General features: G+C 38.8%; 87 protein-coding genes, 1 tRNA gene, 2 other RNA genes and 7 pseudogenes (1 of these 97 running past the window's edge). 49 read left to right on the forward strand and 48 right to left on the reverse strand.

Annotated elements, in window-relative coordinates:
• Positions 1–386: 386 nt before the first annotated feature.
• Positions 387–872 carry a tRNA (cytidine(34)-2'-O)-methyltransferase gene (locus BN67_RS01245; protein WP_019222345.1) on the reverse strand — a complete coding sequence of 162 codons (486 nt, stop codon included), beginning with the start codon at positions 870–872 and terminating at the stop codon, positions 387–389.
• A 1,206-nt stretch (positions 873–2,078) separates the two neighbouring features.
• The gene (locus BN67_RS01260) at positions 2,079–2,822 is read right to left on the reverse strand and encodes a L,D-transpeptidase (protein ID WP_026088104.1); all 744 of its coding nucleotides are present in this window, start codon (positions 2,820–2,822) and stop codon (positions 2,079–2,081) included.
• Positions 2,823–3,087: 265 nt separating this feature from the next.
• Between BN67_RS01260 and ychF the strand changes: the two genes are divergently transcribed.
• On the forward strand, positions 3,088–4,191 hold the full coding sequence (gene ychF, locus BN67_RS01265; RefSeq protein ID WP_019222349.1) for a redox-regulated ATPase YchF: 1,104 nt from the start codon (positions 3,088–3,090) through the stop codon (positions 4,189–4,191).
• Between the two features lie 1,264 nt (positions 4,192–5,455).
• On the opposite strand, the gene BN67_RS01275 is transcribed toward ychF, so the two are convergent.
• The 4 genes from BN67_RS01275 to petA form a co-directional block, all read right to left on the reverse strand.
• Positions 5,456–5,896, reverse strand: coding sequence for a PRC-barrel domain-containing protein (locus BN67_RS01275; protein ID WP_019222351.1), 441 nt, complete (start codon positions 5,894–5,896; stop codon positions 5,456–5,458).
• Positions 5,897–6,006: 110 nt separating this feature from the next.
• Entirely contained in the window at positions 6,007–6,885 is an 879-nt protein-coding gene (locus tag BN67_RS01280; protein ID WP_019222352.1) for a cytochrome c1, read from the reverse strand.
• Positions 6,879–8,135, reverse strand: coding sequence for a cytochrome b (locus tag BN67_RS01285; RefSeq protein WP_019222353.1), 1,257 nt, complete (start codon positions 8,133–8,135; stop codon positions 6,879–6,881). The genes BN67_RS01280 and BN67_RS01285 overlap by 7 nt, the downstream gene beginning before the upstream one ends.
• Before the next feature lie 4 nt (positions 8,136–8,139).
• Complete coding sequence (petA, locus tag BN67_RS01290) at positions 8,140–8,688, reverse strand: ubiquinol-cytochrome c reductase iron-sulfur subunit (protein ID WP_019222354.1); 549 nt, start codon at positions 8,686–8,688, stop codon at positions 8,140–8,142.
• Positions 8,689–9,299: 611 nt separating this feature from the next.
• Here petA and BN67_RS15390 point away from each other — a divergent pair.
• On the forward strand, positions 9,300–9,440 hold the full coding sequence (locus BN67_RS15390) for a hypothetical protein (protein ID WP_019222355.1): 141 nt from the start codon (positions 9,300–9,302) through the stop codon (positions 9,438–9,440).
• A gap of 186 nt (positions 9,441–9,626) precedes the next feature.
• Here the strand turns inward: BN67_RS15390 and pth are convergent, their stop codons facing one another.
• Both pth and BN67_RS01305 read right to left on the reverse strand, forming a co-directional pair.
• A complete protein-coding gene (pth, locus tag BN67_RS01300; RefSeq protein WP_019222356.1) occupies positions 9,627–10,208 on the reverse strand; it encodes an aminoacyl-tRNA hydrolase in 582 nt (193 codons plus the stop codon).
• A gap of 122 nt (positions 10,209–10,330) precedes the next feature.
• Positions 10,331–10,948, reverse strand: coding sequence for a 50S ribosomal protein L25/general stress protein Ctc (locus tag BN67_RS01305; protein ID WP_019222357.1), 618 nt, complete (start codon positions 10,946–10,948; stop codon positions 10,331–10,333).
• Between the two features lie 277 nt (positions 10,949–11,225).
• Here BN67_RS01305 and BN67_RS01310 point away from each other — a divergent pair, with 277 nt between their 5' ends.
• On the forward strand, positions 11,226–12,737 hold the full coding sequence (locus BN67_RS01310) for a helicase HerA domain-containing protein (protein WP_019222358.1): 1,512 nt from the start codon (positions 11,226–11,228) through the stop codon (positions 12,735–12,737).
• Here BN67_RS01310 and BN67_RS01315 read toward each other — a convergent pair.
• From BN67_RS01315 to lgt, 4 genes are all read right to left on the reverse strand, one after another.
• On the reverse strand, positions 12,734–13,666 hold the full coding sequence (locus tag BN67_RS01315; RefSeq protein ID WP_019222359.1) for a ribose-phosphate pyrophosphokinase: 933 nt from the start codon (positions 13,664–13,666) through the stop codon (positions 12,734–12,736). The genes BN67_RS01310 and BN67_RS01315 overlap by 4 nt on opposite strands.
• Positions 13,667–14,357: 691 nt before the next feature.
• Positions 14,358–15,137, reverse strand: a complete 780-nt coding sequence (gene pgeF / locus BN67_RS01320; RefSeq protein WP_019222360.1) for a peptidoglycan editing factor PgeF — start codon at positions 15,135–15,137, stop codon at positions 14,358–14,360.
• 106 nt (positions 15,138–15,243) lie between these two features.
• Entirely contained in the window at positions 15,244–16,332 is a 1,089-nt protein-coding gene (locus BN67_RS01325) for a class I SAM-dependent methyltransferase (protein ID WP_019222361.1), read from the reverse strand.
• The gene (lgt, locus tag BN67_RS01330) at positions 16,307–17,185 is read right to left on the reverse strand and encodes a prolipoprotein diacylglyceryl transferase (protein WP_019222362.1); all 879 of its coding nucleotides are present in this window, start codon (positions 17,183–17,185) and stop codon (positions 16,307–16,309) included. The genes BN67_RS01325 and lgt overlap by 26 nt, the downstream gene beginning before the upstream one ends.
• Before the next feature lie 277 nt (positions 17,186–17,462).
• Here lgt and BN67_RS01335 point away from each other — a divergent pair, with 277 nt between their 5' ends.
• Together BN67_RS01335 and BN67_RS01340 are read left to right on the forward strand one after the other, a co-directional pair.
• Positions 17,463–17,726, forward strand: a complete 264-nt coding sequence (locus BN67_RS01335; RefSeq protein ID WP_019222363.1) for an accessory factor UbiK family protein — start codon at positions 17,463–17,465, stop codon at positions 17,724–17,726.
• 363 nt (positions 17,727–18,089) lie between these two features.
• Entirely contained in the window at positions 18,090–18,590 is a 501-nt protein-coding gene (locus tag BN67_RS01340) for a type III secretion system chaperone family protein (protein ID WP_019222364.1), read from the forward strand.
• A 49-nt stretch (positions 18,591–18,639) separates the two neighbouring features.
• Here the strand turns inward: BN67_RS01340 and BN67_RS12470 are convergent.
• Together BN67_RS12470 and BN67_RS01350 are read right to left on the reverse strand one after the other, a co-directional pair.
• Positions 18,640–19,983: pseudogene (locus BN67_RS12470) on the reverse strand (ATP-binding protein).
• 2 nt (positions 19,984–19,985) lie between these two features.
• A complete protein-coding gene (locus tag BN67_RS01350) occupies positions 19,986–20,696 on the reverse strand; it encodes a response regulator (RefSeq protein WP_019222365.1) in 711 nt (236 codons plus the stop codon).
• Between the two features lie 144 nt (positions 20,697–20,840).
• Between BN67_RS01350 and BN67_RS01355 the strand changes: the two genes are divergently transcribed.
• Positions 20,841–21,491, forward strand: coding sequence for an MBL fold metallo-hydrolase (locus BN67_RS01355; protein ID WP_019222366.1), 651 nt, complete (start codon positions 20,841–20,843; stop codon positions 21,489–21,491).
• A 69-nt stretch (positions 21,492–21,560) separates the two neighbouring features.
• Here the strand turns inward: BN67_RS01355 and BN67_RS01360 are convergent, their stop codons facing one another.
• From BN67_RS01360 to BN67_RS01385, 4 genes and pseudogenes are all read right to left on the reverse strand, one after another.
• Positions 21,561–22,274, reverse strand: coding sequence for a BA14K family protein (locus tag BN67_RS01360; protein WP_019222367.1), 714 nt, complete (start codon positions 22,272–22,274; stop codon positions 21,561–21,563).
• Between the two features lie 755 nt (positions 22,275–23,029).
• Positions 23,030–23,443, reverse strand: a pseudogene (locus BN67_RS15310) (integrase); the annotation flags it as partial.
• A gap of 1,132 nt (positions 23,444–24,575) precedes the next feature.
• Positions 24,576–26,903, reverse strand: coding sequence for an excinuclease ABC subunit UvrB (gene uvrB / locus BN67_RS01380; RefSeq protein WP_019222371.1), 2,328 nt, complete (start codon positions 26,901–26,903; stop codon positions 24,576–24,578).
• A gap of 258 nt (positions 26,904–27,161) precedes the next feature.
• Positions 27,162–27,491 (reverse strand): SH3 domain-containing protein, encoded by a 330-nt coding sequence (locus BN67_RS01385; RefSeq protein WP_019222372.1) that lies wholly within the window; start codon positions 27,489–27,491, stop codon positions 27,162–27,164.
• Positions 27,492–27,816: 325 nt separating this feature from the next.
• Between BN67_RS01385 and greA the strand changes: the two genes are divergently transcribed.
• Both greA and BN67_RS01400 read left to right on the forward strand, forming a co-directional pair.
• Positions 27,817–28,290, forward strand: coding sequence for a transcription elongation factor GreA (gene greA, locus BN67_RS01395; RefSeq protein ID WP_019222374.1), 474 nt, complete (start codon positions 27,817–27,819; stop codon positions 28,288–28,290).
• A 19-nt stretch (positions 28,291–28,309) separates the two neighbouring features.
• Positions 28,310–29,392: a glycosyltransferase family 4 protein gene (locus tag BN67_RS01400; RefSeq protein WP_019222375.1), complete on the forward strand. Its 1,083-nt coding sequence runs from the start codon at positions 28,310–28,312 to the stop codon at positions 29,390–29,392.
• Positions 29,393–29,682: 290 nt separating this feature from the next.
• Here the strand turns inward: BN67_RS01400 and BN67_RS01405 are convergent.
• Both BN67_RS01405 and BN67_RS01410 read right to left on the reverse strand, forming a co-directional pair.
• Positions 29,683–29,959: pseudogene (locus BN67_RS01405) on the reverse strand (Arm DNA-binding domain-containing protein); the annotation flags it as partial.
• Between the two features lie 493 nt (positions 29,960–30,452).
• Positions 30,453–31,841 carry a TrkH family potassium uptake protein gene (locus tag BN67_RS01410; RefSeq protein ID WP_019222377.1) on the reverse strand — a complete coding sequence of 463 codons (1,389 nt, stop codon included), beginning with the start codon at positions 31,839–31,841 and terminating at the stop codon, positions 30,453–30,455.
• Positions 31,842–32,141: 300 nt separating this feature from the next.
• Between BN67_RS01410 and trxB the strand changes: the two genes are divergently transcribed.
• Both trxB and BN67_RS01420 read left to right on the forward strand, forming a co-directional pair.
• Positions 32,142–33,095, forward strand: coding sequence for a thioredoxin-disulfide reductase (gene trxB, locus BN67_RS01415; protein WP_019222378.1), 954 nt, complete (start codon positions 32,142–32,144; stop codon positions 33,093–33,095).
• Between the two features lie 54 nt (positions 33,096–33,149).
• A complete protein-coding gene (locus tag BN67_RS01420; RefSeq protein ID WP_026088106.1) occupies positions 33,150–34,055 on the forward strand; it encodes a LysR family transcriptional regulator in 906 nt (301 codons plus the stop codon).
• A 788-nt stretch (positions 34,056–34,843) separates the two neighbouring features.
• Here BN67_RS01420 and BN67_RS01425 read toward each other — a convergent pair.
• Entirely contained in the window at positions 34,844–36,046 is a 1,203-nt protein-coding gene (locus BN67_RS01425; protein WP_019222380.1) for a pyridoxal phosphate-dependent aminotransferase, read from the reverse strand.
• Between the two features lie 495 nt (positions 36,047–36,541).
• Entirely contained in the window at positions 36,542–36,703 is a 162-nt protein-coding gene (locus BN67_RS01430) for an Arm DNA-binding domain-containing protein (protein ID WP_019222381.1), read from the reverse strand.
• On the opposite strand from BN67_RS01430, the gene BN67_RS14705 reads away from it, so the two are divergent.
• Positions 36,632–36,775, forward strand: a complete 144-nt coding sequence (locus tag BN67_RS14705) for a hypothetical protein (protein WP_244427014.1) — start codon at positions 36,632–36,634, stop codon at positions 36,773–36,775. The two genes, BN67_RS01430 and BN67_RS14705, sit on opposite strands and share 72 nt — an antisense overlap.
• A gap of 574 nt (positions 36,776–37,349) precedes the next feature.
• Here the strand turns inward: BN67_RS14705 and BN67_RS01435 are convergent.
• The 3 genes from BN67_RS01435 to carA all read right to left on the reverse strand — a co-directional run bounded on the left by BN67_RS01435 (position 37,350) and on the right by carA (position 43,102).
• Entirely contained in the window at positions 37,350–37,559 is a 210-nt protein-coding gene (locus tag BN67_RS01435; RefSeq protein ID WP_019222382.1) for a cold-shock protein, read from the reverse strand.
• A 255-nt stretch (positions 37,560–37,814) separates the two neighbouring features.
• Positions 37,815–41,300: a carbamoyl-phosphate synthase large subunit gene (gene carB, locus BN67_RS01440; protein WP_019222383.1), complete on the reverse strand. Its 3,486-nt coding sequence runs from the start codon at positions 41,298–41,300 to the stop codon at positions 37,815–37,817.
• Between the two features lie 611 nt (positions 41,301–41,911).
• Complete coding sequence (carA, locus tag BN67_RS01445; protein WP_019222384.1) at positions 41,912–43,102, reverse strand: glutamine-hydrolyzing carbamoyl-phosphate synthase small subunit; 1,191 nt, start codon at positions 43,100–43,102, stop codon at positions 41,912–41,914.
• 279 nt (positions 43,103–43,381) lie between these two features.
• Here carA and BN67_RS01450 point away from each other — a divergent pair, with 279 nt between their 5' ends.
• Complete coding sequence (locus BN67_RS01450) at positions 43,382–43,834, forward strand: GatB/YqeY domain-containing protein (protein ID WP_019222385.1); 453 nt, start codon at positions 43,382–43,384, stop codon at positions 43,832–43,834.
• Between the two features lie 1,348 nt (positions 43,835–45,182).
• Here BN67_RS01450 and ubiC read toward each other — a convergent pair.
• The 5 genes from ubiC to BN67_RS01490 form a co-directional block, all read right to left on the reverse strand.
• Positions 45,183–45,707: a chorismate lyase gene (ubiC, locus tag BN67_RS01465; RefSeq protein WP_019222387.1), complete on the reverse strand. Its 525-nt coding sequence runs from the start codon at positions 45,705–45,707 to the stop codon at positions 45,183–45,185.
• Positions 45,708–46,324: 617 nt separating this feature from the next.
• On the reverse strand, positions 46,325–46,477 hold the full coding sequence (locus tag BN67_RS14710; RefSeq protein ID WP_019222389.1) for a hypothetical protein: 153 nt from the start codon (positions 46,475–46,477) through the stop codon (positions 46,325–46,327).
• 1,341 nt (positions 46,478–47,818) lie between these two features.
• A complete protein-coding gene (locus BN67_RS01480) occupies positions 47,819–48,070 on the reverse strand; it encodes a GlsB/YeaQ/YmgE family stress response membrane protein (protein ID WP_019222390.1) in 252 nt (83 codons plus the stop codon).
• Positions 48,071–48,701: 631 nt separating this feature from the next.
• Positions 48,702–50,393 (reverse strand): Na/Pi cotransporter family protein, encoded by a 1,692-nt coding sequence (locus BN67_RS01485; protein ID WP_019222391.1) that lies wholly within the window; start codon positions 50,391–50,393, stop codon positions 48,702–48,704.
• Positions 50,394–50,467: 74 nt separating this feature from the next.
• Entirely contained in the window at positions 50,468–51,679 is a 1,212-nt protein-coding gene (locus BN67_RS01490) for a mechanosensitive ion channel family protein (protein WP_019222392.1), read from the reverse strand.
• Between the two features lie 136 nt (positions 51,680–51,815).
• Between BN67_RS01490 and dnaG the strand changes: the two genes are divergently transcribed.
• From dnaG to BN67_RS01505, 3 genes are all read left to right on the forward strand, one after another.
• Positions 51,816–53,717 carry a DNA primase gene (dnaG, locus tag BN67_RS01495; RefSeq protein ID WP_019222393.1) on the forward strand — a complete coding sequence of 634 codons (1,902 nt, stop codon included), beginning with the start codon at positions 51,816–51,818 and terminating at the stop codon, positions 53,715–53,717.
• 394 nt (positions 53,718–54,111) lie between these two features.
• Positions 54,112–56,124: an RNA polymerase sigma factor RpoD gene (gene rpoD, locus BN67_RS01500; RefSeq protein WP_019222394.1), complete on the forward strand. Its 2,013-nt coding sequence runs from the start codon at positions 54,112–54,114 to the stop codon at positions 56,122–56,124.
• 618 nt (positions 56,125–56,742) lie between these two features.
• On the forward strand, positions 56,743–57,216 hold the full coding sequence (locus tag BN67_RS01505; RefSeq protein WP_019222395.1) for a YcgN family cysteine cluster protein: 474 nt from the start codon (positions 56,743–56,745) through the stop codon (positions 57,214–57,216).
• Between the two features lie 39 nt (positions 57,217–57,255).
• Here the strand turns inward: BN67_RS01505 and BN67_RS01510 are convergent, their stop codons facing one another.
• Positions 57,256–57,993 carry an SIMPL domain-containing protein gene (locus tag BN67_RS01510; protein ID WP_019222396.1) on the reverse strand — a complete coding sequence of 246 codons (738 nt, stop codon included), beginning with the start codon at positions 57,991–57,993 and terminating at the stop codon, positions 57,256–57,258.
• A gap of 160 nt (positions 57,994–58,153) precedes the next feature.
• Here BN67_RS01510 and BN67_RS01515 point away from each other — a divergent pair.
• A tRNA-Ile gene (locus tag BN67_RS01515) sits at positions 58,154–58,230 on the forward strand.
• Between the two features lie 1,575 nt (positions 58,231–59,805).
• Positions 59,806–59,988, forward strand: coding sequence for a hypothetical protein (locus BN67_RS14715; RefSeq protein WP_083871956.1), 183 nt, complete (start codon positions 59,806–59,808; stop codon positions 59,986–59,988).
• Here the strand turns inward: BN67_RS14715 and BN67_RS01525 are convergent.
• Entirely contained in the window at positions 59,912–60,226 is a 315-nt protein-coding gene (locus BN67_RS01525; RefSeq protein ID WP_019222398.1) for a helix-turn-helix domain-containing protein, read from the reverse strand. The genes BN67_RS14715 and BN67_RS01525 overlap by 77 nt on opposite strands.
• Before the next feature lie 850 nt (positions 60,227–61,076).
• On the opposite strand from BN67_RS01525, the gene BN67_RS14005 reads away from it, so the two are divergent.
• Together BN67_RS14005 and BN67_RS01530 are read left to right on the forward strand one after the other, a co-directional pair.
• Complete coding sequence (locus tag BN67_RS14005) at positions 61,077–61,256, forward strand: hypothetical protein (protein ID WP_156791612.1); 180 nt, start codon at positions 61,077–61,079, stop codon at positions 61,254–61,256.
• Between the two features lie 320 nt (positions 61,257–61,576).
• Positions 61,577–61,891, forward strand: a complete 315-nt coding sequence (locus BN67_RS01530) for a hypothetical protein (protein ID WP_019222400.1) — start codon at positions 61,577–61,579, stop codon at positions 61,889–61,891.
• A gap of 907 nt (positions 61,892–62,798) precedes the next feature.
• On the opposite strand, the gene BN67_RS13400 is transcribed toward BN67_RS01530, so the two are convergent.
• Together BN67_RS13400 and BN67_RS01540 are read right to left on the reverse strand one after the other, a co-directional pair.
• On the reverse strand, positions 62,799–62,972 hold the full coding sequence (locus BN67_RS13400; protein WP_019222401.1) for a YegP family protein: 174 nt from the start codon (positions 62,970–62,972) through the stop codon (positions 62,799–62,801).
• 392 nt (positions 62,973–63,364) lie between these two features.
• Complete coding sequence (locus BN67_RS01540; RefSeq protein WP_019222402.1) at positions 63,365–63,904, reverse strand: helix-turn-helix domain-containing protein; 540 nt, start codon at positions 63,902–63,904, stop codon at positions 63,365–63,367.
• 335 nt (positions 63,905–64,239) lie between these two features.
• Here BN67_RS01540 and BN67_RS01545 point away from each other — a divergent pair, with 335 nt between their 5' ends.
• Positions 64,240–65,292: a DUF475 domain-containing protein gene (locus tag BN67_RS01545; RefSeq protein WP_026088109.1), complete on the forward strand. Its 1,053-nt coding sequence runs from the start codon at positions 64,240–64,242 to the stop codon at positions 65,290–65,292.
• Between the two features lie 47 nt (positions 65,293–65,339).
• Here BN67_RS01545 and pncA read toward each other — a convergent pair whose 3' ends face one another.
• Both pncA and BN67_RS01555 read right to left on the reverse strand, forming a co-directional pair.
• A complete protein-coding gene (gene pncA / locus BN67_RS01550; protein ID WP_019222404.1) occupies positions 65,340–65,948 on the reverse strand; it encodes a bifunctional nicotinamidase/pyrazinamidase in 609 nt (202 codons plus the stop codon).
• A gap of 48 nt (positions 65,949–65,996) precedes the next feature.
• The gene (locus BN67_RS01555; RefSeq protein ID WP_019222405.1) at positions 65,997–66,530 is read right to left on the reverse strand and encodes a hypothetical protein; all 534 of its coding nucleotides are present in this window, start codon (positions 66,528–66,530) and stop codon (positions 65,997–65,999) included.
• 147 nt (positions 66,531–66,677) lie between these two features.
• On the opposite strand from BN67_RS01555, the gene ettA reads away from it, so the two are divergent.
• The 24 genes from ettA to ligA all read left to right on the forward strand — a co-directional run bounded on the left by ettA (position 66,678) and on the right by ligA (position 98,598).
• Positions 66,678–68,327, forward strand: coding sequence for an energy-dependent translational throttle protein EttA (ettA, locus tag BN67_RS01560; RefSeq protein ID WP_019222406.1), 1,650 nt, complete (start codon positions 66,678–66,680; stop codon positions 68,325–68,327).
• A 698-nt stretch (positions 68,328–69,025) separates the two neighbouring features.
• A complete protein-coding gene (locus BN67_RS01565) occupies positions 69,026–69,964 on the forward strand; it encodes an ArsR/SmtB family transcription factor (protein WP_019222407.1) in 939 nt (312 codons plus the stop codon).
• 1,691 nt (positions 69,965–71,655) lie between these two features.
• Complete coding sequence (locus BN67_RS15315; protein WP_019222410.1) at positions 71,656–71,802, forward strand: hypothetical protein; 147 nt, start codon at positions 71,656–71,658, stop codon at positions 71,800–71,802.
• A gap of 921 nt (positions 71,803–72,723) precedes the next feature.
• A complete protein-coding gene (locus BN67_RS01580; protein ID WP_019222411.1) occupies positions 72,724–73,242 on the forward strand; it encodes a lytic transglycosylase domain-containing protein in 519 nt (172 codons plus the stop codon).
• Between the two features lie 97 nt (positions 73,243–73,339).
• Positions 73,340–73,731: RNase P RNA component class A (gene rnpB / locus BN67_RS13155), an RNA gene on the forward strand.
• A gap of 270 nt (positions 73,732–74,001) precedes the next feature.
• Positions 74,002–75,000, forward strand: coding sequence for a 16S rRNA (cytosine(1402)-N(4))-methyltransferase RsmH (rsmH, locus tag BN67_RS01585; protein WP_019222412.1), 999 nt, complete (start codon positions 74,002–74,004; stop codon positions 74,998–75,000).
• Positions 74,997–75,401, forward strand: coding sequence for a cell division protein FtsL (gene ftsL / locus BN67_RS01590; RefSeq protein ID WP_019222413.1), 405 nt, complete (start codon positions 74,997–74,999; stop codon positions 75,399–75,401). The genes rsmH and ftsL overlap by 4 nt, the downstream gene beginning before the upstream one ends.
• A complete protein-coding gene (locus BN67_RS01595) occupies positions 75,401–77,128 on the forward strand; it encodes a peptidoglycan D,D-transpeptidase FtsI family protein (RefSeq protein WP_026088110.1) in 1,728 nt (575 codons plus the stop codon). The genes ftsL and BN67_RS01595 overlap by 1 nt, the downstream gene beginning before the upstream one ends.
• Before the next feature lie 38 nt (positions 77,129–77,166).
• Positions 77,167–78,618 (forward strand): UDP-N-acetylmuramoyl-L-alanyl-D-glutamate--2,6-diaminopimelate ligase, encoded by a 1,452-nt coding sequence (locus tag BN67_RS01600; protein ID WP_019222415.1) that lies wholly within the window; start codon positions 77,167–77,169, stop codon positions 78,616–78,618.
• A complete protein-coding gene (locus tag BN67_RS01605) occupies positions 78,615–80,036 on the forward strand; it encodes a UDP-N-acetylmuramoylalanyl-D-glutamyl-2,6-diaminopimelate--D-alanyl-D-alanine ligase (RefSeq protein WP_019222416.1) in 1,422 nt (473 codons plus the stop codon). Before BN67_RS01600 ends, BN67_RS01605 begins: the two co-directional genes overlap by 4 nt.
• 20 nt (positions 80,037–80,056) lie before the next feature.
• Positions 80,057–81,127, forward strand: coding sequence for a phospho-N-acetylmuramoyl-pentapeptide-transferase (gene mraY / locus BN67_RS01610; RefSeq protein ID WP_019222417.1), 1,071 nt, complete (start codon positions 80,057–80,059; stop codon positions 81,125–81,127).
• 4 nt (positions 81,128–81,131) lie between these two features.
• Complete coding sequence (gene murD / locus BN67_RS01615; RefSeq protein ID WP_019222418.1) at positions 81,132–82,532, forward strand: UDP-N-acetylmuramoyl-L-alanine--D-glutamate ligase; 1,401 nt, start codon at positions 81,132–81,134, stop codon at positions 82,530–82,532.
• A 131-nt stretch (positions 82,533–82,663) separates the two neighbouring features.
• Entirely contained in the window at positions 82,664–83,815 is a 1,152-nt protein-coding gene (locus BN67_RS01620; RefSeq protein ID WP_026088111.1) for an FtsW/RodA/SpoVE family cell cycle protein, read from the forward strand.
• Entirely contained in the window at positions 83,808–84,944 is a 1,137-nt protein-coding gene (gene murG, locus BN67_RS01625) for an undecaprenyldiphospho-muramoylpentapeptide beta-N-acetylglucosaminyltransferase (RefSeq protein ID WP_019222420.1), read from the forward strand. Before BN67_RS01620 ends, murG begins: the two co-directional genes overlap by 8 nt.
• Positions 84,928–86,355: a UDP-N-acetylmuramate--L-alanine ligase gene (gene murC, locus BN67_RS01630; RefSeq protein WP_019222421.1), complete on the forward strand. Its 1,428-nt coding sequence runs from the start codon at positions 84,928–84,930 to the stop codon at positions 86,353–86,355. Before murG ends, murC begins: the two co-directional genes overlap by 17 nt.
• Complete coding sequence (gene murB, locus BN67_RS01635) at positions 86,333–87,349, forward strand: UDP-N-acetylmuramate dehydrogenase (protein ID WP_019222422.1); 1,017 nt, start codon at positions 86,333–86,335, stop codon at positions 87,347–87,349. Before murC ends, murB begins: the two co-directional genes overlap by 23 nt.
• 201 nt (positions 87,350–87,550) lie before the next feature.
• Positions 87,551–88,471 carry a D-alanine--D-alanine ligase gene (locus BN67_RS01640; protein ID WP_019222423.1) on the forward strand — a complete coding sequence of 307 codons (921 nt, stop codon included), beginning with the start codon at positions 87,551–87,553 and terminating at the stop codon, positions 88,469–88,471.
• A complete protein-coding gene (locus BN67_RS01645) occupies positions 88,459–89,370 on the forward strand; it encodes a cell division protein FtsQ/DivIB (RefSeq protein ID WP_019222424.1) in 912 nt (303 codons plus the stop codon). The genes BN67_RS01640 and BN67_RS01645 overlap by 13 nt, the downstream gene beginning before the upstream one ends.
• Positions 89,367–90,665, forward strand: coding sequence for a cell division protein FtsA (gene ftsA / locus BN67_RS01650; protein ID WP_026088112.1), 1,299 nt, complete (start codon positions 89,367–89,369; stop codon positions 90,663–90,665). Before BN67_RS01645 ends, ftsA begins: the two co-directional genes overlap by 4 nt.
• 69 nt (positions 90,666–90,734) lie before the next feature.
• On the forward strand, positions 90,735–92,504 hold the full coding sequence (ftsZ, locus tag BN67_RS01655) for a cell division protein FtsZ (RefSeq protein WP_019222426.1): 1,770 nt from the start codon (positions 90,735–90,737) through the stop codon (positions 92,502–92,504).
• A gap of 218 nt (positions 92,505–92,722) precedes the next feature.
• A complete protein-coding gene (lpxC, locus tag BN67_RS01660) occupies positions 92,723–93,595 on the forward strand; it encodes a UDP-3-O-acyl-N-acetylglucosamine deacetylase (protein ID WP_019222427.1) in 873 nt (290 codons plus the stop codon).
• A 170-nt stretch (positions 93,596–93,765) separates the two neighbouring features.
• The gene (locus BN67_RS01665) at positions 93,766–94,665 is read left to right on the forward strand and encodes an outer membrane protein assembly factor BamD (protein ID WP_019222428.1); all 900 of its coding nucleotides are present in this window, start codon (positions 93,766–93,768) and stop codon (positions 94,663–94,665) included.
• A gap of 6 nt (positions 94,666–94,671) precedes the next feature.
• The gene (gene recN / locus BN67_RS01670) at positions 94,672–96,333 is read left to right on the forward strand and encodes a DNA repair protein RecN (protein WP_019222429.1); all 1,662 of its coding nucleotides are present in this window, start codon (positions 94,672–94,674) and stop codon (positions 96,331–96,333) included.
• A 111-nt stretch (positions 96,334–96,444) separates the two neighbouring features.
• Complete coding sequence (ligA, locus tag BN67_RS01675; protein ID WP_019222430.1) at positions 96,445–98,598, forward strand: NAD-dependent DNA ligase LigA; 2,154 nt, start codon at positions 96,445–96,447, stop codon at positions 98,596–98,598.
• A gap of 383 nt (positions 98,599–98,981) precedes the next feature.
• On the opposite strand, the pseudogene BN67_RS01680 reads toward ligA, so the two are convergent.
• The 5 genes and pseudogenes from BN67_RS01680 to BN67_RS01700 form a co-directional block, all read right to left on the reverse strand.
• Positions 98,982–100,020, reverse strand: a pseudogene (locus BN67_RS01680) (tyrosine-type recombinase/integrase).
• An 8-nt stretch (positions 100,021–100,028) separates the two neighbouring features.
• Positions 100,029–100,241 (reverse strand): annotated as a pseudogene (locus BN67_RS12485) (hypothetical protein).
• 577 nt (positions 100,242–100,818) lie between these two features.
• The gene (locus BN67_RS01690; protein WP_019222432.1) at positions 100,819–102,645 is read right to left on the reverse strand and encodes an aminopeptidase P family protein; all 1,827 of its coding nucleotides are present in this window, start codon (positions 102,643–102,645) and stop codon (positions 100,819–100,821) included.
• Between the two features lie 17 nt (positions 102,646–102,662).
• Positions 102,663–103,532 carry a 50S ribosomal protein L11 methyltransferase gene (locus tag BN67_RS01695; protein WP_019222433.1) on the reverse strand — a complete coding sequence of 290 codons (870 nt, stop codon included), beginning with the start codon at positions 103,530–103,532 and terminating at the stop codon, positions 102,663–102,665.
• A gap of 25 nt (positions 103,533–103,557) precedes the next feature.
• Positions 103,558–104,133 carry an SCO family protein gene (locus BN67_RS01700; protein WP_019222434.1) on the reverse strand — a complete coding sequence of 192 codons (576 nt, stop codon included), beginning with the start codon at positions 104,131–104,133 and terminating at the stop codon, positions 103,558–103,560.
• A 132-nt stretch (positions 104,134–104,265) separates the two neighbouring features.
• Here BN67_RS01700 and BN67_RS01705 point away from each other — a divergent pair.
• A pseudogene (locus tag BN67_RS01705) lies at positions 104,266–104,895 on the forward strand (LbetaH domain-containing protein).
• Between the two features lie 61 nt (positions 104,896–104,956).
• Here the strand turns inward: BN67_RS01705 and BN67_RS01710 are convergent.
• The 5 genes from BN67_RS01710 to ssrA form a co-directional block, all read right to left on the reverse strand.
• Positions 104,957–107,296, reverse strand: a complete 2,340-nt coding sequence (locus BN67_RS01710) for an ATP-dependent helicase (protein WP_019222436.1) — start codon at positions 107,294–107,296, stop codon at positions 104,957–104,959.
• Between the two features lie 117 nt (positions 107,297–107,413).
• Entirely contained in the window at positions 107,414–107,683 is a 270-nt protein-coding gene (locus tag BN67_RS01715) for a ribbon-helix-helix domain-containing protein (RefSeq protein ID WP_019222437.1), read from the reverse strand.
• Between the two features lie 5 nt (positions 107,684–107,688).
• Positions 107,689–107,877 carry a DUF4169 family protein gene (locus tag BN67_RS01720; RefSeq protein ID WP_019222438.1) on the reverse strand — a complete coding sequence of 63 codons (189 nt, stop codon included), beginning with the start codon at positions 107,875–107,877 and terminating at the stop codon, positions 107,689–107,691.
• A 12-nt stretch (positions 107,878–107,889) separates the two neighbouring features.
• Positions 107,890–108,411 (reverse strand): SspB family protein, encoded by a 522-nt coding sequence (locus tag BN67_RS01725; protein ID WP_019222439.1) that lies wholly within the window; start codon positions 108,409–108,411, stop codon positions 107,890–107,892.
• 172 nt (positions 108,412–108,583) lie between these two features.
• Positions 108,584–108,940: a transfer-messenger RNA gene (ssrA, locus tag BN67_RS13405) on the reverse strand.
• A gap of 94 nt (positions 108,941–109,034) precedes the next feature.
• Between ssrA and BN67_RS01730 the strand changes: the two genes are divergently transcribed.
• A complete protein-coding gene (locus tag BN67_RS01730) occupies positions 109,035–109,340 on the forward strand; it encodes a DUF2853 family protein (RefSeq protein ID WP_019222440.1) in 306 nt (101 codons plus the stop codon).
• Between the two features lie 63 nt (positions 109,341–109,403).
• Here the strand turns inward: BN67_RS01730 and BN67_RS12490 are convergent.
• Together BN67_RS12490 and BN67_RS01745 are read right to left on the reverse strand one after the other, a co-directional pair.
• Positions 109,404–110,704 (reverse strand): annotated as a pseudogene (locus BN67_RS12490) (MFS transporter).
• 878 nt (positions 110,705–111,582) lie between these two features.
• A complete protein-coding gene (locus BN67_RS01745) occupies positions 111,583–112,890 on the reverse strand; it encodes an MFS family transporter (protein ID WP_019222442.1) in 1,308 nt (435 codons plus the stop codon).
• Between the two features lie 194 nt (positions 112,891–113,084).
• Here BN67_RS01745 and BN67_RS01750 point away from each other — a divergent pair, with 194 nt between their 5' ends.
• From BN67_RS01750 to hflK, 3 genes are all read left to right on the forward strand, one after another.
• The gene (locus tag BN67_RS01750; RefSeq protein WP_019222443.1) at positions 113,085–113,879 is read left to right on the forward strand and encodes a thymidylate synthase; all 795 of its coding nucleotides are present in this window, start codon (positions 113,085–113,087) and stop codon (positions 113,877–113,879) included.
• On the forward strand, positions 113,876–114,385 hold the full coding sequence (locus BN67_RS01755; protein ID WP_019222444.1) for a dihydrofolate reductase: 510 nt from the start codon (positions 113,876–113,878) through the stop codon (positions 114,383–114,385). The genes BN67_RS01750 and BN67_RS01755 overlap by 4 nt, the downstream gene beginning before the upstream one ends.
• A 117-nt stretch (positions 114,386–114,502) precedes the next feature.
• Positions 114,503–115,343: the 5' portion of an FtsH protease activity modulator HflK gene (hflK, locus tag BN67_RS01760; protein WP_019222445.1), read on the forward strand. It continues 305 nt past the right edge of the window; only the first 841 of its 1,146 coding nucleotides appear in the window; its start codon is at positions 114,503–114,505; the stop codon falls past the right edge of the window.

Genomic DNA, 115,343 nt, shown 5'->3' on the forward strand with positions numbered 1-115,343 from the left:
GCGGGTTTTCGATGGATCGTCATGCATTATTAGAAAAAATCGATTTATAAGATTAATTTTTAAAAGATCATTTTGTTATTCTTTTGAGAAAAACCATTCTCGCATCACTTGCTTGTTAGGAGTGGAATGAGGCGGGGGTGTGGTTATATATCTAATTCTCAACGAATTTCTTTAGATTCTGATGTTTTCTTTTTAGTTTGTAGGTGTTGTCTCTTGAGTTTGTCAAAGGAGGGGAAGTGAAGTTTGGGGCAGTGGTATAGTTGCCAGAACTATAGTTGAATGCTGTTATGATCTGTAAAAAGAGGAGAGCACTTTTTGTAAACTATAACTTATGTGTAAAGAACGGATATTTTTATCAATAGATTGAATCTTTTAATGGAAGTTTTTTATCTTTTAATGGAAGTTTCTGTGCTTTTATTATAGCCAATTTGGCGAAGCGCTTCTCCTGTTGTTATAGCCACACTCATGGCAAGATTTAAAGAGCGTGCGTGCGGTTGCATGGGAATTTTTAATGCAGAATCAATAGATTCGTGAACATAATCGGGAACTCCTGCTGATTCACGACCAAAAAGTAAGACGTCATTTTTTTGATAACATATCTGCGTATAGCATGTTTCTGCTTTTGTGCTTAAAAGTAAAAGACGACGATTGAAGCGTTTCATGGTGGATAGAAAATGTTGCCAATCAATATGTCGTTCTAGTGAGGCATATTCAAGATAATCCATCCCTGCTCGTTTAAGACTGCGATCTGAGAGATTAAAGCCGGCTGGTTCAATGATGTGTACATGTAAACCAAAACAAGCGCTAAGACGCAAAATTGTCCCCGTATTACCAGCAATATCGGGTTGGAAAAGAGCAATGTGAAGTGTCATATTCCATATAGTATGATTTCTTCCTCTTCTTTGTAAAGAAGTTCTGTCGCGTATTTTAAAAAATATCATTACAAAGCATATGATTTTCGCACGGGGTGGCTAATTATTTTTTGATGTTATGGAAAACGTTATGCACAAGGTTTATGATGAGATGAGTGGTGAAGGATGACCATGGATCATTTGTTCCATATAAAGATTGGGTGTTACACATATGACAATACTAAGAATGGATTGTTATTATTTACCTTGATCATAACTCCGAATGTCGTAAAATTCTTTTATTTAAAAACTCTTTATGTTGAATCAATTCCTATTACTTGCTTGTGCGCTATAAGCGGGGTTGGAGTATGGGTAAAAACTATAGAAGAAAGAAGTAACAATACTTCTGATGAACTGCTTTCATGCAAGGGCTATTGCAACATCCATGAGTTTGTAAATATACTGGGAGCTGGTAAAGAGAATAATGGTGCCTGCTTGTTATCGTTTTAGATGATTATGAGAATTGATCTTTGTCAAAGGATGTCCAGAATGGCTTTGTTCGCAAAACTTCATGACATGCGTTAGATGTTGCGACGCATGAGAAGTTGATTTGTCGGTACAGCTGCTCGTAAATTTATCTAGATATAAAATTGATTTTACTGAATTTTTTCTCATGCTCTATCATTTAGTTTTACGGTTTTCATCAGCAGCTGAAGCGGGTTTGATGTAGAATTTTGATCTTGGAAAGAGAGGTAATATCTGGGGCAATTATTTCCTATGGATGAAGATTTTCTCATATTGCGTGAATTGACTGAAACTATGTTTTTTGTTTTGAAGGGATTTTTGCTCTTTTGCAATGGGCAGTTTAGAAAGAGTATATGAAGAAATTTGATGGTATTCTATGAAGGTACAAGTTATGAAGATATAAGTCGGCACCATTATTCTCTTTACCAGCTCCCAGTATATTTACAAACTCATGGATGTTGCAATAGCCCTTACATGAAGGCAGGTCATGAGAGGCATTTTCCCTCTCCTTTTATAATATTACCCTCATGCCAATCCCACTTATGGCTGACAGCCAAGTGAACAAAATTGATTCAACATGAAAAAGGTTTGAAAGGAGAGAACTTACAATACTCGTGGATATGATTCAAATTGCATAACAACAAATTATCCTTACAAATCAATGTATTGTATGAATCGCACCAAGCTTATTCTTTTTGGGGATTAATAAGATCCATCGGAACGAATAGTCGACTCTAGTGGATCGAAACTATCTGACTTTTGATTGTAAAATCCAAATGTCTGCGCACTGTTTTGCAACACCACCACGCGTGCTCCAACGGGAACACGGTTATAAAGATCAATGATATCTTGGTTCAAAAGACGAATACAACCACTTGAAATAGCACGACCAATTGACCACGACTCATGCGAACCATGAATACGGAAAAGCGTATCCTGACCATTTTTGAAAAGATACAGTGCCCGCGCTCCTAATGGGTTATCGGGCCCAGGAGGCATTCCTTTTGCCAAATGACCATAACGTTCTGGTTCCCGCACCATCATTGCCACAGTAGGAGCCCAACTTGGCCATCGGCGCTTGCGCTGTACAACGGCCTCACCTGCAAATGCTAAGCCTTCCTTACCAACCCCAATACCATAACGCAAAGCCATGCCATTTTCCCCAATAAGGTAAAGAAAACATTCCTGCGTATCGATAACCAATGTTCCTGGTGGATAAGAGGTATAATAAATCACCTTTTGACGCCAAAATTTTGGATCAATTGTCGAAAGATCAATAGCTGGCAATAAATAAGGCTCATTCGTTACAGGTCCATACAAAGCCTGCATTTCTGCTGGAACGTGTTGCACTTGTTGAGAAGGAACAAATGACAAATCTGACCGATATGTAGAACACCCAACCAAAGCCAAAGGTGCTGCAATTAAAAAGGCACGACGAGATAACACTCTTACATTTTCTCCAATGAATTTTTCATATAAACGCAAATTAATTCTTCATGTGAACTCAGATACTATAAAAAACTTAGCATATTGTTAAAGTTAATTTGAAAGTCTCTGCAATGAAGAAGATCATGAAAAAAAGCAATCATTTCTCACAAGATAGATTTTTTCTACTCACAGCAACAGGAAACTATTACTCTTCTTAAAATATGCTATAAAAACGCCAAAGAAGTGTTACCTTGATCAAAAACAATAGAAAAGAAGGCAATTCATGGGTTTTAAATGCGGTATTGTGGGATTACCTAATGTTGGTAAATCAACACTTTTTAATGCACTCACAAAAACAGCCATAGCACAAGCTGCCAATTATCCTTTTTGTACCATCGAACCCAATACTGGTGAAGTCGCTGTTCCGGATTTGCGGATGGCTAAAATTGCCTCTATCGCTGGTTCAAAAGAAATCATTCCCACACGTATTAGTTTTGTTGATATTGCTGGGCTTGTACGTGGCGCTTCAAAAGGTGAAGGTTTAGGCAATAAATTTTTAGCCAATATCCGTGAGGTCGATGCTATCATTCACGTTTTACGCTGTTTCCAAGATGAAGATATTACCCATGTAGAGGGGCGCATTGATCCTGTTTCTGATGCGACAACGGTTGAAACGGAACTTATGCTTGCAGATCTTGAAAGTCTTGAGAGACGAATCGTACAAGTCCGTAAACGTGCAAGTGGAAAGGATAAAGAAGCTCTCACAATTCTCCCCATAATAGAAGCAGCACTCAATTTACTTCAGAAGGGAAGTTCTATCCGATTATTACTCAAAGATATCTCTTCCGATGAACGCTGCCTCCTTGATAGTTTGAATCTTTTAACGTCCAAACCTGTCCTTTATGTATGCAATGTCAGCGAAAATGACGCCGCTCATGGAAATAGCTTGACCCGACTAGTCGAAAAAATGGCAGTGGAGCAAAATGCGCAAAGCATTATCATTTCTGCCTCCATTGAAGCTGAAATTGCCCAACTTAATGAAGAAGAAGTCTCCGAGTATCTTCATACTCTAGATCTCCTTGAACCAAGTCTAAACCGCCTTATTCGCGCTGGTTATTCTTTGCTTGATCTCATTACTTATTTCACCTGTGGTCCTAAAGAAACACGAGCATGGACAATCACCCGTGGCACGAAAGCCCCCCAAGCCGCCAGTGTTATCCATTCAGACTTTGAACGGGGCTTTATTCGTGCTCAAACCATTAGCTATGATGATTACATTGCTCTTGGTGGAGAAAACGGCGCAAAAGAAGCAGGAAAAGCCCGAGATGAAGGAAAAGAATATATCGTGCAAGATGGTGATATCATCTTATTTAAACATAATACTTAAGGATCCACTTCATCTCGCTATTTCATGTCTTAGCTATTTCATATCTGACATAAGAAGAAAATCGTATGATGAAATTATTCTAAAGCCTGCAAAAGCGCCCCTTCACAAAACAACATCCTCAACAACAATACCCTCTTGGGCACGTTCATCGCATTTATTTTAAAATAGGGTCAACACATTGATCTATAAATATTGTTATCATTTTTACCTTGAATCATAACCACGAATATCCGTAAGTTTCTCTCTTTTCAAACAACTTTATGTTGAATCATTTTTTTCACGTGGCTTTACGCTATCAACGGAATTGGCATGTGGATAGAAATGAGTGAAGAAAGGAGGAAAAACGCCTCTCATGAACCGCTTTCATGCAAGAGCTGTCACAACATTATAGGCTTGTAAATATACTATGAACTGGTAAAGAAAATGAGGGTGCCAACTTTTCACCTTTACAAATGTGAAGATAGTGGTGTTCGGTGAATTTATCGTTATACAATTCACACAGACGCAGCGAAATGTACTTAAGAATACTAAGAAACGTCTCTTTAAAACACCCGTGAATGTGCGACACGCTGGCATTCTGTTTTACGTGAAGAATATGATCTCATTAATGCGCAATCGGTGGAAGATAGAGAAGGTAAAGAGCACATTTCTTATAAAGAGAATTCATGGTTTATTGTGAAATAATAATACCTCTTTTCGCATATGAAACGAGAATAGCAAACACTGTGAAATTCCCTCACCTAGAGCCATTTTTGTGTTCAATCTCCTTGTCACATCACCAGTAGAGTTGTCATCATCATAAGTGAAATGAATAGGGAGATAAAAATCATTTCAGAACAATGGCTCTTCCCCTCTCAAGAAAAAATCCATCACACCATTGGCTATTGAAAAAAACAATGGCACCAACTGAATATTTTATAAATACCAAGAGAATGCTACATCATAAATTTTGTATTATATTCTCATACTATTCCTCAAGATATCTCTCACAAGCGGTGTCATCATGAAATACACTGGGAAGCAACAAGAAATATCTCTTTAAGCAAAAACCATCTGAGACAAAAAGACACTGTGTAAAACAGCAAGATCACCTTGTTAAACATGAGTCTCTCATATGCACACAGTTTAAAATATTTTATACCTCTCAAAACAAATATAACAATGTTTGAGAGTAAATAATAAAAATCTTTCAAGAATGCTTTCACCCAGAAACAACTGTTATCACGCATTATGACAACAGCTGTTTTATCAATAGAGGGAAAAACTAGCGAGACCAACGCCCTTCATATTTAAATGTAGGAGCTTGTTTTAAGGAATCTTTTGTCGCATTCGTAATAAGCTTCCACTTACCATAATCATTTGTCATCTGAATTGTTTCTGGAGAAACAACCACATAGTTCTCCCCTATCCCAAGGAAACCGCCAACAGCAATAACAAACCCTGCAATGTTATTTTCACGCAGAATAATATCTTTTACTTCACCAATATTTTCATTTTCTATATTGTATACATCTGCACCGATAAGACTTGAAGCAACAAAATCCGTTGCTAAGGGTGTAACGTAACGCACAGACATCTCTGACCCTACATGCACGCTCCCAGTCGCAGAAATCGTTTCAGGTTTAACAGGAACTTCAAAAGACTGGGCGTAAGCACTAGAAACCATCAAAACTGATATAAGAGCAGTAGATCCAATTTTCTTCATTTTAACATCTCCATTTTACTTTGCTTTTTCTTGACAAAGTCTCAATGCCTCATAACCAGATTTGTTCCCTTCACTCTTTCAAGACAACTGTCTCTTATCTTTTTTCTTTTTCAGTCTTTTGTTTCCCTTTCAAACGTCTTCTCTAAACCATACCAGATACGGGTCTTTAAAAGATAAACAAGTCCGCCAAAAATGATTAAAAACAAGATGACACGAAAACCTGTTTTTTTACGAATCTCCATATGAGGATCAGCAACCCACATTAAAAAAGCAGAAACATCACGCGCATAATGCTCAACTGTTTCAGGAGTTTTATCCTCATAGGAAACAATACCATCCCTCAAAGGAGGCGCCATAGCAAAGCTATTACTGGCAATAAAATAAGGATTGTACCAATAACCATCAGAAATCTTTGTGTTTTCTGGCACCTTCTGATATCCTGTTAAAAGCGCTGTAATATAATCTGGACCAGCAGTATTATAATGAGTCAATATATCAAAAATAACAGCAGGAAACGGCGAAGATACGGCGCGTGCACGTGCCATCAATGACAAATCTGGAGGATAAGCACCATTGAGAATAAATCTTGCTTCTTCTTCATTGGCAAAAGGAGAAGGAAAATAATCTGTTATAATGCCAGCACGTTTAAAAGATTTTCCTTCTCGATCAGGACCATCGCTCACTTCATATTGCCTTGCAAACGCCTTAATCTGTTCCTGATCATAACCAAGAGCCTTTAAATCACGAAAAGCCACATATTTTAACCCATGACAATTGGAACAAACCTGTCTATAAACCTTTAATCCACGCCGTAACTGCGCCTTATCATAAACTCCAAATGGACCTGAAAAACTCCATTCTTGTTTTTTAGGAGCACGTGAGGGAAAAGAAACAATCGTTTCCTCTTTATCAGAGATATTCCCAGCAACACTCTGAAAAGGAAAGCTTATCGCTGCTATAATAATCAATCCAATAAAAGCATTTACCATAGTTTATTTTTTTTCTTTTTCATATCTTCAGTTATTGAAGCAGGAAGCAAATGACTCTTTTCAAAAATAGATAAGACCGGCAAAACAATGAGAAAAAATATAAAATAATAAGCCGTCGCCATTTGCGTCCATAAAAGAATATTCTCACTGATTTCCCGTGTTCCCAGCCAACCAAGAAAAACAACATCAACAATAAACACCCAAAAGAAAATTTTATAAAAAGGTCGATATCTTGCAGAACATATTTTAGAGCGATCTAACCATGGAACAAAAAACCAAATACAAACCGAACTTGTTAAGATAACAACACCCCAAAAATTTGATGAAAGAACACCAATATGGAAAGTTATGGCACGCAGCATTGCATAAAAAGGTAAAAAATACCACTCGGGAATCACACGAAGAGGTGCCTTTAAAGGATCAGCAACACTATAATTTTCAACCTGCCCCATATAATCTGGCATATAAAACAAAAACCACGAAAAAAAGAGCAAAAAAACAGTAATGGCAAAGATATCTTTAACAAACGCATAGGGTACAAAAGGAACAGTTTCCTCATCCGATTGTATTGCAAGACCGGTAGGATTACTCTGTCCAACATGGTGGATTGCCCAAATATGAAGCCCCACAAAAAAAAGCAAAACAAATGATAAAAAATAATGGAAAACATAAAAACGATTCAGTGTAGGCTGCCCTACGCTATAACCACCAAGAAGTGTCTCGTATAACCACGTCCCCACCAACGGAATAGCTTTGAAAAGACCTGCAATCACTGAAGCCGCAGAAATAGACATCATCCCCCAAACCAACACATAACCAAAAAACGCTACAGCCATCATAATGATATAAATAAAAATACCCGTAACCCAAACCATTTCACGCATATTTTTATAAGAACCATAATAAAGTCCGCGCGCTAAATGAATATACGCAGCGATAAAAAAGAAGGAAGATCCCACACTGTGCCATGGACGAAAGAGCCAACCAAACTGTCCCTCACGCCTAAACCGTTCGCCTGTTTCGAAAGCCAAGTGAACATCTGGCACATAATGGAGTGATAATACGAAACCCGTTAAAAGCTGTGACAAAAGCATAACGATCAAAATGCCACCAAATGTATAAAAGTAATTCAGGTTACGTGGAACAGGAAAAATAACAAAGACATTGTGAAAAAAACGCGGAAAAGGCAAACGCTTATCCAGCCAACGGGTAAAAGCATTTTTAGGCAAATAGGGAGAAAATTTCGTCATCACCTTATCCTATTTTCAGCAAAGTATCAGAAAGGAATTGATAAGGTGGAATAGCCAAATTATAATGAGCAGGTCCTGAGCGCACTCTTCCAGCCGTATCATAAACAGATCCGTGACAGGGACACAACCACCCTCCGAATTTACCTGATTGTTCAAGTGTTACACAGCCAAGATGCGTACAAAGATTAATGAGAATAAGCCAATTCTCTCGCCCTTTTCCTGCCGAACGTGCAAAGTTCGTCGCTTCTTTTTCATCTTCAAGATTAGGATTGCGTGCCTGACGATCTTTAAGAACAGACAATTTTGTAGCGCGTGCTTCAGAAATTTCACGTGCAGTGCGATTGCGAATAACAACAGGCTGTCCACGCCACTTAACGGTTACCGACATTCCTTCTTCAATATCTGCAAGATCAACCTCAATAGAAGAAGATGCCAAAACAGACTCGTCAGGACGCAGCTGCTGGATAAAAGGCCAAGCAACCACACCAGCCCCGACCGCGCCTGCAACACCAGTTACCAAAAACAAAAAGTCCCGTCTTGTTTGCTCACCCATTACCTTAACTTAAAGAGCCTATAAGACACCTTTTTTACCATACCCTCTCTCATTGTACAATCTGTGATCACTCAATCCTCCTAAAAAACAGAAAATACTCCAGAAAAAGATGCCATACCGTCTCATACAATTTATTCTCTTCTCTCTAAATGAAACTTCAATAAACAACAATGCACCCCATGAGTTTTTCCTTAAGTATTCTCAAATCTTATAAGAACAAGACATTGATTTAGAAAAATAATTTGTCGTTATTGACCTTAAGGCATAACCCCGAATATTGTAAGATTCTCCCATTTCAAGCTTCTTTATGTTGGAACAATTTTGTTCACTTAACCTATACGCCATAAGCGGAATTGGCATGAGAGGAAAACGAGAAAAGAACGAAGGAAAAATATCTCTCATGAACACCTTCATACAAGAACTCTCATAAAACTATAAGAGCTCGTAAATAAATTGGGAACTGGTAAAGAGAATGAGGGTGCTGGCTTTTCCCTTTTAATAAGTGTGAAGATGTGGTGTTCAATGGATTTATCGCTATACAATTCATCCACGACGATGCGACATGGGTTTAGGAGTACTAAGAGATGTCTCTTTAAAAGAAGTCCGTTAATGTGCAACACGATAGTGTTGTGTTTTGGGAAGGTCATGATCTCATTAAAGAACGTGAGAAACAAAAGCGTGAGGCAATGCGGTATATTCATGATCTCAAAGACATTGCTTTAGAGATTTTTGAAAGTTGTAAAGCTGAATGAAAGGATTAAGTCCGAAGATTGGTTTTCACCTTTACAACGTCATCTACTCCCAAAATGAGGCTATCTTCACATTTTATGTCATGACGTTGATTTGCTGGTTTAATTGCTTCTTCTTTTCAAAAGAGTATTGCGCATGAGAATTGCACAAAACAGCGTTGGTTTATTTTGGCTAGAGATATGCGCTTATTATTGTATGTTTTTATTTTTCATTGCGTGTGAGATTTCATTCATAAAGAGGGATTTGTCTTCTTTTATGAGGAGTGGTACGTTTTGTGCAAGTGCCTCTAAGAGAAGGGATAACCATTCTTTATCGGATTTTGTAAAATTTCCTAGGACATGCTGGTGAACAAGATCTTTGGAATTGGGGCGTCCTATTCCTAAGCGTAGACGATAGTAGTTGGTGCCGCAATGAGCATCAATGGATTTTAGACCATTATGTCCATTATTTCCTCCACCAATTTTTACACGTATTTTCCCCGCTGGTAAGTCGAGTTCATCATGAATGATAATCAAATTTTTTAAATCTGATTTATAAAACCGCAAGGCTTCACCAATGGCTTGCCCAGAGAGATTCATAAAAGTTTGAGGTTTGATAAGAAAAATTTTTTCATCCTTTATGAGGCCGTTAGCGATTTCAGCTTGAAATTTTTTCGACCATGGTGAAAAAGAAAAAGACTGGTAAATGGCATCAACAGCCATGAATCCGATGTTATGACGGTTATTTTGGTATTGTGAACCAGGGTTACCAAGGCCAGCAATAAGCCACATGTGCGCTTTCCGTCAAAAAGTGAGAGGTTTGTTAAATACCTAAGACGTTACTTAAAAAATGTGAGAAATGTGTAAATGTCTTATAAGTTAAGGCGGGAATTTTCCCCGCCTGCTGAAGTTGGTTAATTTGTTTTGCTATCTTCTTGTTTGGTACTTTCATCACTGACATCCATGCCTGCAGGTGCTGCAATGGTTGCAATGGTAAAGTCTCGATCTTGGATGACTGGAGTAACACCCGTTGGCAGTTGCACTGCTGAAATGTGGATCGAATCACCAATGGAGTAGCTGGAGAGGTCAATCTCAATCGCTTCAGGGATAGCATTGGCTGGAGCCGTACACTCAATTTCGTGGCGAACAATATTAAGAACGCCCCCTTTTTTAATACCAGGCGCTGTATCTTCATTGAGGAAGTGTACAGGAATATTCACTTCCACGACGGATTTTTCTGAAATACGGAGGAAGTCTACATGTAAAGGAAAATCACGCACGGGATCCAATTGATAATCTTTTGGCAAAACCATAATTTTTTGTTTGCCAATTGTAATGGTTGCAACGGTGGTACGAAAGCCACCAGCATGAATTTTGTAGAAAATTTCTTTATAGGGAATTGTGATTGCCAGAGGTGGTTTTTTGTCACCATAAATGACAGCTGGAATAAGACCGTTACGGCGAAGTTCGCGGGAGGACCCCTTACCAACCCGTTCGCGTGTTTCGGCCTTAAGAGTATAGTTTTTGCTCATAATTTAAGTCCTTTTACATGATTGGAGATCCACCAAAAACCAACAGCAGTTTTTGCATGGATATGAAGATATACGCTACCCAAGCAGCGACTGCTTCACTCTGCGTTGCCTCCAAGGGTGTCTACGCAGAAGTCTGTTCTATAATTCAAACTCTTCTCAGATGCAAGAGTTGTGGGAAAAATCGATGATTTCTACCGTTAAGGAAGAGGAAATGTTACAAGGGCAGTTTATTTTATAAAAATGCGCTAATTATTCACAAGCAAATACTGGAGATATTATGAAGGTAGAGATCGCCTTGGGGGAGATGGCAGAACGTAATGCTTTGCGTCAATCGCAGCCAGCATTTATTGATCTTGAAGAGTTATTGGCGACACGTCTTCTTGTGCAAGGAAATTCTGGTTCAGGAAAATCACATCTTCTTCGAAGGATTCTTGAACAAAGTGCGTCGTGGGTGCAACATTGTGTGATTGATCCAGAGGGCGATTTTGTTACTTTGGCAGATAAATTTGGTCATGTCGTTGTTGAGGCTCAACGCAGCGAACTAGAACTGACACGTATTGCCCATAGGATTCGTCAACATCGGGTTTCGGTCGTGTTTAATCTTGAAGGTCTAGAGACTGAACAGCAGATGCGTGCTGTGGGTGCCTTTCTTGGTGCATTGTTTGATGTGGAACGTGACTACTGGTATCCCATGCTTGTTGTGGTTGATGAAGCACAATTGTTTGCCCCAACTGCAGCGGGAGAAGTGTCTGATGAGGCACGTAAGATTTCGTTGAGTGCTATGACAAATCTTATGTGCCGGGGGCGTAAACGTGGTCTTGCAGGTGTTATTGCAACCCAGCGTTTGGCAAAGCTTGCCAAAAACGTGGCTGCTGAAGCGTCCAATTTTTTAATAGGACGAACTTTCTTAGATATTGATATGGTGCGTGCGGCTGATCTTTTGGGAATGGAGCGTCGTCAAGCAGAAATGTTTAGAGATCTTGAGCGAGGGCATTTTATTGCTTTAGGTCCCGCTTTATCACGACGCCCTTTGCCGATCATTATTGGTCCTGTTGAAACATTGGCGCGTTCTTCTAGCCCCAAGCTCATGCCACTTCCTACGGAACGGGTGGATGCAAAAGAGCTCGTTTTTACGGCTTCGCCAGAAGAGGTTTTAACGCCCTTTAAACAATTACGAGAGCCGGTAAAAGAATTGGTGAGAGAAAAATCAGTTCATGAGATGTTAGAAGAGGCTGTGCATAAAAAACAAGAATTGTTAGAAGAGAAACCAAGCTTATTTCCTGAACTCTCTGTAGGGAAGCGCGATAGCCAAGCAGAACGTGTTATTCGAGAAATTCTTGATGATCCTGAGGCCTTTTATCGCTCGACAGCGGTGCTTTATCAAGATTTTTTGGTTCGTTGTCGTATTCATGGTCTCTCAGGTGATCTTTTAAATCTTTTACAATTTCGGCGTAAATTGGCTATTGCTCAGGCTTTTGTTGATGAAGAAACTGCTGAAAGTGAAAATTGGAAACGCATTTTGCTTCTTTCAGAAAATTTGGAAGATGATGTTCAAGGTGTTTTTTTAAATGTTGCAGAGGCCGCTTTGAATGGGAAACCATGCCCATCAGACACGTTTTTGGCACGTCTTTATGGAACCCATTCTTTAAGCCGTGCACGCCGGCTTTTAACCTACTTTGAAGAACGTGGACTCGTTGTTATTCATACGCATTTTAATGGTCTGCGCATTGTTGCTTTCCCTGATCTTGGGGTAGAAACTGCACCAGGAGATCCAAAGGGGGAAGTTTAACCAAATAAACTTGAAACAGATTGTTCTGCTGCTGTTCTTGCAATTGCTTCCCCAATGAGGTCGGCAATTGGTAAAACACGGATATTATGTGCTTTTTCAATGGCTTGTGTTGGCATAATTGAATCTGTAATCACCAATTCTTTCATTTCTGAATGGGTAATACGTTCGATAGCATCGCCGGAAAGAACACCATGTGTAATATAAGCTGTGACACTATTGGCACCATGTTTGAGGAGTGCACTTGCTGCATTGCACAGCGTTCCACCTGAATCAACAATATCATCAAGTAAAAGACAATCCTTTCCAGACACATCTCCAATAACATTCATAACTTCTGATTCACCAGGACGTTCACGACGTTTATCCACAATAGCCAGCAAACTGTTCAGGCGTTTGGCAAGGGAACGTGCGCGCACAACACCACCAACATCAGGGGAAACAACAATAACATTTTCAAGAGAGTGATGCATTTTGACATCTCGAGAAATCACCGGAACAGCATAGAGATTATCCGCTGGAATATCAAAAAAGCCCTGAATTTGTCCTGCATGAAGATCCAATGTCAAAATACGATGTGCGCCTGCTTCAGTAATCAGGTTAGCAACAAGTTTTGCAGAAATGGGGGTCCGCGGTCCAGGTTTACGATCCTGGCGGGCATAACCAAAATAGGGTATAACAGCTGTGATACGGCGCGCTGAAGAACGGCGAAGTGCATCAATCATGATGAGTAATTCCATTAAGTGATCATTTGCAGGATAAGATGTTGACTGCAAAACAAACACATCTTGTCCGCGTACATTTTCATGTAATTCTACGAAAATTTCTTGATCAGCAAAACGCTTTACGGTCGCTTTACCTAAAGGAATGCTTAAATAATTGGCAACATCCTCAGCTAGGCGTGGATTAGAATTGCCGCAGAAAAGCTTCATAGTAGAACCTCTGAGTAGTTTAGGGTAAAGTATAATATAGTACGACTTTTAACTTCTTATTACCAGATTGCAAGGCAACAATTGCGAAAGCCTACAATTTTATTCCTCATTGTTAAAGGGGAAGGCATTTTGTTTTTGCTTTTTGCAAAATTTTTGTTGTTTTAAAGCAGAGTTTTTTAACGATGAGGTCGAGATCTAGACATTAGATAAGGTTTTTTTATTTTTTAATTTTATAAAAAACAACTTCAATAATCATTTGATGTTCCATGTATGAAATATGGAAAAAAAACCATGTTGCAAGCCGGCACCATCATGATATTTACCAGCTCATGGTATATTTGCCAACTCATGAGATTGTGATAGCCCTTGCATGAGGGCGAGTTCATGAGAGGCATTTTTCCTCCTTTCTTTTTTCATTTATCCTCATGCCAATTCCGTTTACGGCGTAAAACCAAGTGAATAAAATTAATTCAACATGAAAAAGGTTTGAGATGAGAAAATCTTACAATATTCAGAGGTACATTATAAATCAATGTGTGCGACAAGAGTTCATTTTGTTTACTATCACAAGGAAATATTGAAAAAACAACAGAAAAAATATTTATATTTCTTGAGCCCATAAATGCGCTTTTGGTGAAAAGGAACTATCAAAGAAAGCTTCCTTTATTTAATGGGTGAAAAAAGACTGTTTTTAATCTTTCAGCATAATAGCGGAAATTTGCCGTCCATCGTCAGGCGCATTACGGTGTATCGCACGGCGATGGGAAAAAAAGCGTTGTTCATCTTGATAGGTGCAAAGTTTGACACAAGAAGCACGGACTCCTGCTTCTTGCAATTGATCGACAATGAATGTCCATAGATTAAAGCGAAAATGATTGATTTTATCTGTTTTTAAAAAATATTTTTGAAACTTTTTATGGGAATTCATAAATTGATTGTAAAATTCGCTTGTTACTTCATAATGGCAAGGACCAATACAGGGGCCAAGAACGGCTGTTATAGCGTTGCGTTTTGCTCCTTGTTTTTCCATAACAGAAATTGTTTTTTCTATAATTCCATTGAGGCTTCCTCGCCAGCCTGCATGTGCTGCAGCGATGACACCTGCTTGTGCATCAGCAAATAGAACTGGTCCACAATCTGCTGTAAGAATGCCAATGACCAATTCTTTTTTTGTGGTAACAAGGGCATCAGCTTGAGGCGGTTCTCTGGTAAAAGCTTGATGAACTGTGATTACTTCACAAGAGTGTGTTTGATTGACCGTGACCAAGTTTTGCACCCCAACACCAAAATAATTGGCAATCAAAATGCGGTTTTGTGCAATATGTTCTGGTTGATTGTTTAAACTGTTGTCTCCATTAAGGGCTTTGTCAAGGCTTTTTGAAACACCATGTTGGCGTGTAAAAAAACCATGTGTTATTCCACGTTTGTGTAAAGAAAAGAGATCTTTTGCAAGGATAGGATCAGAGTTCATAAAAGCTCCTTACATGGATGATTATTGTCATAATGAGACGGTGGGTGGGGAGGTTCCATATTTGTCAATGTGTATTTATTGGGAGTGTCTATTATAGGAGTATTCTCTATGGGGACTCAAATTGAGGGGGGAGAGGGATATTTTTATCACTCACAGATAAGACTTTAAACAATTTACCCATTTGATCTGGTCCCGCTAGTCGTTTGACATCTTGGCAGATTCTTGCTTGGAGTATAGCATTTTTGTTGGCTCCAAGTTGCCCTGCACGTTCTAAAATTCCCATTTTAACAAGAAAATCCCCTTGCTCGATAACTTCAGCAAAACAGCCTTGTTCAAGGGCTATTTTTTTTAAAAAGAAAAAACCAACATGTGATGTTAAATCATGTTCACCTGGGGACTCAAAAATATCACGAAACTCGTGTTTTGAGAGTGCCTGCAGTGTGTCACCAAATGCAAGATCAGAAGAACCATAATCAATAAGCAACGCAGAACCTGTGGCTTGCATTAAATGGTTGCTGACTTGTTGTATGAATTGATAGCGTGAGGGTGCATGTTCAAAAATTGTGCCATCAAGAACTTCAGAACAGTAGGATTGTAAGCAAGAAGAGGGAAGTTTATGGGAGGAAGCAATGAAGACAAAATCTCCATTTTGATCCATTGTAATGCAGCGTTCTTTCCATTCACCATTGATTTTAATATATTGGTTTATGGGGAGGGTATCAAGAAACTCATTGGCTATTAAGAAGAGCGGTCTTGAGGGGATTTGTTCAAAGTTTTCAAGGATATGGATCTGTTTTTGATAGGAGGAAAGCTGTTTTTTTTGTTCTTCTGCAAGCTTTTTACTTATTTCAATGAGAAACACTTCAGCAGCGTTAAATGCTGTCGGGGATAATTTTTGAATGGTACGTAAAATATCATCCATCAGGGTTCCACGTCCTGGACCTATTTCAGCGAGAATAAAAGGACGAGGACAGCTATGTGCTTTCCAGTTTGCGAGGGTCCAAATACCAATCATTTCTCCAAATAATTGGCTCACTTCAGGTGCTGTGATGAAATCACCAGTGCGTCCAAAAGGTATTTGTGTTTGATAATAGCCAAATTGGGGGTCCGTGAGTGCCAACATCATATATTGGCTGACAGTTATTGCTCCATTAAGCGCAATAATTTCTTTAATTTTTTCTTTGAGAAGAGTCATTTGGGATCGATTTATGTTTGAAAGCTGGAAGAAGAAGATAAATACCCAGAAGAAACATAGGAAGAGATAAAGCCATGCCATAGGTGAATCCAGTTGTATGAAAAAGATTAAAAAACCATTCTGGATCTTCTTGAGGTGCACGGTAAATTTCGGAAATACTGCGTGCTATCGCATAGCCTATAATAAATGTTCCCGCTACTGTGCCTTGGCGTTTTAATGCTTTTAATGCAAAAATAAGTATAAATAAAATGATAAAGAGAAGGAAGCCTTCCATGAGTGCTTCATAAAGTTGGCTTGGGTGGCGCGGTAGATAATAAGGATCGAGGGGGAAGCAAATAGCCCAAGGCTGTGTGGTAACATGTCCCCATAGCTCTTGGTTCACGAAATTGCAGATGCGTACAATGCCGATACCGATGGGAGCACCTGCAGCGATGATATCAAACATTGCACGTATGGGGATATTATTTTTACGGGCAAACAAGATCATTGCAACGATGATGCCAATGAGACCACCATGAAAGGACATGCCTCCATCCCATACTGCTATGATGGCGCTTGGGTAGCTAAAATAATAGGCGGGGTTCCATACAAGCACTTGTCCTAAACGACCACCAACAACGACACTAACCGTAGACCAAACAACAAAATCTCCTATCTTTTTCTTCTCTATAGGAGGGTGGTTGGCACACCATAGAGATTTTTTTGTTAACAATCTTTGTGCATACCACCAAGCAAAAAGAATACCCACGACGTAACCAAGCCCATACCAATGGAGGGCTATGGGGCCTAAATGAAAAATGACAGGATCGAGAAAAGGTGGAAAAGCAATGGCTGGGCAAGGAAAATTATTCATTAACTAAGCATTTTACATTAAGATGACATGTTATATCAAGAGGACATGGCGCTTAGAAATGACAGATGAATGCACAATGGTCAAGCTGGGAAAGTAGCAGGTTTCCACTGAATTTGAATACGAAAATCTTTATGGTAAAAAAATGTAAAAAGATTGAAAACAAAATCTGTATAATTCGGTAAAATTTATAGGATAAAAGGAACAAATGCAGTATCCAAATATTTTGAAAATACGTTATAATGCGTGGGTTAATAATTAAAATTTGAGGAAAAATGTGATGCGTAATGGGGCAAACCGTATTCTTGATGAATTTGCAAAATTGGCAACAGATGCTGCCGATGTTGCACAAGGTATACGACGTGAAGCTGGAACCGCTTTTCGTTTACAGGCTGAAAATATAGCAAATAAACTTGATCTTGTTTCACGCGAAGAATTTGAGACTTTTAGAGAGATGCTTCTGAAAGTTTATGCTGATCATGCTGATTTAAAAAAACGTCTTGATGATTTGGAAAAAACACAGACGCAAAAAGAAGAAAAATAGTTTTTATAAAAAAATATCCCCAATTTTTCAGTATGATATATAAAACTGAAAAATGCTTAGTCTTAAGTCTGTTAGAGCAGATTTTCTATTTTTGAGGATTCGTTTTTTGTAAAAAAACGCTTTTTTTGAATCAGGGGGGCTAGTACTACGAAATTGTATCAATACACTGAAAAGGCTTGGTGATTCGTTTTTTGTTATCAAGTTTTTGCAGGAAGCGTTATTGGCTTCTTGGTGTTGTGTGTTGTCCATGTTTTTAATGTGTATTTGTTTGGTGTAAAAGCTTTAATTGTAGCAAAATTTTGTTACGGTTGGGGGCGTTTTATATTCTGTTGATAACTTTATTCATAAGATTGAGGGTTAATGATGAGGCTTGCATTTTGCGCCATGACGAGAGAAGAGCATCCGGTTGATTTTATCGAACAGATTGCCTGTAAATATGATTGGTCATTTGAACGGGATGTGCAAGATGAGATTCGTGTTTGTGTAGAAGGAAAACGGACAACCTACCGTCTTGCTTTTTCATGGATGGAGGAGCAGGAGGCTCTTCATTTGTCTTGTGCTTTTGACCTTTCTATTGAAAATGCTCGAACAACGGAAGTGCATCGCTTATTGTTGGCAATTAATGAAAAATTGTTGTTGGGACATTTTGATTATTGGCAGGGAAATCATTCCGTTATTTATCGGCAGGGGCTTCTTTTGGCTGGGGGAGTTCATGCCTCTCATATTCAGGTTGAAACATTGTTGATACACGCGCTTAGAGTCTGTGAAAGCCATTATGCTGCATTTCAGATGGTTGCTTGGAGTGGGGAAAGCGCTAGCAAAGCTCTCCAATATAGTTTGTTTGAAACTGTAGGAAATGCCTAAATTCTCTCATGTGTTGAATGGTTTTTAGAGACAATTTGTAAAGTCTTTCTCATAAGGGGAGATCGATAATAGCACGCAAACCTCCCAAGGGGCTATCGTCTAATTGAATGTTGCCTCCATGGCTGCGCGCTATGTCTTGGGCGATGGAAAGCCCAAGTCCTGTTCCACTTGCATCTTGATTGCGCGCTTTATCAAGTCTAAAAAATGGTTTGAAAACTTCCTTACGCATGTTTTTACAGATTCCAGGTCCATCGTCGTCAACTGTTATGATGAAGGATTCTTGTTGAGATATGGCCGTTAGTTTGACGGTGTTGGCGTAATAAAATGCATTTGATACGAGATTGCTCACCAGACGCGTAAAGGCTTGTGGACGTGCTTGTATTTCTGCAGGGCCTTCAATTTTATAAAAGAATTGACGTTTGTGAAGATGAGCATCGGCGGTAAATTTTTGCATAAGAGCATTTAAATCAAGGGTTTTCACACCTTCACTTCCCTCACCACGGGCAAAAGCAAGATAATCTTCTAACATATTTTGCATGTCGTTTACATCTTGCTCAAGCGGTTTAATATCAAAGTCAGTATTTGCTAACGCGAGTTGAAGTTTAAAACGTGTTAGAATGGTTCTTAAATCATGGCTTACGCCTGAAAGCATCATAGTGCGTTGTTCGATTTGACGTTCAATACGTTCACGCATACGTAAAAAAGCAACGCCTGCACGACGAACCTCCTCAGCGCCTTGTGGTTGAAATCCTTCCGGTAAAGGATGTCCACGTCCAAAACTTTCTGCTGCTTTGGCTAATTGTTGGATCGGTTTTATCTGATTGCGCAAGACATAAATGGCGATCAGCAATAAAACGAGAGCTGTTCCTACCATCCAGCTTAGAAAAATAGCAGTATTGGAAGCATAGGCTTGGCTGCGCAGTGCAAAGACGCGTAGGATGTTATGACCAAGGTGGATGCGAATTTCGACAAGATCAGAATCACCCACTGTATCAATCCAGTAAGGGACGGTTAATTTGACGTGTGATTTCTTCGCTTAGAAAATAATCAAGAATTGCAAAAAATGGTTTAGGTCCTAGAGGCGGAAGAGGAGAGGGAGGAAGAATAGAAATGTTTAATCCCAATACGTTGTTGTGCAATACGCTTGATATCGTCATAGTTATCTTGTTGTTGGGTATGTTTCAATAATGTCAATAATGGCTGAGATATCATGGACAACAGCGGTTGAAAGACGCTCGGTTACCATTTGCCAATGGCGCTCCATAAAGACATAAGCAATGACTGTTTGTAAGAGGACCATAGGAGCAATAATGATGATCAAAGCACGGGCATAAAGCCGTTTAGGCATCTGCTTTGTCAACCAGCGGATAAATTTTCTTAAAGGTTCGACCATTGTCATGCATATTCAATTGAGAGTTTGTAACCTATTCCTCGAACGGTTTGGAGCCATATAGGGAGTGCGGGATTCTTTTCTATCTTACGACGAAGGCGATTAATTTGTACATCTATGGTACGTTCATCAATATTTTTATCATTCATTGTTAATTTATGGCGTGGAATGATCTCACCTGCATTTTCGGCAAAAATAACCATCATTTTTTGCTCATTATCTGTTAACTTGATAATCTCTCCTCCTTTTTTGAGTTCGCGCCGTGCAAGAGAGAAGATATAAGGTCCAAAGACTATTTGCTCGATTTTAGGTTGATTGAGTGAAAATCCCCGTCGTAAAATAGCGTTGATACGAAGGAGAAGCTCACGAGGATCAAATGGCTTGGCAAGATAGTCATCTGCGCCTGCTTCTAGTCCATGGATACGGTCGTCTGTTTCCGATAAAGCTGTGAGCATGAGAATGGGGATATCTCTGGTTTGACGCAGGGAATGCGTGAGTGAAATGCCGTTTTCTCCAGGCATCATGACATCGACTATAAGAAGATCAAAATCTAAGCTTGCAAGTTGCCGTCTTGCTTCATCGGCATTGGCAGAGACTGAAACACGAAATCCATTTTTAATAAGAAATTGAAATAAAAGATTGCGAATACGGGTGTCGTCATCAATAACAAGAAGGTGAGGTGCGTTATCACACAAAACTTGAATATGATCGGTCATTCTTCAAAACCCTGACAAAATTGAGTTTCTAACCCTTAAAGTTTACATAAGTTGCACAAAACTGTCGAGCAGGCTATTTTACTCTATAAAGAAGAAAATTCTTTTTGAATAAATTTAAAGAAATTTACCCTTGAAAAGGATACAATGAGTCATTTTAGTACAAAAGTTATTCCAGTTACATCTTTTCAACAAAATTGTACTTTGCTTTTTGATCATGAACAAAAAGTGGGTGTTTTAGTTGATCCTGGTGGTGATTGGTTTCGTATTCAAGAAGCGATTCAAAAGATGGGCGTTACCGTGGAAGCTATTTGGATTACGCATGGTCATTTTGATCATGTGGGAGCGGCAATGCAAGCAAAAGAGGCTCTTGGTGTCAAAATCATCGGTTCGCATCGCCATGATAAGCCGCTCATGGATTCTGTGAGAGAAAGTGCAGAAAGCTATGGTATTACTGAGGCACGTATTTGTATTCCTGATCAATGGTTAGAAGATGGCGATAGTGTTCAGTTTGCTGGACATGTGTTCAATGTTTTTCACACACCAGGACATTCCCCTGGGCATGTTATTTATTTCAACGAAAAACAACGTTTTGCTCTTTTGGGTGATGTTCTTTTTCGTGGTTCTATTGGACGCACAGACTTTCCCTTCTGTTCTCATGAGGAATTGATTAAATCACTTCGAGAAAAGGTTTTTCCTTTGGGTGATGATGTCCGTTTTATCTGTGGGCATGGTCCAGGGAGCCACATAGGTTATGAGCGCCAGTGGAATCCATTTCTGCAAGAACTTAAGATATAATCGGAAAAATACTTTTAAAAAGTATTTCTCCGGTCATTTAAATTATTCTTTTATGAATGTTCATGAAAGTTAGTTTACTGGAGCATAACAAAAGTGGTCTAAACCGTCGAAACCTCGAAAAGTCCCTGTTTGAGGATTAAATGAACGGTATTTCTTCTTGCAATATTGAAGCCAGCTCTGAGTCCATGGTTTTTGGAGTTGTTGGTATGTTGTCGTTGATTGAACTTCATAAATAACCTGATTTCGTGGGACTTGTTGATATACGGTTTGCGGAACTTGTTGATAGACATACTGGTTTTGAGGGACAGGTTGATAGACAATCTGTGGCTGTTTTGGTTTTTTTAAGACATTGCCAAGAATTGCACCTGCTGCAAGGCCTATAAGACCTGCGGCTAAAGTATCTCCAGAGTCATTACGCGTTACACTGTGTTTATGTACATGGACATGCTTATGTGTTGTTGTTTTGCGTTCGATATGACGATGTATCTTGCGTTCAACATGATAATGTTTTTGTTCCCGCCTTTGATGATCGACATGATGGCGGTGGTAGTGATCAGTATAGTAAGGGTGAGGCTTACTCACAGAACGTGTGCTATAACTCTCAGAACTGCTGCTAAAATGATGAGAAGGAAAACGAGATTCCGCCTCTTTTTGTATCTTTTTCACTCTTTTCGTAAACTCATCAGAAATGGATGTTATATCTGCAAATGCTGTGCCTAATGGTATCAAAACAGTTGCTGTTGATATCGCGGATAAAACCGCTAGTGTTGTCATTTTTTTCATAATTGCCCTCAATAAATTTGTATTGTATTCGTAAATTTATTGTTCCCGTTTTACATGGTTGAAACTGAACATAATCTGAATGATTTTTGGCTTTATTTTGACAAAATAAATAAAAAGCTCTGTCGTTGAGCATAAATGGTAAAACTATAGAATAAAGTCGCAATATAAGGGTGTATTATTTAAAAATATGCATTTTTTGAGATTCATTTATAAGCGAATTTTTATAATTATTATCATGTGTTATGATCATTGAAGTTTATAGGAAATATTATTCTTGAGATTTCTTGACTTCATAAGCTTTACAATATGAATTCTAGACGTATGAGCAATCGATATGGCCCTTTATCATTGTAAAGTGAGGGGATTATTATAGGGTTAGGGGCTTTAGAATAAAGTTTTCTTTACTTTGTATCATTCATAAAAATATTGTCTTATTTCTCTGTTTTTTAAGAATCCTCTTATAAAAATTGGGTTTGCACTGTCTCGTTTTATGTGGGAGGTTTTGATAGAGAAGAAAATGCACTCTTTATGTGGCTGTTTTAGAATTGAAATATTTTGATTTGTTCTGAATGCGTTTTCAGTATTTTAGGAGAAATATGTAGAAATGAAGTCTGGTAAATTATTGAGAGGGAGGAGTATATAGTTCATAATATAGAGCATTTTTTTGATTTTCCTCTCTCACTTTTGGGGTGTTTTTATTGATTTAAAAGTGCGTTTCTTACAATTTGCGCTCTTGAAATGGGAGTACAGATTCATTGGGGGAGGAGGTGAAGTTGTAAAGGTAAAAAGCAATGTTCATCCTTATCATCCTCCTTTTAATTCTGCTTGACAGCTTTCAAAAGTCTCTAAAGCAATATTTTTAAGATAATGAAGATACCGCATTGTCTCAAGCTTTTGTTTCTTACGTTCTTTAATGGGATCACGACCTTCACGCAAACCACGTTGCACATTCACAGACTTGTTTTAAAGAGACTTCTCTTAGAGCTTCTAAGCCCATTTCGCAGCATTGTTTTAGTGAATTGTATAGCGATAAGTCCATTGCGCACTACCATCTTCACATTTATAAAAATGAAAAGCCAGCACCCTTATTCTCTTTACCAGCTCATGGTATATTCATCAACGCATGGCGTTGCAACAACCCTTGCATGAAGGCGGTTCATGAGAGGTATTTTCCCTTCTTCCCACACTCATTTGTGTCTATATGCCAATCCCGTATATGAGGTACAAGCCAAGTGAATAAAATTGATTCAAGATAAAGTGGTTTGAAATGAGAGAATCTTACGGGTATTCGGGGTTGTAATTCAAGGTGATAAACGACAAAAAAACTGATGAAACAGTGTGTTTTGTGAATGAGGATGGCATAGCGTTCTCAGTTTCGAGAAAATGCTTTCAATTGTTTCTTCTTGTCTTAATTGAGCAGCGTGTATAGGTATTTGCTTTTTGAAATTGTGTGCTGATTTTTGAGATTTGTTTGCATGCATGTTTGATAAAATCCTATACTAAATTTTTAGGGTGTTGTCCGCATTTACAACAAAGAAGTTGTCTTTTGGGTGCTCATTAAAGTGCTGTGGTTTGTTCGGGTAGAATGGAAAAAAGACATCTGTTTGAAATTTACTCTATTTCTGTTTTGAAATGAAGCATATGCTCTTATCTTCCCAACTAATGGGAATGGTGTCTCTACGAGAAAAGCGCGTATCAAAAGGATATCACTCTAGATGCGTTTATGGGATTGTAGGCGATTATCGCTGATCATATATTTTCACTCTTTCTTTATTTACAAAGAAATACTGCTTTATTTTTGAAAGATGATCTTTGAATACTCCAAGTTGAATTATATTATAAAAGCTTTTGTTTCATTTCCTTTTTTCAAAGTTGTTTTCTCTATTTTCAAAAGCTCTTTAGCCATTTCTGATGGTTTCTTTACATCGCACAACGTTTTTATGATATGTTTCTTTATGCTTGCTATGGGATATTTTAATGGAATTGCCTCCTTTCGTGAAGGGTGGATTATTTTTTCTCTTTATCGCTTTTGCAAAGGAGAGTTCTTCCGCACTGTTAAAATTATGGGTACTGTTAAACCGTATATGAAGAGATATTCAATTAAGACCGATGATCTGAAATGATGATATGGGAAGGATTTTCTTGTGTAATGGCTTTTTTACATTGTTTTGAGTGCGTTTTCTGACATTGCTTTTCAATGAAATTAAAGTTTTATTTATTGAGGGGAGCATATTTTATGGGATAGTGTTTCTTACCGGTTTTTTATTAAGATTTTAGAGGGAATAAAATTGATTTTGAAGGCTATAAGAGTTTGAAGTTATTGATTGGGGGAGTTTTTTTTGTTGTCTTATTAAGGGTGTTTTTGCGTGCTCTTCTTTTGACATTTGGGTTCTTTAAAATTGGGGTGTCTATGGCTGGATCTTCCTGATCAAAATCTGGTTTGGCGGAAAGGTTTGGTTGTGTTATAGGGTCATGGTTGGATTGTTCGCTGTGATGTTTTAAAGGGTCGTCTGCTATTTCTAGTTCTATTTTTTGTAGCTGTTTGATTTCATCACGCAAGCGTGCTGCTTCTTCAAAGTTTAGATCAGCGGCTGATTCACGCATTGCTTTTTCGAGATTTTGAATATGGATTGCTAAATTTTTTTCACCCCTATTATTTTGTGTAATAAAATCAGGAATATTGATAGGAGTATGGTGGTCTTTTTCTCCTGAATGGAGAATATCATCGATATTTTTTTTGATACTTTTCGGTGTGATATGATGTTCTTTATTGTAGGCTATCTGTTTTTGCCGACGTCGTTGCGTTTCTTGTAAAGCGCGTTCTATAGAGCCCGTTATTGTATCGGCATAGAGAATAACGTGGCCATCTACGTTGCGTGCAGCGCGTCCAATTGTTTGGATCAATGAGGTTTCAGAGCGCAAAAAACCTTCTTTGTCGGCATCTAAAATGGCAACAAAACCACATTCTGGAATATCCAGACCTTCTCGGAGTAGGTTAATGCCGATGAGAACATCAAAGGTGCCAAGCCGTAGATCGCGAAGAATTTCAATACGTTCTAGTGTATCAATGTCGGAATGCATATAGCGTACCCGAATAGCTTGCTCATGGAGATATTCTGTGAGATCTTCAGCCATGCGCTTGGTTAGAACCGTTACTAATGTACGGTAGCCTTTTTGAAGTGTCTTGCGAATTTCATTCACAACATCATCAACTTGGTTGGTTGCTGGGCGTACTTCGACTTGTGGGTCGACAAGCCCTGTTGGGCGAATAATTTGTTCAGCAAAAATGCCATGAGATTGTTCTATTTCCCAGCGTCCAGGTGTTGCAGAGACAGCAATTGTTTGTGGGCGCATGGCATCCCATTCTTCAAAGCGTAAAGGACGATTGTCCATACAAGAAGGCAGACGAAATCCATATTCTGCTAAGGTTGCTTTGCGCCGAAAGTCACCTCGATACATGCCACCAATTTGTGGAATAGTGACATGGCTTTCATCGATAAAAACGATAGCATTGCTTGGAATATATTCGAACAAGGTTGGTGGTGGTTCACCTGGTTGTCGTCCTGTTAAATAGCGTGAATAATTTTCAATTCCCGCGCATGATCCGGTTGTATCCAACATTTCCAAATCAAAAATTGTACGTTGTTCTAAACGTTGTGCTTCTAACAAGCGCCCAGCAGAATTCAATTCATCGAGGCGTTGAGCTAGTTCCATTTTGATCGATTTCATTGCTTGATTTAATGTTGGGCGCGGTGTAACATAGTGCGAGTTGGCATAAATTTTAATCGATTGAAGCGCGTCTGTTTTTTGTCCTGTAAGCGGATCAAATTCTGTAATTGTTTCCACTTCATCACCAAAGAGGGAAATACGCCAAGCACGATCTTCAAGATGCGCTGGAAAAATTTCAATTGTATCGCCTCGGACTCGAAAAGAACCACGAATGAAGTTAATGTCTTGTCGATAATAATGTTGGGAAACTAAATCAGCCAGTAATTTGCGTTGATTGATCTTCTCTCCTTTTTTTATTTGCAAGCTCATGGCAGTGTAGGTTTCTACCGAGCCGATTCCGTAGATACAGGATACGGAGGCAACAATAATGGCATCATCACGTTCAAGGACAGCGCGTGTTGCAGCATGGCGCATACGGTCGATTTGCTCATTAATGGAGGATTCTTTTTCAATATATGTGTCGGAGCGTGCAACGTAAGCTTCGGGCTGATAATAGTCGTAATAAGAAACAAAATATTCAACAGAATTGTGGGGAAAAAAACTTTTAAACTCTCCGTAAAGTTGTGCTGCCAGAGTTTTGTTGGGGGCTAAAATGAGAGCTGGGCGCTGTATTTTTTCAATGATTTTGGCCATTGTATAGGTTTTTCCTGATCCGGTAACGCCCAAAAGCACTTGCGTGCGTTCATCATTTTTAATCCCCTCAACAAGCGTTTTAATTGCTTGTGGTTGGTCGCCTGCAGCTTCAAAAGGGGTTTTGAGTTGAAATGGAATACCACCTTCAGATTTTTCAGGACGAACAGGGCGGTGAGGTGTCCACAATGTGCCATTTTTAAAAAGAGGATTGCCTGACGCAATAAGGGCAGAAAGAGCTTCTACTGTTGCTGTGACACCATTTTTCATTGTCGCATCCTTTGAGAGAAATGTTCGTCGTTCTTAAAGACAATACCAAACTTTACAACACCATCAAGATAACGGCAAAACGTTACTGAAAAACTTTATGACAATTGGCGGAACATTATAGAGAGACTTTGGTTAGGGGTGGGTATGTGTATTCATTCATTAGGGGTTTTAAAGTAGGGTGCATTTACGGTTTATACTACTTGTTTAACGCTATCATGATGTTAAGAGGGGATTTGTATCATATTCACCATAACGGTTTTATGGAGAATAACTGTGTTGACTCTCGTTTGTTATTGGAAATATTGTATATGTGCGATAAAGGTCGTTACCATCTTTAAATGAGAGATAACGAGATGAAACCCAACCGATTTGCGTGTTATATTTGATGTAGCACCAATTTCCTTGACAAGCTTGGACAAAGATCAATTCTCCTATGGGAATTAAACCACGAACTGCATATTGTGTGTTTGGTCCTGTTCTCAAATTAAGATTTCTTATCACAAAAGCATCTGTGGGATTTTCTGCTTTGGATGCTGCTATGCTTAAAAGAAAAGGACCAAATACAAAAAAAAATATTAATTTTTTCATTTTTCTGTAGGGAATTTCTTTAAAGGTTTTATTCTTTCTTCATACAAGATGTCTTTCTCTAAGTTATGATAAAACAGAAAGAAATGCAATTCTTTCTTCTTCAGGATCTTGATATTGGGAACAGAGTTTAACGCTTTAAATATCAAAAATATTAGAGTGTTTAACATAATTGGTGAATGCTTTGTTTTCTTTTCTATTTTTATATGGAAAACAGGAATACTGTCCTATATAATAAGGCATATTATTTTTCGGATTCCAAAAGCAATTTTGGAAGCCGTTTTTTGTATTTTTATTAAGCTTTCCGTGTAACAGAAAGGGACGGATTATGAAAAAAGTTCCGATGACTACAGCTGGTTTTGAAAGTCTTAAAGAAGAATTACGTTGGCGTCAACAACAGGAACGTCCACGGATTATTGAAGCAATTTCTGAGGCACGTGCGCATGGCGATTTGTCAGAAAACGCTGAATATCACGCCGCTAAAGAGGCGCAAAGCCATAATGAGGGACGTATCAATGAACTTGAAGATTATATTGCACGGGCCGAAGTTATTAATGTTTCGCGTCTTTCAGGCGACAAAATTAAATTTGGAGCAACGATAAAGCTTCTAGATGAAGATACTGAAGAGAAAAAGGTTTATCAGATCGTTGGGGATCAGGAAGCTGATGTGAAAGTTGGTAAAATTTCTATTTCTTCACCTATTGCACGTGCACTTATTGGGAAACAAGAGGGTGATGTGGTTGAAGTGAATGCACCAGGTGGTGCGCATAATTATGAAATTATTGAGGTTCAATACATCTAAGCTGTGACGCCTGTGAAAGATGATGCTTATGAATGATAATTCTTATGCCTTTAGAGAAATTGAGGTGATCGTTCCTCACTTTAAAAAGCGTTTGTCAGGCGTAACATCTACGGTTATTCAACTCATTCCATTGCAGTGCAAGCAGGGGGTGTATATATCTACTTTTGGGTTTGGATTGCCTAAAAGCTTGCCTTCTCTTGCCTTTGGGGACCTTTTCGGGCTTTGGAAAAGCCCTAGAGGTAAGCCGTTTCGTATTTGGCATGCACGACGTAATATTGAGATGCTTTGTGGCATTTTTTTGCGCGATGTTTTGCGAATGAAGCTTAAACTCGTTTTTACATCGGCTTCTCGGCGTCAACATAAGCCTTTTACCAAATGGTTAATTCGCCGTATGGATAGAGTTATTGCGACCAGTGTCTGTACAGGAACCTATTTAGAAGTGCCTCATAAGGTTATTATGCATGGTGTGGATGTGGAGCGTTTTTCACCACCAAAAACGGTTGACGACTGTTTTTCTTCTTCCGGATTTTCTGGGAAATATGCAGTGGGCTGTTTTGGACGTGTGCGGTACTTAAAGGGTACTGACTTGTTTGTGGAGGCAATGATAGCGCTCCTTCCACGCTATCCTGAGTGGACAGCGCTTATTGCTGGGCGAACCACAGAACAGCATTATCATTTTGAAAAAAAGCTACGCCAAAAGATTGCTAAAGCGGGGTTAGAAGATCGCATTATTTTTCTTGGTGAAGTGTTGAATACACCTCTATGGTATCGCCGCTTGTCGCTTTATGTGGCACCTTCTCGTCTGGAAGGTTTTGGTTTGACGCCATTGGAAGCAATGGCCTCACAAACAGCTGTAGTGACGAGTGATGTAGGAATTTTTAAAGAATTGGTGGTTGAAGGAACTGGAACAGTTGTTAAAGCAGGAGAAGGGGCAGCTTTAATGGCGGCGATTGAACCTTATTTTGCTGATTTAGAAAAAACAATGGCAGCAGGAAAAAAGGCTTTAACGCATGTTCGTACGCACTTTCCTTTGGAAAAAGAAGCGAAGGAAATTGGAAGCGTTTATGAAGAAATATTTGCAGAAAAAAACATTTTAAAATAGATCAAATTTTTTTGAGAAGTAGCAAATTTCTCTTTTTATGATCTCTTATCATCATTTCAGTAAATAGATTGATCATAATTTATGGTTTCATAGAAATAGAGCATGCTTCTGAGAGATGATAAGTTTTCTTTTGATAAAAAGATATACGTTGGTGTTTTTTAAGATAATGGTGTTCGGTGTAATAAATATAAAGGGATATGGAATGAGCATTTTTAGCTAAGGTGATCGTTGGGGACTAGAAATACGATATGAATGACGTGAAAGAGGTGATTTTATGCGTATTGGTTTTGAAGATTCCGCATTGCGTCATGCTTTTGTTTCTCACGTTCTTTAATGGGATCACGACCTTCACGCAAAATAGAACACCACCGTGTTGCATGTTCATGGGCTTGTTTTAAAGAGACCTCTCTTAGAGTTCCTAAGCTCATTTCGCGGCGGCGTCCGTGAATCGTATAACGATAAATCCATTGTGCGCCACCATCTTCATGCTTATAAAGGTACAAGCCGGCTCCATCATACTATTTGCCAGCCCAATGTTGCGACAGCCTTTGCATTAAGGCGATTCATTAAGAGCCGTTTTTCCTCCTTTCTTATACAAATTTATCCACACACTCATCCCACTTGTTATGTGCAAGTGAGTAGTTTTGATTGATTCAACATAAACAGGTTTGGAATAAGAGAATCTTACGTTATTCGGGACTCTCATTCAACATACAAAACAGTAAATTATCATTATAAATCAATGTCTTATATATTGCATACAAACCAGTGAACAAAATTGATTTAATATAAAGTGGTTTGAAATGAGAGAAACTTAACAGTACTCGGGACTATGATTCAAGGGGAGAAACGAAAAATAATCTTTATGAATCAATATGGTACGTGTAGATGTTGTCTTACTGCTTATGTCATACCAAGTGTATCGATGACGTTTTTCATTTGAGAGCATAGCATAATATGGTGCTTTTTCTTAAAAGAATGGAGCTATGAAAGCTGTCCCGGTTAGCTCTAGGGGGGGGCCTTTTTTTAGTATTATAAAATGAAACGCTATGTTTTAAAATTATTCACGCCAAAAAGCGGGGATAAAGAGTACAAATATGGTTATAATTTCAAGACGCCCAGCTAGCATAAGAAAACTCAGGATCCATAAAGCATTATCATTGATGGTAGAGAAATTACCAACAGGACCAATAATATCTCCAAAACCTGGGCCAACATTTGAAAGAGCCGTTAAAACACCTGTGAAAGCAGAAGTAAAGTCAAGACCGGTTGTTAGTAAAAGAGCAGTGCCAATGATAAGGCAGAACATGTAAAGAGATACAAAAAACAAAACGGCTTTGGCAACATCACTTGATATATTTACGCGATCATATCGCGCTTTTACAATAACATTAGGAAAAAGGAGCTTTTCTATGTTTGTTTGTGTAATACGCCAAAGAATAATGAGGCGGTTGATTTTCATGCCTCCAGAGGTGGAACCAGCGCAGCCGCCTGTAAAAGAAACAATGAAAAACACTCCAAGTGCAAAAGGTCCCCAAAGTTGATAATCTTCAGCACTATAACCCGTTGTACTTATGATCGATGTAAGATGAAAAATGGCATCAAGAAAAACCAAATGAAAAGCGCGATGATCATGAAATCGTAGCCATACTGCTAAAGCAAAGCTGAAGAGGAGAACAATATAGAGAAAAACCACTACTTGTTGGTCCATAAAGCGCTTGGAATGGCCAGGAAGAACGAGCTTAACATACAGAATAAAGGGTAGTGCGGAGAGTAACATAAAAATTGTTGCAATAATTAAGATAGCTGGTTTGTCAGAAAAATAACCAAAAGAGGCATCATGGGTTGAGAAACCAGCTGTTGCTACCGTGCTCATTGCGTGATTTATAGCATCAAATAAGCTCATGCCAGAAGCAAAATAGGAAAGCATACAAGCCAGTGTTAGTCCAACATAAGCTATGATAATTCCATTGGCAATTTGGTTGATGCGGGGCAATATTTTTTCAGATTTATCAGATGATTCCATGTGAAAAAGCTGCACTCCACCAACACGCAGTGAAGGCAAAAGCAATAAAGCAAGACCGATAAAGCCGATTCCTCCAATCCAACACATGATGGAACGCCATAGCAATATACTTCTCGATAAACTATCAAGACCAGTGATAACTGTGGAGCCGGTGGTGGTAATTCCAGAGACGGCTTCAAAAACGGCTTCTGCTAGAGAAATTGAGAGAGGAGAAAGATAAAGAGGTAAGGCACCCACGACGATTCCAGTGAGCCAAAGGCAAACGGTGAGCATAAAGCCAAGCCGAGGCGAAAAACGACAGGTTGCACCTTTGGTGGCTAAAAGAATCAAAGTTGCTAACATGGTTGTTATGGCACAAGAATAAAGAAAGGTTATCCAATGATGGTTGCTGTCATGCAAATCCACAAGGATGGGCAGAAGCATGGCTCCACCCATAATTAATGCAAAACGTGCACAGACATTGATAATAAACTGAAAAATGACCGTTCCCTATCTTTAGTATTGTTTTTCTCACAATTTTGTTCGCATAAGAATTTACGCTTTTCTCTTTACGGGATAAAGATTAATTTCTACCTTAAGCAGAATTTGATAATCAAGCCTTTCTATCATACATGGGAAGGAATACGTAACCTGATAACAGAGGTTCTTGAAAAATATTTTTTAAGATCTGTATTTCGTGATAATTTATAGAATAATTAAAGCACAAAAAATGGAAGGGATTCTATGACACAATCGCATATTCCTTTGCTTATTATTGGCTCAGGTCCCGCTGGTTATACAGCGGCAATCTATGCGGCAAGGGCAATGCTGAAACCAGTTTTGGTTACTGGATTGCAGCAGGGGGGGCAGTTGACAATTACAACGGATGTGGAAAATTATCCAGGCTTTGCAGATCCCATTCAAGGACCATGGTTGATGGAACAAATGGCAAAACAAGCTGAAAATATGGGAACAAAAATTATCTATGAGAGTATCACAAAGGCGGATTTATTAAAATATCCTTTTGTTTTATATGGAGATTCAGGAACGCAATATTGTTGTGAGGCACTTATTATTGCAACAGGGGCGCAGGCACGCTGGCTTGGTTTAGAAAGTGAACAGACTTTTATGGGTGGGGGGGTTTCTGCTTGCGCTACTTGTGATGGCTTTTTTTATCGTGGTAAAGATGTCATTGTTGTTGGGGGTGGAAACACAGCCGTTGAGGAAGCGCTTTATTTAGCGAATATAGCAAAGAGTGTTAGTGTGGTTCATCGGCGTGGTGATTTTCGTGCAGAGAAAATTTTGCAAGATAGATTATTTGCTTGTGATAATGTACGTGTTATCTGGGACCATGTTGTAGAAGAAATCATTGGTCTGCCAGCTCAAGATTCAAGAGGTGCTATCGTTACAGGTGCACGTCTTAAAAATGTTAAAACGGGGCAAGAAACTCAAGTAGAGGCGGAGGGAATCTTCATTGCTATTGGGCATGATCCCGCTGTTTCTTTGTTTGAAGGGCAGCTCAAACAAAAACAAGGTGGCTATTTATGGACAGAACCAGATTCCACAAAAACAAGCATTGCTGGGGTTTTTGCAGCAGGTGATGTAACAGATGAAACATTTCGTCAAGCTGTGACAGCAGCAGGGATGGGATGTATGGCGGCACTGGAAGCAGAGCGTTTTTTAGGTCTTATGCTTTAAAGGGTATACAGGCATAAAAGCGCATTGCAAAAGTAAAAAGTGAGAGGTAAAATTGTGACGTCACCATTGGATTGGGATAAATTAAGAGTTTTTCATGCAGTAGCAGACGCAGGGTCTTTCACACATGCGGCAGAAAAGCTTTATTTATCCCAATCTGCGATTTCACGACAAGTTTCGGCTTTAGAGAAGGAGGTTGGGGTATCGTTGTTTCAGCGTCATGCGCGTGGGTTAATCTTAACAGAGCAAGGTAAAATTCTTTATCGTGCAACGCATGATGTTTTGATGAAGCTTGAAAGTGTACGTTCGCAACTCACTGAAAGTTATGAAAAGCCAGCGGGAAATTTGCGGATTACATCGACCTATGGAATGGGAGCGGGATGGCTTGTGGAGCGTATGCCTGAATTTCTTAGTCTTTATCCGGATATACGGGTTCAGCTTTTATTTGATGATAAAGAACTCGACTTGATGATGGGGTATGCAGACTGTGCTGTTCGTTTACAGCAGCCGCTACAGCCTGATCTTGTACAAAGAAAATTATTTACAATTTATATGCATGTTTATGCCTCAAAAAATTATATTGCAAATTATGGCAAACCAGAAACATTATCTGATCTTGATACACATCGCATTATTTCATTCGGTGAACCTGTTCCGGCTTATTTATCTGGTTTAAATTGGTTGGAAAAGGCTGGTAGAAGTGATGGATCTTTACGCCCTTCAGTTTTGCGAATTAATAATATTATTTCAATCAAGAATGCAATTATGTGTGATTTGGGTATCGCTGTGCTTCCTGACTATATCGTGAATCATGATGAGCGACTTGTACGTCTTTTCCCTGAGATGGTGGACATTCCTTCTTTTGATACTTTTTTTTGTTATCCTTATGCTTTAAAAAATTTGGCCAAGCTGAGAGCTTTTCGAGATTATATTTTTTTAAAAGCGCGTCAGTGGTCTTTTTGAGGAGATGGAGCCAAAGCTATGTGTTTATTGCATAGCAGATACGTTGAAGTTTTTCTTGTGCTTTTTCTCATAAAATGACATAGAATGTTATCTCTTGATTATGTTGCCTCCCATTGCATTTTCTTGAGTGTTCCCTTGTGGAAATTCACGGGGTTGGTTCTATCTCCGGGGATTTCCTGAGTTTGCCGGACAATTTGTCCGGCTTTTTTTTATTTTTAGGGAAAACTCTCAATATACAGATATATTGGAAGATAATAAGAAAGAAATTTTAATAGCTTTGAGAATTTCAACAATTTCCTACATCACTCTGTGATGAGGTACGTTGGCAAATATTGTCTTATTATCATTTTTGTGAAATGGAAAAGGTCTGACGCAAGACATCATATTTGTAAGTATCAGATTCTTCTGGTATCGTATCTTCATAAAGATACGTTTCATTTTTATTGAAGTATAAGTTTTACGAAGTGTAAAAGCGTTTTTGATGATCATCGTTTAGGATAACAGCCATAATTCAAAAAGAGTTTTGATCATAGAATTAAAAGAGTGAAGGGTACAAGTTTCAACGTAGAGAAAAAAGGAAGCGGTATGCTTTTATAAACATGCGATATGTATCGTTGTTTATCTTTCACGTGTGTGAAGAAGTATTTCATTTTTTGTTTGCAGTATATGTGCTTCTACAGTTTTCTTGAGGTGCTGTTTCTATAGAATCCAATTATTAAAATAGCCCAAAAACTCTCAATAGAATTGATGAGCAATGAAATTGGAACAGCAGAAGACGCTTAACGTTTTTATAGTAAATTGTTACAAAAGCGCTGAATACGTAAGCAAGCTTCCTCAAGTAGTTTTTCTGATGTTGCATAAGAAATACGGAAAGCCGGTCCAAGTCCAAAGGCAGACCCATGGACGACAGCAACCGATTCTGCCTCCAGAAGAGCTATTGCAAAGTCTTCATCATTTGTGATGACTTTTCCATCGGGTGTTTTTTTCCCGATAAGATTTGCACAGGAAGGATAAACATAAAAGGCACCTTCCGGCGTTGGACAGTGAATGCCAGGCGCTTGGTTTAACATAGACACAACGAGATCACGGCGTGCCTGGAAAACACTTTTGTTTTTAGCGATAAAATCTTGTGGACCATTGAGTGCTTCGACAGCTGCCCATTGTGAGATAGAACTTGTACCGGATGTCTGCTGACCTTGAATGGTATCCATGGCTTTCATTAGTTTTTGAGGACCACCTGCATAACCAATTCGCCAACCCGTCATGGCATAGGCTTTGGAAACACCATTCATTGTGAGTGTTCGTTCGTAAAGTTTTGGTTCTACTTGAGCTGGGGTGACAAAGGTAAAACCTTCATAGGTGAGATGTTCATATATGTCATCGCTAAGGATATGAACATGAGGGTATTCTACTAAAACATCTGTGAGCTTTTTTAATTCATCATGGGTGTAAGCTGCACCTGATGGATTTGAAGGAGAGTTAAAGATAAGCCATTTGGTTTTTGGAGTGATAGCAGCTTCTAATTCTTGCGGTTGCAGTTTATAAGAAAATTCAGCTTTTGTTTCTACAAAAATAGGGCAACCACCGTTGAGGGTAACCATTTCTGGATAACTGACCCAATAAGGAGATGGAATGATGACTTCGTCTCCTTGATTCAAAGTTGCCATCAATGCATTAAAAAGAATTTGTTTGCCACCGGTGCCAACGATAATTTGCTCTGGTTGATAAAGAAGGTTGTTTTCTCTTTTAAATTTTGCCGCAATTGCTTGGCGCAATTCTGGAATACCAGATATTGGGGTGTATTTTGTTTCTCCACGTTTAATCGCTTCAATAGCAGCATTTTTAATGTTATCTGGCGTATCGAAATCTGGTTCTCCAGCACCTAAAGCAATGACATCACGACCTTGGGCTTTCAAGTTACGTGCCTTGTGGGAGACAGCAATTGTGGCAGAAGGTTTTATAGGGGAAAGCTTGTCGGCGATAAAAGCCATAATTTCAATCCTTAAACAATGATTATGAGTTTAAAAACATTCTATAAGAGATTACATTGTATGCAACAAAAAATTGTAGAAAAAATCTAAAGTTCTGTGCTCTTGGGCTAAAAGTTGAAATAAAGAAAGAGGGGAAATGTCTTAATTTATAGAAAATAAGGATGTTCCCAGGAAAAATTTTACATCAAGAGCAAAGATTGACAAGAGATTTTTATAAGAGATTGACAGCTTATTAATACAAATTTGCGTGTTGTACTTGGAAGTTATGTTTTTGCCATTTTGTTGAATTAATGCATTCTATGAAAAAAGAGCACCAATAATGAATTGTCTTTTTTTTCGGATAAATGGCACAGAATGTATAAATTTATGCATTTTGATGAGAAGTAAGCTGATTTTATGAGGTGTGCGGGGAAGGGATGAGATTTCGGTATAATCGGGGGAGTGATCGTGTGTTTGCGTGGTTTAGAGTTTTTTGTTCATTCTTGTTATTTCTTTTCACTCAAAGAGAAAAATACTGTGCAACTGTGTTGCATGTGCACGGGCTTGTTTTAAAGAGACATATCTTAGGGAACCTAAGTCCATTTCATGGCGTCGTCTGTGAATGGTATAGCGATAAAGCCATTGCGCGCCACCATCTTTACGCTTATGAAGGTACAAACCCGCACTCTCATTCTTGACCAGCTCATGGTATATTTACGAGCTCATAGTATTGCAACAGTCCTTGCATGAAGGCGGTTCATGAGAGGCATTTTTCCTTCTTTCTTTGTATAATTTTTATCCACATATTAATTCCGCTGATAGTGGAAAGCCAAGTGAACAAAATTCAACATAAAGTAGTTTGAAATGAGAGAATCATAACAGTATTCGGGGGTATGATTCAAGCTGTATATCGATAAATAATCCTTATTAATTAATATGTTGCTATTGTAATGAGTGTTTTATAAAGAATGGTATTGTTGTTTCTTCAAAGAAGAAACAACAGTTTGAATGTATTTTTTTTATGCTTTAACAAAAATCTTCTTTTTTGATGAGAGAATGAAGAAGGCTGCATTTTTCTTCTGACTGAGAATGTGGAAGGTCTCAAGTTTGAGAAACTTTATTCCATTGAGGACCTAGTATGTCGTTTTTTGGGAAATTTTACAAAAAATGTGAAGAATTGAAAGGGAAGGGATGAAAATATCTTAATGATTGTTTCAATAAGAAAGTGCCTTATTTTATAAGAATAAATGACACTTTATAAAAAGCAAAAAATCTCCGTCTGTTAAGACGAAGATTTTTAAATAACTGTCGCAGAATTTAAAGATCAAAGTGCAGAAAGATTACTAGCGGCAAATTTTCCGGAACGACGATCTTGCAAAACGTCATAAGAGACTTTTTGTCCTTCATTAAGGCTGCTTAAACCTGAACGCTCAACAGCGGAAATGTGCACAAAAACATCGGCACTTCCATCGTTAGGCTGAATAAATCCGAAACCTTTTGTTGTGTTAAACCACTTAACTGTTCCTGTAGACATAGGAAACTCCTTAGAATAGATAAATTATAGAGTGCACTGAAAGCATAAAGCCCTCATACAGCTTGAAATCGAAATTGGGTGGGATAAGTTTCGTCGAAAGTGCAGATTGCACAAGAAAGAAAGTCACATAACCGAAAGTCCGATAAACTTTACATAAGGAGTTTTGAGGTAAAAAGCAAGTCTTAATCTGTATTTTTACACGAAGAAAAAATTGAGAGAAAAACAGAATAATGTTTTGTACCATAGTTGAGAAAATTACGTCAAATAGCTTTGCAGTGAGCGTACCTCAAGATTACTGTTTTTGAGTGCTTTGATAGCTTTTACGACAGCTTCGGCTCCAGCCATTGTTGTATAATAGGGGACCTTTTGCATAAGTGCGGCATGACGCAATGATTTGGAATCTGAGATAGCACTGGCCGTGCTGGTTGTATTGAAAATCAATTGAATTTGTCGATTCCGAATGGCATCTTCAATATGGGGATGCCCTTCTAGCACTTTGTTAATTTTTTTTGCTTCAATATGATGTTCGGTAAGAAATTTTTGTGTGCCACTTGTTGCTAAAATGGAAAAACCAAGCTCAGTTAAAATCTTTACGGGATTTAAGATACGTTTTTTATCTTCATCTCTTACAGAAACAAATAACGTGCCTTCTTTGGGAAGTTCAACACCGGCTCCAAGTTGGGATTTAGCAAAGGCAAGAGCAAATTCATAATCAAGTCCCATAACCTCACCAGTTGAACGCATTTCTGGACCAAGAAGTGTATCAATACCTGAAAAACGTGCAAAAGGAAAAACAGCTTCTTTGACAGCGATATGCTGCTTTTTCTGTTTTGAGGGAGGTCCACCATAAGCTTGAAGAGCTTGGGTAAGCGTTTCTCCTGCCATAATACGTGCTGCTATTTTGGCAATGGGACGGCCAATTGTTTTTGCAACGAATGGAACAGTCCGTGAAGCACGGGGATTCACTTCTAAGACATAAATTGCACCATCTTTAATGGCATATTGGACATTCATCAAGCCACGAACGTGAAGTGCGTGAGCTAATGCTTTGGTTTGACGTTCTAATTCAGTGATTATTTCGTGGGAGAGTGTATGAACTGGTAAAGAACAGGCTGAATCACCAGAGTGGATTCCTGCTTCTTCAATATGTTCCATAATACCAACAACAAGCGTTTCTTCTCCATCACACAGACAATCAACATCAACTTCAATTGCTTCTGTTAAATAGGTATCAAATAAAAGTGGATTTTTACCAAGCAATGTGTTGATCTGTCCCGTTTTGTCATTGGGATAACGGGCTTTGATATCTTCTGGAACCAGCTCCGGTACACTTGCAAGCAGATAGTTTTGCAAGCTACGTTCGTCGCGAATAATTTCCATAGCGCGTCCTCCTAAAACATAGGAAGGACGTACAATCAATGGAAAGCCTAGTTCATGGGCGATAAGGCGCGCTTGTTCGACGGAATGCGCAATGCCATTTCGAGGTTGTGTTAAATTAAGCTTGAATAGCAACTTTTGAAAGCGATCTCTGTCTTCTGCTAAATCAATAGCGTCAGGTGAAGTGCCTAGAATGGGGATATTGTGTTTTTCTAGTGCACTTGCCAATTTTAGGGGTGTTTGTCCGCCAAATTGAACAATAACACCAACCAATTCACCTTTTTCCTGTTCTGTTTCTAAAATAGCGATAACATCTTCTGTGGTTAAAGACTCAAAGTAAAGACGATCAGAGGTATCGTAATCGGTCGAGACGGTTTCAGGATTACAGTTAATCATAATGGCTTCAAAGCCTGCATCACGGAGTGCAAAAGCAGCGTGGCAGCAACAATAGTCAAATTCAATGCCTTGTCCGATACGGTTTGGACCGCCCCCTAAAATAGCAACTTTTTTGCGCTCAGAAACTTGTGCTTCCGAGTGTTCGACATTTGCAAAGGGAACTTCATAGGTTGAATACATATAGGCTGTGGGTGAAGAAAATTCTGCAGCGCAAGTATCAATCCGTTTGAAAACATGCTTAACACCGAGTGATTTGCGCAAAGCAGCCACAGCATCTGGCTCTTGTTCTGTGAGGGTGGCTAAACGCGCATCTGAAAAGCCCATGGCTTTTAACATGCGGAAATTGTCTGCATCTTGCGGTAAACCATGGGTGCGAATGCGCTGTTCCATTTCAATAATAGAGGCTATTTGCTCCAAAAACCATGGATCAATTTTGCTCATTTGGTGAATTTCATTTAAAGACAAGCCCGCACGCATTGCTTGGGCTATGTAGCGCAGACGATCGGAGGTTGGTATTGCAATGGCAGAGTGTATAGAGCTTTTTTCATCACCCTCAGCATGTTCAGGGATGATAATTTCATCAAGACCGGTAAGACCTGTTTCGAGACCACGAAGTGCTTTTTGCAGTGATTCTTGAAAAGTGCGTCCAATTGCCATGACCTCTCCCACCGATTTCATTGCAGTTGTTAAGACAGGAGATGAACCAGGAAACTTTTCGAAGGCAAAACGAGGAATTTTGGTAACGATATAGTCAATAGAAGGCTCAAAGGAGGCTGGTGTTGCACCGCCCGTGATATCATTTTTTAATTCATCAAGTGTATAGCCAATTGCCAATTTAGCAGCAACTTTGGCAATTGGAAAGCCTGTTGCTTTTGAGGCAAGTGCTGAAGAGCGAGAAACACGCGGATTCATTTCAATAACGATGAGGCGGCCATTTTCAGGATTGACAGCAAATTGTACATTGGAGCCACCAGTTTCAACACCAATTTCACGCAAAACAGCAATGGAAGCATTGCGCATACGTTGATACTCTTTATCCGTTAAGGTGAGAGCAGGGGCTACGGTGATGGAATCACCAGTATGGATTCCCATTGGATCAATGTTTTCAATAGAACAAACGATGATACAGTTGTCGTTTTTATCACGAACAACTTCCATCTCATATTCTTTCCATCCCAAAACACTTTCTTCAATCAAAACTTCTGTTGTTGGTGAAGCTTCAAGACCACGTTCAATAATTTCATAAAATTCAGAACGATTGTAAGCAATGCCACCACCTGTACCACCAAGTGTAAATGAAGGACGGATGATCGCTGGTAATCCGATAATATCAAGAGCTTGAACAGCTTTTGCTGTTGCATGGGCTATATAATGTTGTTTGCGGTCGGCTTCTGTGTGTCGCCAATCATGCTCAAGCTCTTCTAATGCTTGATCAAGCGCATTACCGGAAAATTTTTCTTTCAGTTCATCGCACATTTTTGCATGTCGTTGGCGATTTTTTTCCTTAAGCTCTGTTGCATTGGCTAACATAGAACGCGGTGTTTCTAGACCGATTTTTGCCATCGCCTTGCGAAATAAAGCACGGTCTTCAGCTTTATCAATAGCATCGGCATTGGCACCGATCATTTCAACATGATAGCGGTCTAAAATGCCCATACGCTTTAATGATAAAGCAGTATTGAGTGCTGTTTGTCCTCCCATAGTTGGTAAAAGCGCGTCAGGACGTTCACGGATGATAATCTGTGCAACGATTTCAGGAGTGATAGGCTCAATATAAGTTGCATCAGCTAAATCTGGATCTGTCATAATGGTGGCAGGATTAGAATTAACCAATATAATACGGTAGCCTTCTTCTTTTAATGCCTTACAAGCTTGTGTACCTGAATAGTCAAATTCGCATGCTTGACCAATAACAATAGGTCCTGCTCCAATGATAAGAATAGATTTTATATCTGTGCGTTTTGGCATGGTTTTTCCTTATGGTAAACATCCGTACGCGATTGCGGTAGGTAGAATATTTAAATTTTGATGTTAAAATAATTTTATAGGTTAAGTGACGAAGAAAGTAAGCAATAAAATCATTTTTCCATGTTTTTTTATGAATGACGGAGAATAGAGTGCGTAGAGCATAAGCAATTTTATGATTCAAGAAAGTTATTTGTGTAAAGCGTATAAACAATGCGTTTTTATGCGTATCATGGGGAGCATCAGGAACAAAAATATGCTTGTTTCTATGTTTTGTGAGCCTTTCTATTGTCTTTCCTTCTTGATGATACTGCAGCGTATGCTTTGTTATAGGGGCTTTGCTTTCATGACTTTTTACAAAATTCAATGATCCATGCGGTTTATTGATGATCAAGCTATTGACTTTAAAAGAAAAGTTTAAAATAGAGCTCTGTCCTCTCTCTATAAGATGGTTGTGAATTGATTGTGTAATGCAACAAGCAAATCATGCTTGTATATTCTGGAAGCAGATTGCATTTTTTGTGATATGAAAATAACATATTTGTATGATATTCACATGGGGAAAGGCGATAACTTCAAGGCGAAGAATCCAAAAGGAAAATATTTTAAGTGTGCTACTTTTTATTATCCATAATAAGATTGCAGAAATGTCGAAAAAGGTAGTGGCTGTCTTGTGGTCCAGGAGAAGCTTCGGGGTGGTGTTGAACAGAGAAAACGGGCTTTCCAATTATCCGAATGCCACAGTTTGAACCATCAAAGAGGGAAATATGAGTCTCTTGGGCATGCTTTGGTAGCGATGTCGTTTCTACAGCAAAACCATGGTTCATTGATACAATCTCAACTTTTCCGGTATTAAGGTCTTTAACAGGATGATTGGCGCCATGGTGCCCTTGATGCATTTTTATAGTCTTTGCCCCAAGAGTAAGAGCGAGAAGTTGATGACCAAGGCATATACCGAAAATCGGTACATTATGGTCAATGAGTGTCTTGATAGTTGGAACAGCGTATTCACCTGTCGCAGCTGGATCACCTGGTCCATTAGAAAGAAAAATGCCATCAGGATTCATTGCCAGAATTTCTTCGGCACTTGTACGTGCAGGTACGATAGTAATGCGTGCATTTTGAGCTGCTAGAAGACGAAGAATATTACGTTTAATGCCATAGTCAATCGCAACAATATGAAGATTATGCACATTATTTGTACTATATCCTTTATTCCATATCCATGGCTTTTCATCCCATTGCTTTAATGATCGAGAGGTCACATCTTTTGCAAGATCAAGGTCAACAAGTCCAGGCCATTTTTGTGCACGCTTCTTTAAAGTAGGAATATCAAAATCTCCGTGAGGATTGTGTGCGATGACGGCGTTTTGTGCCCCTCTTTCACGAATAAGAATGGTGAGTGCACGTGTATCAATACCACAAAGCGCAATAATTTTACGTGCTTTAAGCCATTGATTAAGGTTTCTATTTGCACGGTAGTTGGAGGGGTGTGTAATATCTGCTTTGAAAATAGCACCAACAGCACCGTGACAGTTAAGGGGAATAAGGTCTTCAATATCTTCGTTATTTGCCCCTGCATTTCCTATGTGAGGAAATGTAAAATTAATGATTTGTTGTGTATAGGATGGATCTGTGAGGATTTCTTCATAGCCGGTTATCGCTGTATTAAAACATATTTCAGCCTCAGCAATGCCAGCAGCACCTGCTCCTTTACCCTCAATCACTGTGCCATCGGCTAATATTAAGAGAGCTGTAGGTTTTTTTACACTCCAAGAATCGCAAGATGAGATCATTTGTGTCATAGTGTGCACCCACAATTTATTATCTGAAAGGTATCATTCTTATCTGAAAGGATAATGACCAACGTTACACAAAAAGCACAACCATAACAGACGTTATGTATATTGTTCTTGCAATGTTTCGCTTGAGATAAAGAGTATAGGTATATTCTACGAAGAGGTAAAGTCCTGTTTTGAGATTTTCTGAGACTTTGTATGTTAATTATTTTTTTACTATGCATTGCAAAAGATATAAAGGTTGGTTAGAAACGACCTTTTTATGTGAATAAATTGGGTAAATTCATGTTGCGTGAGCAGATTGATATGGCACTTGAAGCTGCTTTGGAAGAGCAGGATAATGCGCGTCTTGCTACACTTCGTCTCATGAGTGCTGCAGTGAAAGATCGTGAGATTTTGCAGTGTAGTGAGGGAGAGCAAGAAGTGGATGATAAACAGATCCAGTCTGTTTTTACACAAATGCTGCACCAGCGCGAAAAGGCAACACATCTTTATGAAAAATCTGGCTGCTTGGAGTTGGTAGAAAGAGGGAAGGTGGAAATGAAAATCATTCGTGAGTTTCTTCCTTATCAGCTTGATGAAGTGCAAGTTGAACAAGCGCTTTGTGAAGCTTTAGTACAAACAAAAGCTGAAAAATTACGCGATATCGGTAAGGTCATGGTCTGGCTTAAAGAACGTTATACTGGGCAAATGAATTTTTCTAAAGTTTGCAGTTGTCTCCGTGAAAAATTAAAATGAATTGTGATAAATTGTTATGAGAGGCAGAAAGCATTTTTTATGATAAGTCACTCGTGTCCCAAAAGTATAGATAAGGGTGAGAGGATGCGGAAAAGCCATACTTATTTATTTTAAGAGAATGTTTTTGGGGTAATAGGTCAGAGTTTCTTTGCTTCTTATAGAATAAAGAAAAGCTTCTTTTTGTGCTATCATTCTTCTTTCCTTCAATATATCGATATTATTTTATATAACAAATTGATTTATAATGATTATTCGTCTATTCACTTGTAAAGTATAACACCTAATACTGTTAAGATTCTCTCCTTTTAGACTTCTTTATGTTGGGTCAGTTTTGTTCACTTGGCTTTACACTATCAGCGGGGTTGGCATATGGGTAAAATGAGAAAAGAAGGAGGCTAAACGCCTCTCATGAACCGCATTCATGCAAGGATTGTCGCAATATTATGAGTTGGTCAATATACCATGAGCTGGTAAAGAAAATGGCTGTGCTCGTTTGTATCTTTAGAAAAGTTATGCGTATTTTAGCCTTTGGAAAAAAGCATTGTTTGCAATCTGAAAATCTATTCGTAATAAAATAAAGGTCGTTTAAAAATTCTCTCTACTATAAGTCGAGCATTTTTATAGGAATGGATTTAATCATTGAGATATTCTAAAATATTTTCTCTTGTGGGTTGTTTTATTTTCAGTTTTTTCATTTCAATAGAGTTTATTTGCGCATTCATGTGCTTGTTTAAAGAGACCTTTTTTAGAGCTCCTAAGCCCATTTAACGGCGTCATCCGTGAATCGTATAACGATAAATCCATTGAGCACTACCATCTTCACACTGAATAGAGGGATAAGCCGGTACTCTTATTTTTCTTTACCAGCTCAATATTTACCGGTTCATGGTTCTTGCGATAACCCTTGCATGTACGGTTCATAAGAGGCATTATCTCTCTTCCTTTCCTCTATAATTTTATCCACATGCCAACCCCGCTGATAGTGTAAAGCCAAGTGAACAAAATTGACTCAACATGAAGAGGTTTAAAAGGAGAGAATCTTAACAGTATTCGGGGTTGTACTTCACAAATGAATAACGAATAATAATCATTATAAATCAATATATTGTCCCATATGAGCTACAGCAATTCTCTTAAAGGTACGTCTGTTCTTATGTTTTAAGAACGGCCCTGATGAAAAAGAGATCTCTGTTTTATTCAAGGGAAGATTTTTAAGTTGAGAGGGTATTTTAAGAAGTTCTACAGTGTGGTGTGTTATGCTGTTGAGATAGGATTGAAGATCTTGTGTTTTTATTTTTTAAAAGATAAAAATTAATAGGCTGTTCATGAAGGGGAGGGTATTCTCCATTTATGTGGGCATTGTTGCGTAAAGCGGTGAAGCTGTTAAAAACAGTTCGGTTATTAATAAGGGGTTGCCTGTTAATCGTAAACGGGAACGGCGTGCCCATAATGCCTCTCCTTTTCCGATATGAATGTAATCACGGCTTAGTTTGCCGCTGTTAAATAAATAATGTCCCAGTGGTACGTTGCCCAAGTGCATGAGTGCTTGATTGTGTTCAAGGAGGGTTTCTTGTGGGATGACGGTTCGTCCAAGGAGCCAAGGCTGGTTATCCCCCACCAATACAACTTCGCGTAGCCAATAACGTGCACTGTTGGGCAAATGCTCGGCTTCTTCTTGTTCTTGTAATTCGTCACGTGTAATGAAGCATTCACGTTGTGGCTCAATGCGTAGGCAGGTGCAGTGTTTTTTCAGTCGAAGAGTCATCGATCCTAATTCCATAAGCCAGTTGCGAATGTTTTCTGGTACTGAAAGATCTTGATCAGATAGCCACTCTAGAGGCGGTAAGATGGAATCTCTGGGATCAGATATCATTTCACTCCCCATCTAAAACCGGATTTGCTATGTTTGGTGATATAAATAGATAATTTCCACTGTAATACAGAATGGTAAAGGCAGCAAGATTTTAAACGAAAAGATGAAAGAGAAAATGGAATGGGATTCTTAAATGAAGGAATATGCAAAAAGATATTACAGGTTGCTCTTCTTTTAAGGTGAAAAATCTATGATGATTAAGAACAAGGCTAACATACAGCGCATTTTTTCATTTTTAAGAGAGCAATAGGGGGAAACATCATGGATCTGCAAATATATTTGTTTTGCATTAAGAATAAAGAGATGAAGCATTTATTTTTTACCTTCTGTACATACGAGGCAAATCTTCTTTTTTCCATGTTAGCAGCAGATTAACAGCAGAGTTATTTGAGATTTTTGGTAAAACAATCCGCTTGGGAAGTTTGGAAGAGCGCTCAGTGGTTCAGAGTCATGTGCACCGTGGTACAGCTATTGGTGTTTACCATAACATAGATGAGCAATAATATCATTGGGCTATTGACTATTACGGTCAGTTGTATTGCTCTTAGTAGTAAAACATAACACCACCCACGTTGTATGTTCACGAGTTTGTTTTAAAGAGACATGTCTTAGAGACCCTAAGCCCATTTCGTGGTGGTGTGGGGAAATTGTATAACGATAAATCTCCATAGAACACAATCATCTTCACGTTTATAAAGGGTTAAGCCGGCACCATCACTCACTTTACCAGCGCATGGGTGTGAGACAGTCCTTGCATGAAGGCGATTCATGATAGGCGTTTTCCCTCCTTTCTTCTTTCATTTTACCCTCGTGCCAATCCGTGTATGGTGTAAAGACAAGTGACTAAAACTGATTCAACATAAAGAGGTTTGAGATGAGAGAATCTTATGGGTATTCGAGGTTGTACTTCACAAGTGAATAACGATAAAAAATCTTATGAAACAATATCTTGCTGTAAGATAAAAAAGGACTGAGTATGGTTTATTTATTATGTTCATGTGCTTGCGTAAAAAACTCTTTAGGCATGCTAGTCCATTTCATGATAACGCTTGTAAATAGTATAACGCAAAATTTATTGAATATCACTATCCTTATGTTTGTGAAGGTAGTAAATGAGCGTCATCACTTTATTGCCAGTTTGACTCTACTGCCAGCTCGTGATGTTGCAACAGCTCTTACATTGAGATGATCTTTATAAGAGGCCTTTTTCTTTAATCGTTTTTCTCTTTACACACCGGTTTTACTTGATAAGGTGTAGGCAAAGAGTTTTGTTTGATTCAATATAAATAGACTTGAGATAAGAAAATCTTGTCTTATTTGAAAGTTATCTTCAATAAGAAAAATAATTAATGCTTACAAAGCAATGTGTCATTATTCTGTTCTTTATGAGAGCTTTGTAGGTCAGTATAGAGTGGAAGGAACCAGATATTAAACAGAATGCTATTGCGTTAATATCATGCAGAATATTCTTGTCTGTGCAAATAGACCTGAGCATATCGGTATGGTGCTCTCGGTGCTACCTTTCTCAAGGTTTTTATCAGCTTTATAGGTCACGTCACTTTGGCTAATATCTTTCTCGTTTCATGATGCTGATGGAAAAAAGATTTCAATATATTGATTTATAATGATAAATTATCATTATTGAATTGATCATTGTTCCGAGTATTGTGTAATTTTCTCATTTCAATTCATGATGAATCAATTTTGTTCATTTGGCTTTATGCCATAAGCGGGGTTGGCACGAGGGTAAAATGAAAGAAGAAAGGAGAAAAAATGTCTCTCATGAATCGCCTTAAGTGCCAAGGGCTGTTGCAACTCTATGAGCTCGTAAATATACCATGAGCTGGTAAAGAGAATGAGAGTGCCGGTTTGTATCTGCATCAGCGTGAAGATGGTGTTGTTCAATGGATTATCATTATACAATTCATGATGACACTGTGAAATGAGGTTAGGAGCTTTAAGAAATGTCTTTTAAAAAAACGTGAATTGCAGTGCAATTGCAGCTTAAACACCATCCCTCCGTTTTATTATGGGTTGCAAGTTTAAAGCGATAGCGGAACGATTGTAATCGTTTCATTTAGTGCTCAAAAGTCCCTTAATGAATAAATATTCTATGATCGAATTTTTCGTCCTATCCATATAAGAATGCAGGCTCCGATAAGACCTGAAATAAGATAGCCAAGCCAACCAGCAAAATTCACACCAAAAAAGCTAAAAATAAAGCTCGCTAATGCAGCTCCAATAATTCCTAAGATAATGTTTAAAAAGACCCCTGTCTGGCTTTTCATAAGATATTGTGCAATCCAACCTGCAATGCCACCAATAATAATAGCTGCAATCCAGCCGATATTTGCGTTTTCCATTATACTCTCCTCCACCTAAATTTAAACTGTGAGTGTTTAATTAGAGTAAGCTTTCTAAAGATCAAGGCTTATCACTTTTTTCGCGGAGGGAGACGCTACTCATGGAAAATTTATTATAGTTTTTACTTTATATGTTTTAAATAACTTTAATATCCAATGCGGATAATACTATACATATAAATAAAAAAAGACATATAAAAAATTAATTTACAATAAAATAAATTTTAAAATTAGCAATTATTTTATAAAAAGAAAAAAGTTATTTAGAAATACTTTTCTTTTCATTTTTTAGAATGCGTTTCGAAGAAATGAAAATAACATGATGAACAACAAGCAAAATAGAGGTCTAAAAAGTTTAAACAGAAGAATCTCACCAAAAGTTCAATGATATTTCAAGTGATGTTTTAAAGCTGTGCCTTTAATTTTTTGTAACATGTTGCGTGGGTTAAATCTGTGAAAATATTGAGGTCAATCGTTACAGTACCATTTATACGGGCATTTCTTATGATGAGTTTTGGGGGTGTTGTATTTTTGGCAAGGGAGATTTTATCAGGACATTTGATGAATCAAAATTCAATGATTGATATTAATGATCTCTCTTATAGAGGCCCAGTTCAAATTTACTCAAAAATTAAGATTTTTCTGTTTGTTGTTCAGAAGGATTACGCAAGCGAGAACTTTGGAGAAGTCCTTGTGCTTCCAAAATGGGGTAAATCATTGAGGTTAAAAGAGAGTTAATTTGTTTGAGATCACGGACAGTGTCAAGATGAAGACTGGATGATTCTATATTTTTGAAATCGCCTTCACGAAGGCGCTTAAAATGCTTTAAACTCATCTCCTTTTCTAAATTGCGGAGCTGATCTTTTTTCTGCACGAGTAAATGCGCAGTGTGTGTATCACGCGAGACAAGAACATTAAATGCAATGTGCGCATTGGCAAGAACAATGGCGTGGAAACGGAGCAGGTCATTCCATCCATCGCCACTAAATTGTAAACTTTTTTGTTGTTTCTTTTTAACCAGCATAAGCATATTATGAATAATAATATCTCCTGCTTGATCCAGTTTTATACAAGCTTCAAGAAGTTCTTGTGTTTGAAGAGCGTCTGCATCAGATAATTTCTGCCCAGCCAATCGTGCGAGATAAAGTTTGATAGCAGTATGTTTTTTATCTAATATCGTGCTCAATTGGTTGAGTTCATGGATGATGTTGGGATCGGGTTTTTCATAAAGTCCCATGATTTTTTCTAGCATGATATCGACAAGGTCACAAATATGGATGACTTCACGCACTGCGTTAGAAAGTGCTAAAGTTGGGCGCTCAAGAACACTATCATCAAGAGCTGTTTGTTCAGATAAATTAAGTATTTTATCGGTTTGCGTTTTTTTTGCATTTATGGAGACAATTTGAGTGGTCAGTTTTACAACCCATTTCGAGAGTGGTATTCCAGCAAGGAGAATAAAAAGATTGAAAATAATATGGGTGTTGATGACTTGCGTAGAGATAGTATCGCCCAACCATGCGATTGAGGGTTGAAAGCATAAAAATAAGATAAGAACAAGGATTGAGCCCGCTCCACGCATAAGTAAATTCCCTAGTGGAACAAGGCGGGTATTCGGGGAGGCGTTGCGTGTTAAAAGTGGTGTTATGAGAGAAGAACCAAAATTCACTCCAAGAACCATAACAACACATAGCTGAGCATGGATAAGGTCATAGTTGGCAAAATTGATCAACAAAATAATTCCTGCAATGGATGAATGCAAAAGATAGGTCAATGCGGCTGCCAACAAAAAGGTAGAAACAGGGTCGGTTGAAAGATAATTAATAATGCTTGGTAAAATTGCACTATCACGTAAAGGTTCTGTGGCTGCACTGATCATTTGTAGAGACAAAATCAAAAGGCCAACACCAATGAGGATCCGGCCTACTTGACGCCAATCACGCTTTTCAGTTGTCATGAAGATACAAGTGCCGATTAAAAGACATAAGGGCACAATGATCGTTAGATCATAGGAAAGAACTTTAACGACTAATGCTGATCCTAATTCTCCGCCACGTACAGCCATGAGCCCCGCTACTGCGGAGACAAAACCAGCTTCAACAAAAGAACCAACAAGGAGTGTTATTGCTGTAGAGCTTTGTAAAAGCATTGCCGCAAAGAGTCCAAAGCTGACAGCAAATAATGGTTTGGAAATGACGTGGCGCATTTTGTATTTTAGCCTGTCACCATAGGCACGTTCAACTCCTGTGCGTACCATGCGTGTAGCCCAGAGAAGTAAAGAAATAGCACCTGCAAGATGAAGGAGTACCAATGAACCATTCATGATACTTTGTCTTTTCCTTATTTTATGAATATGGTTGATCTAAAAATTGAGGCATTGAGATTTATTTTTTCACTTTAGCTTTTTTCTAATACATGATGAAAATCATAACCACTTGGGTTTTGAAAAATCTTTAGACCAAAACTAGGAAGAATGGAATAAAGGTGGTCAAAAATATCAGATTGAATTTGTTCATATTCCAGCCAAACGGTGGTGTTGGTAAAGCAATAGATCTCTAAAGGTAAACCATTTGGTGTAGGAGGCAATTGTCGTGCCATCAAGGTCATGGTTTGTTCAATATTACTATTTTTTTCTAGATAAGCAAAAACATAAGCACGAAAGGTTCCAATATTGGTTAAACGGCGGGTATTGTCTAACACATCATGATTTTTATCTATTTGCGTGTTCCAGTTATTGATTTCTGGTATTTTTTTTGTGAAATAATTTTCTAACAAATTCAATCGAGAAAGATACTCTTGTTCTTCTTCTGTATGAAAACGGATGCTTGATTGGTCTATAAAGAGGCAGCGTTTAATGCGTCGTCCACCGGCTTCTTGCATTCCACGCCAATTCTTGAAAGGATCTGTTACGAGCTTACGGATAGGTACGGTCGTGATTGTCTTATCGAAATTTTGTACTTTAACGGTATGCAGTGCAATTTCAGTAACATCACCATCGACATCGAGACTAGGCATTTGAATCCAATCGCCTACACGCACCATATCCGTGGATGAAATTTGGATACCTGCAATGAGAGAAAGCAGCGTGTCTTGGAAAACCAACATGAGAACAGCGGCCATTGCACCAAGACTGGATAAAAGAATAAGAGGTGAGCGGTCAATTAATGTGGCGACCATGAGAATTGCAGCTATAGCAAAAAGCGCAATTTTAGCAATTTGAATGTAACCTTTTATTGGTTTTAACCGTGCTGTTGGCCGTTGCTCATAAAGAATATTAACAATGTTAAGAAAAGAAGAAATGGTAAGAACAACAACAAAAATAATGAAAGCATTCGCAACATTCTCTATAATAGTGCTCAGTGAGTCAGGAAGTGTTGGGATAAAATGAATGCCAATGGAAAGAGTAAAGGCTGCAATAATATTTGCTATATACTGAATGATATGTTCAATATCAATGTTTGTCTTTTTAGGAAGGAAAGAAGAAAGTCTTTTTGCTCCGTGAGAGAGGAGGTTTCTTGCTAAAAAATTGATTAAAACTGCAATGATGATAAGAATAATGAGCCAAGCAATAGACTCTAACAACGGATGTTGAACAAAAAATTTGATCACTTTAATTTCTTCTCCATTTCTTAAAATATGTGTGGTTGAACCTTTCCAATTTTCAACTGCGTAAAAGGGAATATTGGAATTATGCTCTAAAGTTGTTAAATATGCAAAAAAGAATTTTCAAACTCTGTGAGAGATAATGCGCTTTTCACCTGATTTCCTTGATGAGCTTCGTACCAGATTACCAATTTCAACAGTTATTGGCCAAAGGGTGGTCTTTGATTCTAAAAAAAGCAAGCCTTCACGAGGAGATTTTTGGTGCTGTTGTCCATTTCATGGCGAAAAAACACCAAGTTTTCATTGTGATGATCGTAAAGGGCGTTATTATTGCTTTGGTTGTGGTGTAAGCGGCGATATCTTCACTTTTCTTTGTCAACTTGATGGATTACATTTTTCAGAAAGTGTAGAGCATTTGGCTGATTTTGCAGGGGTAAAACTACCTGTTTTTGATCCTAAAAGTTATAAACAGCAAAGGGAAAAGGCTGATCTTTATGATGTTATGAAAATAGCTACGGATTTTTTTCAATCTAGTTTACACGGTGAAGAAGGTGCACAGGCGCGTCGTTATCTTGATGCACGTGGTGTAACACCAAAGTTTGCAGAGCATTTTCGGATTGGTTTTGCTCCCATGAAGCGTACAGCTTTGAAAGACGCATTGCGTGCACGGGGTATTTCAACAAAACAAATGGAAGATTGTGGACTTCTCGTATCAGGCGAAGAGAATATGGTTTCTCATGATCGTTTTAGAAATCGTATTATGTTTCCTATTGAAGATTTACGCGGACGTGTGGTGGCTTTCGGAGGTCGAGCATTAGAAAAAAATACACGCGCAAAATATCTTAATAGCCCTGAAACAGTCCTATTTCATAAAGGAAATATGCTTTATAATGCAGCAGCAGCTCGAAAAAATAGTCGTTTTGTTGGTGATGAAAAAGTTCATTCACTCCTTGTTGTGGAAGGGTATATGGATGTCATCGCGTTGACAAAAGCTGGTTTTGAAAGTGTTGTAGCACCGCTGGGGACGGCATTAACGGAAACGCAAATTGGGCTTTTATGGCAAATGGGAGCTGAGCCTATTTTGTGCTTTGATGGAGATGAGGTTGGTTTAAAAGCCGCTTTTCGTGTTGCTGATCGCGTTCTTCCGCTTTTAAAGGCAGGGGTTTCTGTACGTTTTGTTTTATTGCCACAAGGGAAAGATCCAGATGAAATTATTTCTTATGGTGGTGCACAGCTTTTTACTTCTTTTTTGCAAAAATCAATTCCATTGATTGAGCTTTTATGGTGGCGTGCTACTTACGGGAAGAGTTTTGAAACTCCAGAATCACGAGCGGCGCTCGAAAAACAAATAAAACAGCAAGTTTTTATGGTGAAGGATGAAGATGTTCGTCGCTATTATTTGCAGGATATAAAAAGGCGGCTCTTTGATTTTTTTCGTCCTTCTTTTTTGAAAAAAAAAGAAGCAAAGCAATATGCCCAATCTTCCCAAAATAGAATATTAAAAGACCAATCCTTTCCCGTGTTGGCAAATACCGATATTGTGCGTCATTCTTCGCAGTCAATTCCTCTGCGTGAGGCCGTTATTTTGCTGATTTTAGCTTACTATCCTGAATTATGGGATGCAAATTTTGAAGTTTTGGCTGAGTTGGAGCTACAAAATGCGCAATTGATGCGTTTTCATCAATCCATGCTTGAAATTCTTGGAAGTCAGCAGTTGCATGATAAGGAAACAATGGTTACGCTTTTAGAAGAAAAAGGGCAAAAACCTATGTTAGAGCGTATGAAAAACCTTGTGCAACATGTTGGTATGCGTATCATCTTTGTTGGAGCCTCCATTGAAGATGTTCGTGCTATATTAAAACAAGCTCTCTACTTGCATCTTCGAGAATACCACCTACATAAAAGACTGCAAGATATTGAAGAGAAACTTATAGAAAGTCCTAATAGTGAGGTTTTTGCTCTGCTTCGCGAGGTAAAAGAGGAGTTGGAGAAAATGCAGGCAACAGAAGCATTAATTGAAGGATTTGGAAGTTGGCTTGAGTAAGAACTTGAGTAAAAAGCAGAGGGAAATAAGCAAGATACAATAAAATGATTCGCTTTTTTAATGCGAATCAGTCACTTAAAGCTTATTATGAGGAAGTTTGTGTAGGCGGCGTTTTTATAGAGAATGACGATTAAATTTTGGGAAAAGCGGGATATTGATTCTTGGCTATAGGGTGCAGAGATTATCTCAAAAAGATTGAGAGGTGGTCGGGGAAACTTCTGGAGTTTTCCCGCGTTTTTGTGTGAATGACAAGGCATATACAAAATTGATTTTCCCAATAGCAATCTCTTCCAAGAGAAAGTATATTTGGGGAATTTAAATTGTTGATACGTTTAGTGAGAATGCAAAGAACTGGTCACGTAGAAACTGTGCAGTGATCAAGTGGAGTTACGGTATGGCAACAAAGGTTAAACAGAAAGATAATGTGGAAGTAACGAACCAAGCAAGTTTGGATAGTCCTCTTCTTGATTTTTCTGATGATGCCATCAAGAAAATGGTTAAACTTGCCCAAAAAAAAGGGTACGTGACCATGGATGAGCTGAATGCAGTTCTTCCTTCTGGCGAGGTTATCTCCGAACAAATTGAAGATATCTTGGCGATGTTTTCCGAGATGGGTATTAATGTTGTGGATGATGAAGATGAAGTCGATCCTGAAAATTACGAGGAAGAGGTTACGGTCGAAGGCGGTGATCTCGTAGAAGCCTCTAGTCATGCAATTGCGACAACAACGAATAAGCGTGAGGTTGCCGATCGTACTGATGACCCGGTGCGTATGTATTTGCGGGAGATGGGAGCTGTTGAACTGCTTTCACGAGAAGGCGAAATTGCTATTGCTAAGCGTATTGAAGCAGGGCGTGAGACAATGATTGCAGGGCTTTGTGAGAGCCCTTTGACTTTTCAGGCTCTTATTATCTGGCGTGAGGAATTGAAAGAACAGCGGGTTCTTCTTCGTGAAATTATCGACCTTGAAATGACTTATGCTGGTCCAGAAGCAAAACAGGCCCCTGTTGTTGAGCGCAGTGACGTTGATAAAGTAAAAGAAGATAAAATATCTTCTGGTATGCGCAATATTGAGGGTATTGCGGCAGAAGGGGGGATTGAGGAAGAGGATGAAGACGATGATGAAGTCAATTTGTCATTGGCTGCAATGGAAAATGAACTCTGTCCTCAAGTTATGGAAACATTGGATTTTATTGCTCAAGCCTATGTAAAATTACGAAAATTACAAGATCAGCATGTTGAGAGCAGTTTGGCAGAGCGTAAAGAAGGTGCTCTTTCGCCATCTCAGAGAAAAAAATACATTCAATTAAAGGGTGAGTTGGTTCAAGCTGTCAAATCTCTTTCTTTGAATCAAAATCGTATCGAGTCCTTGGTGGAGCAGCTGTATGACATTAACAAAAGGCTGATCCATAATGAGGGTAAGCTAAAACGGATTGCTAACGCCTATGGCATTGGTCATGAAGATTTTTTAAATGCATATCAAGGCCGTGAATTAGATGCCGATTGGGTAAATTATATTACAACTTTGCCTGGATCTGGTTGGAAAGAGTTTTCTGTACGTGAAGCGAAAGAAATACAACGTTTGCGGAGTGAAATACAAAATCTTGCGCAAGAAACGGCCATTTCTATTGGTGAATTCCGCCGGATTGTTACGCAGGTGCAAAAAGGTGAACGCGAATCAACAATTGCAAAAAAAGAAATGGTGGAAGCAAATTTGCGGCTCGTTATTTCCATTGCAAAAAAATACACCAATCGTGGGTTGCAGTTTCTTGATCTTATCCAGGAAGGCAATATCGGTTTGATGAAGGCTGTGGATAAGTTTGAATATCGGCGTGGATACAAATTTTCTACTTATGCCACATGGTGGATTCGTCAGGCTATTACGCGCTCAATTGCTGATCAGGCACGTACTATTCGTATTCCTGTTCATATGATTGAAACAATTAATAAGATTGTTCGTACATCGCGTCAGATTCTCCATGAAATTGGACGGGAGCCTACACCGGAAGAATTGTCTAGTAAACTTTCTATGCCTTTAGAAAAGGTGCGGAAAGTTCTTAAAATTGCAAAAGAGCCTATCTCACTTGAAACGCCCGTTGGTGATGAAGATGATTCTCATTTGGGTGATTTTATTGAGGATAGAAATGCATTATTGCCGATTGATGCAGCTATTCAGGCTAATTTACGAGATACAACTACACGTGTGCTTGCCTCATTAACACCACGGGAAGAACGGGTTTTGCGCATGCGTTTTGGGATAGGGATGAATACTGATCACACGTTGGAAGAGGTTGGCCAGCAATTCTCCGTTACGCGAGAGCGTATCCGTCAGATTGAAGCAAAAGCACTTCGTAAATTGAAGCATCCTAGCCGTTCACGCAAATTGCGGAGTTTTCTCGATTCTTAATAGGAATAGGATTGGTGCGTTTTCTAAAATTTTTCCTTTCTTGATGTGTGTAGATGAAAAGCATATTATTTCGGTATGCTTTTGGGGTGTGTATAGGGCAGACGGCAAACAATCTATAGAAAGTTTGTGGTATCAATATTTCCTTGCTTTGGTATTTGTACTATTTTCTCTCACCGGGGAGGGCGCGCGACCTTGTATGGTCATTTCTCAAAGAGGTGGAATGAGAGCGAAAGTGTTATGCTCTGTGTAAGTAGTTTCAGAGATAGGGTGTCTTATATTATTTACAAAGATGTATTGACTTATGAATAGGTAAAGTATTTTTGTCTTATGGAAGTTCCGACAAGTCATTTATATTAATCTGTGGGGAATTTAAATATTCTACCAGACTTCAGATTGTAAAATATTCAAAACAGCGTGTTATCGTTATTTTTTATACTTGTTCGTAACAGATATTTTGAAGTATTCTTTTTTCAGATGAGATGTTTTTTATAAAGTGTATTTTTTATGAGCTGGTTTGAGAAAGTTTTTTTTAGATATTTCATGTTTTGAAGAGATAAAAATCTATGAAATTGTAAATATTGGATCTTTCTATTCTACCTTTATGATTTTATTAAGGCGATGGCAAAACTTATGAATAAAAAACTGCCCTTTTGGGAAGTCAAAAAACTAGAAGAAATTTCTGCTTCTGAGTGGGAGAGTCTTTGTGATGGTTGTGGGCTTTGCTGCTTACACAAAGTAGAAGATGATGATACTGGTGACATTTATACAACCAGTGTTGCTTGTCGTCTTTTAGAGAAAGAAACCTGTCGGTGTCGTAACTACACAAATCGTCAATCGGTTGTTGCCAATTGCATAGCATTAGATGCTGCGACGGTTAAAACCGCACGTTGGCTTCCAGAAAGTTGTGCCTATAGGTTGATTAATGAGGGAAAAGATCTTCCATGGTGGCATCCACTAGTGTCTGGAAATTGTCAGACGGTGCATCAAACAGAATTTTCTGTCCGTGGACAGATAGAAGTTTACGAAGATGCGTTATCCTCTGAAGAAGCTTATCTTTATCACATCACTGGTCTTCTCTGTGAAGGTCAGTGATATGATTGTTTTACGCAATAACTAATGATGTTATAGGATTTAATCTATCGCAAATACCACGGTAACATTAACATTGTAGCTTAATTCACCCCCTGAAAAATTTGTCTCAGCAGAGTCTGCACTTGCTGATCTGCTCATGAGATGTGGTGTGGGATGGTAATGATCATCATTTTCATTGATTCTCATAATTTTTCCTAATTTTAAATGGGCTGCTTCTGCTATAGTTTCTGCTTTTGAGATAGCTTCAGCAATGGCTTTCTTTCGTGCATCTTGATAAAATGGTTTTGTATTTGCATTGGTAAAGGTAATACCGCTCACTGAGTTGACACCAAGTGCCATGGCTTGATCAAATATTTTACCAGCATTGGCGAGATCACGAATACGCACTGTTAAAGAGTTTGAAACATGATAAATTTTTTCGTTCTCTTTTTTTTCATTATGTTTATCTGAGCTAAATTGATAAATAGATAAACCCGATGTTTGCAAATCATTGGCTTGAATGCCACTGTTCTTGAAAGCATTTACAATATCATTCATAGATTTATTGTTGTCTGCTAATGCTTTTTGGGCCGTTTTGTCCTCTGTAATAACGGCTAGATTGATAATTGCCATATCTGGTGTTGCTTGGCTTTCACCTGTTGCAGTCACTGTAATCGTTGTGTTTTTCATTTTGCTTTCTTCAGCATGTACAGTAGGCGATGTGGTAAGCAGTGTGAGCGCTACCATAGCTGCTTTGATTGCGTAATGATTTAACGGTTGAAAAACTGTTTTTTTCATTTCTACTCCTTTACATTCGTTCTTTTGATATTTTCCCATTTTTGCAAGTTCTTGTAAAGAAATTAGGGCATTAGAAAAAAAAACGATAAAAAAGATGAATTATAATTTCAGTAGCCTCTTGTATCATAGAGCGTTTTAGTTTAGAGAGAACCAGTCTGTGGGGCCTGTAGCTCAATTGGTTAGAGCCAGCGGCTCATAACCGCTTGGTTGGGGGTTCGAGTCCCTCCGGGCCCACCATTAAAACTGTATAGGGAAATTTATAAACTCCGTGCAGTTTGCTTTTTGATATGTTTTTTTATCCTAGTCCTGTTTGTAATTTTTCCTTTATTTTTTGCGCGTTGTTCTTGATCAGTTCTTTTACTGTAGAGAGAGCTGTGATGTCTTTAGGAGAGATGAAGATTTGTTTTCATTTACGATATCGTAGCATCTGTATGAAGTTTGACATTGTTCCTTTTCTGAGTTCAATGCACTGATTTTTAAATTTTTCTGCTTATATCTCTCATGAAAGAGAAAGACTTCTTTGAGGCGTTTACTTCTGCTTGTTCTAAAAACTGAGTGTTATCATTCTGATAAAATCAATTTTGAAGTATTTGGATGCATTGAATATATTAGAAGAGTATTTATTTTTTTCTGCATATTTTTTCATTGTGATGCAAGCGCATATACAAAAATACGTAGCCTCTATGGTTTTATTCATCGTATAAGTTCAATGATATAACACATAAACGATATTTTCTTTCGTCTCAATCGAGAAGTTCTTTTACTGTTGGGGGGAACCTTTCTACAGTTGTGGTTGGAATATCTTATAAAATTTCTTGATCAAGTATCTCGTTCAAGTCTTTCAAAGAGTTTTAGGCAATTGCAGGTGTTCTTTTGTGTTATTTAATAGTCATATGCATCTTTATTGTTCTGTTAAGAAATATTTTTTAGGGAGATGGAAATCTTTTTTTCTAGGCTCTCTTTATAAGTTCTGTTTCACTTTTTCTGTTTGAATGATTCTTGAAGAGCAAACCATAAGATTTTTTATTTTATTCAATAAGGTTATTTGAAGTGATACGATGAAAATGCTTGTTTCTGTGCTTTACTATTTTGTTTGTCTGTTTATTTGGAAGCATTTTTTCTCTATTTGTACAAGTCTATTTGCTGGTTGCTTTCATTGTGTGCAGAAATGCCAAAAGCAGGATTTCTTGTTTTTACGTTTAATGTTGAAATGCGATTTTGTTCCATACAAAAAGCTCTTATTCCTTTTGTAAATATTGGTGCAACTTATGTGTATATATCATTGGGGCTTGACCAGTTGTATCTTTTTAAGTATTGCCATTTTTGTTCATGATAGATCTCGAGGTCAGTATTTCGAGGAAGGTTTCCAGGGGAGGAGACTCCGTTTGATAAGTACATCACAGAGTCGTAGACAGCGCCACTGTTCATAGGAGCTGTATATATTGCATTGTTATATTTTTATTTTGCGATATCATTTAAAAATATAAGTAGTTCTATGTAGAATAAGATTGTGGTGTGTTTTTTCAAAGTAAGTTTGTTCAAATTTTCTCATGTAGAGTTCTCAAACATATCCACAGATGTTTTTACGTCGATCCGTTATTGGTTCGAATCGCGAGAGTTCAATGGTGTTGTTGGTAAAAACGATGTTTTCTGTTTCATCATGGTACATAACTAACAGAGTTCCATCCGATTTTATAAAAACCAACAGTAGGTGATTGTTTTCATACTGTCTATTGCAGATATTTTTTTAAAGGTATGGGATATAGGTGTAAACGTTTTAGCGTTAGTGTTTTGACTTTAGGGAGTATAATGATGAAGAATAGCAAAAAGTCTGAAACAGCTTTATCTGATATAATTGTAAAATGGGAGGCTTTGACTACGGCTCAAAAGCAAGAGATCTTAGAAAGAGTGGAACACTCTACGGATTCTTCTCTGTTAACAGAACATTTAAAGCCTCAATCTTCTTTTTGTCTCCAGACGAAATTAAAGCGATGAGTTTTAAATCTTCATCGGAGATATTAAAACCAGTTATGACGTATATGGCGCTTGCATTTCCAAGTGTATTCAGAATAGCCATAAGTTTATCCACAGATGGCCTTTTTCCTCCATGTATCATTTGTTGTACATAGTTTTGGCCACAGCCCGCTGCTCTGCTTATTTCAATCATTGTGCGTCCATCACTTTTTATCAATTCAATTAAGCGTTTAAACCAATCTTTTTCAGGCTTCGTCATTTTTAGACCTTTACACATTTACGCTATAGCGTTATTATAACGCTGCGAATCTAGGATATATGGTATAAGGAGTGTTAAAGTATCCATGCGTAATTTTTCGCTTAGGAAGGATGTAGAGTTGTTTTTAATTAATAACAAAATGTCCCCATATACTTTCAGGTTCGAATAAGTAAAAAATGGTTGTTTAGTTCTACGATTGTGACAGGGCGTATGCGTATAACCACAAGTAAGGGCACACATTCGTATTCTTATGAGATGTATACTAATGGTATACGCAGCTGCACTATAAATCAAGATATACTCCAACATTGGCATTTATAAGAAATTTCTTACATAAAGGCAGTGTGTGGGCATAATGAGGTTTCACAATCTTAAGGAAAAGGGTTGCGGCTGTAAATAAGCATATGAATTCGTGAGCAAAAAGTGCTGATTTTCCTTTTTGTTTTTATAGATGAGATTACTATTTGGTATCATATGTGTGTGGGCATTAAAAGGTTTTGAAAACATAATTGGTGCATTTATAGAGCATGAGGGTCATTTTAATTATAGAAGTTATGGTTTGCTGGAATGCAATATAGGCTGTGGTGTTTTATTGAGGATGGATGAGTTTTTGATAGTGCCTCATTTATCATGATGTTTGTGTTTGCAATAATATCTGTGTTCATAAGAGTGCACAGATATATTGTGTGGTTTCTATTTTCAGCATCGTTTGTATTTATACTCAAACATATTGTGGTATGCGGTTTTATAGTAGGTTGTATGTTTACGATACAAGGTAAGAATTTTCTGTAATTCTAAGGTTAATGAAAATGCATATGTTAACAGTGGTACGGAATTTTATGATTGTGTTTTGGTAAGTGTGATTTTCGTTGAAGCCTTTGGTAAGCTTTATTTTTACGGTAATGCTGAGGTTTTCAAGAATTCTCAGATTTATAATCATCATTTGATTTATGGTTGTGCAAAGCTTTGTGTGAAAGTAAAGGCTTTTGGGAGTTTAGAGACTTTCACAATGATGACAGGATTCGCATAGGATTTTGTATTCTGTGTGTTTAAAAAAGAGAATCAAGAACGTGTGGATAGGGTATTTTGTGAGCTTATTACGCTGTTATCGTAGTTCTATTCTTGTATTTTATGTAAATAAATATCGTGCAAAATTGGCATGAAGCTATATCTCTTATAGCTTTTGTGGTTTCTGTTTTGTGTTTTTTATTAGCGTGTTTTTATGGAGAAATAAGGAGATCAAGAGTGGTGACTCTTGGCATGTGTGTTTTGCATTCTTTTTTTGGCTGAAGGCAAAGCAAAATAAATTCGTTGAGATGATCGATTCAATGACAATTCAAGGATATAAAAATGAGTGTAAACGAAATTTTATTGGGAGTGGTGATTGTTGTTTTGTTTTTCAGTTGGGGCATGTTTCGGTCAGTTTCCTATTATCGTATTCAGGTTAAAGCTCTTAAAGAAGAAGCAAGAAAGATGAAACACGCGTTCTTAAGAGAGACTATGAAGATGACTGAGGAAAGAGAGCGGGCGATTAGAGAGCAAAGTATGGTGATTAAAAGACGTGAGCAAGCGATTGAAAAACTGAAAAAGCAAGTTAAACAGTACGAGAAAGTCATAAAGCAATATAAAGAAAAAGTTCAAGTGGAAGATGAAGAAAAAAGGTGATTGTATCTGTAATTTGGTCATATTTGTGTCTTCAAGGTTTTGAAAATAGGAAGAAAGATGATTGAGAAGGCTGAATAGAGAGAGATTTATTTTATGAAAACATAAAATCCATTATTCTTTGATTATTTTTATGTTTACAGTGTAAGTTCGTATCATCACACGTTAGCTTCCAATACTGATTTCTCTTTACAGGGATTCGTTTAGTGGTGGTTACGGTTTTTTCCAATACGCCAATCTATTCCCATGTTTGGGTTTATACGAGTATTCAAATTTATGGGAGGACACTCTTTAGTAGAAATTTACAAGTCTGTAGATAGGTTGTTATTAAGAATACACGTATAGAGTTCTGCGACCGTTTATGAAAATGTAATTGGCTATGGTAATGTCTATATTGCTGAAAATAATTTTTAAAGTGGTTTGTTTGGATAGTAAAGTATATTATAAGAATATCTTCAACAAATGGGCATAAAAAGATGTATAGAAATAGCAAAAGACTGTTCGTTAGAAGATAAAGCGAACAAATTGATTGTAATGATCAGATAAAAAAATAACCAGAAAAAGATATATACAGAAAATATTGGGTATTTATTGGGATGATCATAATTCATGAGTTGCGTGTTTTCTGTCATATTTCTTCTATCTTATCAAAAAGATGCAGGCTTTTGGGAGGGGGAGTGATGGTATTTATGAGGGTCTTTATGGATGTTTTGGAGAGAAAGGTAGCATATGCGGGAGGCTTTATCTCATTTGATGTATGTTAGCAATTATGTTAACAAAGCATCCTTTCCCCCAAATATCTTTGTTCATTAAAGAAAATCCATCTTCTTTTGCCTATCATAAAAGTAAGGCACAGGACTTTAAATATACAAAGCAAAGACTTTTATTTTAATGGTAAAGAACATGAGAATCACAATTCTTTAATAAGAGCTTTATGCGTAATTTCTTTTATCTGCTCAATATTTATCAAAATATCTTGTTTTGTTGGGTAGCCCTTACTCGAAAAAGCGATTTTTTGTTCGTCTCTTGACATTAAACGCCAATACCATTGATTGTGAACTCCTTGAAACACCTCAAAATACATGCTTCTTACCTTATAAAATATCCGATAATTATTTAGGATAAATATTCAACTAATATGACTATGAAGATTAAGGTATGTCTCTATAACAAGTAATCAATATATTCCCCTTCATTTTTTTTCTCTAAAAAAAATACTTTCTATAAAAGCTATATTCTCTAACAAGAAAATATTTATTGTCAATAATATGTGAATTTTCGCTTTATAATATAGTAATTGTTTTTTTTATTGTATGTAATTCGTAATATTTTCTTTTTTATTAATTTTTTTATATTTTATTACTTTACTCTAAAATAATCTTATAAAGAGTGCAAAACTTCCTCAGTACAGAAAACAAAGATTGTTTCCGTTCTGATAAAGTTCATATGTGTTGCTATTTTTTGAAATAAGGATGCTTATTGATTAGCTATAACTTCTTTTTGTGATATGCTTCGGATGAGCAAATCAATAAACAAGCTTAGGGTATAGGAATTCGCCATTTTCGCTTTCATATCAATCAGAGAAGTTGCCATTTTAGGATTAGGGCTATGAGATGAGCCTTGTTTTGATAAATATTGCTGCAATTTCTCGTAAGAGCTATCAATTTTTTCTTGATCAAGTTCTTCATTAGAATCACTTTTGAAAAGTGTTTCTTCAAGCCCCTCGATTTTTTTTATAAAATAGTTCCAGTCAAAGCTGCCTTTAGTGTATTCAGCATCGAACATTTTCCCTTGTCCGGTTAAGAGCCAATTAATATTGACACCGTATAGTGTTCGGTATGTTTGTAGGACACTCAGATTGGGTTCTCTTTCTCCACGTTCATAAAAAGCGATGGAGTTTTTTGTCATGCTAAAGCTTTTAGCCAGTGTTTCACGTGATGGATCCCCTAAAGCAAGGCACACATAACGTAAACGTTTTCCAAATATCGTTTTTGATTCAGTTTCAGGACGTGCCACGAATTATCTCCCTCAGTAATCATCATGGTATAGCTTATTCACCAATAAAGGCACAGTATGTATTAATGCTTCATGCCGTAATGTCAATATTTATAGTTTTATTTTTCTTTATTTTTTTTGATTTTAGTGGATAAAAGGCGATTTTTTACTTGTTATGTTACATATTATTGAAGGTTGGTATCCATTTTTAATAAAATAAGGAGCTACTGATTCTTTATCTTGCCTTTTAGGAAGGGAGTTCGATATGCGTTTTGCGTGTAGATTTGGTCTTCACTATGTTGGAGCTTTTTAGTTTGTGCCATATAAACGAAAGAAATCAATTTTGAGGAATGATCATGGCCTTATTAGCCTATTTTAAGTGGGCTTTTTTTTTCACAGTTGTTGGCGTTCTTATGGGAGGCGCTATTGGTTGGTTTGAAACGGGAAGTTTTGCTGGTTTTCTTAAGTATTTTTTTATTTGCTGTGTTTTAGGAATTTTAGAAATTTCTTTGTCGTTTGATAATTCTATTATTAATGCGCGTGTTCTTGAAAAGATGGATACGTTATGGCGCCGCCGTTTTCTGGTATGGGGTATTTTGGTGGCTGTGTTTGGAATGCGGATTGTTTTCCCGCTACTGGTGGTGGTGGTTGCTGTTGGGATTAATCCAATTGCAGCCGTAAAATTAGCGATATGGGAACCGCATCAATATGCTGCAATTTTAACAGATGCGCATATCGGGATTGCAGCCTTTGGAGGAACTTTCCTCATGATGGTTGGGTTGAAATATTTTTTTGATCCTGAAAAGGAAGTGCATTGGCTTGCTTTTATAGAAAGGCCTGCTCAAAAGCTTGGGGTGGTTTCTGGCATTGATATTGCTATTGTTTTGGCTTTAATCTTGCTTTTTTCAGGGCAGGTTATGACAGAAGATAAAATGACTTTTGTATTTTCTGCTCTTTATGGACTTTTGACATTTATAGGAGTTGAAGTTCTTAGCTCCTTTTTGGATACTCCCAAAGCGGTTTTTACGACAGTTTTTAAAGGAGGGGCGGGGGCCTTTCTTTATCTAGAAATTCTTGATGCTAGTTTTTCTTTTGATGGGGTTGTTGGTGCTTTTGCCTTTTCACACAATCTTTTGATTATCGCAATTGGTCTTGGTATTGGTGCGTTTTATGTTCGCTCTATGACGATTATGTTGGTCGATTCGGGAATATTATTGCATTATCGTTATTTGGAACATGGTGCTTTTTACGCGATTTTATTACTTGCAGTGATTATGTATTTGCAAACTATTCTGCCGGTTCCTGAGGTTTTAACAGGGTTAGTGGGTGTTTGTATTATTGGAATGGCATTTTATTCTTCTCTTCGTTTTAAACGCCATCATGTGAATAAACATGCTGCATCTGAGTGAGTTGAGAAATTTTTATGCATTGTGGAAGCAAGATGAAAGAAAATCTTTTAAGAGCCCATTAAAAGCTCTACACCAGACTCGTTCATTGTTTTAAGGATTATGTTCAGAGATCCATTGAGATCAATACCGGCGCAGGCATTTAATGAAACACTGACTTTAAAGCCACATTTTATAGCGTGAAGTGCAGAAAATCCCACACAGTAATCGGTTGCTAAACCACACATAACCAGCTTTGTAAACCCGTGTTCTTTGAGGTAGGCTTGTAAGCCTGTTGGTGTTTTTTGGTTGTTTTCAAAAAAGGCAGAATAGCTATCAATTTTTTTATTACAGCCTTTTCGAAGGATCAGTTGTGCCTTCTCGGCTTTAAGAGATGTATGAAATTCAGCCCCTTTTGTTCCTTGTATGCAATGATCTGGCCAGAGTATTTGAGGACCATAATCAAGCTCAATCGTATCATAAGGCGTTTTTTCGGGATAGGACGAAGCAAAGCTGCAATGATTTTTGGGGTGCCAATCTTGGGTTAAAATGATATGATCAAAATGATCTATGAGATTATTAACAGTGGGTAAAATGGTGTCACTTTGTGGTACCGCAAGTGCTCCACCTGGTAAAAAGTCATTTTGAATATCAATGACGATTAAGGCTTTTTTTTCCATAAATATATTCCTGGAGGAGATTTACTTTATACGGTACATTTTAAGAGCTTATCTTTCAGCTTGAACTTTTGAGATAATTTTATGGATATCGCTATCATTTTTATAATTATCAAGCCAAAAAAGAGGTGTGGTTAGGCTTTTACAATTCATTTTATAGCTTTTTACGAATTGTAACCATTTTCCAATGGGAAGTGCACTGTAGTCATTTATTGCTACATGTTGGTGTAAGGCTTTTACGATCATCAAGCTTGGGACGTCAGAGCCCATACGGCGAAGGTCATTTTGTAGACGCAGTTTGAGCCACATTAATGTAAAGAGGGAAGTCCATTGTTTGCCATGACACAAAATTGATGAAAAAAGAGAGGGATTTTTTGCTGCGTAGTGTAAAGCCCAGAAGACAAAAAAAGAAGGGGCATAGAGAATAGGTTTTTGAGGTGGTACGATATTACATTGATAATCCGGCTTAATACGATAAAAACACAGTGTTATATCTGGTATGGAAAAGAAAGGTAATGCTTGATAGCTTGTTTCAGGGACAGCTAAAAAGACTTTCTTCTTTTCTGAAGGAGTATTTTTTTGCATTCAGAACCGTAGTTGGGCTTGTGAGATGAGAAAAAATATATCATAAAACGAAAAACTTTACTACAATGTAAACACCTCTTTTACTACTACTTAGAGAAGCAATTTTTGTAAAGTCCTCATTTTAAATACCGTATTAAAGAGAAATTCATGACACGTCAATTTATCTATCACATGGCTGGGCTTTATAAGGCTTATGGCAATAAGAAAATTTTAGAAAATATTCATTTGTCTTTTTATCCAGATGCAAAAATCGGTATTTTGGGGCCAAATGGCGCAGGTAAATCAACTATTTTGCGTATTATGGCTGGGTTGGATAAGGAGTACACTGGAGAAGCATGGCTTTCTGAAGGAGCGCGTTGTGGTTATCTGCCGCAAGAGCCTGTACTTGATACAAGCAAGGATGTGCGTGGAAATGTGATGGAAGGTGTTGCAGACAAGCAAGAAATTATAGAGCGTTATAATGAATTGATGATGAATTATAGCGAGGAAACAGCAGATGAAAGTGCAAGGCTTCAAGATATTATTGACAGTCAGAGTCTTTGGGATTTAGAAAATCAAGTAGAAATGGCTATGGCTGCTCTTGGGTGTCCACCAGGAGATGAGAGTGTGACAAAACTTTCAGGCGGTGAGAAGCGACGGATTGCGCTTTGTAAGTTGCTTTTGTCAAAACCTGATTTACTGCTTTTGGATGAACCAACGAATCATTTGGATGCTGAAACGACAGCTTGGCTTGAAAGGCATCTGCGTGAATATCCAGGTGCGGTGCTTTTGATTACACATGATCGTTATTTTCTCGACAATGTAACAGGTTGGATTTTAGAATTAGATCGTGGTAAAGGTATTCCTTATGAGGGGAATTATTCTGCTTACCTTGGGGCTAAGGCTAAACGTTTGGCTCAGGAGGGGCGTGAAGAGGCTGCGCGTCAGCGCGCATTATCACGTGAACAAGAATGGATAGTTTCTAGTCCAAAGGGGCGGCAAGCAAAATCGAAAGCGCGTATTAAAGCCTATGATGAGTTGGTTCAGGCTGCGCGCGAGCGCCGTCCTGGAGAGGCTCAAATCATTATTCCGATTGGTGAGCGATTGGGGCAAGTTGTTATTGAAGTTGATCATCTCTCTAAAGCATATGGTGAGCGTGTGTTGATTGATGATCTTTCTTTTAAGCTTCCTGCTGGTGGTATTGTGGGAGTCATTGGTGCCAATGGGATGGGAAAGTCTACTTTGTTTAAAATGTTAACAGGGCAGGAACAGCCCGATTCAGGCCAAATACGTGTTGGGGACACTGTGCAGATGAGTTATGTTGATCAGAGTCGCGATTCATTGGCTGGAGATAAAACAGTTTGGGAGGAGATTTCTGGCGGAAATGACATTGTTAAGTTAGGAAAATATGAGATGAATAGTCGCGCGTATTGCGGTGCATTTAATTTTAAGGGGGCAGATCAGCAGCAAAAAGTAGCAAATTTATCAGGGGGGCAACGTAATCGCGTACATTTGGCTAAACTTCTAAAGGAAGGTGGAAATGTTCTTCTTCTTGATGAACCAACAAATGATCTTGATACTGAAACATTAGGAGCATTGGAAGATGCATTAGAAAATTTTGCTGGTTGTGCCGTTATTATATCGCATGATCGTATGTTTCTTGATCGGTTGGCGACGCATATTTTAGCTTTTGAAGGTGATGGTCATGTGGAATGGTTTGAAGGCAATTTTGCCGAATATGAAGCCGATAAGGTTCGTCGTCTTGGACCAGATTTTCTTAATCTGAGGCGTGCTAATTATAAGCCGCTCACACGGTAGAGTTTCTTGTTTTATTTGCGCTTGGATTGGGAGAGTGGTGAGAGCGGTCTGGTGTTACTCCAAAGCGGTATCATGTAAGTTTTTCATCACTCTCAAATAAAAATAGAATATAGAATTCTGATGATCTCCTTTATGGTTTGTTATCATACTTTATGCTGGTGATGTATGACATTTGTCGTGCACTTCGTTACAAGATGGCACCATTATTCTTTTTACAAGCTCATGGTATATTTACCAATTCATGCTGTTGCGACAGCCTTTGCATGAAGGTGGTTCATGAGAGGCATTTTTCCTCCTTCTCTTTAATCATTTGTATTCACATGCCAATTCCGCTTGTGGTGTAAAGCCAAGTGAACAAAGTTGGTTCAACATAAAGAGGTTTGAATTGAGAGAATCTTTCGGATATTTGTAGTTATGATTTAACTCTATAACGACAAATTATCATTGTTTATCAATATGTTATACAATAGTAGTCTATGTTTTCATCTGCAATGGGTTGGCAAAAGAAATTGAGACAAATTTTATAGATATTTTTGCTATCATAGCAGGGAGGAGGGGGCCATTGGTTCTTTAGAAATTTCCCATCACTGCTACTCTTGAAAAAAAATAGCATGCAGAGAAATAGTGCAACTATAAGTCTTCTTTTTGATTTTCTCTTTGATAAGAATAAATGTTTATTAGAGAAGTAAGGAGTATTGATGAAAAAAAGGATAGGTTTGGATAAAATGGTTTGGCTTTTGAAGACAATAGCAGAAGCAAATCATTTGCGTATTTTGACATTGTTGTATTACGAAGATTTCACGATTGCGGATTTCATTTTTGTTCTTGGTCAATCGCAGTCGTCTGTTTCACGGCATTTATGTTTATTGTGCGAGGCACGATTGATTGAGCGTTACAAAAAGGGAAGGTGGATTTATTTTAAACTTTGTCATGGTTGTGTGGAAAAAGATATTATGATGGTTGTTCTTTCAGCTTTGCCTGAAAGTGATTTGATCTTAGCACATGATTTGGCACGTTTGGGGGAGGTGAAAAAAGAGCGGCAAAAAAGAGAAAAGAAAGTTTTCTCACAGAAAGTTAGACATTGGGAGAGAGCGCGATTAGCATATATTGCAGATCATGCGTTAGAAAACACTTTACACGAAATCGTTGGTGATAAACCCTTTGAGACAATGTTGGGAATTGGTATAGGGACAGGGGCTGTTTTAAAATTGTTCTCAAGGTTTTATACGCGTGCAATGGAAATCGTTCTTGATAGCAATATTTTGCATTTACCCGTTGGAGATGAAACTTTTGATTTGATTCTTTTGCATTGGGCTTTGCATTTTCTTGAAAACCCTGAAATGGCTCTTTATAAGGTTGCAGGTGTTTTGCGTCCTCATGGGCGTTTACTGGTTGTGGACTCTGTTCATTATGAAGATGAGTCTACACATTTCTATGATGTTGATATGTATCCAAAATTGTCAGGTTTGCAAATAGAACACTGGCTTAAAAATGCAGGGCTTATTTTAGAAAAAACGACTCGTCTTGCTTCTCTGAAAAATGAAAGAAATGAACGATTTACGATTACATTTTGGCTTGCTCGTGATAAGCGTTTATTGATAGATGATATAAAAGACAAAAAGATAGAATTTGCATAATCATATTTGTTCATGTCCTTCCTTTTCTTCTTTAAAAATGTAAAGGTGATTGTTGAGGAAATCTTTGAATTATCATCATTTTTGTACACATGTCTTCTGTTTTTATGTACGGGGTTTCTGATCATTTTATAGGTAGGAATGTAAACCGTATCCTTAAAGATTCTTTAATAGAATTGAGATCATTATTCTTGTTATTCATGTTGTTTGATAGAGGCTTTGTTCATTAACGCATATATCAATTTATAATGATAAGCTCTCTTTTTACAATCTAAACAAGAATTCTTAATATAAGAAATATTTTCTTAATTTTATTCCTTCTGATTGAGATGTTTTTTGTGGCACAATCAGGATTCATGGGAGACAAAAACTGTTTAAGAAACGGGTAAAGAGCTTCTGAGTGAGTTGTTGCAGTGTGAAAGTTGTTCCAACATTGAGAGAAGGTCAATATAATGATGTTGTTGGTTTAGCATTTTCATTAAAAATATAAGGATGATACTTTCAATTGCGTTTCTCTCTGTTTACGGAGAAAAGAAGGAGATGGAAATTGGCAACAAGAAAGATTTCTCATTAATAAAGTACATGAATAGTTGTGCAATGGTGTAGCGTTTTTCGTAAGAGGGACGCTTAAAGGGATGCAAACAGCTGAAATAAAAGTATTGTATAATATTATTAAAGAAAGAATAAAGTATTTTAAAAATAAAGATACTATAATTTTATTGCTTTTCAGAAGAATTAAAAGAAGTGAGATTGAAAAAAATATTTGCGCCGGACATTTTCTCTTACGATAATAGGTGATGTTTTGTTTCTTATAAGAAAAGAATCATTCGCTATGTTAAATTACGACAAGTAATAAAGAGATTCGGAATTGTAATTTGTATGACTTTAAAGGGAAGTTCCGTATTTTCTTTTCGTTGTAATAGCTTTTGGGATGAATGATTATCGTTTCTGTATGGTTTCGCTTTTCATAGAAAAAACTCCTATGTATTGCTTGTGTTTTGAAATTTGTATGATTATGGATTCTTATAGGTATTTTAAAATAAAGTTGCTTCAAATTGGATCAATTTGGATATTTTTTGCCTCATTTTTTCCATTTTTGAATGATTTATAATTTTTTTATGTTTTTTTACGTGGAATATGATAAGAATTGCTTGTTGTTTAAAATATTTTATTCCATAGCAAATATATTACATCAGCTTTTAGCTGAGTGTAAGAGGACGATCAGGGAACCTCCTCCCCCCCCCCCCGCGTGGATCCCTTAGATTGTCTGGCTTGGCTGAGAATTTCCTCAGCCAAGCTTTGGGGAGCTGTAGGATAACGACTTGGGTGTTATTTTTGTATAGAGGCGTTAGGTATTTTGTGGTATGGAGTGGAGGAGGTGTAGAGCACGAGAAGCTGTTTGGTGTGGTATTGCTTTTGGGTGGCTAATGCATAATTTTTGAACGCTGTATTATGGTGCAGGTGAGGGATTTAAGAGGTTTTTGGGGGCGTATTCTTCTCATTTTGTTTGTTTTTGCGGTGAGTTTTTTGCTTCTCGTGGGGGTGTGTTTTATCGGTTTATATCTAACCGTTTTTTATCTTCTTCTCACATTCAGGCTCATATAACAGAAAGTGCGTTTCTGGAGAGATTATCTATTTCTTTTCCCGATCTTATAAAAGAACTCTCCCAGTTGAGTCCTTAGCAACAGCAGCAATTGATTGAGCAGGTTCGTCGGGATGTGATTGCTTTTGCTTCTGCAAGTGGTCAAAGTGATGAGCAAGCCCAAAAATTGGGTGGGGCTGTTGCTGCGGCTCTTTCAAAAGCGATTGCACAGCCTTCTATTGGTAGTGCTTATTTTTAGTTGCTTTGTTTTGTCATCTCTTTAAGATGATTGTATTTTTATCGTTTAATTTCATTGTGTTTTCTTATGAGCCTTTGAAAAGTAGAGGGGAAGATTGCACTCTCCATTTTTATTGTGACGTTATATGGCTTATTATGACATTACACTGGCTGCAAGATAGGAGGTTTGCAACCCTTATTTTATGTGTGTTTGTTTCATCGTTCTTGAAGGTGAGGATGAGTTGTGTAAGAGGGTAGAGTCATAGTTTTCGGCATACTCTTTACGCATGGAAGTGCAGTATAATTTTTTAGATAATATAGGATTGTTTATATGGTCTCTTTATAAAATTTTCTTAGAAGAGATAGAAGTGGTTATTGAGCTGTACTGTGTTATCAAGAATTGATGCTTTCGTAGCTTTCTTAAATGGGTCATGATCGTTACTTTCAGTCATGATATCCTTTAATATTAAGTTTTTTCAGATCATAAAGAGAATTCATAATAATTTATATTTACGTGTTAGAGTTCTTCTCTATGAAAATCATTCAGTAACGGTGTTATCGTTTATATTTCTTTTTTCACTGTAGAAGTAAATTTAATAAAATATTCTAATAATTATATGTAAAAAATAGAAAATATATTTTTATTATTGTTTTTATTTACACATTTTTTAAAATGTGTTAGGTGTGACAAAAATTTATAAAGTATATAATCTTTTTGTTATCTTAAATCATGTATTACATTTTCTTTATTACGCGTTCTTTTATAAAATAAAGAAATGTATAATAAGTGAGCTAAGTGATTTTCTTCTGATGTAAAAAACTATCTTTAAATTGTCTTAATATTTCCATTTTCAGATCGTTCTTTAGCTTTTTTTTACCGTACAATGCTTCGGCGGAGCTATTGCGGCTATGATTTAAGAATATTTTAATAAAGAGAAAGAGAATGCAGTTTTTAAAAATCTTTTTGAGCACAGTATTTGCGATATTTTTTGTCTTTGCCATAAGTTTGGCACATGCAGTGCTCTATATCGCAGGATCAAGTGAGAGAAGTGAGAGAGATGAAATTATTGCTTCTAAAACACCAGTTCGTCCTTATGAAGTTCTGATTCAAAAACTTGCAAAGAAGTATAATGTTCCCGTTAATTTAGTACATGCTGTTATTCGTATTGAGAGTAATTATAAAGTGCGTATAAAAGGCGCTGCCGGGGAAATAGGTTTGATGCAAATTAAACCCTCTACGGCACGAGGGTTAGGTTTTAATGGCTCTGTGCAAGATCTTTATGATCCGGAGACTAATCTTGAATATGGTATGCGTTATTTGGCGCGGGCCTATAAACTGAGTGGTGGCAATACATGTGGTACAATTCTTAAATATAATGCAGGCCATGCTGCAAAAAAAATGAATTCTATTTCGGCAAAATATTGCGTAAAAGTGAAAACCTATCTCGCTTCATTAAAATAAAATATCTTTTGAAAGCAATGTGTTTTTTTGATCTTATCTGTAAAATATCTTAAGGGGGCTATTTTCACTTGACGAAAAATGCTTTATAAGGAGTAAGTCAGTCGGCTGGGCAGCCGCGCTTGTCCAATGCCTAAAGGCGGCAGGTGAGGAAAGTCCGGGCTCCATGGAAAAACGGTGCCGGGTAACACCCGGCGGGGGCGACCCTAGGGAAAGTGCCACAGAAAGGAAACCGCCTATTTTTATAGGTAAGGGTGAAAGGGTGGAGTAAGAGCCCACCGCGCATTCAGTAATGAGTGTGGCAAGGTAAACCCCACCGGGAGCAAGACCGAATAGAAATGACGTGCAAGGCTTAACTTGCAGCCGATTTCCGGGTGAGTCATTTGGGTAGGTTGCACGAGGCGGATGGTAACATCCGTCCCAGATGAATGGTTGCCATGTAGAGTGTAAAGCTTTAGCATACAGAACCCGGCTTACAGGCCGACTGATATTTTATGATTGCGTTCTTGTTGTCAATCATTGGCACGTTGTTTGTAGGCTTTTTCTAGAGAGCTTGTGTTTTTGAAGTGTATGTTCAAACTCTCGCGTATTTTTAAAAATTATAACATTTCTTTAAGTATAGTGCATTATGATATGCAACGAGTCCAACTTGAGCTTTTTTCTTTCAGTGAGAGAGAGAAGAGTTGAGGTTTTGGCTCTTCTGACATCAGTTTCCAATGATGGTTATTGATTTGAAAAAAACATAAATCAAGACGGATTATTTTGACAGAACAGAGTCATAAAGCTGAACGCCATATTCCAGTGTTATTGCAGCCAGTTTTGGCTGGGCTTGCGCCATTGGTTGGGGCAAAAGTGATTGATGGTACCTTTGGTGCTGGTGGTTATACGCGTGCTTTGTTAAATGCAGGGGCAGACGTTATTGCTCTTGATCGTGATCCTCATGCTATTCGTGATGGACAAGCACTTGTTGATGAGTTTTTTCCACGACTTCGTTTGGTGCAAATAGAATTTTCACGGTTGGAGCGCGTCGTTGAAGAGAAGGTGGATGCTGTTATTCTGGATATTGGTGTCTCTTCCATGCAGCTTGATGAAGCTGAAAGAGGGTTTTCTTTTCAAAATGATGGTCCGTTAGACATGCGAATGGCGCAGACGGGTTTTACTGCAAGCGATGTTGTGAATTGTTTAAAACGCGATGCGTTAACACGAATCTTTAAAATATTGGGAGAAGAGCGCTATGCTGGTAGGATTGCGCGGATGATTGAACAGCGCCGCTGTGTTCGACCTTTTTTGCGTACAGGTGATCTTGCACATGCTATCGAAGCGTTGGTGGGGCGTAAAAGTCAGGATCGCATTCACCCTGCAACACGTGTCTTTCAAGCTCTCCGCATTTATGTGAATGATGAAATTGGTGAACTTGCACGTGGCTTATTTGCTGCTGAACGTGTTTTAAAGGCGGGAGGGCGTTTGGGTGTTGTAAGTTTTCATTCTCTTGAAGACCGTATGGTTAAAAGATTTTTTTCTGCGCGTTCAGGACAGCGTATGAGGTCGCGCTATCTTCCTGAAATAGAGATGTCTCCAGCAACATTTTTTCTTTTGTCTAAAGGGGGGATTACAGCAAGTGAAGAGGAATTACAACACAATCCTCGTTCACGCTCGGCAAGATTACGTATTGGTGTGCGCACTAAGGCCGATAGTCTTGCTGCGGATATGGAATTATTTGGTTTAGCAGAAATTGCCCGTTTTGAAGGTCGTAAGAAATGACAGTTTTTCGTACATTTGATATGATTTTGGTGCTGATTATGATTTGTATGGCAGGTTTGACTTATAAGGTAAAATATGACGTTCAAAAGCGAATGAGTGACATTCGTCATCTGGAACATAAAATTTCTGCAGAAAAAAATACCGTTAGTTTGCTTCATGCTGAATGGGCTATGATGATAGAACCTTCACGGATGCAAAAGCTTGCGACGCGTTATCAAAAAGAGCTTGGTTTAGAGATTATTCAGCCTCGTCAAATTGTAGAACTTGAGGATATTCCGGTACGGGTACATGATCAAATTGAAGAGGTCATTAAACAAAATCTTGCGGAGGAAAGTCAGGAAGTTTTAGCAAATAATCGCGTTAATCAGGTTGATGGCGTTGGTCAAAAAGGCGCGCGATGATGCAACCATTATTTCACTTTTTTCAGAGGAAAAAGCGTTTAGAGAACCAGCTCGATATTCATAAACTTTTTGCTCGTCACGCATATTCTCATCGTCCACGCCTCATTTTTTCCCTTCTTTGTTTTCTAATTTTATACGGCGTTATGGGGGCTTGCCTTCTTTCTTATGGGCTTGAAGGTGGGCAGATTGAAGAAGCAAAAGGGCCAGGCATTCTTCAATTAACTGCGCGACCTGATATTATTGATCGTAATGGTCGTTTATTAGCAACGGATATTAAAACTTATTCGCTTTTTGCAGAACCACGGCGTATTATTGATGTGGATGAAACCATTGAATTGCTTTCAACAGTTTTGCCTGATCTTAATTGGCAGGAAACTTATAAACGCCTCAAAAAAAAGACTGGTTTTTCTTGGATACAGCGTGGGTTAACGCCAACGCAAAAAGCGCAAATTATGGCTCTTGGTATTCCAGGAATTGGTTTTCGCACGGAAATTCGTCGTTTTTATCCAAGTGGACCTGTGGTTTCACATGTTCTTGGCATCGTGAATGTTGATAATCAGGGCATAGCAGGTATGGAAAAATACATTGATGATGCAGGCTTGAGTGCTTTGCGTGCTGCTGGTCTTGCAACGGAAGAATCCTTAAAACCCGTTCAGCTTTCAATTGATGTGCGTGTTCAGACAATTGTACATGATGAACTTATGAAGGCTATGAAGCGTTATAAAGCCATTGCTGCTGGGGCAGTGATTTTAAATATTTCCACGGGTGAAGTTTTTGCTATGGCATCTGTCCCTGATTTTGATCCTGCAAATCCTGCAGATGCGTTGAAAAGTGATCGTATCAATCGAATGAGCGCTGGAACTTTTGAAATGGGCTCTATCATTAAAGGTTTTACAACTGCAATGGCGCTTGATTCAGGTCTTTTTCATTTAGATAGCGTCATTGATGCTTCAAAGCCACTTCATGCAAGTAGAAATTATTTCATTCATGATTTTCATGGGAAAAATCGTCCTTTAAAACTTTGGGAGGTTTTTATTTATTCCTCCAATATTGGCTCTGCTAAGGAAGCATTAGCAATAGGACTTGAGGGACATCGTAATTTTTTGAAACGGCTTGGTTTACTTGATAGGTTGTCAACAGAATTGCCTGAAGTCGCCCATCCTATTGAGCCACATCCGTGGAAAGATATTCATTCTATGACGATTTCTTTTGGGCATGGTATGGCAACAACGCCTTTGCAAACAGCGGTGGGTGCTGCTGCTTTAACAAATGGTGGTTGGTTGATTGAACCCACATTTTTAAAACGCACAAAAGAACAAGCTTTAAAACATGCAAAAAAGGTCTTACAGGATAAAACAAGCCAAGATATGCGTTATCTTTATAAGTTAAATAGCGATATTGGATCTGGAAGGAATGCAAAAGTAGAAGGTTATCGTGTTGGTGGTAAGACAGGAACATCTGAAAAAGTGGAAAATGGAAAATATTCTAAAACAAAAAACTTTAATAGCTTTCTTGCGGCTTTTCCTATTGAGAATCCTTCTTATGTTGTTTTAACAATTATTGATGAGCCACAGCCTGAGAAGGGGAAGTATTCAGCGACAGCAGCAATGAATGCAGGGCCAATGCTTGCGAATATTATTCGCCGTTCAGCGAGTTTTTTGAAAATAAAACCAGATTTTGAAAAAGAGTACGAGCCGATTTTAAACGAAAAAACCATTTCAAGATGAGTTAAACAACAGTTAAATTAATATAAGGGTGCATTATCATGTTGTTTGGAAAAGTGTTTACAGAATGTGTTGAAGATGAGAACCTTTCTTTAATGGAAATAACAGGAATTAGTGCGGATTCTCGACAAGTCTTGCCGGGTTCTGTTTTTGTCGCTATTTCAGGCAATCGAGGTGATGGCAGGCACTATATTCATGATGCTATAGAGCGTGGTGCTCGAGCGATTGTTATCGATTCTCATACTGTTTTGGAAGATTTATCTGTTCCAGTTTTACGTGTTTGTAATGTGCGTCATAGTTTAGCGATCGCAGCTGCTCATTTTTACGGCTCTCAACCTGAAACGGTTGTCGCTGTGACAGGGACGAGTGGCAAAACATCTGTTGTTTCTTTTATTCGGCAAATTTGGGCGCATCTTGGATTATGTTCTGCCAGCATAGGAACGGTAGGTGTTGTTTCTCCTCACCGGAATGATGATACTTTTCTCACAACACCTGATCCCGTCGTTTTGCACCGTCTTCTTCATGAACTTTCTGATGAAGGTGTGACACATGCTGCTCTTGAAGCATCTTCGCATGGACTTGATCAGAGCCGGCTTGATGGGGTTTGTTTAACGGCTGCTGCCTTTACGAATTTAGGGCGCGATCATATGGATTATCACGCATGTGTAGAGGATTATTTGCGTGCTAAAATGAGGTTGTTTGATACGCTTCTACCTCCATGTGCGCCTGCTCTCATTTTTGCAGATGATGTTTATTCAGGGAAGGTTATGGACATGATTACAAGGGCAGGTCGTCGTGTCTTGACAATTGGGCGTAAAGGGCAATTTATCACTATTAATCGTATTGAGCACCAACGGTCAAAACAGTGTGTTGAGTGTCGTGTGGAGAATAACATTTACACATTTAATTTGCCTCTTGCTGGAGATTTTCAGGTAAGCAATGCACTTATGGCAGCGGGATTAGCGATTGTAACAGGTGCTCCTGCGGGAAAAGTTTTTGGTGTACTTGAAAGTTTGCAAGGGGCGCCTGGACGCTTAGAGTTGGTTGGAAAGACAAAAAATGGTGCTCCTGTTTATATAGATTACGCACATAAACCAGAAGCTTTGGAGCAGGTTTTGCTTTCTGTTTGCCCCTTTACACAAGGACGCTTGATTCTTGTTTTTGGTTGTGGAGGTGATCGTGATCAAGGGAAAAGATCTTTGATGGGAAAAATTGCAGAAAATAAGGCTGATATTGTGATTGTAACGGATGATAACCCTCGCACGGAAATGCCAGAAAAAATTCGCAAGGATATTTTACAAGCAGCACCAAACGCCATAGAAATTGCAGATCGTGGTGATGCTATTGACTATGCGGTTAGTCTTTTAAAAGCAGGAGATAGCTTAATTATTGCCGGAAAAGGTCATGAAAATGGTCAAATTATAGGGCAGAAAACATACCCTTTTTCGGATCGTTTGAAAGCGATTGAGGCTTTACAGGAACGGAATAAATGACAGTTTTATGGGATAAACAATCGCTTATTGCTGCAATGGATGGCTTTGTCGTTGGGTGTATACCAGAGACTTTTTCTGGGATTTCTATTGACAGTCGGACTTTAGTAGAAGGTGATATTTTTTTCTGTATTAAAGGGCATCGTTTTGATGGTCATGATTTTGCTGCGCAAGCTTATGCTCGAGGAGCAGGTGTTCTTATCGTTGCAGAAAGCCGTTTGGCTGAAATGAAAACACTATCCGCTCCATTGATTGTGGTCCCTGATGTTTTGCGAGCTCTAGAAAAACTTGCACAAGCCGCACGTGCGCGTTCAAAGGCTAAGATTGTTGCGATAACAGGTTCAGCGGGAAAAACAACGACAAAAGAATCTCTCAAACAAGTGCTTGCAAATTTTGGGAAAGTCCATGCTAGCCCTGCTTCTTTGAATAATCACTGGGGCGTACCTTTGACACTCGCGCGAATGCCTGTAGAGAGTGATTATGGTGTCTTTGAAATCGGTATGAATCATAAAGGTGAAATTCGCCCTTTGGTCCATTTTGTTCGTCCGCATGTTGCTCTCATTACGCATATTTCTGCAGGGCATATGGGGTTTTTTAAAAGTCTTGAGGAAATTGCAGATGCAAAAGCTGAAATTTTTGAAGGATTAGATGAAGAGGGCACTGCCATTTTAAATGCAGATAATGCATTTTTTTCTTATTTAGTCCAAAAAGCCAAGCAATGTGGCGTGAAAAAAATCTTAAGTTTTGGTGAGGCTGAAAATGCTGATTATCAGGCAAGAGATATACGTCTTTTTACCGATTACAGCTCTATGATTGTTCGTATTTTAGGACAAGACAAGATGGTAAAAATTGGTGCACCTGGACGGCATATTGTGCAAAACAGTTTAGCTGTCATTGCTGCTTGTGATGCGATGCATGTTGATTTGGAACCTGTTTTGCTTTCTTTGAGCCACTTTTTTCTGCAAAAAGGGCGCGGTGTTCGTTATCGACTGTCGTTACCAAGTGGTGGTGAATTTCATCTCATTGATGAAAGCTATAATGCGAATCCTGCATCTATGTGTGCTGCTCTTGATCTTCTTGCTATCGGACCAGTCGGTGTGGATGGGAGGCGCATTGCTATTTTAGGTGATATGTTAGAATTGGGCGCTTATAGTGAAAAACTGCATCGGGATTTAGTCAAGCCCATATGTCTTTCTGGTGCGCATCCCGTTTTTTTATTTGGTCAAGAAATGAAGTTTTTAGCTACCGATCTCTCTGCTTACATCAAGGTCTATTATGCTGAAAATGTTGAAAAAATTTTACCACTTATTTTCGCAGAAATTTCCAATGGAGATCTGCTTATGATTAAATCATCTCATAGCCTTTCTTCATCAGAAATTGTGGCTGCATTGCTTGATTGCTATCAAGCGGTTTCTCTATAATTTAAATAGGTTTTTATATTATGATGTTGTTTCTTTCTTCGCTTAGTGATTGGTTGCCAGGCGTTAATGTTTTTCGTTACATTACTTTTCGCACTATAGCAGCTATGCTCACATCGGGACTTATTGTCTTTTTGTTTGGTCCTAGCATTATTAATTCTTTGAAATTGCGGCAGGGAAAAGGGCAGCCCATTCGCGCTGATGGTCCTCAAACACATTTTAAAAAGGCTGGAACGCCCACAATGGGTGGATTGATGATTCTTACCGGCGTTGTGGTATCGGCGCTTTTGTGGTGTAATTTATCAAATGTTTATTTTTGGGTATCGCTATGTGTTATGCTTTCTTTTGGAGCAATTGGTTTTTATGATGATTATCTGAAAGTCACGAAACAAACACATAAAGGATTTTCTGGTAAAGCTCGGTTAAGTTTAGAGTTTTTGGTTGCAGCAACTGCGGCTTTTCTTATCTTACAAGTCAGTTCACCTGGGTTGGCTTTGCCCTTTGTGAAAGAGTATTTGATCAATTTGAGTTGGTTTTTTATTCCTTTTTCTGCTGTTGTCGTTGTTGCAACTGGTAATGCGGTTAATTTAACCGACGGTCTTGACGGACTTGCTATTGTTCCTGTGATGGTTGCGGCGCTTTCTTTTGCTTTGATTGCTTATCTTTCTGGTAATATCAATTTTGCTGATTATCTACAAATTCATTATGTTGCAGGGACAGGGGAATTGGCTGTTTTATTGGGAGCTGTTGTTGGAGCAGGGCTTGGCTTTTTATGGTTTAATGCACCGCCAGCGGCTATTTTTATGGGGGATACTGGTTCGTTGGCTCTTGGAGGGCTCTTGGGTATTGTTGCTGTCGCAACAAAGCATGAAATTGTTTTGGCTCTCATTGGAGGGCTTTTTGCTCTGGAAGGATTTTCTGTTGTTATTCAGGTTGGCTATTTTAAGTTAACAAAAAAACGTGTGTTTCTTATGGCACCAATACATCATCATTTTGAGAAAAAAGGATGGACTGAAAGCCAGGTTGTGATACGCTTTTGGATTATTTCGATTATTCTTGCTTTGATTGGTCTTTCAACACTTAAGTTGCGGTGAGATTTTGATTTCTGTTGCATGTTATGAAGGACAAAAAGTTGCACTGTTTGGATTAGGGCGGTCAGGATTAGCAACGGCACAAGCATTGATAAGTGGCGGTGCAGAAGTAATTGCATGGGATGATAATCCTTCAGCTGTACAAGAAGCTATTGGGCAAAATATCCCAACAAGAGATCTTCGTTATGAAGATTGGTCTGCATTTGTTGCATTGATTTTGTCGCCTGGCGTTCCTTTAATTTATCCCAAACCGCATTGGACTGTTGATAAAGCACATCAAGCAGATATTGAAATTATTGGTGATATTGAATTATTCGTTCGGGCGCGCAATCATTTTTTACAGCGCCATGGTTTTGGCGATCAAGATATTCCATTCATTGCTATTACGGGCACGAATGGGAAGTCGACAACGACAAGCTTGCTTACGCATTTGTTAAAAAAAATGGGCTATGATGTACAAATGGGAGGAAATATTGGAACTGCAATATTGAAGCTTGAGCCATTTGTTAAAAACCGTATTTATGTGATTGAATGTTCATCATTTCAAATTGATCTTACTCCCTCGCTTCAGCCAACAATTGGAATTTTATTGAACTTGACAGCGGATCATATTAACCGCCATGGGTGCTTTGCGAATTATGTGCAAACCAAAAAGCGTCTCGTTTCTCAGGCTTTTTGTGCTTTTATTTCCGTAGATGATGTTGCATGCCAGGCTTTGTATCAACAATTGTTTGATGAGGGGTATCATGTTCTGCCCATTTCCAAGGAACATTTCCTTGAAAATGGTTTTTATGCTGATGGAACAAAGCTCTTTTCTGTTTTTCAAGGAGAACGTCATATGCTTGCAGATCTTGCATCTATGACGGCTTTGCGCGGTTCGCATAATGCGCAAAATACTCTTATGGCATTAGCAGCATTGCAGGCTTTAAAAGCGACTGATTCATGTCTAGAAAAGCATTTGGCAAGTTATCCAGGGTTACCACATCGTATGCAGCAAGTGCGTAAAATGGGGTCTGTTTTGTTTATCAATGATAGCAAGGCGACCAATGCAGATGCTACAGCGCCAGCACTTGCTGCTTTTCATGATATTTTTTGGATTATCGGAGGGCAGGCAAAAGAGGGCGGAATTGAAACTTTGAGAGGATTTTTTCATAAAATTTGCAAAGCTTATTTGATTGGGGAGGCTGCAGAAGAGTTTGCGGGCATTATTGGGTCTGCTTTTCCATTTTCGATGAGTTTGACTTTGGAAAATGCGGTGCATGAAGCTGCTGCTGATGCAATGTGCTGCAAGGCGAAAGAGGTTGTGGTTCTTCTTTCACCTGCTTGCGCAAGTTATGATCAATTTAAAAATTATGAAATGCGTGGCGATGCATTTGTTTCTTTTGTTAAGCAACTAAAAGAAGTATAAATTTAAAAAAAGATTTTCGTTGTTAAGACTCCGGAATCTTTTTTTGTGTAATTCCATTTTAAAAGTGTTTGCTAAAAAAGTGGGAACCATATTCCTGTGAACAGAATTATCAAAAAAGTAAGGTGGATATGATGATTACGCGTGCAGATAGAGATCCAATTGCTCATTGGTGGTGGACGATTGACCGCTCTATCTTTGCGGCTTGTTTACTTTTAATGGGGATTGGCATTATGTTGTCTTTTGCTGCCAGTCCTACCATTGCAAAAAAAATCGGGATTGCGGATAGTTTCTATTTTGTTCGGTGGCATATTATTTTTAGTCTTCTCGCATTTTTTACGATGGTTACGATTTCTTTTTTCTCGATTCGTAATATTCGCCGTTTATGCGTTCTTTTGCTTATTGCAACGCTTATCCTTATGATTGCAACCTTATTTTGGAGTCCAGAACTCAAAGGGGCGCGGCGGTGGATTCGTCTTTTTGGTTTTTCTATACAAGCTTCGGAGTTTATGAAACCAGCTTTTGTGGTGATATCCGCTTGGCTTTTTTCAAAAGAGGTGCGCAAGAGAGGTATCCCTGGCTATACGTTAGCTATAGTACTTTACGCTTTTTGTTGTGTGCTTCTTGTTCTACAGCCTGATATTGGTCAAACATTCTTAATAAGTGCTACATGGGGGGGGCTGTTTTTTGTTTCTGGTGTGCCTCTTACAGTTATTTTTCTCTTTATTGTTTTAGCTATTGCAGGGGTTGTTGCCGCGTATTTTTCTCTTCACCATGTCCGCGAACGGATCAACGGTTTTTTGACAGGTGAAGGCGATACATTTCAAGCTGATGTAGGACGTGAGGCTATTTTGAATGGTGGTTGGTTTGGACAAGGACCTGGAGAGGGAACGGTGAAACGTATCATTCCTGATAGCCATACAGATTTTGTGTTTTCTGTTGCAGCTGAAGAATATGGTATTATCCTTTGTCTTTTAATTATGATGCTTTTTGGCTTTATCGTTATGCGTTCATTGTATATAGCATTGAATGTGCGTGATTCATTTATACGCCTTGGTATTACTGGCATAGCGATGATGATTGGCTTTCAATCAGCTATTAACATGGCCGTTAATCTTCATTTAATACCTCCAAAAGGTATGACATTGCCGTTTATTTCTTATGGTGGTTCTTCTATGGTGGCGATTGCATTTTCAATGGGCATTTTGCTAAGTTTAACACGCCGTTGGCCGGAAGCACGCTTTTCAGCTTTTTCTTCTTCTGTCTTGGATACACCTTATGACTGACAAAAAGGTTATTGTTTTAGCGGCGGGCGGTACAGGCGGACATCTTTTCCCCGCGGAAGCACTTGCTGTTGAATTAAGACGGCGTGGATATGATGTTCATTTGGCAACAGATGAAAGAGTGCAACGCTTTGTACGCAGTTTTGATAAAGAGCATACACATATCATTTCATCGGCAACCTTTACGCGACGCCACCCTTTATCCCTGATAAAAACATGTTGGTTTTTATTAAAGGGCATGGGGCAATCGTTGGCGCTTTTTTATAAACTGCGTCCTGTTCTTGTTGGTGGGTTTGGGGGATATCCTACTTTTCCTCCTCTTTTTGTTGCGGTTTTAACAAGGCGAAAAACATTTGTTCATGAGCAAAATGCCGTTATGGGGCGTGCTAATCGGGCATTGGCAGCTTTTGTGCATGCAATAGCAGGTGGTTTGTTATCGAAAAATAACACTTACGCGCATAAAATATTTTTGACTGGAAATCCTGTGCGTGAGGCTGTTCTCAAAGCAGCAGAAACGCCTTATCATTCTTCAAAAGGGAAAGATCCATTTCATTTTTTGGTTTTTGGTGGAAGCCAAGGGGCGTCTGTTTTTTCACAAATTGTCCCAGAAGCGATTGCTTTGCTCGATGAGGCGATACGGAAACGTTTGCGCATTGTTCAACAGGTTCGAGGGGAAGCTGAAGAGTTGATGATGACTTACCGTAAGATGGGTGTGCAAGCAGAAGTCGCCTCTTTTTTTGATGATATGGCCGAACGTATAGCGCAGTCTCATTTCATTTTGTCACGTGCGGGTGCTTCATCAGTTTGTGAAATCGCTGTGATTGGTCGGCCTGCTTTGCTTGTTCCTTATCCTCATGCTCTTGATCACGATCAGGCGGCAAATGCGGCATTGCTTGCGCATGTGGGAGGTGCGCAAATTATATTAGAAAAAGATTTAAACGCACAAAAACTTGCTTTTCTCTTAGAAGAAGCTTGTTGTGCACCACGTTTATTAGAAAAACAGGCGCTTGCTGCAAAAAAAGTTGGCCAACCTCATGCAACCGGTCGCCTTGCTGATATGATTGAAGCGTTGATTGCGGGGCAGTCATTGTCAAATATAAAAGAGGAGTTTTTTAATGAAAATGCCGCTTAATATAGGCGTTATCCATTTTGTTGGAATCGGTGGTATTGGCATGAGTGGAATTGCGGAGGTTTTTCATAATCTTGGCTATAAAGTTCAAGGGTCGGATCAGGTTGATAGTGCAAATGTGCAACGTTTACGAGGGAAAGGAATTAACGTTCATATAGGTCATCACGCTCAAAATTTGGGAAACGCAGAGGTTGTTGTTTTTTCTACTGCCATTAAAAAAACAAATCCTGAGTATATTACTGCAAAAGAGAGGCACTTACCGCTTGTGAGGCGTGCGGAAATGTTGGCGGAGTTGATGCGGTTTCGTCGAGCGATTGCTGTGGGGGGCACGCATGGTAAAACGACGACCACATCCATGGTTGCTGCGCTTCTTGATGCTGGGGATTTAGATCCGGTCGTCATTAATGGGGGGATTATTAACGCCTATGGCACGAATGCTCGTATGGGGGAAGGTGATTGGATGGTTGTTGAAGCCGATGAAAGTGATGGTACGTTTTTAAAGTTACCTGCCGATATTGCGGTTATTACCAATATCGATGCTGAGCATTTGGATCATTATGGAAGTTTTGATGATTTGCGTAAGGCTTTTCGCCAATTTGTGGAGAATGTTCCTTTTTACGGTTTTGCTGTTTTGTGTCTAGATCATCCAGAAGTTCAGTCATTGGCTGGCCGTATCGATGATCGTTGGGTCATCACTTATGGTGCAAATCCACAAGCCGATGTTCGTTTTCTGAATCTGTCTATGGATGGTCAAAAAACGCATTTTGATGTTCTTATTCGTTCTCGCAAAACAGGGAAAGAAACGAAGCTGAAAAATTTGACTTTACCCATGTCTGGGCAGCACAATGTTTCTAATGCAACAGCGGCGATTGCTATTGCGCATGAACTTGGTATTACGAACAAATCTATCAAAAAAGGCTTAGAAAAATTTGGTGGCGTAAAACGGCGTTTTACACAAACAGGCAGCTGGAATGGTATTGGAATATTTGATGATTATGGGCATCATCCGGTTGAGATAAAGGCTGTTTTAGGTGCAGCGCGTGCAAGTGCAAAAGGGCATGTGATTGCGGTTGCACAACCCCATCGTTACTCGCGTTTGTATCATTTATTTGATGATTTTGCAGCTTGTTTTAATGATGCAGATACAGTGCTGATCGCGCCGGTTTATGCAGCGGGTGAAGAGCCAATTGCTGGTTTTGGTGCCAAAGAATTGGTAGAACATATTAAAATGGTCGGTCATCGTGATGTGCGTTTGGTCAATTGTCTGGAAGATGTTGTTTCGATTGTCTCTAGATTTGCTAAGTCTGGGGATTATGTTGTTTTTCTTGGTGCTGGCAATATTACACAGTGGGCTTGTGCGTTGCCTTGTCAATTAGCAGTGTTGGAGAGCAATGGTGAATTTTCAGCTCATTGATGGTGAAGGTCTGTTGGCGCAGCTGCAATCTGATTTAAGTGGCATAAAAGGTAAAATGACACCCAATGTTGGTATGCGGAAGGTTGCGTGGTTTCGCGCTGGTGGGCTGGCAGAGCTTTTTTATCAACCTGCTGATGAGGCAGATTTAATCCTTTTTCTTCAAAACCTACCTGAAACTATTCCTATAACAATTGTGGGGATTGGATCTAATCTTTTGGTGCGTGATGGTGGAATCCCTGGCGTTGTTATTCGTCTTTCATCCAAAAGTTTTGGGCAAATCCAGCAAATTTCTCCAAGGCGCTTTTTGGTTGGTGCGGCTACGGCAGATAAACATTTAGCTGCAGCAGCTTTAGAGTCTGGGATTGCAGGTTTTCATTTTTACCACGGTATTCCTGGTAGTCTTGGAGGCGCACTCAAAATGAATGCTGGAGCCAATGGTGTTGAGACTGCGGCGCGTGTTGTTGAGGTCTATGCGCTCGATCGCAAAGGACGGCGCCATGTCTTGAGTTTGGAAGATATGCATTATTCCTATCGTCATTGTGATGTTCCCGAAGGTTTGATTTTTACTGCTGCTTTGTTGGAAGGGCAACCAGGAAATAAAGAAAATATTCGTGCAGCTATGGATGAGGTTGCTCTTCATCGGGAAACAGTACAGCCTATTCGTGAAAAAACAGGCGGGTCAACTTTCAAAAATCCTGCAAATGCATCTGCTTGGCGTGTTATTGATGAAGCAGGGTGCCGTGGTTTGCAGATTGGTGGAGCGCAAATGAGTGAAATGCACTGTAACTTTATGATCAATACAGCGGACGCAACCGGTTATGATCTTGAAGCTTTAGGAGAAACGGTGCGTGCTCGTGTTTTTGCGCATTCAGCGCATCTCTTGCAGTGGGAAATACAACGTATCGGGCAATTTGAACAAGGTCGTAGCGTTCCTTGTTTTAATCAGTCTCATGAATTGATTCAGTCTTATAAAAATGTTGAAATAAAAAATTGAGTCATTTCAAAGAGATAATAAAAAAACCCATTAAGAATCAATAAATTAACAAAGAATCTCTTGCGTCATGACTCTGATTCTGATTCATTACGCAGAATGCTAGGTTATTGATTCGCAAAGATAAATCCTGCTTTTTCCTGTATATGGTGTTGGTGGTTTTTAAGCGGTCTATATATAGTGTACTAAGGAGGTTAAGTTGTTATGAAAGATAAGCATATAGCTGTGTTAATGGGAGGGTTTTCCTCTGAGCGGTCTGTAAGTTTGTCTTCAGGCGCTGCTTGTGCTGATGCTCTTGAAGCCAAGGGGTATTGTGTGAGCCGTGTGGATGTTGACAGTTCTATCTCTTCTGTTCTTGAAAAATTGCGTCCTGATATTGCTTTCAATGCATTGCATGGGCCATTTGGTGAAGATGGTCGGATTCAGGGCGTTCTTGAATATTTGAAAATTCCTTATACGCATTCTGGTGTGATGGCGTCGGCATTGGCTATGGATAAGGGGCGGGCAAAAATTATTGTTGCGAGTGCTGGGGTTTCTGTTGCACCTTCTCGTGTTATGAGCCGCTTTGCTATTGGGTCGGCACATCCTATGGAGATTCCTTATGTGGTTAAGCCTGTGTGTGAGGGGTCGAGTTTTGGGGTGGTGATTGTAAAAGACAATGAAATGTCGCCACCGCTTAGTATTGTGGGAGCTGAGTGGCCTTATGCAGATGAAGTGATTGTTGAAAAATATATTCCTGGTCGTGAATTTACTTGCGCTGTTTTGGGAAATGAAGTGCTGGATGTCTGTGAAATTCTTCCTGAACAACATTTCCAATTCTACAATTATGATTCAAAATATAAAAAGGGTGGTTCTCTTCATATTTGTCCTGCAGAACTTTCATCAAATATTTACCAAAAGGTGCAAAGAATGTCTTTAGCGGCACATCAGGCGATAGGTTGTCGAGGTATTAGCCGTTCTGATTTTCGTTTTCATGAGGAAACGGGAGAATTGGTTTGGCTTGAAATTAATACGCAGCCCGGTATGACACCAACGTCTCTTGTTCCTGATATTGCAAAAGCGGGTGGTCGTACTTATGGCGATATCATACAGTGGATAGTGGAGGACGCGTCGTGTATGCGTTGAGTGTTGAAAAAACAAATGTTTCGATGGAGGCACTGCTCGTGCTAGGTTTGCCACGGCTTTATCGTCGCTTTTTCCGTTTTATGTTTGAGCTTGTTTTTGCAAGTGTTTATGTTCCTCGCCATTTTGGTTCTTTTGCAGTTTTGTTGTTTTTCTTTGTTACGCTGTTTTATGGGCTTTCGTCGAGTGGTCAGATGGGGATGATTGTGAAGACAGTTGTATCGGATTTTGGATTTGTGGTTACCAATGTCAATATAACGGGGAATAAGCGCTTGTCGAAACAGAACATTTTAAGAGTTTTGGGACTTGATTCTTCTCCAGCTATATTTGCTTTTGATGTTGATCAAGCCCGTTCTCTTTTAGAAAAGCAAGTTTGGGTTCAGTCGGCAAATGTTCAAAAGATTTATCCTAACCGTGTGCGTATTTCCGTTGTGGAACGTGAACCCTATGCCATTTGGCAACACGATGGTATGATGGATATTATTGATCATACGGGTCGTGTTATTATGCCATTTCAGGGAAAGCTGGCTCAGGGAATGCCTCTTGTGGTTGGTCATGGTGCACAAAATACCGCTAAAATGTTTATTCAAGCTCTTTCTGCCTATCCGAAGTTACATGATCATGTTCGCGCTTATGTGCGTGTTGGTGATCGACGCTGGGATCTTGTTTTGGATAATGGGGTGCGTATTATGTTGCCTGAAAATGGTGCACTTGAACGCTTTGCTTCTCTTATTAAATCAGGGAGAGCAGAAGATCTTTTTTCTCGCGATGTTTTGTGTGTTGATTTACGTCTTGCTGATCGCATTACCGTTGCTTTGTCGGACGAGGCGTTGAAGCGTCGTCGTGCTGCTGTTGAGAAAGAAAAACGCATTTTAAAAGCACGAAAGGCAGGGGATCTATGATGTTGTTAGGCTCACATCATATTGGAGGACGCAAAACGCGTTTTTTGACGGTTCTTGATGTTGGATCGAGCAAGGTTGTCTGTCTTATCGCTTGTTTGCGTCCTTTGAAGCATGTGAACTATTTACATGGTCGTACGCATTCGATGGAAATTCTAGGTTTTGGAGTGCAGCGTTCACGTGGTATCAAGTCTGGTGTTGTGATGGATATGTTGGCGGCAGAGCAGTCAATCAGATTGGCAGTTGATGCGGCAGAAAAAATGGCTGGTTTGGTAGTAGATTCGGTGATTGTGAATTTTTCCTCAAGCCGATTACAAAGTGCCCTTGTCAATGGCAGCGTACGTTTAAATGGTCGGGAAGTTACTAAGCGTGATATCCGTATGGCATTTGCCGATGTTTCACGCAAAGCTTTTGAGGCTGAACGTCATATTGTGCATTCTGTTCCACTTTCTTATGTTCTTGATGGGGATAAGGGGATTTCTGATCCTGTTGGAATGGCAGGTGAGTTATTTGGTATGAATGTGCATGTTGTAACCGCTGAGACTGCGGCTTTACGTAATTTAGAAACATGCATTAATCGTGCACATTTGGGTGTTGAAGCTGTGGTTGCAACGCCTTTTGCAAGTGCTCTTGCTTCTTTGATGAATGATGAAGCGCATTTAGGAGCGGCATGTGTTGATTTTGGTGGGGGAACAACGACGCTTTCAGTGTTTTTTGAGGGGAAGTTTGTTCATGCTGGTGCGCTTGCGGTTGGTGGAAATCATGTGACACTTGATGTGGCGCGTGGATTCTCTATGTCGCTTACTGAAGCAGAGCGTTTAAAGGTTGTTTACGGTTCGGCGTTTTCGACAAGTGCTGATGAGCGTCAAATGATTAATGTGGCAGAGATTGGTTATGAACGTCGAGAAACTCAATATCCACGTGCTGTTCTTGGTCGTATTATTCGTGCTCGTGTTGAAGAAATATTAGAAATGGTGCGTGATTGTTTGAATCGTTCTGGTTTTGCGCATGTTATTGGTAAGCGTGTTGTTTTGACTGGGGGGGCAAGCCAATTAACAGGGTTGCCGGAAATGGCACGTACTATCTTGGGAAGAAATGTTCGTATAGGGCGGCCTTTGGGTATTTCGAGGCTTCCGTCTCTTGCAAAAGGGGCGGCGTTTACGTCTGCTGTTGGGTTGTTAATTTATCCGCAATTGGTGGGGTTTGAAGAAAAAACAATGCCTGCGGTAAATCATTTGTCGATGGGCACGCGTGGGTATTTCCAGCGTGTTGGTCAGTGGTTGCGTGAGAGTTTTTAAGTTGAGTCTATAGAGGTAAGTTAAATTTCATCGCTTTGGCTTGCGGTGTCTTAGGAGAAGGAAAAGGAAATGACGATTAATCTGCATCGGCCAGATATCGCGGAATTGAAGCCACGCATTACCGTTTTTGGGGTTGGCGGTGGTGGTGGGAATGCCGTGAATAATATGATTAATGCTGGTCTTCAGGGAGTTGATTTTGTAGTTGCCAATACGGATGCACAGGCCTTGGCAATGTCAAAGGCTGAACGTGTTATTCAGCTTGGTGCAGCGGTTACGGAAGGTTTGGGAGCTGGTGCTTTGCCGGAAGTTGGGCAAGCCGCTGCAGAGGAATGTATTGATGAAATTATCGATCATTTGGCGGATTCCCATATGGTTTTCATTACTGCTGGTATGGGAGGAGGTACGGGAACTGGAGCAGCGCCTGTTGTTGCTCGTGCAGCACGTGAAAAAGGTATTTTGACCGTTGGTGTTGTTACCAAACCCTTTCAATTTGAAGGGGCACGCCGTATGAAAACGGCAGAGGCTGGTATTGAAGAATTGCAAAAGTCTGTTGATACATTGATTGTGATTCCTAATCAGAATCTTTTTCGTATTGCGGATGAAAAGACAACGTTTGCTGATGCTTTTGCTATGGCTGACCAAGTGCTTTACTCTGGTGTTGCGTCCATTACAGATTTGATGATTAAAGAGGGTTTGATTAACCTTGATTTTGCTGATGTTCGTTCTGTTATGCATGAAATGGGACGCGCGATGATGGGGACTGGTGAGGCCTCTGGTGAGGGGCGTGCTTTAGCTGCTGCTGAAGCTGCTATTGCGAACCCACTGTTGGATGATACTTCTATGCGTGGTGCACGTGGCTTACTGATTTCCATTACAGGTGGTCGTGATATGACTTTATTTGAAGTTGATGAAGCTGCTAATCGTATTCGCGAAGAAGTTGATGCTGATGCCAATGTGATTTTTGGTGCTATTGATGATGAGTCTTTAGAAGGTGTTATTCGTGTTTCTGTAGTAGCAACAGGTATTGATCGTGAAATTGGTAATGTCGTTCAGCCTTCTCATTCTCAGATTCAGAAACCTGCCTCTTCAATACGTAAAAATGATCCAGGAGTATCACAAGCTTCTTTTCATGTTCAGTCATCTCCCTTGCGTTCTGAATCAATGGTAGAGGTGATTGAAGCACTTGAAATAGAAAAGGCAAAATCGGCTGGAGAGAAGTTCCGCCCTAAAAGTCAAATTTTTGCACAACCTGTTGATGCAGTGGCTACGCGGACCGCGAATGTTGCTTCTTCCGGATCAAATTTTGCCCATGGGCAGATATCAAATGCACCACGTATGCAAGCGAATCGGGGTTCTCAGCAACCTATGATGGCATCTGTAAGCATGGAGGCCACAGCACATGTTCTTGAGGATATGCCAGGAGATGCAAAGCAAGAAGAGAGAAGAGAGCAGCAAAAGCAAGGACAGCCAATGCAGGCACGTTCACCTATGCGTATGCCTGAATTAAAGGATTTTCCTTCTGTTGCTTATGGACAGCGAGAAAAGTCTCCTTCTGCTGATCAGGGGCCTCGTAACCTTTGGCAGCGTTTGAAACAAAGCTTGACACATCGTGAGGAAAGCGAGCCAGAAGCGCGGTTAGAACCTGCGGTGAAATCTTCTCAGCAGAAAGAAGCGCATGTTTATAAGAAAAATTCTCAAGCATTTTCCCAAGATGCTTCTGTTTATGTTCCACGTCGTTCTGGTGAATTGCAGCCCCATGTTCCACAAGAACAGCGTAATTTTATAAACGAAGAAGACCAGTTGGAAATACCAGCATTTTTGCGTCGTCAAGCGAATTAATGGGCAAAAAATAAGGAAGAGGGAAGAATTACGCACCTCTTCCATGCTCGAAAGAGGATTTATACAATATTTTATAAAGTATACTATGTTTTCTTGAAAAAGATTTTGTTTTTTATAAACCTGCTTATTCTTAAGCGGGTTTATTATTTGCTACGTATAAAATTTTATGGTCTTATTAATATTTTCAAAACATAAAAATAACGGAATAAAGTCAGAGGATGAATTTAGTGCAAAAATATCAGTCCACTCTTAAAAAGGCGGTGACATTGAAGGGTATTGGTGTTCATAGTGGGTGTTCATCTGTGGTAAAAATTTGTCCAGCTGATATTGGATGCGGTATTGTTTTTAAACGTTGTGGATTAGACGGGACAGAGAAAGTATTTCAAGCACATGCTTCGCAAACAGGAACAACAGAATTATCAACAGTGCTTGGGCAGGGAGATCTAAGAGTTGAAACGATTGAGCATTTAATGGCTGCAATCGCTGCTTATAATCTCGATAATCTAGTTATTGAAGTGTCGAGTCATGAGCTTCCTATTTTGGATGGGTCTGCTTGGCAGTATTGTCAAGCTTTTGAAGAAGCTGGCATTGTACAGCAGGATATATTGCGTTCTTATTTTATTATAAAAAAGCCGCTACGAGTTGAAAATGCTCATAGTGTTGCGGAGTTTTTGCCATTTGATGGATGTCGTTTTGATGTAACAATTTCTTTTTCTTCTGCTTCTATTGGCAAACAACATTTAAGTTTTGATCTGACTCGACAAGGTTTTCGAGATGAATTGTCACGTGCGCGTACTTTTGGTTTTGTTAAAGACGTAGAAAAATTATGGGCTTCTGGAAAGGGGCTAGGAGCTTCTTTGGAAAATTCTCTTGTTATCGGTCTTCATGATGAAGTTATGAACCCAGGCGGTCCTTATTGGAAAAACGAATATGTTCGGCATAAAATGCTTGATGCGATTGGTGATACTGCTTTGCTTGGAGCACCTTTTATTGGATTGTTTCGTTCTTATCGTAGTGGGCATACCATTAATTCGCAATTGGTAAAAGCTGTTTTGGAAGACGAATCGTGTTACGAGGAAATCTATTTGTAGATAAATAAGCAGGAACATAGAAAAAACATTCTATAGTCTATTTGATTTTTAAGGGGATGATTAATCGTGAGTCACGAAATTGTTTCGTGAAACTTAAAGTGATATGGTATAAAAATTTTTTGTAAGTAACTTTTTCTACGCGGTGGTATTCTCTGGAGGCCGGAAAAACTATGACAAAATCTCATGTGGGTATTGAAAATATGATATATAGGAAGTCTCATGTTCTATGTAAGTTATTGGGGGTGATGCTTTTGGGAAGCAGCACTTGCATGTTAGCAGGTTGTCTCTTTAAAGAAAAAAATGCCCTTGATCCTTCTGCATATGTTTTAAAAATTGACCCACCAGATGTTTTATATAATCAAGCGCTTTCTAGCCTTGAAAGTGGGCGGCTTGCAGAGGCGTCGAAAAAGTTTCTGACAATTGAAAAGCAGTATGTCTATACGGATTGGGGGCGTAAATCCTTAGTGATGGGGGCTTTTACAAATTATCGGCTTGGTAAGTATGATGATTCCATTAGTATGGCGCAGCGCTATATTAGTCTTTATCCAAGGGCTGATGATGTCGCTTATGCTTATTATATTATTGGTCTTTCTTCTTTCCGTCGGATTCCTGATGTTACACGAGATCAACGTGATACGAAACGTGCTATTGCTGCTATGCAGCTCGTTGTGGAGCTTTATCCTCATTCTGAGTATGTTGCGGATGCCAAAGCGAAAATACGTTTTGGTCGAGAACAGCTGGCTGGTAAAGAGATGCAGGTTGGCCGTTATTATGAAGAAGGGCGGCGCTATCTTGCTGCAAGTAGAAGATTTCGTAAAGTGGTTGAGGAATATTCCGATACAAATCAAATTGAAGAGGCACTTTTTCGTTTAACGGAAGTTAATCTGGCCCTTGGCTTAACTGTAGAAGCGCAGACAGCAGCAGCGATTTTAGGACGTAATTATCCTAAAAGTGAATGGTACAAATTTGCTTACAATTTGTTACAAAAGAGTCGTGTATTACCTAAGGAGCATAAATCTTCTTGGATCTCAGATGCTTTCAGTGGTGATAAGAAGAAGAGGGCACGTTGATTCTCTATGCTGATACAGCTTTCGATTCATAATATTGTTTTGATCGAAACGCTCAATATTCATTTTGCAGCGGGACTATCGGTTTTAACGGGTGAAACGGGTGCTGGGAAGTCGATTCTGCTTGATGCTTTGTCGCTGGCTCTTGGTGGACGGGGGGATGCTTCCCTTGTACGTCATGGGGCGGTGCAAGGGCATGTGGTTGCTGTTTTTGATGTCCCTCTTACACATCCTGTGCGTCAGCTTATTCGTGAGAATGGTTTTGATGAAGAAGGTGATATTGTTCTACGGCGTGTGCAGTCAAGTGATGGCCGTAGTCGTGTCTTTATCAATGATCAGGTAGCAAGTGTTGCATTGATGCGTAATGTTGGACGTCAGTTGGTTGAGATCCATGGACAGCATGATGATCGTGCGCTTGTGGATGTTGCGACGCATCGCCAGTTATTAGATGCTTTTGGTGGGCTTGAAGAGGAAACAGAAAATTTGCGTCAGTGTTATCGTATATGGCGTGAATTTGAGGAGCGTTTGCAGCAACAGCGTGTGAAAGTGAAGGAAGCTGAGCGGGAGGCTGATTATCTGCGTGCGTGTGTGGAGGGACTTGAAAAGCTTGACTTTCAAGTTGGTGAAGAAGAGTCTCTTTCTCTTCGTCGTGCAGATATGCTTAAATTGGAAAAGATAGCGACCGATATTAAAGAGGCTGATGACCTTTTAAATGGTTCAAAGTCACCAATTCCAGTTCTTTCCAATTTGGTGAGACGTTTGGAACGGAAAATTCCTGAAGCACAAGAACTGATAACACCCGTGGTGAAATCTATTGATGAGGCATTGCATGCACTTGCAACAGCGCAAGAAGGTCTTGAATCTGCAATACGGGTATTGGATTTTGAACCTGGTGAATTAGAGCGGATAGAAGAGCGTCTTTTTGCTCTTCGGGATTTTGCACGTAAATATCACGTTTCTGCTGATGAATTGGTCCAGTTGCACGATAAAATGGATGCTGAATTGGCTGAGTTTGAGGAGGCTCAGATCACATTAGCACGTTTTGAAGATGAAGCAGAGCAAGCACAGAAAAATTATGATACATTGGCACAGGCCTTGTCAGTAAAACGACGAGAGGCAGCAAAACATCTCTCGGTAAGTGTTATGGCTGAGTTACCAGCGTTAAAATTGGAAAAAGCAGAATTTATCGTTGACATGCAAAGTGATGCTGAAAAACGAAATGCAGAGGGAATCGACCGCGTAGAATATTGGGTTCGAACAAATCCTGGAACACGTCCTGGCCCACTATTGAGTGTTGCTTCTGGTGGTGAGCTTTCTCGTTTTTTATTGGCATTAAAGGTTGTTTTGTCTGATCGTGGGTCAGCGCCCACTTTGATTTTTGATGAGATTGATACAGGGGTTGGTGGCGCTGTTGCTGCTGCCATTGGACAGAGATTGCAGCGTTTATCAGAGAATGTGCAGGTTTTTGCTATTACACATGCTCCGCAGGTCGCCTCGAAAGCGCATAGTCATTTTCTGATATCAAAGGTTGAAAGTGGTGATAAGGGTTGCTTTGTTACGGCTATTCATAAAATGGAAGAACATGAGCGTGCGGAAGAAATTGCTCGTATGTTGGCAGGAGAACAGATTACTAAAGAAGCACGTGCGGCGGCTCAAAAGCTTCTCGCATAGATATTATTGATAAGCGATCAAAATACTGACGAGCGTGTGTTCATTGGGATTCTCTTCGTGAAAAAGAGGGGAAATTCTTGTGGTCATAGTTCACGGTGTGGAAGAGATTTAATGGACAAGAATGAATCTAAAAACCTCACTGTTCTTGAAGCAGAAAGTGAATTAGAGTGGTTGGCAAAAGAGATTGCACGTCATGATGTTCTTTATAATTGTCATGATCAACCTGAAATTTCTGATGCAGAATATGATGCTCTTCGCCGCCGCAATGCAGAAATTGAAGCTCTTTTTCCGGAGCTCATTCGTGCAGATTCTCCTTCCTATAAAATTGGTGCTCCGGCTTCTGAGAAATTTGAAAAATCTGTTCACGCACAGGCGATGCTTTCACTTGATAATGCATTTAGTGCTGAAGATGTTACGGAGTTTGTTGAGCGTGTTCGTCGTTTTTTACGGTTGCCAGAAACACAAATGTTGGAAATAACAGCAGAGCCTAAAATTGATGGTTTATCTTTGTCTTTGCGTTATGAAAAGGGGCGTCTTGTGCGTGCTGCAACGCGTGGTGATGGATATGTCGGTGAAAATGTAACGCTGAATGCGCGGACAATTTCAGATATCCCGCAGGTTTTGCAAGGGAAGTTTCCTGATATTATTGAGGTGCGTGGTGAAGTCTATATGGGACGAGAGGATTTTCAAGCGCTTAATAGGAGTCAAGAAGAAAAAGGTAAGTTAACTTTTGCTAATCCTAGAAATGCTGCGGCCGGTTCTTTACGCCAACTTGATTCACGGATAACTGCTCGCAGAAAGCTTCGATTTTTTTCTTATGCTTGTGGTGAGGTGAGTGAGATATTTGCAAAAAGCCAAATGGAGATGATGAAAAAGCTAAAAGAATATGGCTTTGTTGTTAATCCATTAACAAAGGTTTTTAAGGCAGTAGAAGAGATGATTTCATATTATCATGATATAGAAGAATGCCGCTATTCTTTAAATTATGATATTGATGGGATTGTTTATAAAGTTAATGATTTGGTTCTCCAAGCACGTTTAGGGTTTGTTTCTCGTTCGCCACGTTGGGCTATTGCCCATAAATTTCCCGCAGAACAAGCTAAGGCGCTTTTAGAAGATATTGATATTCAAGTTGGTCGCACGGGGGCATTAACGCCTGTTGCGCGTCTTGCACCTATTACTGTTGGGGGAGTGGTGATTACCAATGCAAGTTTGCATAATGAAGATTATATTAAGGGTGTTGGTCATAAAGGGGAGCTTCTTCGTGAGGGGCGTGATATCCGTGTAGGTGATACAGTTATTGTACAACGTGCTGGTGATGTAATTCCCCAAATTGTTGATATTGTTCTTGAAAAGCGTTCAAAAGATTCTTTTGTTTTTATTTTTCCCGATATATGTCCAGCTTGTGGAAGTCATGCTGTTCGTGAAGAGGGAGAAGCTGTGCGCCGGTGCACTGGCGGGCTTATTTGTCCTGCGCAAGCAATTGAGCGTATTCGTCATTTTGTTGCACGCAATGCCTTTGATATTGAGGGACTTGGAAAAAAACAGGTGGAGTTTTTCTTTCATGTACAAGATGAGACGCTTTGTATTCATACACCAGCTGATATTTTTACTTTACAACGCCGGCAAGAAAAATCTCTTGTTCGTTTGGAAAATATGGAAGGTTTCGGTGTTGTTTCAGTTCATAAGCTTTATGAGGCCATTAATGCGCGTCGAGAAATTCCTTTGAGCCGTTTTTTGTTTGCATTAGGAATCCGCCATGTTGGAGAGGTTAATGCACGACGTCTTGCACGTGCTTACCAAAATTATACGGCTTTTGAAACTGCTGTGATGACAGCTGCTACACTGTGTAATGAGAAAAATGAAAAAGGCAATGAGGCTTGGATGGAACTTACCAATATCGAAGGCATTGGACCACAGGTAGCGCATGCAATTGTTGATTTTTATAAAGAAGTGCATAATCGTGAGGTTTTATCTGTTTTGCTTAAGGAAGTCACACCTCTTGATGAGAAACCAGTCATGGATTCTTCTTCTCCCGTTGCAGGAAAGATTATTGTTTTTACAGGAACTTTGGCACGAATGTCACGCGATGAAGCAAAAGCATTAGCAGAGCGATTAGGAGCCAAAACATCTGGTTCACTTTCTAAAAAAACAGATCTTTTGGTTGCAGGACCTGGAGCGGGATCAAAATTGACTAAAGCTGAAGAATTAGGTGTTGAGGTTATCGATGAAGAAGCTTGGATACGATTGATTGAGGGATTTTAAAGGGTTTTCTCTTTCAATAGCTATGGATATGATTGTACGTATAATTTATTGATTTATAGAGTTCTTTATCTTTTCACTAGTGAATAAGGGAGGTATATGGCTGAAAATTATTAATTCAAAAGTTAAGTGCAACATTGGAAGAAAAATAGAATGCTGCCGTTTATTTTTATGAATACTAAAGATGAGGGGGGGCACAATAGATTTTGCATTTATATTTTTTAGAATTATTGCTTTCATATGAGATATGATTTTTCTCATAGGTTAGAAAAAAATTTTGATGGTTTTTTATTTTTAGAAATATTTAAATAATTAAATCAATAAGTTATTGTAAAAAGAAAGGAATGCCGGAATCTTGATTTTATTGCGTTTTTTTGGACGTATCCCTAACCTTTTTGCAGCTTTTTTATCGCCTTAAGAGCTAATCTTTTACGGTCTGCACTCTTTGTGTAAAGAGAGGTCATGTTGTCATCAGTCCAACCAAAAAGTGCTTTGAGTTGTGATACGGTTGCACCCGAGTTGGCAGACCGTGTTGCTGCTAATTTTCTTAGACCGTGTGCTGATTTTTTTATGCCCGCTTCACGACAAGCATTCCTAAATAGATATCCAAAGCCTTCTTTTGTTAATTTTTTTCCTTCTTTTCCGTAAATAAATGTTTCATCTCCAATGGGACCAATTTTAAGAGTTTCTGCTAATTCAGGTAGAATTGGCAGAAAGACATCTGTTTTAAATTGGCTTTTTTCTGTTTTGAGGTGAATTATGTTGTCTTTTACGTCTTTCCAGCCAATACGAACAGCGTCACCACGACGTAATCCCGTATATAAAAGAACGTTAATCCAGATGCGTTCATGTGTACCATGTGACCATTGTTGATAATATTTTTCAACATCTTCTTCTATCCAAACCGGAAAACCGTCTTTATTTTTTAAAGGTGGTCTTTTAACTCCTAAAGTTGGATTATCTTCTAAGAGTCTTTGATCAATTGCCCATTTAAACAGTCTATTAAGCGTTTTCAGAAAATCCATAGCCATTGCTGGTGTTTCTTTACGTCGTTCAACTGCGTCGACGATATGTTTCTCTTGAATTGATTTGTATGGAACGTTAGATAGAGAATCATACATCTTCATAAGGGTTGGTTGTCTTTGACGTTTTGTGAATTTAGAAAGGCTATGCCAATAGGCACTGTCAAAATACTGTTTGACGAGCCATGCGAATGATCCTTCCGTTAATTTTCCTGGTTTCTGTTTTGGCAGGATCAGTCCTTCTAATTGTGCTAATGCGTCTTTGTAGTTGTCAACAAACTCTTGTGTTCCATAGGTACCATGTATTCTAATGCGTTTTCCATGACCAATACGCACATACCATAGAGTTTTACCATGGCGTGTTCGTTCACGCACAAGATGAGGGGGGGCGAGGTTTAGGCATAAGATCACTTATAAAACGATATCAAATTCATATTCTTTTCTTAATAAGCTTTCCAAGCTATCAGGATGCGCAGCTGAATTTGGTATTGGGATACCGGTTTTAAGATAGAGAAGGACTTTCCCCGTAGGTTTAATTTCCATTCATTCGCAGCATTTTTTCTTGGCTTCTTTTAAAGCACGTGCAATAGCTCGCTGTGTTAGGGTAGAGTGCTGAGGTGCCATTTCTTTTTCCTTTATTTTGCGAAATTATCTGTGGCGTAAAAAGTTGGCACCGTCATTATATTTACCAATTTCCAATGTTGCGACAGTCCTTGTATTCAAGCTGTTCGTGAGAAGCATTTTTTCTTTCTAATTTTTTTTTGCGTTCATCCTGTTTTTGTGGCGTACAAGCCAAGTGAATAAAGTTGATTCATAAAGCGGTTTAAAATGAAGGAATCTTATAATATTCGGGGCTATGATTCAAAGTGAATAATGATGAATTATCTTTATAAATCAATATGTTGTTATGATTACAGTACAGAATTGGTCTATTTATCGTTTTATTTAAACACTCATTGTATCTGTAGTGCGCAAATGCTCTTTTTACTGATTTACTCTAAGAAAGTTTAAAGTAAGAGAGAGATATTGTTCTTTGTGCTTTTTCAAAAAATAATAAATTATTATAAATCATATTTCTTTTCGAAGGGTTTTTATTGGGAAACTTTTCAGGAAAAGCTCTTCGTATGAGGAATATTTTTATATTCGTCCATTGTCTCTCTTTTTGATAAAGAAAAAGAGGGTATAAAAACTTTATCTCTGACTAAAGAGGCATTGTTGCTTCTTTTGCCCATTTTTTATCTTCTTCATTTAAGTAAGGTGCATTCATCTGATAAACATGGGCATGATAATCATTGAGCCACTGTTTTTCCTGTTGTGTCAAAAGTTCTGTCAAGATGAGTTTTCGGTCAATGGGGCAATTGGTGAGCGTTTCAAACGAGAGCATTTCTATATCACCACCATCAATCTTTTCAGCGGGTTTGACAATCATCAAATTTTCAATACGAATACCAAAAGCTCCTTCGCGGTAATAGCCAGGTTCATTGGAAATAATCATTCCGGGAATCAATTCTTGGCTGCCATTGCGTGAAATATTTTGTGGTCCTTCATGAACAGAGAGATAAGATCCAACTCCATGGCCCGTACCATGAGCATAATCAAAACCTGCTTTCCACAAAGCTATGCGTGCTAAAACATCAATATCTTGACCACGGGTACCTTTTGGAAACCGTGCGGTTGCAAGAGCAATCATGCCTTTGAGAACAAGAGTGAAACAACGTTTTTCTTCTTTTCCAATCTTTCCAATGGCTATTGTGCGCGTGACATCTGTGGTACCATCACGGTATTGTCCACCTGAGTCAACAAGATAAAGTTCACCAGCATTGAGTTGTTTATTGGTTTTTGTTGTTACACGATAATGAATAATAGCACCGTTTGCATTTGCTGCTGAAATTGTATCAAAAGAGAGATCTTCAAGTTTTTCTCCCATTTCTTTGGCGGTTGTTATGCGAAATTCTTCTAATTTTTGAGCAGCAGAAATTTCATTGACTGTACTTGGTGTTTGGCTCTCTAGCCAAGAAAAAAAACGGGTTAGGGCGACACCATCACGCAGGTGTGCTTTGCGGGCACCATCAAGTTCGGTATTGTTCTTAATTGCTCGTGGTAGGGCGGCAGGATCAGTAAGTGTCACGAAAGAGTTGCCTTGTTTTTTTACAACGGTCCGTAACTTTTCGCATGTTAGTCGTGGGTCTAAAGCAAAAACTGTTCCTTTTTGAGCATAGTCTTTGATTTTTGAGAGAAGTTGTTCAGAGGGATATAATTTTGCATAACGTTCCAGATATTGTTTCTGTTCTACGCCAAGTTTTTTGTTGTCAATGAATAAGGTTGGCGTTTCCTTGGTGGGAATAACAGCAAAACAAAGAGAAAAAGGCGTGTTGGAAACATCATTTCCACGTATGTTGAATGTCCATGCAATAGAGGAGGGGTCTGTAAAAATAAAAGCACTTGCATTGGTTTTTTCGATATTTTTGCGAAGCAATGCGAGTTTTTCATCGGTGTCGCATCCTGCATATTTGAGAGGATGAATCGATAAGGAAGATTGTGGCAATGGTGGTTGATCATGCCAGATAAGATCAATAGGATTTTGTTGTACTTCTATAAGTTTTCCGCCTGCTTTCATCTCTAATGCTTTTTTTAATGAATCGGTAGCAGCAATAGTATGCAGCCACGGGTCAAAGCCAATAGAAAGTTTTTGCCCATTCTTTTCAAGCCATTGTGAAGGAGGGGATGTTATGAGATCTTCATATTCAAAAATAAGATGATCGGTTTGTTGGCGAACCTGGAGTCTATAACGCCCGTCTGTGAATATAATGGCTTTGTTTTTTAAAATGAGTGCCATACCAGATGACCCCGTAAAGCCTGTAAGCCAGCTAAGGCGTTGGGCGTGCGGAGGAACATACTCTCCTTGATGCTCATCTGCACGTGGAACAAGAAAGCCATCTAACCCGAGGTGATCGAGCTCTTTACGAAGAGCGGAAATGCGCTCTGCAGCATGAGTAGGGTTTGTTGTTGCCTCAAAAGATTGATACATCACAACCTCCTTTCTTTTTATTTAAGATGTATTATAACCCACCCTTGACGATAATAGGTTTCAATATGCTTTAGACCTTGTTTTCTATAGGTTTTTAAAACAGCATCATGTTGTTTTTCAAGGATTCCAGAGAGGATGAGTGATCCTCCTTTTTGGAGGGCTTGTACGATCTCTTGTGCAAATTCAATCAGTGGATTGGCAAGGATATTGGCAACAATGAGATCAAAGGGTGTACGTGAGGCAATCTCATCATGATGAAGGCCTGTTGCGGTAACAGCTGTGACATATTCTTTTACGCCATTGAGAGCAATATTATGTTGTGCAACTTGGATAGCAATAGGGTCAATATCGGAGGCAAGTACAGCAATAGGTTTGAGCATTGCTATACCAATAGCTAAGACTCCACTTCCTGTCCCAAGATCAAGGGCGTTTTGCGAATTTTCCTGTTGCACCACTTTGGCAATCATTTCCAAACAGCCGGCTGTTGTTCCATGATGTCCTGTTCCAAAAGCTTGATTAGCTTCAATTTCAATAGGTAAAACGTTGGGTGGAATATCATCTCTATGATGGCTTCCATGGAGAAAAAAAGGACCAGAACGCACAGGTGTTAGCCCTTCAAGACTTTGTTTCACCCAATCAATATCTGGTAAAATTTCACGGTTAATTTTATCAGGATCTACAAAAAGAATTTGCGCAAAGCGTTTTGCAACATTTTCTTGGTTTTCTTGGTCTACATACAGTGAAAGTTCACAAACGGCATTTTTTTCATCACTCTCTGCAAGCGCAAGAGGATACCCTTCCTCTTCAAAAGCTGTTTCTAAAAGAGCATAAAACCGCTCCGCTTCATTTTTAGAAGCTGTATAATACAGACGAATTTGCTGCGACATTTTATTCTTTCTTTATAGCCGGCTTTTAATCAGAGACAAGTTTCTTAAGCCGTTCCATAGCAGATTCATCTCTTATATTATTATTTTCCGGTTCATAAGGAATAACGCCAGCTAATTTTCCGCCTTTTTTGAGTAAAAAAATTGCTGCTGTGTGGTTATAAGTGTAGTTTCCATCCGTTCCAAGGACTTTCTCAGCAACGATATTAAAAGAATTGACCATTTTATGAACTTTTTCAGGATCTCCACTGATACCAATAATTTTATTGTTAAAATTACTAAGATAATTGTGGAGAACTTCAGGGGTATCACGTTCAGGGTCAACAGTGATAAACCATACTCCTAATTTCTCAACTTTCGGACCAAGGGCCGTCAACCATCGGTCAAGATTGATCAATGTGGTCGGACAACTTTCAGGACACATGGTGAAGCCAAAGAAAATAATGGAAGGCTTGCTTCGAATATCAGCTTGGGTAATAGTCTTTCCATTGGAATCGGTAAGGGTAAAATTATCACCTAAAGGCTTATTTCTCAACGCATCATAGCTGAAAATACCGATAAGAAATATAACCGTTAGCCCGAGAATGTATATGATATTTTTCATGGTTCGTCTTTCTTAACACACCGAAAAATTGTAGCATTGGTGGTTTGGTTTTGCAATCTTTGTTTCATAGTTGATTTTATCATTCAGTTGTTATGTCTCCTATGTTCTCTATAAAAAATTGGTGAAAAATGCATGGATACTGAGAAGAATCTTCGATTTCATAAAAGTGATCCCCATATCAATATAACGGCACGGTTGCATGGTTGTAAATTGGGGCGTTAGGTGGAAATCAATGAGCGGGTGGTTTTGCGTGATGTAACGGTTGGAGATTTTTCTTATTTTGAGCGGAACAGTGAAGCAATTTATAGTGATATTGGACGTTTTTGTTCTATTGCATCTCATGTCCGTATTAATGCGCTAGAGCACCCTGTAGAGCGGCTTTCAACGCATAAAATAACCTATCATCCTAATGAATATTTTCGCTATATGCCGTTAGATCGTTCTTTTCGTGAAAGGCGTCGCACAAAACGTGTGATTGTTGGGTATGATGTATGGATTGGGCGTGGTGTCGTGATTATGCTGGGGGTCACTATTGGAAATGGCGCTATCATTGGTGCTAATGCTGTTATAACAAAAGATGTCGCATCCTATATGATTGTTGCTGGTGTGCCTGCAAAGCCGTTGCGGAGGCGTTTTGCTGATCATGTGATTCAAGTGCTTTTAGAAATGGCGTGGTGGAATTGGCCGCTTGATAAAATATATGATGCAGTGCCTGATATGCAAAGCTTATCCATTGAAGCTTTTATTCGCAAATGGAAGTAAAAATGAAATGCAGAAATAACCTTATTATATTTATGTTTTATAAGACTTTGTTGTTTGTGTTTTATGGGACTTTGTTGACAAAATTATCGAGTACACGTTTTTCTCCTGCTTTCTCAAACATAATCGTTAATTTATGTCCGTCTATCGCTGAAATATGTCCGTAACCAAATTTTATGTGAAAAATTCGATCATTGATTGAAAAATGGGATGATCTCTCAGACATTGACTGCGCGATGATTTCGCCTTCAATGTTTTTTTGTGCACGCTTCCACCTTGGTGTTGCGTAATCATTATAAAAGGGATTTTTTTGTTTAAATTGCGCTTTTCCATAGCCACCATAAGAGTTTTCCATTTCTACGACTTCTATATGTTCTGCTGGTAACTCATCCAGAAAACGCGATGGAAGCGTCGATTGCCAAAGCCCATGGACTCTTCGATGAGATACAAACCATATATGCAAATGTTTTTTTGCTCTTGTGAGCCCTACATAAGCGAGTCTGCGTTCTTCTTCTAATCCTAAACGTCCCCCGTCATCCAGTGAGCGTTGGTGAGGAAAGAGACCTTCTTCCCAACCGGGAAGAAAAACTGTTTCAAACTCAAGCCCTTTGGCGGAATGAAGTGTCATGATGTTGATTGCATCGGTATTTTCATTGTTTTCAGCATCCATTACCAGTGCAACATGTTCTAAAAAGCTTTGAAGACTTTCAAATTGTTCCATAGAACGTATCATTTCTTTAAGATTTTCTAGCCGTGTTGGTGCTTCTGGTGAGCGATCTTCTTGCCACATAGCTGTGTAGCCTGAATCATCAAGAATTGTTTCAACAAGTTCTCTATGGGGGGTATTTTGCAGCATGCTTTGCCAGCGGCGAAAGTCTTCAACAATACCGCGCAATGCATTGCGAGCCTTGGGTTTTAATTCATCTGTTTCAATAATTTCTGCTGCGGTGGTAAAAAGAGGAACGCTACGGGCACGTGCACTCTCATGAAGGGTGCCTAGGTTTGCATCTCCTAAGCCACGTTTAGGAGTATTAATAATACGTTCAAAGGCTAAATCATCTGCCGGTTGGACAACAACACGCAAATAGGCCATAGCATCACGTATTTCTAGGCGTTCATAAAAACGTGGTCCACCAATGACACGGTAATTCAGACCAAGTGTTACAAAGCGATCTTCAAATTCACGCATCTGAAATGAGGCACGCACCAATATGGCCATATGATTTAATAAATGACCAGCTCGTTGTGCTTGTTCAACTTCTTCTCCGATAGCGCGTGCCTCTTCTTGCGAATCCCACGCAGCATGGATTTTTATTTTTTCTTCTTGAATATTGGTCTGAGCGGAAAAAAGCGTTTTTCCAAGTCTTCCTTGATTATGAGAAATGAGATGAGAAGCGGTTTTGAGAATGTGCGATGTTGAACGATAGTTGCGTTCTAACCGAACAATTTGGGCGGGGGGAAAATCTTTCTCAAAGCGTAAGATGTTGTCAATTTTAGCACCGCGCCATCCATAAATAGATTGGTCATCATCGCCAACACAACAAAGATTGACAGGTTGTTCTTTGGACCGTTTTGCTAGAAGGCGAAGCCAAAGATATTGCGCTGTATTTGTATCTTGATATTCATCAACAAGAATATAGCGAAATTTGGAATGATATTTTTGGAGAATATCTGGATTATGTTGGAAGAGAGAGATTGAATGAAGCAGAAGGTCACCAAAATCACAGGCATTAAGAGTTTTTAACCTTTCCTGATAGCTGTGGTAAAGGATACGTCCCATGCCGTTACCAAAGGAATGAGCATCACTCTCTGAAATGTGTTCTGGTGAAAGTCCTTGATTTTTCCAAGAATCAATCATCATTGCAAAGCTACGTGCAGGCCAACGTTTATCGTCTAATCCTTCAGCTTGGATCAGTTGCTTTAAAAGACGAAGGATATCATCGCTGTCGAGAATTGTAAAATTGCTTTTTAAATGAATAAGTTCCGCGTGCCGGCGCAAAATTTTTGCACCGATGGAATGAAAGGTTCCAAGCCAGGGCATGCCTTCAACAGTTTCACCAATGAGTTCACTAATACGCATTTTCATCTCGCGTGCTGCTTTGTTGGTGAAAGTTACAGCGAGTATCTGTTGAGGAGAAGCAAGACCAGAGCGCAAAATGTGAGAAAGGCGGGTGGTTAAAACACGTGTTTTTCCAGTACCAGCACCCGCAAGAACTAAGAGAGGTCCCTCTGTATTCAAGACAGCTTGTCGTTGTTCTGGGTTAAGTTTTTCTAAATAGTCTGCGTCACATTGTGCTTGTTCTTTTGTTACAATGTGGGAAACGTGTTCAGAATTCTTTTCATGCTGCTGGGGAGAGGATTCATCCTCTCCCCAAAATGGTATGTGATCGAAAAAATTATTCATTATAGCTTTCGTGTAATATTTTTTTCATCTGAGTGCTAGATCCAAAAAAAAACTTCTCTCAAGAAAAGACACAATAGCTTTGGTTAAATAAGAATCAAGAGATGGTTAAAATAAATATTAAAAATTCTGAGTCAGAATGCTTTGAAGTGCATAAATGCGTAATGATGCTGAAAGATTTATTTCCTGAGGTCTTTTTCTATCAATATCCGTGATAATAAAGGTTAAAGATTGGCCTTTTTTGCGCGCTATGGCTTTAAGAATATCGAGAAAGAGCTGCTCTAAAGATACACTTGTTGCATGTCCATTAATTCGAACGGATATTTTTCGCGAAATTGCTTTCGACCAATCAATAGAATGATCCCAATCAATAGAATGATCTTTGTGCATTTTTTCTATTCTTGTTCGTTGTGCAGTAAATGATTTTGCTCAAGAAATTTCTGTGTTTTTAGTGCTTCTTTTTGTTCGAAAAGTTTTTCAGCTTTTGTTCGTCCAAAACGATAACGATTCTCTTCCGCGTGAACATCTTGTGCTGCACGTTTTTTTTGTTTTCGAAACTGGCGAAGGTTAATGATTTCAGTCATGAGAAAATTGATTTACTTTTTTCGAAAAGAGTCGAGAGAAACAACATCAGCACCTTGCTTGGCGTCATTATTTGAGGGGTGTTCCTTACTTGTCGCAAGATTTTGTTTTTTTTCCGATAGGGAGAGAGGTATTTTAGGAGTGTTTTCTAAATTTTCGCTTTCTTCAGAGGCAGGGGTTGAGGGGAGGTCGAATGCTGCTTCAAATGAGGCTACAGGATCATAAAACACTTGGATAGAATGAAAAGGAATGACGAGTTTTTCCGTAATTTCTTTAAAAGAAAGCGTTACCTCAAAAGCATTTTCCGAAACGTTTAAATCTCTAAACTGATGTTGTAATACGATTGTCATTTGTTCCGGATAACGACTTTTAAGTCGAGAAGAGATTTTTATTCCTGGAGCATTTGTCAAAAAAGTAATAAAAAAATGATGGTTTCCTGGAAGACCTGCTTTGGAAACTTCTGATAAAACTTTACGAATAACCCCACGAAGCGCATCCTGAACGAGAACATCGTAACGGATTTGATCTTGAACCATCGAAGTTTATTCCTTTTATTTCACGTAGAAGAGATTTACACATTAATATTGTGCAACGGAATATATTTTAAAGCTAGTCATATTTTTCTTTTGTGCACTTAAATTCATTGAAAAAGAACATAAAATCTTATGATGAATAATGTTCAAGGGATTCATCAATAACATTTAAGAAGGTGAAAGCTTCTGTTGCCAGGTGCCTTCGAACCCCGCTTAAACCTGCGATGGTTTAAGACTTAATTTGAAACATTCGCACCACATTTAAGCGGCGAGACGTGCTTCCGCATAGTTGTCATTTGCAACTACTCATTTAGTCCGATAACGGTGGTACTATGCCGAGTAAAAGAGCAATCTTTACGCTCTTGTCGATCCTATTTCGCCCCCACCAAAATATAATCTTATCTTTTATATTTTGGTGGAGGCGCCGGGTACCGCCCCCGGGTCCAATGAGTTTATTTCATTGTCCATTTATTACCATAGCTGGCAAGCCAGCACTGATAATATAGACGAAGAATGGTCTTTGGAAAAGGGGGGTTGTTAATATTTTAAATCCTCTAATTATTTAGGGAGCTATATAATGTGGTTGTAAAGTACAGCCGCTTATTCTAAAAAGGAGGTGGAGCAGAATGATCAATGATCTAGAAAATATTAAGTTATATGATCAAAATCCCGATGAAGCCGCAATAGAACGATTGAGCAGTCGCTTGGCTTTGGTCATGCAAAAGCAGGATGCATCACTTGTTGCTGTAACGGATCCAAAAGAGTTAGAACGCGTTGAAAAGTGGGGGCAAGATGTCTTAGGTGTTGATGAGCAGAGTGCTAAAATGGCTGTTGAAAAAGTTGCAGAGATGATGTCTGGAGATCGTCGAAAAAGGCGTATGACTTTTTATTATTTGCTGGCCAAACAATTAAATAAGCTTGATAGAATTTAAACAATATTAAAATTGCATTTTTATGCAATTGTAAAAAAAAGCCCAAATTATTGGGCTTTTTCATTATATGGTGGCGATGTTTTTAAGATAGCCTGCGTAACGCATACTCGGTACAAAGAGAAGTGCAATGAATGCAATAATCATCACACCGGTGATGTAAAAATAAAAGAACGATTTATGTCCTATATTTTTTAACAAGTGCTACATATTCAGCAGAGCCACCAAAGAGTGCGTTCCCCCATGGCGTGGGAGAGACTAACCCCGAGTGTCTTTACGGAAGCAGGAAATATTGCTGATTTTACGACACCAGAGATAGAAGTATACATGCTCATAACAAAAAGTAGTCCAACGATGTTCCATAGAGCAACCCATGTGTTTTGCATGTTTCCGACTATGTAAAGGCTGGGAAAGGCGGTGAGTATAGAGAGTATACTCCAAATGATGAGTAAAGTTTTTGTTCCAATTTTATCGGCGAGCATACCTGCTATGGGTTGGAAGAGTATAAAAATAGAGCGGCAGTCATTATCGTTGTTGCGTGTGTTTATCAAACCCTGTGGTTGTGATCAGATATTTTTGCATATAGGTTGTACAGGTATAAAAAGTGAGAGAACCTCCTGAGGCAAATAAAGCAATCGAAAAAAGGCTTTTTTGTGATTTTTGAAAAGCTCCTTAAGGCTACCTGTATGTTTTTGGGAGCGACTTTCTTGTGTTGTTATTTCATGAAGTGAACAACGCAGATAAATCGCAACAATTGCTCTCAAGCTGCCAATCACAAAAGGAATACGCTAACCCCATGCTTTTAACTGATCTTCAGTGAGGTAAAGTGCTAAAATAAAGAGAAGAAAGCTGGCGAGAAGTTGACCTGTAAGAAGCGTACCAGACTGGAAAGAAGCGAAGAAACCGCGATGATTTTTAGGAGCAACTTCGCTCATGTAAGTGGCAGCCGTACCATATTCCTTACCGGTTGAAAGCCCTTGCATCATGCGGATTAAAAGCAGAAGAATTGCCGCTGTTATGCCCAAAGTCTCATAGGTGGGAAGTATGGCGATGAGGAAAGATCCCCCATACATCATAAAAATAGATATGAGCATGGAGCGTTTGTATCCATAGCGATCCGCAATATGTTCAAATATCCATGCTCCAATAGGACGCATGAGAAAACCGATGAAAAAGATTCCTGCAGTTTTTAACAGTTGCGAAACAATACTCTCATCGGCAAGAAAAAATTGTGATGCAAAATAAATCGACGCAAATGAGTAAACATAAAAATCATACTCTTCTACGAGATTTCCTGAGGCACTCGATATGATAGCCAAAATACGTTTTCTTGTATCATGCTCTGCTAAAGCTGTTTCATTTTTCATAAAGTTTTCCCCTGTTCGTGTGTTTTATTTTTTTAGTTATTTGCAACTTGTATCATAAAAACTCCATTATATGGCGATGTTTTCTTTATAAAAGAAGATGAAAGTGGCTCATTTTCATCATGTTTGCAGTTTTTATTTTTGTGGCAGAGCAAAAATGTTTTATATTTATAGAAGAAAAGTATGTTTTGATTTTTATTGCATTTTTAATGGTGGCATTGGATCATTCAAACCGAAAGGGGCATTGCGATAGGAGTGGTCAGAGATGAAGTTTTATTTCTCTTCTTGAGACAAATAAGGAAACATTTTTTCTTTTTGATAAAGAAAAATGGACTTTTATGAAAGCAGATCAGATATTTTAAAAGCGAAGTCTCTTAGTAAGGATACGAGATTGCGTGGTATTATAAAAAGGTGTGCTCATTGAGCGCCACCGTCTTTGCGCTTATGAAGGTACAAGCCGGCACTATCATACATTTTACCAGCGCATGGGTGTTGCGACAGCCCTTGCATTAAGACGATTCATGAGAGGCATTTTTCCTCCTCCTCTATAATTTTTACTCATCTGCCAACCCTACTTATGACATAAAGCTAAGTGAATAAAATTGGTTCAACATAAGTGGTTTGAGATGAGAGAATCTTACAATATTCGGGGATATGATTGAAGGTGAGAAACGATAAAAACATTATAAATCAATGTATTGACCATGACATGAAGCCCATCTATTCATCATGGTTATATCTAAGAGGAGAATATCGTCTCCTTTATGATACAAGAGAGATTTATGCTATAAAGACACGCTCATAGGAAGTTGTAAACGGATTCTACTATCTGATCATAGTAAAAAAAGCCCGAAAATCAGGCTTCTTAAATTTAGAAAGGTTTAAGAAATATCATCCCCTTGAAGGTAGCCTTCTTTTCGGGCATCAGGCATCAAGAGAATTGCAATGAATGCAATAATCATTATGCCGGTTACATAAAAATAGAAAACAGTTTCATATCCCAGATTTTTTAATCCAAGTGCTACGTATTCAGCAGAACCGCCAAACAGTGCGTTGGCGATAGCATAAGAGAGTCCAACACCTATTGCCCGTATTGAAGCGGGGAACATTTCTGATTTTACAATACCGGAGATAGATGTATAAAAGCTCATAATGCAGAGCATTCCAATAATCACTGAGAGAGCAACCCATGTATTATCAGTGTTCCCAATTACATGAAGTCCAGGAATCGTAAAGAGAATAGATAAAACGCTCCAAATAAGGAGTGAAGTTCTTGTTCCAATTTTATCAGCTATTAAACCAAATATAGGTTGAATGAACATGAAAACAAAGAGTGCAACAGTCATCACAGTTGTGGCTGTATGTTTATCAAAACCGGTGGTTACCGTTAGATATTTGAGCATGTAAGTTGTATAGGTGTAAAATGAGAGTGATCCTCCAGCTGTAAAGCCGATAACGAGAAAAAAAGCTTTTCTGTGGCCTTGCAGAAGTCCCCTAATACTACCAGCTTGTGCACTGGAGCGACTTTCTTTGGTGGTTGTCTCCTGGAGTGCACGACGTAGATAAATTGCAACAATTGCTCCTAGTCCACCAATAGCAAATGGAATACGCCAGCCCCATGTTTTTAGCTGATCTTCGGTGAGATAAAGCGCTAGAATAAATATAACAAGACTGGCTAGAAGCTGCCCACCAATTAGTGTCGTGTATTGAAAAGAGCTAAAAAATCCACGGCGATTTTTGAGGGCAATTTCACTCATATAAGTTGCTGTCGTACCGTATTCACCACCAACAGAAAGTCCCTGAAGCATTCTTAGTAAAAGTAAAAGAAATCCTGCTGTTACGCCAATGGATTCATAGGTAGGAAGGAGGGCGATTAAGAACGAGCCAGCGCACATCATAAAAACAGAAATAAGCATTGAGCGCTTGCGTCCATAACGATCGGCAATAAAACCAAAAAGCCATCCACCGATTGGGCGCATAAGAAAACCAATGGCAAAGACACCTGCAGCTTTTAAAAGTTGTGCAACAACATTGCCATCTGAAGGAAAAAATTGTGATGCAAAGTAAATGGACGTAAAGGAATAAACATAAAAGTCATACCATTCTACGAGATTACCTGATGCACTGGACACGATAGCCCAGACACGTTTTTTTGTATCATACGGCGCTAAAGCTGTTTCATTCTCCATAAATTTGTCCCTTTTATGATCATATCTAAATTGTTTATTTCAAAATTTATTTACGATTCGATTTATTAAAATGCAATCATATAATGAGAATTTCTCTAAAAGCTGTTAGGTTTATGGTCTATTTGAAGTGTATTTTTTTATAAATTTTGAAGTTTCTGTTTCCTGTAATGTTAAGAATCAAGCATAATATTTATATGAAAACCTATCTTGATCTTTTATCTCATGTTTTAAATCAGGGCATTGATCGTGCAGATCGAACTGGTGTGGGAACACGGTCGGTTTTTGGGTATCAGATGCGGTTTGATTTACAGGTTGGATTTCCATTGTTAACGACGAAGAAATTGCATTTACGTTCAATTATTTACGAACTTTTATGGTTTCTTAAAGGCGATACAAATATTGCATGGTTGAAGGAGAATGATGTATCGATTTGGGATGAGTGGGCTGGTGAAAAAGGAGACCTTGGTCCTGTTTATGGTTATCAATGGCGTTCTTGGCCGACTCCTGATGGGCGCCATATCGATCAAATCAGCAATCTTTTGACGATGATTCAGAAAACACCTCATTCTCGCCGTTTAATTGTCTCTGCATGGAATCCCGCACTGATAGAGGAAATGGCTCTTCCACCTTGTCATTGTCTTTTTCAATTTTACATTGCTGATGGTAAATTATCCTGCCAACTTTACCAACGTTCAGCAGATATTTTTTTAGGTGTTCCATTCAACATTGCTTCTTATGCGTTGTTAACAATGATGATTGCACAAGTCTGTGGACTTAAAGTGGGTGATTTTATTCATACTCTTGGTGATGCTCACCTTTATTCTAACCATTTTGAACAGGCAAAATGTCAATTGTCTCGTACACCCAATAGTTTGCCGTTGATGTCTATAAATCCAACGGTAACAGATCTTTTTTCTTTTAAGTTTGAGGATTTTAAATTGCTTAATTATGAAGCCCAGCCCCATATTAAGGCACCGGTGGCAGTATGACTTTTCCAGTTTATTTAATTGCCGCTGTTGCAGAAAATGGCGTTATTGGTCGTGTGGGTGCGATGCCTTGGCGCTTGTCGACAGATTTGCAACGCTTTAAGACTTTGACTTTTGGGAAACCCGTTATTATGGGGCGAAAAACTTGGGATTCTCTTGGGCGTCCTTTAGCAGGGCGCACGAATATCGTTATTACCCGTAATCCGGTCTTTACAGCTGAAGGGGCTGTGATTGCTCATTCTTTATCTCAAGCTTGTTCTATTGCAGAAAAGGTGGCTTCTCAGGATGGTGCAGATGCTGTTTTTGTTATTGGTGGTGGGGAAATTTTTGAACAAGCATTGCCTATGGCTGATAAAATATTTCTGACAGAAGTCTTAGCGTCTATCAAAGGTGATAGTTTTTTTCCACTTTTTGATAAAGAAAAGTGGACTATTGTGCAAACACAATATATTCCAGAAGGAGATAAAGACACTCACCCGACACGTTTTATAGTTTATGAGCAGAAATAATGTTTGTCATTTAAACGAACAGGACTTGTTAGTTAATGTTGTTATTTGACAAGAGATATTCTATCAGATCAAGTAAGTGGTTGGTCGTTGATAATATAGTCAATTAAAGAGGTGATGATGCCCTGGACAAATCAAAATGGTGATGGCCCGTGGAGTGGCAATAAGAATAAACTCGGTGGTGATAAAAAAGCACCGTCCAAGAATCTTTTCGGTTCTTCGGGCAGTAATGGTGGTGATAATGGTTCCAACCTTGACGACATTTTGCGTAAAGGGCAGTATCAGTTTAAACAAGTTGGGGGCAGTGCGCTTTTTGTTTTACTGATTCTTCTTGCTGTGTTGTTTTGGCTCTATCAGTCTTTTTATATCGTACAGCAAAATGAACAAGCAGTGGAGTTGCGTTTTGGTGTGCCTAAGGCGGGCATTATCGGTGATGGGTTGCATTTTCATTTTTGGCCAATTGAGACCTATATGAAGGTGCCTTTAACAGAAAAAACAATCGCGATTGGTGGGCAGACTGGACAGAAGCAACAAAGCGAAGGTTTAATGCTTTCGAGTGATCAGAATATTGTTAATGTTAACTTTTCCGTTTACTATCGAATTGCACGTCCAGGTGAATTCTTATTCAATGTGAATGATCAAGAAGGAACTGTTCGTCAGGTTGCTGAGAGTGCAATGCGTGAGGTTATTGGTTCAAGGCCCGTTGATGATGTTTTACGTGACAAAAAAGAAGAAGTTGCAAATGATGTTAGAAAAATTATCCAATTGACTGTCGATAAATATCAACTTGGTGTTGAAATCAGTCGTGTGTCGGTGAGTGAAGCTGCTCCTCCTACGAAGGTTGCTGCTGCATTTAATTCTGTTCAGCAGGCAGAGCAAGAACGTGGACGAATGATTGAAGAAGGAAATCGTGTGCGTTTTACCAAGATTGGTCTGGCAAATGGTGAGGCGTCACGCACGC

Origin of the sequence: Bartonella rattaustraliani AUST/NH4, assembly GCF_000312565.1 — a bacterium.
In the GTDB taxonomy this organism is placed as follows: Bacteria; Pseudomonadota; Alphaproteobacteria; order Rhizobiales; family Rhizobiaceae; genus Bartonella; species Bartonella rattaustraliani.

What these genes read in the sequence shown, in the direction of transcription:
- BN67_RS01245 (WP_019222345.1), bottom strand. Translation starts at nt 872, where the DNA reads ATGACACTTCACATTGCTCTTTTCCAACCCGATATTGCTGGTAATACG.
- ychF (WP_019222349.1), top strand. Translation starts at nt 3,088, where the DNA reads ATGGGTTTTAAATGCGGTATTGTGGGATTACCTAATGTTGGTAAATCA.
- BN67_RS01275 (WP_019222351.1), bottom strand. Translation starts at nt 5,896, where the DNA reads ATGAAGAAAATTGGATCTACTGCTCTTATATCAGTTTTGATGGTTTCT.
- BN67_RS01280 (WP_019222352.1), bottom strand. Translation starts at nt 6,885, where the DNA reads ATGGTAAATGCTTTTATTGGATTGATTATTATAGCAGCGATAAGCTTT.
- BN67_RS01285 (WP_019222353.1), bottom strand. Translation starts at nt 8,135, where the DNA reads ATGACGAAATTTTCTCCCTATTTGCCTAAAAATGCTTTTACCCGTTGG.
- petA (WP_019222354.1), bottom strand. Translation starts at nt 8,688, where the DNA reads ATGGGTGAGCAAACAAGACGGGACTTTTTGTTTTTGGTAACTGGTGTT.
- pth (WP_019222356.1), bottom strand. Translation starts at nt 10,208, where the DNA reads ATGTGGCTTATTGCTGGCCTTGGTAACCCTGGTTCACAATACCAAAAT.
- BN67_RS01305 (WP_019222357.1), bottom strand. Translation starts at nt 10,948, where the DNA reads ATGAGCAAAAACTATACTCTTAAGGCCGAAACACGCGAACGGGTTGGT.
- BN67_RS01310 (WP_019222358.1), top strand. Translation starts at nt 11,226, where the DNA reads ATGAAGGTAGAGATCGCCTTGGGGGAGATGGCAGAACGTAATGCTTTG.
- BN67_RS01315 (WP_019222359.1), bottom strand. Translation starts at nt 13,666, where the DNA reads ATGAAGCTTTTCTGCGGCAATTCTAATCCACGCCTAGCTGAGGATGTT.
- pgeF (WP_019222360.1), bottom strand. Translation starts at nt 15,137, where the DNA reads ATGAACTCTGATCCTATCCTTGCAAAAGATCTCTTTTCTTTACACAAA.
- BN67_RS01325 (WP_019222361.1), bottom strand. Translation starts at nt 16,332, where the DNA reads ATGACTCTTCTCAAAGAAAAAATTAAAGAAATTATTGCGCTTAATGGA.
- lgt (WP_019222362.1), bottom strand. Translation starts at nt 17,185, where the DNA reads ATGAATAATTTTCCTTGCCCAGCCATTGCTTTTCCACCTTTTCTCGAT.
- BN67_RS01335 (WP_019222363.1), top strand. Translation starts at nt 17,463, where the DNA reads ATGCGTAATGGGGCAAACCGTATTCTTGATGAATTTGCAAAATTGGCA.
- BN67_RS01340 (WP_019222364.1), top strand. Translation starts at nt 18,090, where the DNA reads ATGAGGCTTGCATTTTGCGCCATGACGAGAGAAGAGCATCCGGTTGAT.
- BN67_RS01350 (WP_019222365.1), bottom strand. Translation starts at nt 20,696, where the DNA reads ATGACCGATCATATTCAAGTTTTGTGTGATAACGCACCTCACCTTCTT.
- BN67_RS01355 (WP_019222366.1), top strand. Translation starts at nt 20,841, where the DNA reads ATGAGTCATTTTAGTACAAAAGTTATTCCAGTTACATCTTTTCAACAA.
- BN67_RS01360 (WP_019222367.1), bottom strand. Translation starts at nt 22,274, where the DNA reads ATGAAAAAAATGACAACACTAGCGGTTTTATCCGCGATATCAACAGCA.
- uvrB (WP_019222371.1), bottom strand. Translation starts at nt 26,903, where the DNA reads ATGAAAAATGGTGTCACAGCAACAGTAGAAGCTCTTTCTGCCCTTATT.
- BN67_RS01385 (WP_019222372.1), bottom strand. Translation starts at nt 27,491, where the DNA reads ATGAAAAAATTAATATTTTTTTTTGTATTTGGTCCTTTTCTTTTAAGC.
- greA (WP_019222374.1), top strand. Translation starts at nt 27,817, where the DNA reads ATGAAAAAAGTTCCGATGACTACAGCTGGTTTTGAAAGTCTTAAAGAA.
- BN67_RS01400 (WP_019222375.1), top strand. Translation starts at nt 28,310, where the DNA reads ATGATGCTTATGAATGATAATTCTTATGCCTTTAGAGAAATTGAGGTG.
- BN67_RS01410 (WP_019222377.1), bottom strand. Translation starts at nt 31,841, where the DNA reads ATGCTTCTGCCCATCCTTGTGGATTTGCATGACAGCAACCATCATTGG.
- trxB (WP_019222378.1), top strand. Translation starts at nt 32,142, where the DNA reads ATGACACAATCGCATATTCCTTTGCTTATTATTGGCTCAGGTCCCGCT.
- BN67_RS01425 (WP_019222380.1), bottom strand. Translation starts at nt 36,046, where the DNA reads ATGGCTTTTATCGCCGACAAGCTTTCCCCTATAAAACCTTCTGCCACA.
- BN67_RS14705 (WP_244427014.1), top strand. Translation starts at nt 36,632, where the DNA reads ATGGCGTCGTCTGTGAATGGTATAGCGATAAAGCCATTGCGCGCCACC.
- BN67_RS01435 (WP_019222382.1), bottom strand. Translation starts at nt 37,559, where the DNA reads ATGTCTACAGGAACAGTTAAGTGGTTTAACACAACAAAAGGTTTCGGA.
- carB (WP_019222383.1), bottom strand. Translation starts at nt 41,300, where the DNA reads ATGCCAAAACGCACAGATATAAAATCTATTCTTATCATTGGAGCAGGA.
- carA (WP_019222384.1), bottom strand. Translation starts at nt 43,102, where the DNA reads ATGACACAAATGATCTCATCTTGCGATTCTTGGAGTGTAAAAAAACCT.
- BN67_RS01450 (WP_019222385.1), top strand. Translation starts at nt 43,382, where the DNA reads ATGTTGCGTGAGCAGATTGATATGGCACTTGAAGCTGCTTTGGAAGAG.
- ubiC (WP_019222387.1), bottom strand. Translation starts at nt 45,707, where the DNA reads ATGATATCTGATCCCAGAGATTCCATCTTACCGCCTCTAGAGTGGCTA.
- BN67_RS14710 (WP_019222389.1), bottom strand. Translation starts at nt 46,477, where the DNA reads ATGAATCGCCTTCATGCAAGGACTGTCTCACACCCATGCGCTGGTAAA.
- BN67_RS01480 (WP_019222390.1), bottom strand. Translation starts at nt 48,070, where the DNA reads ATGGAAAACGCAAATATCGGCTGGATTGCAGCTATTATTATTGGTGGC.
- BN67_RS01485 (WP_019222391.1), bottom strand. Translation starts at nt 50,393, where the DNA reads ATGAATGGTTCATTGGTACTCCTTCATCTTGCAGGTGCTATTTCTTTA.
- dnaG (WP_019222393.1), top strand. Translation starts at nt 51,816, where the DNA reads ATGCGCTTTTCACCTGATTTCCTTGATGAGCTTCGTACCAGATTACCA.
- rpoD (WP_019222394.1), top strand. Translation starts at nt 54,112, where the DNA reads ATGGCAACAAAGGTTAAACAGAAAGATAATGTGGAAGTAACGAACCAA.
- BN67_RS01505 (WP_019222395.1), top strand. Translation starts at nt 56,743, where the DNA reads ATGGCAAAACTTATGAATAAAAAACTGCCCTTTTGGGAAGTCAAAAAA.
- BN67_RS01510 (WP_019222396.1), bottom strand. Translation starts at nt 57,993, where the DNA reads ATGAAAAAAACAGTTTTTCAACCGTTAAATCATTACGCAATCAAAGCA.
- BN67_RS14715 (WP_083871956.1), top strand. Translation starts at nt 59,806, where the DNA reads ATGAAGAATAGCAAAAAGTCTGAAACAGCTTTATCTGATATAATTGTA.
- BN67_RS01525 (WP_019222398.1), bottom strand. Translation starts at nt 60,226, where the DNA reads ATGACGAAGCCTGAAAAAGATTGGTTTAAACGCTTAATTGAATTGATA.
- BN67_RS01530 (WP_019222400.1), top strand. Translation starts at nt 61,577, where the DNA reads ATGAGTGTAAACGAAATTTTATTGGGAGTGGTGATTGTTGTTTTGTTT.
- BN67_RS13400 (WP_019222401.1), bottom strand. Translation starts at nt 62,972, where the DNA reads ATGTATTTTGAGGTGTTTCAAGGAGTTCACAATCAATGGTATTGGCGT.
- BN67_RS01545 (WP_026088109.1), top strand. Translation starts at nt 64,240, where the DNA reads ATGGCCTTATTAGCCTATTTTAAGTGGGCTTTTTTTTTCACAGTTGTT.
- pncA (WP_019222404.1), bottom strand. Translation starts at nt 65,948, where the DNA reads ATGGAAAAAAAAGCCTTAATCGTCATTGATATTCAAAATGACTTTTTA.
- BN67_RS01555 (WP_019222405.1), bottom strand. Translation starts at nt 66,530, where the DNA reads ATGCAAAAAAATACTCCTTCAGAAAAGAAGAAAGTCTTTTTAGCTGTC.
- ettA (WP_019222406.1), top strand. Translation starts at nt 66,678, where the DNA reads ATGACACGTCAATTTATCTATCACATGGCTGGGCTTTATAAGGCTTAT.
- BN67_RS01565 (WP_019222407.1), top strand. Translation starts at nt 69,026, where the DNA reads ATGAAAAAAAGGATAGGTTTGGATAAAATGGTTTGGCTTTTGAAGACA.
- BN67_RS01580 (WP_019222411.1), top strand. Translation starts at nt 72,724, where the DNA reads ATGCAGTTTTTAAAAATCTTTTTGAGCACAGTATTTGCGATATTTTTT.
- ftsL (WP_019222413.1), top strand. Translation starts at nt 74,997, where the DNA reads ATGACAGTTTTTCGTACATTTGATATGATTTTGGTGCTGATTATGATT.
- BN67_RS01595 (WP_026088110.1), top strand. Translation starts at nt 75,401, where the DNA reads ATGCAACCATTATTTCACTTTTTTCAGAGGAAAAAGCGTTTAGAGAAC.
- BN67_RS01600 (WP_019222415.1), top strand. Translation starts at nt 77,167, where the DNA reads ATGTTGTTTGGAAAAGTGTTTACAGAATGTGTTGAAGATGAGAACCTT.
- BN67_RS01605 (WP_019222416.1), top strand. Translation starts at nt 78,615, where the DNA reads ATGACAGTTTTATGGGATAAACAATCGCTTATTGCTGCAATGGATGGC.
- mraY (WP_019222417.1), top strand. Translation starts at nt 80,057, where the DNA reads ATGATGTTGTTTCTTTCTTCGCTTAGTGATTGGTTGCCAGGCGTTAAT.
- BN67_RS01620 (WP_026088111.1), top strand. Translation starts at nt 82,664, where the DNA reads ATGATTACGCGTGCAGATAGAGATCCAATTGCTCATTGGTGGTGGACG.
- murG (WP_019222420.1), top strand. Translation starts at nt 83,808, where the DNA reads ATGACTGACAAAAAGGTTATTGTTTTAGCGGCGGGCGGTACAGGCGGA.
- murC (WP_019222421.1), top strand. Translation starts at nt 84,928, where the DNA reads ATGAAAATGCCGCTTAATATAGGCGTTATCCATTTTGTTGGAATCGGT.
- murB (WP_019222422.1), top strand. Translation starts at nt 86,333, where the DNA reads ATGGTGAATTTTCAGCTCATTGATGGTGAAGGTCTGTTGGCGCAGCTG.
- BN67_RS01640 (WP_019222423.1), top strand. Translation starts at nt 87,551, where the DNA reads ATGAAAGATAAGCATATAGCTGTGTTAATGGGAGGGTTTTCCTCTGAG.
- ftsA (WP_026088112.1), top strand. Translation starts at nt 89,367, where the DNA reads ATGATGTTGTTAGGCTCACATCATATTGGAGGACGCAAAACGCGTTTT.
- ftsZ (WP_019222426.1), top strand. Translation starts at nt 90,735, where the DNA reads ATGACGATTAATCTGCATCGGCCAGATATCGCGGAATTGAAGCCACGC.
- lpxC (WP_019222427.1), top strand. Translation starts at nt 92,723, where the DNA reads ATGAATTTAGTGCAAAAATATCAGTCCACTCTTAAAAAGGCGGTGACA.
- BN67_RS01665 (WP_019222428.1), top strand. Translation starts at nt 93,766, where the DNA reads ATGACAAAATCTCATGTGGGTATTGAAAATATGATATATAGGAAGTCT.
- recN (WP_019222429.1), top strand. Translation starts at nt 94,672, where the DNA reads ATGCTGATACAGCTTTCGATTCATAATATTGTTTTGATCGAAACGCTC.
- ligA (WP_019222430.1), top strand. Translation starts at nt 96,445, where the DNA reads ATGGACAAGAATGAATCTAAAAACCTCACTGTTCTTGAAGCAGAAAGT.
- BN67_RS01690 (WP_019222432.1), bottom strand. Translation starts at nt 102,645, where the DNA reads ATGTATCAATCTTTTGAGGCAACAACAAACCCTACTCATGCTGCAGAG.
- BN67_RS01695 (WP_019222433.1), bottom strand. Translation starts at nt 103,532, where the DNA reads ATGTCGCAGCAAATTCGTCTGTATTATACAGCTTCTAAAAATGAAGCG.
- BN67_RS01700 (WP_019222434.1), bottom strand. Translation starts at nt 104,133, where the DNA reads ATGAAAAATATCATATACATTCTCGGGCTAACGGTTATATTTCTTATC.
- BN67_RS01710 (WP_019222436.1), bottom strand. Translation starts at nt 107,296, where the DNA reads ATGAATAATTTTTTCGATCACATACCATTTTGGGGAGAGGATGAATCC.
- BN67_RS01715 (WP_019222437.1), bottom strand. Translation starts at nt 107,683, where the DNA reads ATGCACAAAGATCATTCTATTGATTGGGATCATTCTATTGATTGGTCG.
- BN67_RS01720 (WP_019222438.1), bottom strand. Translation starts at nt 107,877, where the DNA reads ATGACTGAAATCATTAACCTTCGCCAGTTTCGAAAACAAAAAAAACGT.
- BN67_RS01725 (WP_019222439.1), bottom strand. Translation starts at nt 108,411, where the DNA reads ATGGTTCAAGATCAAATCCGTTACGATGTTCTCGTTCAGGATGCGCTT.
- BN67_RS01730 (WP_019222440.1), top strand. Translation starts at nt 109,035, where the DNA reads ATGATCAATGATCTAGAAAATATTAAGTTATATGATCAAAATCCCGAT.
- BN67_RS01745 (WP_019222442.1), bottom strand. Translation starts at nt 112,890, where the DNA reads ATGGAGAATGAAACAGCTTTAGCGCCGTATGATACAAAAAAACGTGTC.
- BN67_RS01750 (WP_019222443.1), top strand. Translation starts at nt 113,085, where the DNA reads ATGAAAACCTATCTTGATCTTTTATCTCATGTTTTAAATCAGGGCATT.
- BN67_RS01755 (WP_019222444.1), top strand. Translation starts at nt 113,876, where the DNA reads ATGACTTTTCCAGTTTATTTAATTGCCGCTGTTGCAGAAAATGGCGTT.